General features: G+C 69.1%; 95 protein-coding genes, 1 other RNA gene and 1 pseudogene (1 of these 97 running past the window's edge). 52 read left to right on the top strand and 45 right to left on the bottom strand.

Features of this window, described 5'->3' with window-relative positions; translation table 11 throughout:
• Positions 1–145: 145 nt before the first annotated feature.
• The 3 genes from ACIBGM_RS39660 to ACIBGM_RS39650 all read right to left on the bottom strand — a co-directional run bounded on the left by ACIBGM_RS39660 (position 146) and on the right by ACIBGM_RS39650 (position 2,811).
• Positions 146–1,756, bottom strand: coding sequence for a TROVE domain-containing protein (locus ACIBGM_RS39660; RefSeq protein WP_396388486.1), 1,611 nt, complete (start codon positions 1,754–1,756; stop codon positions 146–148).
• 279 nt (positions 1,757–2,035) lie between these two features.
• Positions 2,036–2,433, bottom strand: an RNA gene (gene rnpB, locus ACIBGM_RS39655) — RNase P RNA component class A.
• A gap of 9 nt (positions 2,434–2,442) precedes the next feature.
• Complete coding sequence (locus ACIBGM_RS39650; RefSeq protein ID WP_396388485.1) at positions 2,443–2,811, bottom strand: DUF952 domain-containing protein; 369 nt, start codon at positions 2,809–2,811, stop codon at positions 2,443–2,445.
• 91 nt (positions 2,812–2,902) lie between these two features.
• On the opposite strand from ACIBGM_RS39650, the gene ACIBGM_RS39645 reads away from it, so the two are divergent.
• Genes ACIBGM_RS39645 through ACIBGM_RS39630 form a run of 4 tightly spaced genes read left to right on the top strand, consistent with a single transcriptional unit; the run spans position 2,903 to position 7,055 of the window.
• Entirely contained in the window at positions 2,903–4,480 is a 1,578-nt protein-coding gene (locus tag ACIBGM_RS39645; protein WP_396388484.1) for an alkaline phosphatase D family protein, read from the top strand.
• A gap of 35 nt (positions 4,481–4,515) precedes the next feature.
• A complete protein-coding gene (locus ACIBGM_RS39640) occupies positions 4,516–6,006 on the top strand; it encodes a S10 family peptidase (protein ID WP_396388483.1) in 1,491 nt (496 codons plus the stop codon).
• The gene (locus ACIBGM_RS39635) at positions 6,003–6,773 is read left to right on the top strand and encodes a nucleotidyltransferase domain-containing protein (protein WP_396388482.1); all 771 of its coding nucleotides are present in this window, start codon (positions 6,003–6,005) and stop codon (positions 6,771–6,773) included. The genes ACIBGM_RS39640 and ACIBGM_RS39635 overlap by 4 nt, the downstream gene beginning before the upstream one ends.
• Before the next feature lie 30 nt (positions 6,774–6,803).
• Positions 6,804–7,055, top strand: a complete 252-nt coding sequence (locus ACIBGM_RS39630; RefSeq protein WP_360521114.1) for a GNAT family N-acetyltransferase — start codon at positions 6,804–6,806, stop codon at positions 7,053–7,055.
• Here the strand turns inward: ACIBGM_RS39630 and ACIBGM_RS39625 are convergent.
• Entirely contained in the window at positions 7,043–7,426 is a 384-nt protein-coding gene (locus ACIBGM_RS39625) for a GNAT family N-acetyltransferase (protein WP_360520939.1), read from the bottom strand. The two genes, ACIBGM_RS39630 and ACIBGM_RS39625, sit on opposite strands and share 13 nt — an antisense overlap.
• Positions 7,423–8,271, bottom strand: coding sequence for a type I methionyl aminopeptidase (map, locus tag ACIBGM_RS39620; protein WP_360520942.1), 849 nt, complete (start codon positions 8,269–8,271; stop codon positions 7,423–7,425). The genes ACIBGM_RS39625 and map overlap by 4 nt, the downstream gene beginning before the upstream one ends.
• 53 nt (positions 8,272–8,324) lie before the next feature.
• Between map and ACIBGM_RS39615 the strand changes: the two genes are divergently transcribed.
• Positions 8,325–8,513 carry a hypothetical protein gene (locus tag ACIBGM_RS39615; protein ID WP_360520945.1) on the top strand — a complete coding sequence of 63 codons (189 nt, stop codon included), beginning with the start codon at positions 8,325–8,327 and terminating at the stop codon, positions 8,511–8,513.
• Between the two features lie 107 nt (positions 8,514–8,620).
• Here ACIBGM_RS39615 and ACIBGM_RS39610 read toward each other — a convergent pair whose 3' ends face one another.
• Positions 8,621–9,205 (bottom strand): histone H1, encoded by a 585-nt coding sequence (locus tag ACIBGM_RS39610; protein ID WP_396388481.1) that lies wholly within the window; start codon positions 9,203–9,205, stop codon positions 8,621–8,623.
• 399 nt (positions 9,206–9,604) lie between these two features.
• On the opposite strand from ACIBGM_RS39610, the gene ACIBGM_RS39605 reads away from it, so the two are divergent.
• Together ACIBGM_RS39605 and ACIBGM_RS39600 are read left to right on the top strand one after the other, a co-directional pair.
• A complete protein-coding gene (locus ACIBGM_RS39605) occupies positions 9,605–10,354 on the top strand; it encodes a helical backbone metal receptor (RefSeq protein ID WP_396388480.1) in 750 nt (249 codons plus the stop codon).
• An 80-nt stretch (positions 10,355–10,434) separates the two neighbouring features.
• Positions 10,435–10,611: a hypothetical protein gene (locus ACIBGM_RS39600; RefSeq protein ID WP_360521125.1), complete on the top strand. Its 177-nt coding sequence runs from the start codon at positions 10,435–10,437 to the stop codon at positions 10,609–10,611.
• 98 nt (positions 10,612–10,709) lie between these two features.
• Here the strand turns inward: ACIBGM_RS39600 and ACIBGM_RS39595 are convergent, their stop codons facing one another.
• Positions 10,710–11,207 (bottom strand): NUDIX domain-containing protein, encoded by a 498-nt coding sequence (locus ACIBGM_RS39595; RefSeq protein WP_360520954.1) that lies wholly within the window; start codon positions 11,205–11,207, stop codon positions 10,710–10,712.
• 90 nt (positions 11,208–11,297) lie between these two features.
• On the opposite strand from ACIBGM_RS39595, the gene ACIBGM_RS39590 reads away from it, so the two are divergent.
• Positions 11,298–12,200 (top strand): aldo/keto reductase, encoded by a 903-nt coding sequence (locus tag ACIBGM_RS39590; RefSeq protein ID WP_396388479.1) that lies wholly within the window; start codon positions 11,298–11,300, stop codon positions 12,198–12,200.
• A gap of 907 nt (positions 12,201–13,107) precedes the next feature.
• Here ACIBGM_RS39590 and panB read toward each other — a convergent pair.
• The 3 genes from panB to ACIBGM_RS39575 all read right to left on the bottom strand — a co-directional run bounded on the left by panB (position 13,108) and on the right by ACIBGM_RS39575 (position 18,762).
• The gene (gene panB, locus ACIBGM_RS39585; RefSeq protein WP_396388478.1) at positions 13,108–15,501 is read right to left on the bottom strand and encodes a 3-methyl-2-oxobutanoate hydroxymethyltransferase; all 2,394 of its coding nucleotides are present in this window, start codon (positions 15,499–15,501) and stop codon (positions 13,108–13,110) included.
• 148 nt (positions 15,502–15,649) lie between these two features.
• Positions 15,650–17,494 (bottom strand): NAD+ synthase, encoded by a 1,845-nt coding sequence (locus ACIBGM_RS39580; protein WP_396388477.1) that lies wholly within the window; start codon positions 17,492–17,494, stop codon positions 15,650–15,652.
• A gap of 101 nt (positions 17,495–17,595) precedes the next feature.
• Positions 17,596–18,762 carry a VOC family protein gene (locus ACIBGM_RS39575; RefSeq protein WP_396388476.1) on the bottom strand — a complete coding sequence of 389 codons (1,167 nt, stop codon included), beginning with the start codon at positions 18,760–18,762 and terminating at the stop codon, positions 17,596–17,598.
• 85 nt (positions 18,763–18,847) lie between these two features.
• Between ACIBGM_RS39575 and ACIBGM_RS39570 the strand changes: the two genes are divergently transcribed.
• Both ACIBGM_RS39570 and ACIBGM_RS39565 read left to right on the top strand, forming a co-directional pair.
• Positions 18,848–19,525 (top strand): DUF418 domain-containing protein, encoded by a 678-nt coding sequence (locus ACIBGM_RS39570; protein ID WP_396388475.1) that lies wholly within the window; start codon positions 18,848–18,850, stop codon positions 19,523–19,525.
• A 25-nt stretch (positions 19,526–19,550) separates the two neighbouring features.
• Positions 19,551–19,931 (top strand): DUF418 domain-containing protein, encoded by a 381-nt coding sequence (locus tag ACIBGM_RS39565; protein ID WP_360520972.1) that lies wholly within the window; start codon positions 19,551–19,553, stop codon positions 19,929–19,931.
• Here ACIBGM_RS39565 and ACIBGM_RS39560 read toward each other — a convergent pair.
• Entirely contained in the window at positions 19,877–20,473 is a 597-nt protein-coding gene (locus tag ACIBGM_RS39560; RefSeq protein ID WP_396388474.1) for a peptidoglycan recognition family protein, read from the bottom strand. The genes ACIBGM_RS39565 and ACIBGM_RS39560 overlap by 55 nt on opposite strands.
• Before the next feature lie 138 nt (positions 20,474–20,611).
• Here ACIBGM_RS39560 and ACIBGM_RS39555 point away from each other — a divergent pair, with 138 nt between their 5' ends.
• Both ACIBGM_RS39555 and ACIBGM_RS39550 read left to right on the top strand, forming a co-directional pair.
• A complete protein-coding gene (locus ACIBGM_RS39555; protein ID WP_360521119.1) occupies positions 20,612–21,094 on the top strand; it encodes a hypothetical protein in 483 nt (160 codons plus the stop codon).
• Positions 21,091–22,044, top strand: coding sequence for a hypothetical protein (locus ACIBGM_RS39550; protein WP_396388473.1), 954 nt, complete (start codon positions 21,091–21,093; stop codon positions 22,042–22,044). Before ACIBGM_RS39555 ends, ACIBGM_RS39550 begins: the two co-directional genes overlap by 4 nt.
• On the opposite strand, the gene ACIBGM_RS39545 is transcribed toward ACIBGM_RS39550, so the two are convergent.
• The gene (locus ACIBGM_RS39545) at positions 21,970–22,377 is read right to left on the bottom strand and encodes a hypothetical protein (protein WP_396388472.1); all 408 of its coding nucleotides are present in this window, start codon (positions 22,375–22,377) and stop codon (positions 21,970–21,972) included. The genes ACIBGM_RS39550 and ACIBGM_RS39545 overlap by 75 nt on opposite strands.
• A gap of 116 nt (positions 22,378–22,493) precedes the next feature.
• Here ACIBGM_RS39545 and glnA (ACIBGM_RS39540) point away from each other — a divergent pair, with 116 nt between their 5' ends.
• Entirely contained in the window at positions 22,494–23,834 is a 1,341-nt protein-coding gene (gene glnA / locus ACIBGM_RS39540; RefSeq protein ID WP_360520984.1) for a type I glutamate--ammonia ligase, read from the top strand.
• 1,224 nt (positions 23,835–25,058) lie between these two features.
• On the opposite strand, the gene ACIBGM_RS39535 is transcribed toward glnA (ACIBGM_RS39540), so the two are convergent.
• Positions 25,059–25,550, bottom strand: coding sequence for a hypothetical protein (locus ACIBGM_RS39535; RefSeq protein WP_396388471.1), 492 nt, complete (start codon positions 25,548–25,550; stop codon positions 25,059–25,061).
• A gap of 279 nt (positions 25,551–25,829) precedes the next feature.
• Here ACIBGM_RS39535 and ACIBGM_RS39530 point away from each other — a divergent pair, with 279 nt between their 5' ends.
• Both ACIBGM_RS39530 and trmB read left to right on the top strand, forming a co-directional pair.
• Complete coding sequence (locus tag ACIBGM_RS39530; protein WP_396388488.1) at positions 25,830–28,736, top strand: bifunctional [glutamine synthetase] adenylyltransferase/[glutamine synthetase]-adenylyl-L-tyrosine phosphorylase; 2,907 nt, start codon at positions 25,830–25,832, stop codon at positions 28,734–28,736.
• 13 nt (positions 28,737–28,749) lie between these two features.
• Positions 28,750–29,460 carry a tRNA (guanosine(46)-N7)-methyltransferase TrmB gene (trmB, locus tag ACIBGM_RS39525; protein WP_396388470.1) on the top strand — a complete coding sequence of 237 codons (711 nt, stop codon included), beginning with the start codon at positions 28,750–28,752 and terminating at the stop codon, positions 29,458–29,460.
• On the opposite strand, the gene ACIBGM_RS39520 is transcribed toward trmB, so the two are convergent.
• Positions 29,441–32,047, bottom strand: coding sequence for a family 78 glycoside hydrolase catalytic domain (locus tag ACIBGM_RS39520; RefSeq protein WP_396388468.1), 2,607 nt, complete (start codon positions 32,045–32,047; stop codon positions 29,441–29,443). The two genes, trmB and ACIBGM_RS39520, sit on opposite strands and share 20 nt — an antisense overlap.
• A 164-nt stretch (positions 32,048–32,211) precedes the next feature.
• On the opposite strand from ACIBGM_RS39520, the gene ACIBGM_RS39515 reads away from it, so the two are divergent.
• The 3 genes from ACIBGM_RS39515 (at position 32,212) to ACIBGM_RS39505 (ending at position 33,832) form a co-directional block, all read left to right on the top strand.
• Positions 32,212–32,298: a putative leader peptide gene (locus ACIBGM_RS39515; protein WP_360521122.1), complete on the top strand. Its 87-nt coding sequence runs from the start codon at positions 32,212–32,214 to the stop codon at positions 32,296–32,298.
• Between the two features lie 57 nt (positions 32,299–32,355).
• Positions 32,356–33,252, top strand: coding sequence for a sulfite exporter TauE/SafE family protein (locus tag ACIBGM_RS39510; RefSeq protein ID WP_396388467.1), 897 nt, complete (start codon positions 32,356–32,358; stop codon positions 33,250–33,252).
• 127 nt (positions 33,253–33,379) lie between these two features.
• Entirely contained in the window at positions 33,380–33,832 is a 453-nt protein-coding gene (locus ACIBGM_RS39505) for a PLD nuclease N-terminal domain-containing protein (protein WP_396388466.1), read from the top strand.
• Between the two features lie 58 nt (positions 33,833–33,890).
• Here ACIBGM_RS39505 and ACIBGM_RS39500 read toward each other — a convergent pair whose 3' ends face one another.
• The 5 genes from ACIBGM_RS39500 to ACIBGM_RS39480 all read right to left on the bottom strand — a co-directional run bounded on the left by ACIBGM_RS39500 (position 33,891) and on the right by ACIBGM_RS39480 (position 36,582).
• Entirely contained in the window at positions 33,891–34,184 is a 294-nt protein-coding gene (locus tag ACIBGM_RS39500; RefSeq protein WP_360521017.1) for a WhiB family transcriptional regulator, read from the bottom strand.
• 192 nt (positions 34,185–34,376) lie between these two features.
• Entirely contained in the window at positions 34,377–34,766 is a 390-nt protein-coding gene (gene crcB, locus ACIBGM_RS39495; protein ID WP_396388465.1) for a fluoride efflux transporter CrcB, read from the bottom strand.
• Entirely contained in the window at positions 34,745–35,125 is a 381-nt protein-coding gene (gene crcB, locus ACIBGM_RS39490; RefSeq protein WP_396388464.1) for a fluoride efflux transporter CrcB, read from the bottom strand. Before crcB (ACIBGM_RS39490) ends, crcB (ACIBGM_RS39495) begins: the two co-directional genes overlap by 22 nt.
• Positions 35,118–35,672, bottom strand: a complete 555-nt coding sequence (locus tag ACIBGM_RS39485) for a histidine phosphatase family protein (protein WP_396388463.1) — start codon at positions 35,670–35,672, stop codon at positions 35,118–35,120. The genes crcB (ACIBGM_RS39490) and ACIBGM_RS39485 overlap by 8 nt, the downstream gene beginning before the upstream one ends.
• A gap of 400 nt (positions 35,673–36,072) precedes the next feature.
• Complete coding sequence (locus ACIBGM_RS39480) at positions 36,073–36,582, bottom strand: GNAT family N-acetyltransferase (protein ID WP_360521032.1); 510 nt, start codon at positions 36,580–36,582, stop codon at positions 36,073–36,075.
• Positions 36,583–36,842: 260 nt separating this feature from the next.
• On the opposite strand from ACIBGM_RS39480, the gene ACIBGM_RS39475 reads away from it, so the two are divergent.
• The 4 genes from ACIBGM_RS39475 to ACIBGM_RS39460 are packed head-to-tail and all read left to right on the top strand — an operon-like array spanning position 36,843 to position 43,117.
• Positions 36,843–37,928 (top strand): 3-deoxy-7-phosphoheptulonate synthase, encoded by a 1,086-nt coding sequence (locus ACIBGM_RS39475; protein ID WP_396388462.1) that lies wholly within the window; start codon positions 36,843–36,845, stop codon positions 37,926–37,928.
• Between the two features lie 9 nt (positions 37,929–37,937).
• Positions 37,938–38,969: a LacI family DNA-binding transcriptional regulator gene (locus ACIBGM_RS39470; RefSeq protein WP_396388461.1), complete on the top strand. Its 1,032-nt coding sequence runs from the start codon at positions 37,938–37,940 to the stop codon at positions 38,967–38,969.
• 55 nt (positions 38,970–39,024) lie between these two features.
• Positions 39,025–41,031: a hypothetical protein gene (locus ACIBGM_RS39465; RefSeq protein WP_396388460.1), complete on the top strand. Its 2,007-nt coding sequence runs from the start codon at positions 39,025–39,027 to the stop codon at positions 41,029–41,031.
• A gap of 10 nt (positions 41,032–41,041) precedes the next feature.
• Complete coding sequence (locus ACIBGM_RS39460) at positions 41,042–43,117, top strand: phosphocholine-specific phospholipase C (protein WP_396388459.1); 2,076 nt, start codon at positions 41,042–41,044, stop codon at positions 43,115–43,117.
• Between the two features lie 7 nt (positions 43,118–43,124).
• Here ACIBGM_RS39460 and ybaK read toward each other — a convergent pair whose 3' ends face one another.
• Together ybaK and ACIBGM_RS39450 are read right to left on the bottom strand one after the other, a co-directional pair.
• Positions 43,125–43,613, bottom strand: coding sequence for a Cys-tRNA(Pro) deacylase (gene ybaK / locus ACIBGM_RS39455; protein ID WP_396388458.1), 489 nt, complete (start codon positions 43,611–43,613; stop codon positions 43,125–43,127).
• On the bottom strand, positions 43,606–44,286 hold the full coding sequence (locus tag ACIBGM_RS39450; protein WP_396388457.1) for a helix-turn-helix transcriptional regulator: 681 nt from the start codon (positions 44,284–44,286) through the stop codon (positions 43,606–43,608). The genes ybaK and ACIBGM_RS39450 overlap by 8 nt, the downstream gene beginning before the upstream one ends.
• Positions 44,287–44,361: 75 nt before the next feature.
• Here ACIBGM_RS39450 and folE point away from each other — a divergent pair, with 75 nt between their 5' ends.
• The gene (gene folE / locus ACIBGM_RS39445) at positions 44,362–44,973 is read left to right on the top strand and encodes a GTP cyclohydrolase I FolE (RefSeq protein ID WP_396388456.1); all 612 of its coding nucleotides are present in this window, start codon (positions 44,362–44,364) and stop codon (positions 44,971–44,973) included.
• Positions 44,974–44,977: 4 nt separating this feature from the next.
• Here the strand turns inward: folE and ACIBGM_RS39440 are convergent, their stop codons facing one another.
• Positions 44,978–45,301 carry a hypothetical protein gene (locus ACIBGM_RS39440; RefSeq protein WP_396388455.1) on the bottom strand — a complete coding sequence of 108 codons (324 nt, stop codon included), beginning with the start codon at positions 45,299–45,301 and terminating at the stop codon, positions 44,978–44,980.
• A gap of 294 nt (positions 45,302–45,595) precedes the next feature.
• Here ACIBGM_RS39440 and ACIBGM_RS39435 point away from each other — a divergent pair, with 294 nt between their 5' ends.
• Together ACIBGM_RS39435 and ACIBGM_RS39430 are read left to right on the top strand one after the other, a co-directional pair.
• Positions 45,596–47,005: a 3' terminal RNA ribose 2'-O-methyltransferase Hen1 gene (locus ACIBGM_RS39435; protein ID WP_396388454.1), complete on the top strand. Its 1,410-nt coding sequence runs from the start codon at positions 45,596–45,598 to the stop codon at positions 47,003–47,005.
• Complete coding sequence (locus ACIBGM_RS39430) at positions 47,005–49,530, top strand: polynucleotide kinase-phosphatase (protein ID WP_396388453.1); 2,526 nt, start codon at positions 47,005–47,007, stop codon at positions 49,528–49,530. The genes ACIBGM_RS39435 and ACIBGM_RS39430 overlap by 1 nt, the downstream gene beginning before the upstream one ends.
• Here ACIBGM_RS39430 and ACIBGM_RS39425 read toward each other — a convergent pair.
• Positions 49,527–50,099: a hypothetical protein gene (locus tag ACIBGM_RS39425; protein WP_396388452.1), complete on the bottom strand. Its 573-nt coding sequence runs from the start codon at positions 50,097–50,099 to the stop codon at positions 49,527–49,529. The two genes, ACIBGM_RS39430 and ACIBGM_RS39425, sit on opposite strands and share 4 nt — an antisense overlap.
• A 97-nt stretch (positions 50,100–50,196) precedes the next feature.
• Here ACIBGM_RS39425 and ACIBGM_RS39420 point away from each other — a divergent pair, with 97 nt between their 5' ends.
• The gene (locus tag ACIBGM_RS39420; protein ID WP_396388451.1) at positions 50,197–51,477 is read left to right on the top strand and encodes an alpha/beta fold hydrolase; all 1,281 of its coding nucleotides are present in this window, start codon (positions 50,197–50,199) and stop codon (positions 51,475–51,477) included.
• Between the two features lie 52 nt (positions 51,478–51,529).
• On the opposite strand, the gene ACIBGM_RS39415 is transcribed toward ACIBGM_RS39420, so the two are convergent.
• On the bottom strand, positions 51,530–52,510 hold the full coding sequence (locus ACIBGM_RS39415; protein ID WP_396388450.1) for a carbohydrate kinase family protein: 981 nt from the start codon (positions 52,508–52,510) through the stop codon (positions 51,530–51,532).
• A gap of 93 nt (positions 52,511–52,603) precedes the next feature.
• On the opposite strand from ACIBGM_RS39415, the gene ACIBGM_RS39410 reads away from it, so the two are divergent.
• From ACIBGM_RS39410 to ACIBGM_RS39390, 5 genes are all read left to right on the top strand, one after another.
• Complete coding sequence (locus ACIBGM_RS39410; protein WP_396388449.1) at positions 52,604–53,239, top strand: O-methyltransferase; 636 nt, start codon at positions 52,604–52,606, stop codon at positions 53,237–53,239.
• Positions 53,236–53,877, top strand: coding sequence for an ATP-binding cassette domain-containing protein (locus ACIBGM_RS39405; protein WP_396388448.1), 642 nt, complete (start codon positions 53,236–53,238; stop codon positions 53,875–53,877). The genes ACIBGM_RS39410 and ACIBGM_RS39405 overlap by 4 nt, the downstream gene beginning before the upstream one ends.
• A complete protein-coding gene (locus tag ACIBGM_RS39400; RefSeq protein WP_396388447.1) occupies positions 53,874–55,427 on the top strand; it encodes a DUF6297 family protein in 1,554 nt (517 codons plus the stop codon). Before ACIBGM_RS39405 ends, ACIBGM_RS39400 begins: the two co-directional genes overlap by 4 nt.
• A gap of 86 nt (positions 55,428–55,513) precedes the next feature.
• A complete protein-coding gene (locus ACIBGM_RS39395; RefSeq protein ID WP_396388446.1) occupies positions 55,514–56,578 on the top strand; it encodes an LLM class flavin-dependent oxidoreductase in 1,065 nt (354 codons plus the stop codon).
• A 136-nt stretch (positions 56,579–56,714) separates the two neighbouring features.
• Complete coding sequence (locus ACIBGM_RS39390) at positions 56,715–57,632, top strand: hypothetical protein (protein ID WP_360521084.1); 918 nt, start codon at positions 56,715–56,717, stop codon at positions 57,630–57,632.
• A 10-nt stretch (positions 57,633–57,642) separates the two neighbouring features.
• On the opposite strand, the gene ACIBGM_RS39385 is transcribed toward ACIBGM_RS39390, so the two are convergent.
• Positions 57,643–58,548, bottom strand: coding sequence for a hypothetical protein (locus tag ACIBGM_RS39385; RefSeq protein ID WP_360521087.1), 906 nt, complete (start codon positions 58,546–58,548; stop codon positions 57,643–57,645).
• Between the two features lie 40 nt (positions 58,549–58,588).
• Here ACIBGM_RS39385 and ACIBGM_RS39380 point away from each other — a divergent pair, with 40 nt between their 5' ends.
• From ACIBGM_RS39380 to ACIBGM_RS39365, 4 genes and pseudogenes are all read left to right on the top strand, one after another.
• Positions 58,589–58,894: a pyrophosphatase gene (locus tag ACIBGM_RS39380; protein WP_396388445.1), complete on the top strand. Its 306-nt coding sequence runs from the start codon at positions 58,589–58,591 to the stop codon at positions 58,892–58,894.
• Positions 58,895–59,051: 157 nt separating this feature from the next.
• Positions 59,052–59,216, top strand: a pseudogene (locus ACIBGM_RS39375) (DUF2252 family protein); the annotation flags it as partial.
• Between the two features lie 20 nt (positions 59,217–59,236).
• Entirely contained in the window at positions 59,237–59,860 is a 624-nt protein-coding gene (locus ACIBGM_RS39370) for a DUF2252 family protein (protein WP_396388443.1), read from the top strand.
• Between the two features lie 101 nt (positions 59,861–59,961).
• Positions 59,962–61,836 (top strand): glycoside hydrolase family 76 protein, encoded by a 1,875-nt coding sequence (locus ACIBGM_RS39365; RefSeq protein WP_396388441.1) that lies wholly within the window; start codon positions 59,962–59,964, stop codon positions 61,834–61,836.
• Between the two features lie 540 nt (positions 61,837–62,376).
• On the opposite strand, the gene ACIBGM_RS39360 is transcribed toward ACIBGM_RS39365, so the two are convergent.
• Both ACIBGM_RS39360 and ACIBGM_RS39355 read right to left on the bottom strand, forming a co-directional pair.
• The gene (locus ACIBGM_RS39360; RefSeq protein ID WP_396388440.1) at positions 62,377–62,886 is read right to left on the bottom strand and encodes an FUSC family protein; all 510 of its coding nucleotides are present in this window, start codon (positions 62,884–62,886) and stop codon (positions 62,377–62,379) included.
• 536 nt (positions 62,887–63,422) lie between these two features.
• Complete coding sequence (locus tag ACIBGM_RS39355) at positions 63,423–63,797, bottom strand: nuclear transport factor 2 family protein (RefSeq protein WP_360538930.1); 375 nt, start codon at positions 63,795–63,797, stop codon at positions 63,423–63,425.
• Positions 63,798–64,565: 768 nt separating this feature from the next.
• Here ACIBGM_RS39355 and ACIBGM_RS39350 point away from each other — a divergent pair.
• Positions 64,566–64,907 carry a hypothetical protein gene (locus ACIBGM_RS39350; protein ID WP_360538927.1) on the top strand — a complete coding sequence of 114 codons (342 nt, stop codon included), beginning with the start codon at positions 64,566–64,568 and terminating at the stop codon, positions 64,905–64,907.
• A gap of 39 nt (positions 64,908–64,946) precedes the next feature.
• On the opposite strand, the gene ACIBGM_RS39345 is transcribed toward ACIBGM_RS39350, so the two are convergent.
• Positions 64,947–65,792, bottom strand: coding sequence for an SAM-dependent methyltransferase (locus ACIBGM_RS39345; RefSeq protein WP_360538924.1), 846 nt, complete (start codon positions 65,790–65,792; stop codon positions 64,947–64,949).
• 506 nt (positions 65,793–66,298) lie between these two features.
• Here ACIBGM_RS39345 and ACIBGM_RS39340 point away from each other — a divergent pair.
• Positions 66,299–66,754: a hypothetical protein gene (locus ACIBGM_RS39340; protein ID WP_396388439.1), complete on the top strand. Its 456-nt coding sequence runs from the start codon at positions 66,299–66,301 to the stop codon at positions 66,752–66,754.
• Positions 66,755–66,885: 131 nt separating this feature from the next.
• Here ACIBGM_RS39340 and ACIBGM_RS39335 read toward each other — a convergent pair whose 3' ends face one another.
• From ACIBGM_RS39335 to ACIBGM_RS39320, 4 genes are all read right to left on the bottom strand, one after another.
• Positions 66,886–67,155, bottom strand: a complete 270-nt coding sequence (locus tag ACIBGM_RS39335; protein ID WP_360534476.1) for a hypothetical protein — start codon at positions 67,153–67,155, stop codon at positions 66,886–66,888.
• Positions 67,156–67,387: 232 nt separating this feature from the next.
• The gene (locus ACIBGM_RS39330) at positions 67,388–67,711 is read right to left on the bottom strand and encodes an OsmC family protein (protein WP_396388438.1); all 324 of its coding nucleotides are present in this window, start codon (positions 67,709–67,711) and stop codon (positions 67,388–67,390) included.
• Between the two features lie 70 nt (positions 67,712–67,781).
• Positions 67,782–68,228, bottom strand: coding sequence for an acyl-CoA thioesterase (locus ACIBGM_RS39325; RefSeq protein ID WP_396388437.1), 447 nt, complete (start codon positions 68,226–68,228; stop codon positions 67,782–67,784).
• A gap of 122 nt (positions 68,229–68,350) precedes the next feature.
• Positions 68,351–68,656 carry a hypothetical protein gene (locus tag ACIBGM_RS39320; protein ID WP_396388436.1) on the bottom strand — a complete coding sequence of 102 codons (306 nt, stop codon included), beginning with the start codon at positions 68,654–68,656 and terminating at the stop codon, positions 68,351–68,353.
• A 96-nt stretch (positions 68,657–68,752) separates the two neighbouring features.
• Between ACIBGM_RS39320 and ACIBGM_RS39315 the strand changes: the two genes are divergently transcribed.
• Complete coding sequence (locus tag ACIBGM_RS39315; protein ID WP_360534484.1) at positions 68,753–71,479, top strand: BTAD domain-containing putative transcriptional regulator; 2,727 nt, start codon at positions 68,753–68,755, stop codon at positions 71,477–71,479.
• 48 nt (positions 71,480–71,527) lie between these two features.
• Here ACIBGM_RS39315 and ACIBGM_RS39310 read toward each other — a convergent pair whose 3' ends face one another.
• The gene (locus ACIBGM_RS39310; RefSeq protein ID WP_396388435.1) at positions 71,528–71,965 is read right to left on the bottom strand and encodes a DUF6228 family protein; all 438 of its coding nucleotides are present in this window, start codon (positions 71,963–71,965) and stop codon (positions 71,528–71,530) included.
• A gap of 121 nt (positions 71,966–72,086) precedes the next feature.
• Here ACIBGM_RS39310 and ACIBGM_RS39305 point away from each other — a divergent pair, with 121 nt between their 5' ends.
• Positions 72,087–72,452 carry a hypothetical protein gene (locus ACIBGM_RS39305; RefSeq protein ID WP_360534488.1) on the top strand — a complete coding sequence of 122 codons (366 nt, stop codon included), beginning with the start codon at positions 72,087–72,089 and terminating at the stop codon, positions 72,450–72,452.
• A 692-nt stretch (positions 72,453–73,144) separates the two neighbouring features.
• Here the strand turns inward: ACIBGM_RS39305 and glnA (ACIBGM_RS39300) are convergent.
• Positions 73,145–74,569: a type I glutamate--ammonia ligase gene (gene glnA / locus ACIBGM_RS39300; protein ID WP_360534490.1), complete on the bottom strand. Its 1,425-nt coding sequence runs from the start codon at positions 74,567–74,569 to the stop codon at positions 73,145–73,147.
• Positions 74,570–74,760: 191 nt separating this feature from the next.
• Between glnA (ACIBGM_RS39300) and ACIBGM_RS39295 the strand changes: the two genes are divergently transcribed.
• A complete protein-coding gene (locus tag ACIBGM_RS39295; protein ID WP_360534492.1) occupies positions 74,761–75,222 on the top strand; it encodes an RDD family protein in 462 nt (153 codons plus the stop codon).
• Between the two features lie 3 nt (positions 75,223–75,225).
• Here ACIBGM_RS39295 and ACIBGM_RS39290 read toward each other — a convergent pair whose 3' ends face one another.
• The 3 genes from ACIBGM_RS39290 to lipA all read right to left on the bottom strand — a co-directional run bounded on the left by ACIBGM_RS39290 (position 75,226) and on the right by lipA (position 78,509).
• Positions 75,226–76,521 carry a cyclopropane-fatty-acyl-phospholipid synthase family protein gene (locus ACIBGM_RS39290; protein WP_360534494.1) on the bottom strand — a complete coding sequence of 432 codons (1,296 nt, stop codon included), beginning with the start codon at positions 76,519–76,521 and terminating at the stop codon, positions 75,226–75,228.
• 315 nt (positions 76,522–76,836) lie between these two features.
• Positions 76,837–77,535 carry a DUF4191 domain-containing protein gene (locus ACIBGM_RS39285; protein WP_360534495.1) on the bottom strand — a complete coding sequence of 233 codons (699 nt, stop codon included), beginning with the start codon at positions 77,533–77,535 and terminating at the stop codon, positions 76,837–76,839.
• Positions 77,536–77,552: 17 nt separating this feature from the next.
• Positions 77,553–78,509 carry a lipoyl synthase gene (lipA, locus tag ACIBGM_RS39280; protein ID WP_360534497.1) on the bottom strand — a complete coding sequence of 319 codons (957 nt, stop codon included), beginning with the start codon at positions 78,507–78,509 and terminating at the stop codon, positions 77,553–77,555.
• 57 nt (positions 78,510–78,566) lie between these two features.
• On the opposite strand from lipA, the gene ACIBGM_RS39275 reads away from it, so the two are divergent.
• Together ACIBGM_RS39275 and ACIBGM_RS39270 are read left to right on the top strand one after the other, a co-directional pair.
• Complete coding sequence (locus tag ACIBGM_RS39275; protein ID WP_396388434.1) at positions 78,567–79,955, top strand: sensor histidine kinase; 1,389 nt, start codon at positions 78,567–78,569, stop codon at positions 79,953–79,955.
• A complete protein-coding gene (locus ACIBGM_RS39270) occupies positions 79,952–80,629 on the top strand; it encodes a response regulator transcription factor (protein ID WP_360534501.1) in 678 nt (225 codons plus the stop codon). Before ACIBGM_RS39275 ends, ACIBGM_RS39270 begins: the two co-directional genes overlap by 4 nt.
• On the opposite strand, the gene ACIBGM_RS39265 is transcribed toward ACIBGM_RS39270, so the two are convergent.
• Complete coding sequence (locus ACIBGM_RS39265; RefSeq protein ID WP_396388433.1) at positions 80,587–81,771, bottom strand: low temperature requirement protein A; 1,185 nt, start codon at positions 81,769–81,771, stop codon at positions 80,587–80,589. The genes ACIBGM_RS39270 and ACIBGM_RS39265 overlap by 43 nt on opposite strands.
• A gap of 132 nt (positions 81,772–81,903) precedes the next feature.
• Here ACIBGM_RS39265 and ACIBGM_RS39260 point away from each other — a divergent pair, with 132 nt between their 5' ends.
• From ACIBGM_RS39260 to ACIBGM_RS39240, 5 genes are all read left to right on the top strand, one after another.
• The gene (locus tag ACIBGM_RS39260; protein WP_360534505.1) at positions 81,904–82,644 is read left to right on the top strand and encodes an SDR family oxidoreductase; all 741 of its coding nucleotides are present in this window, start codon (positions 81,904–81,906) and stop codon (positions 82,642–82,644) included.
• Positions 82,641–82,841 (top strand): hypothetical protein, encoded by a 201-nt coding sequence (locus tag ACIBGM_RS39255; RefSeq protein ID WP_396388432.1) that lies wholly within the window; start codon positions 82,641–82,643, stop codon positions 82,839–82,841. The genes ACIBGM_RS39260 and ACIBGM_RS39255 overlap by 4 nt, the downstream gene beginning before the upstream one ends.
• Positions 82,842–83,016: 175 nt before the next feature.
• Positions 83,017–83,898, top strand: coding sequence for an ATP-binding cassette domain-containing protein (locus tag ACIBGM_RS39250; protein ID WP_360534509.1), 882 nt, complete (start codon positions 83,017–83,019; stop codon positions 83,896–83,898).
• A complete protein-coding gene (locus ACIBGM_RS39245; protein ID WP_396388431.1) occupies positions 83,895–85,067 on the top strand; it encodes an ABC transporter permease in 1,173 nt (390 codons plus the stop codon). Before ACIBGM_RS39250 ends, ACIBGM_RS39245 begins: the two co-directional genes overlap by 4 nt.
• Before the next feature lie 109 nt (positions 85,068–85,176).
• Positions 85,177–86,142, top strand: coding sequence for a LysR substrate-binding domain-containing protein (locus ACIBGM_RS39240; RefSeq protein ID WP_396388430.1), 966 nt, complete (start codon positions 85,177–85,179; stop codon positions 86,140–86,142).
• A gap of 18 nt (positions 86,143–86,160) precedes the next feature.
• Here ACIBGM_RS39240 and ACIBGM_RS39235 read toward each other — a convergent pair whose 3' ends face one another.
• The gene (locus tag ACIBGM_RS39235) at positions 86,161–87,714 is read right to left on the bottom strand and encodes a hypothetical protein (RefSeq protein WP_396388428.1); all 1,554 of its coding nucleotides are present in this window, start codon (positions 87,712–87,714) and stop codon (positions 86,161–86,163) included.
• A 109-nt stretch (positions 87,715–87,823) separates the two neighbouring features.
• Here ACIBGM_RS39235 and ACIBGM_RS39230 point away from each other — a divergent pair, with 109 nt between their 5' ends.
• The gene (locus tag ACIBGM_RS39230; protein ID WP_396388427.1) at positions 87,824–89,128 is read left to right on the top strand and encodes a sulfatase-like hydrolase/transferase; all 1,305 of its coding nucleotides are present in this window, start codon (positions 87,824–87,826) and stop codon (positions 89,126–89,128) included.
• A 47-nt stretch (positions 89,129–89,175) separates the two neighbouring features.
• A complete protein-coding gene (locus ACIBGM_RS39225) occupies positions 89,176–90,558 on the top strand; it encodes a sulfatase (protein ID WP_396388426.1) in 1,383 nt (460 codons plus the stop codon).
• Positions 90,559–91,045: 487 nt separating this feature from the next.
• On the opposite strand, the gene lipB is transcribed toward ACIBGM_RS39225, so the two are convergent.
• Complete coding sequence (lipB, locus tag ACIBGM_RS39220; protein WP_360534521.1) at positions 91,046–91,759, bottom strand: lipoyl(octanoyl) transferase LipB; 714 nt, start codon at positions 91,757–91,759, stop codon at positions 91,046–91,048.
• 132 nt (positions 91,760–91,891) lie between these two features.
• Here lipB and ACIBGM_RS39215 point away from each other — a divergent pair, with 132 nt between their 5' ends.
• Positions 91,892–94,123, top strand: a complete 2,232-nt coding sequence (locus tag ACIBGM_RS39215; RefSeq protein WP_396388425.1) for a protein kinase — start codon at positions 91,892–91,894, stop codon at positions 94,121–94,123.
• Positions 94,124–94,286: 163 nt separating this feature from the next.
• On the opposite strand, the gene ACIBGM_RS39210 is transcribed toward ACIBGM_RS39215, so the two are convergent.
• The 3 genes from ACIBGM_RS39210 to lpdA form a co-directional block, all read right to left on the bottom strand.
• Entirely contained in the window at positions 94,287–95,177 is an 891-nt protein-coding gene (locus ACIBGM_RS39210; RefSeq protein WP_360534524.1) for a TIGR01777 family oxidoreductase, read from the bottom strand.
• Between the two features lie 515 nt (positions 95,178–95,692).
• The gene (sucB, locus tag ACIBGM_RS39205) at positions 95,693–97,699 is read right to left on the bottom strand and encodes a 2-oxoglutarate dehydrogenase, E2 component, dihydrolipoamide succinyltransferase (protein ID WP_396388424.1); all 2,007 of its coding nucleotides are present in this window, start codon (positions 97,697–97,699) and stop codon (positions 95,693–95,695) included.
• A 139-nt stretch (positions 97,700–97,838) separates the two neighbouring features.
• Positions 97,839–99,218 carry a dihydrolipoyl dehydrogenase gene (lpdA, locus tag ACIBGM_RS39200; RefSeq protein WP_360534528.1) on the bottom strand — a complete coding sequence of 460 codons (1,380 nt, stop codon included), beginning with the start codon at positions 99,216–99,218 and terminating at the stop codon, positions 97,839–97,841.
• 156 nt (positions 99,219–99,374) lie between these two features.
• Between lpdA and ACIBGM_RS39195 the strand changes: the two genes are divergently transcribed.
• Positions 99,375–99,692, top strand: a complete 318-nt coding sequence (locus ACIBGM_RS39195; RefSeq protein ID WP_360534530.1) for a hypothetical protein — start codon at positions 99,375–99,377, stop codon at positions 99,690–99,692.
• Here ACIBGM_RS39195 and ACIBGM_RS39190 read toward each other — a convergent pair.
• Positions 99,689–100,459, bottom strand: coding sequence for a carbon-nitrogen hydrolase family protein (locus tag ACIBGM_RS39190; protein ID WP_396388423.1), 771 nt, complete (start codon positions 100,457–100,459; stop codon positions 99,689–99,691). The genes ACIBGM_RS39195 and ACIBGM_RS39190 overlap by 4 nt on opposite strands.
• Before the next feature lie 29 nt (positions 100,460–100,488).
• Between ACIBGM_RS39190 and ACIBGM_RS39185 the strand changes: the two genes are divergently transcribed.
• Positions 100,489–101,127, top strand: coding sequence for a GntR family transcriptional regulator (locus tag ACIBGM_RS39185; RefSeq protein ID WP_360534534.1), 639 nt, complete (start codon positions 100,489–100,491; stop codon positions 101,125–101,127).
• Here ACIBGM_RS39185 and ACIBGM_RS39180 read toward each other — a convergent pair.
• A protein-coding gene (locus ACIBGM_RS39180) for an MFS transporter (RefSeq protein ID WP_360534536.1) crosses the window boundary here: on the bottom strand, positions 101,114–101,887 show its 3' portion. The gene runs 519 nt beyond the window's last position; 774 of the gene's 1,293 nt are visible here — the last part of the coding sequence; the start codon falls outside the window, past its right edge; its stop codon occupies positions 101,114–101,116. The two genes, ACIBGM_RS39185 and ACIBGM_RS39180, sit on opposite strands and share 14 nt — an antisense overlap.

The following is a 101,887-nucleotide window of genomic DNA, read 5'->3' as shown; positions in this document are numbered from 1 at the left end:
CTGGCGAACCACGAACCGCGCTTTCCTCACCCTCCGGGCCTCCTGATGCCGACCTGGGCCCCCCCCCCCCCCCCCCCCCCCCCCCCCCCCCGCCGGGGGGGGGGGGGGGGGGGGGGGGGGGGGGGGGGGGCGCCCCGCCCCCCGGCTACGGGCCTTGGGTGAAGTTGGTGATCAGGCCTGGTACTGCGGTGTCGAAGCCGGAGATGTCCAGCATGCCGGGGTCGGTGGGGTCGGCGATCGTGCTGCCGGTGGCGGTCATCGCTACGACGATCAGGCGGGCGTCGATCCCCATCTTCCGGCGGTACTCCTGGAGCGCCTGGTGCGGGTGGATGTCGCCGTACCAAGTCTCGTTGTCGGTGAAGATGAGGAACGCGTCGACCGGGATCTTCCGCCGGAGCGCGTACTGCATCGGCAGGGAGCAGTCCGTGCCGCCGAAGGGCAGGTTGGAGACCGAGCTGATCGCGTCGTTCAGGCGCTGGCGCGGGCTGATCGAGAGCGGGATCAGCTCGGACTTCCGGTAGTCGCCCTTGCTGGTGAAGCCGACGATCTCGTACGACGACTCGGTCGCCGCCGTGACCAGCGCCAGCGCTGCACTCGCCTCCCGGCAGGTGATCGGCAGACCCGACACCGACGCCACCATCGACCCCGACACGTCGAGCGCCAGCATCAGCCGCTTCCCGGTCGGCTCCACCGCGTCGTACGCCGCGTAGAACGCCGCGTCGAGCGCGTCCACGATCGGCTGCGACGGCGTCCACGACTGACTGCCCCGCGCGCCGCGGCCCGACGCGTAGGTGCGCTGAGCAACGAGCACGTTGATCGGGTGCACGCGAGCCTTCTTCAGCCGTGCGGCGTCGGACAGCTGCTCGGCCACGATCGGAGCCCACGAACCGAGCGGCTCGAGCAGTCCCAGCCGGGTGAGGCGTGGGAGTTGCCGCAGCAGCGCGGTCTGCGGGAGCCCGTTCGCGAGCAGGACGTCCCAGACCTTCGGCTCATTGAGGAACCGGTCCGGGACCATCTCCCACGACACAGCGCGGTTGAGCGCGATGACGTCGGCCACCTCGGTGACGTCCGTCGCCGCCTGGATGCGCTCGAAGGCAACGAGCAGAGACAGCCCGGACAGGTCCGCCGGACGACCGTGGATCCAGTCGAACAGCTCCCGCCGTACCGGCTCGGTCGTCTTCGGGTGCGACAGCCGCAGCAGGTCCGCATGCGACCAGCCGTCCCGCTGGCGGTACTTCAGCACCTGGTACGCGACCGCGTTGACGTCGCGCTCCGGGTCGACGTACCAGTTGCCGATCGCCCGGCGCGTGCCGCGGCCCCAGCCGCCGAACTGCTGCAGGTAGCCCGCGAACAGGAACAGGTGCGTCCCGGTGCGTGCGACCAGCGGTACGGCGGCCAGCGCTGCCCGGCGCCCCTCGTCGTCACCGAGCTTCGCCGCCGCGGCAAGGGCGAACAGCGCAGGGTTCTGCTTCGGCGCACGGCCAGCCAGAGAGATGTCCAGTACGGCGGTCACGACGTCGGTCGCACGCTTCGTCGCCAGCTCGACGACCACTCCGGCCGTCTCCCGGGTCAGCTCGCGCTCGGAGGCGTAGTACGTGCCTCCGGTGGTGCCGAGCGTGAGGAACCGGTGCAGCCGGGCGAGCTCGTCCAGCACGAACGCGTAGCCGCCGGCGCCGTTCTTCCGCTGCCGTGGGTCGGCCTGCTCGTGCTGACGCGTCTGCCGGGTGCTGATCAGAGCCAGCGGGTCGTTGGACATTCCCTTCTCCTGTCGTCTGGGCAAACAAAAGACAGGCCTGGGCGGACGTGGTGTGCCGACCGGCGTTTAGCTGCTCTAGCCGCCTGAGCTACGCCGGACCGAAGCCCGACGGCGGGACTCGAACCCGCGACCCGCCCATTAGGAGTGGTAACCGATTGACTCCGGCCCACCCAGGTCTGTCTTGCTCTAGACCATAGCCAGTTTCAGCCCGATCCAGCGAAGCATTTTGAGGGCTGTGGACAACGGAGACCGCCGGTCGGGGCGTGGGACTGTGGTGGGGGAACGGGTCGGTCTGTAAGCCGGATTCTGTGGTGGCGATCATCCATCTACGGTGACCGTTGCCGGGCACCTCCAGCGGCCTACCCGCGAGCTCGGGCGGGCAGCCCTCGGACGCTCGCGCGGGCGGTGGTTGCCCACCGCCCTTCTTGGCCTTGCTCCACGTGGGGTTTACCGAGCCTCCGCAGTCACCTGCGGAGCTGGTGGTCTCTTACACCACCCTTTCACCCTCACCCGCACTTCGGCGAACCACGGGGTTCACCGAAGCCGCTGGCGGTCTGCTTTCTGTGGCACTGTCCCGCGGGTTGCCCCGGGTGGGTGTTACCCACCACGCTGCCCTGTGGAGTCCGGACTTTCCTCGGCGCCCCTCAAGGGGACGACGCGATCGCCCGACCGACCCGTTCCAGCTCTCAGGATACGGCGTCCGCGGTCACCTCGGGCCATCGCCCGTCTGCGCCGCGCTCGTACCGCCGTACGTCGACCACCGCGTCGAGGTTCAGCGGTCCGTAGATGTGCGGGAAGCTGATGCCGATCGCGTCGAGGTCCTCATCGCACAGCGCGGACACCAGGCGCTCGGTGTCGATCACCAGCAGGCTCAGCGGCTCCTGGACGTCGTCGTACACGAAGTTCGCGACCATGGCCACCTGCTCCGGCCGGGAGGCGTGGATGAACGTCGCCCCGTCGTCGAGGCTCTTGCCTCGCGTCGACCAGCGGTAGCAGCCCGCCTCCTTGGCGGCCTCCCACTGCTCCGGGAAAGCGAGGTGCAGAATCGTCGCCATGGCCCGAGGCTATCCAGTTCGCCGGTCCGGGCCGCTGTTGCGACACTCGCAGGTCGTCTCGATGTCACCATTCGCCGCTACCGTGCCGCGCATGACACCGCCCAGAGCAGAGCTCGATCGTCGCAAGTTCCTCGGTGCCGTCGGAGGTGTCGCCGGGCTGGCGACGCTCGCGCAGTTACCGGTGGGGCCGGCGAACGCCACCCCGCGGCCGGCCGGCGGGGACTACCCGTTCACGCTGGGGGTGGCCAGCGGCGACCCGACCCCGACCGGAGTCGTGCTGTGGACCCGCCTCGTGCCCAACAAGTTCGTCCCCGGCGGCGGGATGCCGGCCACCAAGGTGCCGGTGGAGTGGCAGATCGCCCTCGACCAGAACTTCCGCCGCATCGTGCGGACCGGTACGACGTGGGCGCTGCCCGAGCTCGCGCACTCGGTGCACGTCGAGGTGGAGGGACTGGCGCCCGACCGCGAGTGGTTCTACCGGTTCCGGTACCGCTCCGACGTGTCGCCGACCGGTCGGACCCGGACCGCGCCGGTGCGCACCGGGCGGAACTCTCAGGTCAAGTTCGCGTTCGCGTCCTGCCAGGAGTGGTCGAGTGGCTACTACTCGGCCCTGCGGCACATGGCCGACGATGACCTCGACCTGGTCCTGCACCTCGGCGACTACGTCTACGAGGGCGGCATCCCGGCCGACGGCGGCTACCGGAAGACCCCTGTGCCGGCAGTGCTGGGGACCGCTCCGCGCGACGTGGAGCGCTGGCGCGTGCAGTACGCCCTGTACAAGAGCGACCCGGATCTTCAGTCCGCGCACGCCCGGTTCCCGTGGATGGTGACGTGGGACGACCACGAGGTCCAGAACGACTACGCCAACACGCAGTCGCAGTACGAGGGAGACATCTCCGCGCTGCGGGCGGCGGCGTACCAGGCCTGGTACGAGCACCAGCCGGTACGACGCCCTGCCCGGCCGACCGGTGAGGGTCCGCGGATCTACCGACGGCTGCAGTGGGGCGACCTGGCCCAGTTCGACGTGATCGACGGCAGGCAGTACCGCAGCGTCCCACCGTGCGGCTGGGGCGAGGCTGACGCTTGCACGGGCGGCTACGACCCGTCGATCACCATGCTCGGCCAGACGCAGGAGAACTGGCTGTACGACGGCCTGAAGCGCTCGCGGGCGCAGTGGGACGTGCTGGCGAGCAACGTGATGCTCAGCCGGCTCGACCACGACGGCGCCGCGGGCGATCTGCTCTGGCACGACGCGTGGGACGGCTTCCCGGGTGCCCGGCAACGGCTGATCGCGGCGTGGGACCGGGCGAACACCCGCAACCCGGTCGTCGTCACGGGTGACTGGCATTCCAGCTTCGTCAACGACATCCACGCGGACTTCGACCGCGAGGGGACGCCGGTGGTGGCGACCGAGTTCGTCGGCACGTCGCTGACCAGCAACGGCGACGGTGAGGTCTACGGGCCGTACTACGGGCCGATGATCAAGTACAACCCGCACATCAAGTTCTTCGACGGCGACCGGCGCGGCTACGTCCGCTGCACGATCGACCGCGAGGAGTTCCGGACGGACCTGCAGATGGTCACCACGGTGAGCCGCGCCGACGCCCCGAAGTACACCTACGCGTCGTTCGTCGTCGAGGACGGTCGCCCCGGTGCCGTGAAGGCCTGATCACAGGCTTGCCGAGTTCCATTAGGGTGCTCGGCATGGCGAAGGATGAGAACACCGAGTCCACGTCCGAGGCGGCGGCCGAGGAGACCAAGGCGGCGCCGCCCACGGACGACCTGGTGTCGACGCAGCATGTGCTGCCGGTCGGCCGGAAGCGGCTGAAGTACACCGCGACGACCGGCCGGATCGTGCTGCGGCAGGAGGTGCTGACCGAGGGCAAGTTCGACGGGCACAAGCCCAAGGCCGAGGTGTTCCTGACCGCCTACACGCTGGACGACGCCGACGCGAAGGACCGGCCGGTGACCTTCGCGTTCAACGGCGGTCCGGGCTCGTCGAGCATCTGGCTGCACCTCGGCCTGTTGGGCCCGCGTCGGGTGGTGTCCGGTGACGCCGGTGAGCTGGCGCCCCCGCCGTACGGCCTGGTGGACAACGCCGAGTCGTTGCTGCAGCACAGTGACCTGGTCTTCATCGACCCGGTCTCGACGGGTTACTCGCGCGCGGTCGAGGGCGAGAAGCCGGGCGACTACCACGGGTTCACGCGCGACCTGGAGTCCGTCGGTGAGGTGATCCGGCTCTGGACGTCGCGCAACGGGCGGTGGATGTCGCCGAAGTTCCTGGCCGGTGAGTCGTACGGTACGACGCGCGCCGCCGGGCTGGCCGCGCATCTGCAGGAGCGCTACGGCATGTACCTCAACGGGGTGATGCTGATCTCGGCCGCGCTCGAGTTCGGCACGCTCGACTTCACCCCGGGCAACGACCTGCCGTACACGCTGTTCCTGCCGTCGTACGCCGCCATCGCGCACTACCACGGTCTCGTGCCGGACCGGACCCTCGACGAGGTGCTCGCCGACGCCGAGCGGTTCGCGGCCGGCCGCTACCCGAATGCGCTTGCCCAGGGCAACCGGATCCCGGCCGACTACCGGGCCGAGGTGGTCACCCGGCTGGCGTCGCTGACCGGGCTCAGCGAAGACTACCTGGACCGGGTGAACCTGCGGATCGAGCACATGCGGTTCTTCGCCGAGCTGCTGCGGTCGCGCCGCCAGGTGATCGGCCGGCTGGACGGCCGCTTCACCGGCTGGGACGCGGACTATGCCGGCGAGACGCCGGGCAAGGACCCGTCGTTCAGCGCGATCATCGGGCCGTACACTGCCGCGCTGAACCACTACGTGCGGGTCGAGCTCGAGTACAAGAACGACCTGCCGTACGAGATCCTCAACGTGGACGCGGCCAAGAACTGGTCGTTCAAGGAGTTCGAGGGCCAGCAGATCACCGTGGCCGAGAAGCTCGCCGACGCGATGCGGGTCAACCCGCACCTCAAGGTGCATGTCGCGTCCGGGCACTACGACGGCGCGACGCCGTACTTCGCCACCGAGCACACGCTGGCGCGGTTGCAGATCCCGAGCGAGCTGGTCGGCAACATCGAGACGAAGTACTACCCGGCCGGCCACATGATGTACATCCACGAGGAGTCCCGGATCCAGCAGTCCGAGGACCTGGCCGCCTTCATCAGCACCGCCTCCAACCGATGACCGTCCCGGCCGAGGTCGCGGCGATCACCTCGCAGTACCTGGAGCTCATTGACAAGACGAGGCCGGGGCTGGTGCGCGGGTTCTACCTGACCGGGTCCATCCCGCTCGGCGACTACTCCCCGGGGCGCAGCGACATCGACGGTGTCGTCGTGGTCTCCGAGCCGGTGACGGATCCGGAGGTCGTCCGTGCGGTGCACGCGAAGCTGCCGGAGCGGCCGTACTTCGATGTCACCTATCTGACCGCGTCCGCGCTGGCTGCTGAGCCTGATCGCAGTACGCCGGTGGTGTACACGATCGACGGCCAGTTCCAGGACCCGGCCGCGGCCGGGTCGGTGACGCCGGTGTTGTGGTCGGAGCTGGCGCGCCAGTCAATCGCAGTATGCGCGGTGGACGGCTTGGTGGTCCACGACGACCACGAGGCGCTCGTCGACCACACTCGCGACAACCTCACGTCGTACTGGGTGCCGATGCTCGACCGTCTTGACCGGGCCATGACTGACCGGCCGGTCGATCAGCCTCTCGACGGCCGGATCGTCTCCTGGGTCGTCCTCGGCATCTCCCGCCTCCACGCACTCCTTGCCACCGGCAACATCATCTCGAAGACCGCCGCCGGCGAACACGCCCGCGCCCGCTTCCCCGCCTACTCGGCCCTCTGCACCCAAGCCATAACCCACCGTGCCGGCCACGGCATCCCTCTCACCTCCACCGACGGCACCCAGACCGTGGCCTTCGGCCGAGCCGTGATCACCTCCGCACAACACCTCTGATGCTGACCCTCATCCGGCGAGCAGGCACCGCTGAGCCAGTCGCGTCGCCGGAGGGCGTCGTACTGCGCGCGCTGTCGCCGGACGACACCTTGGAGCTCGGTCGGTTGTACTTCGCGTCCTACGAGCCGGGCGCGGCGTCCGAGTCACCGTCGGCTCGGCGTGGCCAGTGCGTTGCTCACGCGCGCGGTGTCTGTCACCTCGAGTCCACTGGCCCTCAGAGTCGCGCCGACGAACACAGCTGCTCACACCTTGTACGAACGCCTCGGTTCTCAGGAAGGGTAGATGCGGAAGCCGGTGAACTTGCGGTGGGGGAGCGAGGCGTAGAAGTTGTTGGCGGTGTCGGTGACCAGGTCGATGCGTTGGGCGCCGGTGAGCGGGGCGGCGTACTCGAGCAGTGCGCGGCCGATGCCTTGGCGACGATGAGAGGCGCGCACTGCCATCTGGGACAAGTGCGCCTGGATGTGGCCGTCGCTCTGGAGGTACGCGAATCCGACGACCTCATCGCCGTCGAGAGCCACCACGGTAGTCACACCGGGGGCGGTGAAGACGGCGTGGGCGCGCTCCGGATCAGCCGGCAGACTGGGCCAGCCTTCGGCCTCGCACAGTGCGAGCACGCCGGGTAGGTGGGCGGGCTCGTACTGCGTGAGGATCACGGGAGGGTGAGGACTTCGGCGCCGGTGTCGGTGACGACCAGGGTGTGCTCGAACTGGGCGGTGATGGACTTGTCCTTGGTGGTGGCGGTCCAGCCGTCGTCCCACAGGTCGTACTCGTAGGTGCCGAGGGTCAGCATCGGCTCGATGGTGAACGTCATCCCGGGCTCGATCACGTCGTCGAACCGCTCGTCGTCGTAGTGCGGGATGATCAGGCCGCTGTGGAACGCCGTCGCGATGCCGTGACCGGTGAAGTCGCGGACGACGCCGTACCCGAACCGCTTCGCGTAGGACTCGATCACCCGGCCGATGATGCTGACCCGGCGCCCCGGCCGGACCGCCTTGATGCCGCGGTTCAGGGCCTCCTGCGTGCGCTCGACGAGCAGCCGGACCTCCTCGTCGACGTCGCCGACCAGGAACGTCGCGTTGGTGTCACCGTGCACACCGTCCAGGTACGCCGTGATGTCGACGTTGACGATGTCGCCGTCCTCGAGCGGGCGGTCGTCGGGGATGCCGTGGCAGATCACCTCGTTGACCGACGTGCACAGCGACTTCGGGTAGCCGCGGTAGCCGAGCGTCGACGGGTACGCACCGCGCTCGACCAGGTACTCGTGGCCGACCGCGTCGAGCTCGTCGGTGGTGACACCGGGCTTCGCGGCCGCACCGACCGCCTGCAGGGCCTGCGCGGCCAGCTTGCTCGCGACCCGCATCCGGTCGACGATCTCCGGCGCCGTGACGTAGGAACCGTCGTACGGCGTCGGGCCCGGCTTCCCGACGTACTCGGGACGCGGGATGGACGCGGGGACTTCGCGGCGCGGCGAGATGATGCCGGGAGTGAGAGACGACATGGTGGGAACATTGTAGTGAGCTGCGACAAGACTCCCGGGAGGCGGTCATCCAGATGAGCGACGATCACAGCAACGAGTGGTACTACAACACCAAGACCGGCAAGGTCGAGCCTTACCAGGGCGGAAAAGCCGGCGACCGTCTCGGACCGTACAACTCCCCGGAAGAGGCCGCCCGCGCCCTGGAGAAGGTCCAGGAACGCAACGAGGAATGGGACAACGACCCCAAGTGGGACGACGACTGATCTTCACCCCGGATCGATCCCGCACAGCCTGACTCTGAACGCACCGAGGGGCACCACCGTCGACGGTGGTGCCCCTCGGGTTTGTTCAGCCGATGCAGACGGCCGGTTCAGCGAGCGACCCGGCGGGCGGCGGTCTTGCGGGCCGGCGCCTTGCGAGCCGCGGCCTTCGTGGCCGCGACCTTGCGGACCGGGGCCTTCTTCGCCGCGGTGCGCTTCGCCGCCGTGGTCTTCGTGGCGGCGGTCTTCCTCGCAGCAGTCGTCTTCTTGGCTGCGGTCTTCTTGGCGGGCGCCTTCTTCGCGACCGTCTTCTTCGCCGCGGTCGTCTTCTTCGCCACGGTCTTCTTGGCGGCCGTGGTCCGCTTCGCCGGGGCCTTCTTCGCGACGGTCTTCTTCGCTGCCGTCGTCGTCTTCTTGGCCGGGGCCTTCTTCGCGACCGTCTTCTTCGCCGCCGTGGTCTTCGTGGCGGCGGTCTTCCTCGCAGCAGTCGTCTTCTTGGCTGCGGTCTTCTTGGCGGGCGCCTTCGAGACCGCCTTCTTTGCCGCACTCACCTTCTTCGTCACTGTCTTCTTCGCTGCGCTGACCTTGCGCGCGGACGTCGTCTTCGCGGCGCTGGTCTTCCTGGCGACAGTCTTCTTGGCGGGAGAAGCCTTTTTGGCTGTCGCCTTCCCTGCGGCTGCCTTCTTGGCTGGCACTCTGCCTCCTTGGTGCGGCTGAGGAAAACCACGGTGGATTCCTCGTCGTCATGATGATGACAACACTTGGTGCCTACGTAAAGCACCCGAAACGTCTGCAGGTTAAGGCGTCCTGGCCGCCGGCCGGCGCGAAAATGCCGAAAATCCTTGTGCAGAAGGGATTCCGCCGCGCTAAGAGGATGCCTGACGGCCCGAAGAATTTCTTGGCGACACGCGCACAAAGTTCGTGTCGAACGCCCGATTCGGCGAGTGTTGTCCTCGGCAACGGCCTGCGACCGGCACGTCGTCAGGACCGCTGAAGAGTGCTCGAGACGACCTCGAGGACACCTGAAGAGAGTGTTGCCGACGACGTCCAGGACGCATGATGAGAGTGCTTGCAGACGACCTCGGGAAGGTGTGATGACAGAGCTCGTGGACGACGTCGGGAACGTCGTCGTACTGCGTTCCGAAGTGACGCGCGTGGTCAGCATCGTGCCGTCGTTGACCGAGTCGATTGCGGCGACGCACGAACACCTGCTGGTCGGCGCGACGGACTGGTGCACGCATCCACAACACCTCGACGTGGCCCGTGTGCGCGGCACGAAGAATCCCGATCTCGATCTCGTCCGCGCACTCCGGCCCGATGTCGTGGTCGCGAACGCGGAAGAGAATCGTGCTGTCGATCTCGACACGTTGCGCGCGAGTGGAATCGCGGTCTGGACCACCTCGCCGACCACAGTCGACGAATCACTCGACTCACTCGAACGCATGCTGTCCGCGATCACCGGCGATGTCCCGGAGTGGTTGCGGCAAGCACGTGAGGTGTGGAGCACGCCGTACGACGGAATGCGCCGGCGCGCTGTCGTACCGATCTGGCGGCGGCCGTGGATGGCATTGGGACGTGACACCTTCGCGGGTGATCTGTTGTCCCGGATCGGCGTCGACAACGTGCTGCGTGATTCCGGTGAACGCTATCCGCGGTTCGATCCGGATGCGTTACCCGATCACGATCTCGTCGTACTGCCGGATGAGCCTTATGCCTTTTCACCCGACGACGGTCCGGAGGCATTCACGCGACCGGCGAAGTGTGTGTCCGGGCGGCACCTCACCTGGTACGGACCGTCCCTTGTCGAGGCCCGCGAACTACTCAGCGCACAACTGCGAGCCTGACCGGACGGGCGCAGTGACGTGCGACACGATGGCTGCCCGGTCAGCTAGACGGTTAGGTATGCCTCACCTACACTCGCTGCGTGCCGCCGATGACCGCGAAGAAGAAGTGCTGCAAGGACAAGCCGAGGTGCAAGAAGTGCCCGGTGGTCCTCAAGCGGCTGGCTGACGCCGGCTGCGCGGAGCGGCTCGACCGGGTGCACTACGTCGTCGACAAGAAGATCAAGAAGAAGGTCCTCAAGGAGGCCCGCAGCCGCTGAGTGCGGACCGCCACGCCATCACAATTCACTGGCCGCAGCTGGTGTCAGGCGTGGGAGCGCAGGCGGGCGGTCGTTGTGATGGCCTGGCGGTCCGTGCTTCAGGAGGCTCGGCGGAGGGTGATGGCGTCGGCGGCCTGACGGAGGATGCCGGGGATGGTGACGTGTGCGGCCTGACCGGTCGCCTCGAGATCGTCGCCGTACCACCAGCCGTGCGCGCTGATCGTCTCCAGCTCCAACTGCTCCTGGTTGGCGAACGTGACGTCGACGCCGTCCACCGCCACCGCGAAGAACGTCTGGTGCTGGATGATCGGGCACCCGCCCCACTCGAACTCGATCGTGTTCGTCGCCACCGGTGTGCCGAGCGCATCGATCGGCAGCTGAATGCCGACCTCCTCGCGCAGTTCCCGGCGCGCCGCCTGCACAACCGTCTCACCGGCTTCGACGCCGCCGCCGATGGTGAACCAGTACGGCGCTTGCGGCTTCAGCGGATCCCAGCCGTGCAGCAGCAACACCTTGCCGTCCGGTCGGACCGGCAGGACGCGGGCCGTCGTACGCCGTACGACGGTGCCAGGTGGTGGCAGACGAGATTCGCTCACACAACAAAACGCTAGACGAGGAAGGGCATCCCGCGTCGGCCGATGCGGCGCGTCTCACAGTTGTTGCCGGGGACACCTAGGATCGAATGCATGACGGCGAGCATCGGTCTGGGCCTGGCGGCACTCGGTCGACCCGGGTACATCAACCTCGGACACGACGAGGATCTGCCGCCCGGGCGGGCGGTCGACGATCTGAGAGAGCGCACACATCAACTGCTCGAGCAGGCTTGGCAGGCTGGTGTTCGCTACTTCGACGCTGCGCGTTCGTACGGTCTTGCCGAAATCTTCCTCGGCGAGTGGCTGACGCCTGAGCGACGTGAGCAACTCACTGTCGGGTCCAAGTGGGGCTATACGTACGTCGCCGATTGGCGGCATGACGCGGATACGCATGAGGTGAAAGATCACTCGCTCGGGACTTTCGAGCGGCAGTGGCCGGAGACCGTTCAAGCGCTTGGTGGGCCGCCGGATTTCTATCTGATCCACAGTCTGACGCCGGACAGCCCCGCGCTGGGTGACGCGAAGCTGCTGGATCGGTTGCGGGCTCTGGCGGATGACGGTGTGCGGGTCGGGTTGTCGACGAGCGGGCCGCATCAGGCTGAGGCGTTGCGCGCGGCGTTGGCGCTGGGCGGGCCATTCACTGCTGTGCAGGCGACTTGGAACGTGTTGGAGACTTCGGTCGGGCCAGCGCTGCAGGAGGCTCATGACGTGGGGTGGTTCGTGGTGGTGAAGGAAGCGGTTGCCAACGGGCGGTTGACGGCCAAGGCGGGCGAGACGCCATTCAACGCGTTTGCTCGGCAGCATGGGGTTGCACCGGATTCACTCGCGCTGGGGGCTGCGGTGGGGCAGGCGTGGGCTGACGTTGTGCTGAGTGGCGCGAGTACGGCGGAACAGTTGGAGAGCAACCTGGATTATCGGACGGCCGGCCCACTCGACGAGTTCGTCCAACAGCCCGACGAGTACTGGACGGAACGGTCAGCACTGCCCTGGATCTAGCGCACGTGGTACACCCCACGCGCCCTGCGCAGCCCCTCCTGCGTCGCGTCTGCTCCGCGCGCTCCCGCCCGCCCGGCTTGTGTGCGGGCTGCCGCCCACGGTTTACGCGCTTATCGCGCGAAGGTGATTGCCGGGTTGGCGTTGTCCGCTGAGGTGGTCGGGGTCGTAGTGCTGGTGGGTATTTTGCCCACGCGTGCTGCGCAGCCGCTCGTGCGTCGCGTCTGCTTCGGCGCGCTCCCGCCCGCCCGGGTCGTGCGGGCTGCCGCCCGCCGTTTACGCGCTTATCGCGCGTAGGTGAGTGCCCGGGGTGGCGTTGTCCGCCGAGGCAGTCGGTGTCGTGCAGCCGGTGGGCATTACCTACGCGTGTAGTGCAGTCGCTCGCCCCGGTATGGCGTGCGGGCTGCCGCCCGCGGTTTACGCGCTCGTCGCGCGTGGTTGATTGCCGTGCTGGAGTTGTCCGTCGGACAGCTGCCGTCGCAGCTTCCGGGTGCTACGCAACCCGGATCGCACTCTGCTGACTTGCCGAAACAGGAACCTCGTACACCCTCTGGTTGGCGTGGACACGAGATGCCCTGTGCTGACTCCCGAGTACCTGTACGCGCCCCGGGTTTCGGCCCAGAGCATTCACATCTAAAACGCGACTCGCGACGACGCCGCCTGACTTGGCCGAAACCAGCGACCCGGCGATCCACCATGCGCGGGTTACACACGAGCCGCCTGGCACCGCCCCCTCGGCGGACAACGCCCACCTCCGGCACTCAATCACGCGTGATAAGCGCGTAGACCGCGGGTGGCAGCCCGCGGGGAGGTTCTGGGCGGGTGGGAGCGCGCGTAGCTGACGCGACGTAGGAGCGGCTGCATAGCACGCGTGGGATCGTCCACGGGCTGCGTAGTGCGGGGGTAGAAGTTAGAAGGTGTGTTCGTCGGTGGGGAAGGTGCCGGAGGCTACTTCGGCGGCGTAGGTGGTGGCTGCGGTGGTGAGGATGCCGCGGAGGTCGGCGTACTGCTTGACGAAGCGGGGCATGGTGCCGGAGCGCATGCCGGCCATGTCTTGCCAGACGAGGACCTGGGCGTCGGTGTCGCGGCCGGCGCCGATGCCGATGGTGGGGATGGTGACTCGTTTGGTGATTTCGGCGGCGACGTCGCCGGGGACCATCTCGAGGACGACGGAGAACGCGCCGGCTTCGGCGAGGGCGATGGCGTCGTCGATGAGGCCGGCGGCCTGGTCGCCGCGGCCCTGGACCCGGTACCCGCCGATGCTGTGCTCACTTTGCGGCGTGAAGCCGATGTGCGCCATCACCGGGATTCCGGACTGGGTCAGTTTCTCGACCATCGGTACGACGGTGCGGCCGCCTTCGAGCTTGACCGCGTGCACGCCGGCTTCCTTCATGAAGCGTACGGCGGTGTGGAATGCCTGCTCGGGGGACGCCTGGTACGAGCCGAACGGCAGGTCGGCGACGACGAGGGCCCGGTCGACCGCACCGGCGACGGCGCGGGCGAGCGGGATGAGTTCGTCGACGGTGACGCGCAGGGTCGTCTCGTAGCCGAAGACGTTGTTCGCGGCGGAGTCGCCGACCAGGAGGACGGGGATGCCGGCGTGGTCGAAGATCTCGGCGGTGTACTGGTCGTACGCCGTCAGCATCGCCCACTTCTCGCCACGGTTCTTCATGTCGCGGAGGTGGTGGACGCGGTACCGGCGCGGCCGCTTGCTCTGACCCGAGCCCTCAGCGGACCCAGGGGCCGGACCCGACCCCGGCGCCGCACCCGTCAACGGCCCGGCACCTGACAGCGGAGCCGAGCCGGACGACGAAACGGAGCCGGACGACGGAACGGAGCCGGATGACGAAACAGAGCCGGACGAAGGGGCTGAGCCTGATGGACCAGCTGGGGTCTGAGGCGCGCCGGCAGCCTCTGCCGGGTTCTGCGCGGCAGCCGGAGCGTTGCCGGCCGCGGCTTGGGCCCGACGGGCGCGGTGGGAACCGGTGTGCTCGTTCGCCACCTGGCTGGGGGCGTCCTGCTGGACGTCCGCACGCCGTCGCGCGCCGACTCGCTTGGGTTCTTCACTCATCGGTGTGTTGCTCTCGTACTCCGCGCTCGGGTCGGACGGGTAGCCGTTGTCGGACTGCCTTGCGGCCTCCACCATCTCCGGCAGGTACGCCGTGATGGTCGGGGCGTCCAGCGAGTTGTTGCCCTGCTGCGGGTTCGCCGGAGCCGGAGTCGGTGCGGGTCCCTGCGCCGGCGCCTGCTGTTGCTGGCTCTGGGGCTGCGCGGGAGCAGGCGGCGGTGTCGGCGCCTGGCTCGGCGGTTGCTGCTGAGTGACGCCGTTGTTGTGCGGTCCACCGTTCTGGGCGGGCGTCGGGGCGGGACCGCTCCAGATGCCGTTGGCCGTCCCGTTCGAGCTGTGCGGCGCGGGCGGGTGCGGGGTCACGCCGTTGCTGCCGGCCTGCGGGGGAGCGGGCGGGCGCTGCGGCAGTTGCTGCGGTGCACCGGGTGCCTGCCGGTTCGGCGGTACGCCGTTGCTCCCCGGACCGAATGGGCTCGGACGCCCCTGCTGCGGCGGCGGTCCGACAGGGTTCTGCTGCGGTTGCTGCCGCCGGAACGGGCTCTGCTCCTGGTAAGACGCCGGCCCGAAAGGCGACTCCTCACCACGACCAGGCTCACCACGACCCACGTCACCACGCGACGGCTCACCACGACCGGGCTCCCCACGCAGGGCCTCACCACGACCGGCCTCACCACGGAGGGCTTCACCACGACCTGGCTCACCACGCAGGGCTTCACCACGACCTGGCTCACCAGGCAGGGCCTCACCACGCAGGGCCTCACCACGACCGGCCTCACCACGCGAAGGCTCACCACGACCAATGTCGCCACGACCAACGTCGCCACGACTTGCGTCACCGCGAGACGGTTCGCCCCGGCCCGTGTCGTAGTACTGCTGCTCCCCATACGGCCGGCCCTGCGGCTGCTCGCCGTACGGAGGCTGCTGTGGTCGCGGCTGCTCGCCGTACCCGCGCTGCTGCTGGGGTTGCCCGGCCGGTGGCGGCGGGGGACCCGGCAGGTACGGCGGCTTCGGCACGTAGGGCTGCTGGGGCACCGGCCCGCGTTCGTAGGCCCTGGGGGCGTTCGGCAACGACGGCGACGGGTCGAGACCGAGGCCGTTGCCCCGGTCCCGCCAAGCTTCGTCCCCGTAGTCCGAGCGGCGGTGCTCCTCGGTTGTCCGGTTCTTCGGTCCGGTCCCGTACGGCGACGGCAGCTCGTCGTCGTCCTGGGTACCGGCCGACAGGAAGTTGTCAACCATGCCTTCATCGTCCCACCGTTGCGGAGGGTGAGCGCTACCGGCTGCGGCTGAGCGATCGCTCACATCGTCCGCGGGCAGGTCGGAGCGGTCCGTGGGCTCCACAGGAGTCCCCCACGGGGTTTCGGAGGTCGGGCGGTACCGCCAGGAATCACTCAGTGCTCTCCGCCACCTTCCGTGCCTCCTCACCGGTCGCCGGCGCCTCAGGTCCGGCGTCGTCGGACTTCACGTGCGCAGCCTTGCGCGCGTCCTCGCGCCAGGTGCTCGTGATCGGCAGCCGGCGGTCCCGGCCGAATGCCTTGTGGGTGATCTTCGGGCCCGGCGGGTACTGCCGGCGCTTGTACTCCGCCTTGTCGACGAGTTGGATCACCTTGGACACCAGGTCGGTCTCGAAGCCGGCCGCGACCAGCTCGGCGCTGCCGCGGTCCTGCTCGACGTAGTCGTCCAGCATGTCGTCGAGGAGGTCGTACGGCGGCAGCGAGTCGGTGTCCACCTGGCCGGGCCGGAGCTCGGCCGACGGCGGCTTGACGATCGAGTTCTGCGGGATCGGCGGCTGCTGGCCGCGCGCCTTCGCGTCCTCGTTGCGCCACTTCGCCAGCCGCCAGACGACCGTCTTCGGAACGTCCTTGAGCGGTGCGTACCCGCCGACCGCGTCGCCGTAGATGGTGGAGTAGCCGACGGACAGCTCGGACTTGTTGCCACAGGCAAGGACCAGGTGGCCGTCGGCGTTCGACAGGCCCATCCAGACCACCGCCCGGACCCGCGCCTGCAGGTTCTCCTCGGCCAGGCCGGTCAGCCCGAGGGTGTCGATGAACGGCTGCACCATCGGCTGGATCGGGATCACCCGGTAGTTCAGGCCGGTCCGCGCGGCGAGCTCGGCGGCGTCGTCACGGGAGTGCTCGCTGGAGTACACACTCGGGTTGGAGATGCCGAACACGTGCTCGGGCCCGACCGCGTCACACGCGATCGCGGCGACCAGCGACGAGTCGATGCCGCCGGACAGGCCGAGCAGGACCGACTTGAAGCCGTTCTTCTGCACGTAGTCGCGCAGTCCGGTGACGATGGCGCCGTACATCTCGGCCTCGTCGGCCAGCCGCGGCGCGACGGCGGAGGGGATCGGCTTGTACGCCTCGAGCGGCTCGTCGTGGAGCACGGTGTGGACGATGTCGATGCCCTTGTGCGTGCCGGACGGCGTCCCGGCCGGAGCGGGCAGGTCGAGGTCGACGACCATGCTGCCTTGCTCGAACTGCGGAGCGCGGGCGAACACCTTGCCCTCGGAGTCGGCGATCAGCGAGTCGCCGTCGAACACGAGCTCGTCCTGGCCGCCGACCAGGTTGACGTAGGCGAGCGAGCAGCCGGCCTCGCGGGCCCGGCGGCTGACCAGCGCACCGCGGACATCGTCCTTGTTGGCCTCGTACGGCGAGCTGTTCACGACGAGCAGGAGTCCGGCGCCGGCGGCTTTGGTCACCGCGACCGGGCCACCGTCCTGCCAGAGGTCCTCGCAGATGACGATGGCGACGTCGACCCCGTGGACCCGGACCACCTGGAGGGTGTTGCCGGGGACGAAGTGCCGGAACTCGTCGAAGACGCCGTAGTTCGGCAGGTGGTGCTTGACGGCGCTGGTGACGACGCGGCCCTGGTGGAGCACGGCGGCGGAGTTGGTGGGGGAGCCCTTCGGCCGGCCGAGCCGGTCGATGCCCATCGCCGTACCGGTGGCGCGGTCGAGGTAACCGCAGACCACGACGATGTCGCCGAGGCCCTCGTCGGCGAGCCGGGTGGCGAGGTCGTGGATGCGGGCCTGGGAGGCGTCCACGAACGACGCCCGCAGTGCCAGGTCCTCGACCGGGTAGCCGGTCAGCGCCAGCTCCGGGAAGGCCACGACATGGGCGCCGCGCTCGACGGCGTTACGGGTCCACGCGACGATCTTCTCGGCGTTTCCGTCGATGTCACCGACGGTCACATTGAGTTGAGCGAGGGCTACCCGAAGCTGAGGCACGGGAGCACATTACTGGTTCGTTGGCTCGAACCCACGCCCGATGTGCTCCTTGATCAAACCCGGGCTCGAACCCGAGCTCAAACCCGAGCTCGAACTCGGGCTCAAACCCTGGCCGCGACGAGGTCGAGTTCGTTGTTCTCCGGATCGGCCACCGTCGACCGGCCGGCGGCCTGCTGCACGACTCGCCCGCCGATGGCGGCAACCGCCTCGAGGCGCTCGTCGAGCCCGTCCGAAGGGACGACGAGCTCGAAGCAGATGCGGTTGCGTTGCCGGCGCCGAGCCTCGTCGGCCGCGTCCATCTGCTGGAAGAACAGCGGTGGATTGAGCCAACGCGGGTCGTAGATGTCGGAGACGTGCGCGCGAGTGTCGGCGTCGTACCCGAGCACGTGCTGCCAGAACGCCCGGACCGCCGGAACGTCGACCGCGTCGATGCCGAACTGCACGAACCGCAACCGGCTCGGGTCCGCGCTGAGGCCGAGGTCGTGCGCGGCAGCCTGAGTACGGCGGGCCAGGTCGGCGAACCGGTCGTCCTCCCACAGGTCCTTGCCGGTGTCGAGTGCGACGCCGTCCGGTCGTACGTCGACCATGAGCGGCATCCCCGACTCGTCCGCCAGACCGGCGACGGCGGTGACCAGGTCGATGGTCTGCGCGGGCGACGTGGTCGGGTAGAAGGTCATCCCGCCGAACAGCAGCCGCCAGTCGGCAGCGTCGTCGAAGGCCTCGCCGCCGACGATGTCGACCTCGTTGCCTTCCGCATCAGCAACAGTGCTGTAGTAGTCGCCGGCGAACGCTTCCCGCCCGCCGGCCGCGGCGACCGTCTCCCTGGCCGCCGCGAGCGTCCACGGACGTACGACGTCGACGTGCACCCGGTTGCGCAACGGCCGCGCCTCATCCAGCCGCCCGAAAACGAAGCCCGGATCCCGCCGCAGCGGATCCACGAGAGCGTCGCGTGCCTCATACCCGAGTACGGCGCTCCAGAACTGCACCACCGATCGGTCGGCGGCATCGATCCGCACCTGAAGCGCCTGCAGAGCAGCGGGGTCGGGGAGGAGGTCGAGGTCCAGGGCTGCCGTCGAGACCGCCTGCGTCGTCGCCGCATCCACCGGACCCCGGAACCGCACCTGCACCCCGCGGTCCCGCAGGTTCACGTCCGGCAGTTCGCCGGTCAGCTCCTGGATCCGGCCGACCAGGGCCGCGCCGGCGCTTTGTGACGGGGCGACGAACCACGTACTCGTTCCGAACGGCAGGTCCCACCACTCGCGGCTCATGCCGACGACAGTAGCGACGAAGGTTCCACCCGTCGCTGACTTTGGGTGGATGTGAGGGGTCTCGGCGGCCGATTTACTGAGAGACATGACATCTCAGGGTGGGCCGACGGGGTTGAGCGAGCGGGCGCTGGGTCCGGATCTCGCTCGCGGCTTCATGCTGCTGTTCATCGCGCTGGCGAACTCGCACTACTTCGTCCACGGTGGCTCGATCTTCGGCGGCTTCCCGACCGACGGCTCGGCCGTGGACCGAGTGGTGGCGTTCCTGATCTCGACTGTGGTCGACGGCCGGGCGTTCCCGATGTTCGGCCTGCTGTTCGGGTACGGCGTCGCGCAGATCGTCCGCCGGCAGCGGGAGGCAGGCAAGGAGTGGAAGCCGATCCGCAAGCTGCTCCGGCGGCGCAGCCTGGTGCTCGTCGTACTCGGCTTCCTGCACGCGATGCTGCTGTACGTCGGCGACATCCTCGCGGCGTACGGCGTACTCCTCTTCCTCGGTGTCTGGGCGCTGCGCTGGAAAGACCGCTGGCTGTTCATCGTGGCCGCGTTCGTACTGGTGATCTCGTCGCTGCCGAGTGACGACTCTCTCTCGACCGCGACCGACGCTGCCGACGGGTCGATGCTGCCGGTGAACCTGCTCGACCAGTTCGCCGAGCGGATCGTCGTACAGCCGTTCATTGCGCTGCTCGGCCCGATCGGGTTCATCGCGCCGTTCCTGATCGGCCTGTGGGCCGGCCGTCGGCGCATCCTCGAACGCCCGGCCGAGTGACGACACCCTCTCGATCGTCGGGCCGTTGCACGACACGTCCGGCGTACTGGGTGGGTTCGGGTACGCCGCCTTGATCGTCCTGATCGCGCTGCGGTTGGGCGATCGCCAGGGCCGATTCACCCTGGCGATCGCGGCGGTCGGGCAACGTTCACTGACGTGCTACCTGGCCCAGTCCGTGGTCTGGGCTGTCGTGTTCACGCCGTACTTGCTCGATCTGTCCCGGACGCTCAGCACGGCCACGACGGCGCTGCTCGCGATCGCGACCTGGCTGGCGACCGTTCTGCTGGCCGTGCGGATGCGGCAGTCCGGCTATCGCGGACCGTTCGAGATCCTCATCCGGCGGTTCACCTATCAGCCGTCCAGGACCGCGGCCACGCGGTCGCGCAGCTCCGGCAGCCGGGCGTAGAAGACGTTGCCGGGGCATTGGGTTGCGTTGTAGTCGCGGTGGCCGACGATCGCCGCGTGCGGGTCGAGGCTGTACTTCGTGCACAGCCAGGCACACGTCAGCACGGACATGTCGAACAGCGCGACCGGTACGTCGACGCTCGTGTAGAGACCCTCGTGCTCGATGCCGATGGTGTGGCTGTTGTGGTTGGCGGTCTGGGCGCCGAGGACGTTCTGGCCGTTGTTGATCGACGACAACGACTTGCTGCGGCCCTCCATCAGGTAGCCGCCGCGGCTGATCGTGAGCTGGTTGCCGATGTCGATCCAGCCGTTGTCGTCCATGTGCAGGTCCTGGATCCAGTGCTGCACCCGGTACGCCGCCGCGAGCGAGTAGTCGGTGACGTTCGCGCTGGCGGTGTGGTGGATGACGATGTGGTCGGGCTTGCCGATCACCTGGGTGGCGGACCGGGGTGGCCGGGCGGACCACTCGGTGCGGGTGTAGCAGCGCGGTGCGGGCGCCGCGTGGGCTGCGGTCGTCGGAAGGGCGACGCCACCGAGCAGCACGCCTCCTGCGGCGGCGCCGCGGAGGAGGGTGCGCCGGGACGTCCGGGCAGTTGGAAACTTTCTGGGGCGGTCATGTTGTAGCAAATTCCCTACATGGGAGTCGGTGAAACCGCGGCGGACGGTCGGGAGTGGTGTGTAATGGCGGGCGTGACGAGTGGGCAGGAGCCGGCGGGGGACGTCCGGCTGGGACGGGTCGGCAAGGGGCTGCGAGTGCTCGTGGCCGTGGTCGGGATCGGATTGCTGATCAACGGATCGGTCCGGGCGACGGATGACGCGTGGCCGTTCGGGCCGATGTCGCAGTACGCGATGTCCGTGCCCGACGACGCGTCGATCACCTACACCCGGATCAGCGCCCGGACCGACGCCGGCACGACGGTCGACGTACCGCTCAACATCGAGGGCGCCGGCGTGGCCCGGGCCGAGATCGAGGCGCGGACCGGGGAGATCGTGAAGGACCCGTCGCTGCTCCAGCAGGTCGCGGACGGGTGGGCGCGGAAGCACCCGGACGAGCCGAAGTACGTGAAGCTCGAGCTGATCCGGGACACCACTCAACTGGTCAAGGGCCGGGTCGAGGGCCCGCCGAAATCCGAGGTGCTGGCGACCTGGGAGGTACGGCGATGAGGGCGCTCAACTGGTTCACGCCTGCGATCGCGCTGGGGCGGATCGCCTGGTTGCGGACCGTCCTGTACCTGTTCGTCATCCTCGACATGCACGCGTTCGTCCGTGACACCCGGCTCAAGGGCGAGCACCCGGGCCTGTACCAGCCGTTGCTGCTGGCCCGGATCTTCGAACTGCCCAGGCCGTCGGTCACCAACACCACGATCCTGTACGTCGTCCTGATCGTGTTCTGCCTGATCGGCGCGACGAACCGCTTGCCCCGGATCTCCGGCTGGATCGTCGCGCCGGCGTTCACCTGGTGGGTGCTGATCGGGATGAGCGACGGGAAGGTCGACCACGACCACCTCGCCCTGGTGATCGCGCTCTGGGTGCTGCCGACGGTGGGGAAGGCGTCGTACGGCGACCAGACCCGGTCGGAGGCGGCCGGGTGGGCGGTCCGGTGCGTCCAGATCAGCGTGATCGCGACGTACTTCCTGTCCGCCGTCGCGAAGCTGCGGAGTGCCGGGTGGGCGCTGACGTGGCCGGGCAGCGCCGTACTGACGTGGGCGATCGTACGGCGGCCGCACCCGGTCGGAGAGTGGTTGCTGCATCACCCGTGGATGCTGCACCTCATGCAGTGGGTCGGGATCATCGCGGAGTTCCTGTCGCCGGTGATCCTCTGGCTGAAGGGGCGGTGGCAGCTGCTCGGGGTGCTGTTCTTCCTCGGGTTCCACGCGGCGAACACGGCGATCCTGCTGATCCACTTCCTGCCGACCGTGGTCTGCTGGCTGGCGTTCGCGCCGATGGAGCGGATCGTGCCCTGGTTCCGGCGCCGGCGGGACCGCAAGACGTCAGACGGCGACGCCGGAGAAGCGCTGGACGTCGAGACCGGGCAGGCGTCAGACGGCAACGCCGGAGAGGCCGAAGACCAGGCCGAAGAGGGCCGGCAGGCCAAGGAGCAGGCCGGCGCGTAGCCGGAACCGGCGGCCGCCGGGGCCGGGTGTCCGGACCACGCGGGACAGCACGGCGCCGGCGTACCCGAAGACCAGTGCGGCGAGCAGGATCTGCTTCGTCGGCAGGTCGTCGGCCTCGTGGTGGGTCAGCCCGAGCGTGACCAGCCCGGTGCAGCAGAACGCGCACATGCCGAACCCGAGCTCCGGCACCGGGATCCAGCGCCGGCCCAGCACGTCCCGCTCGGCGGGTCGCCGGCCGCGTAGCGACTGGGCGAACCGCGCCGTACCGAGGATCAGGTCGCTGGCACAGAGGATCGCGGCCACGATCAGCGCGGCGCGAAAGACTGTCTGCACCCGGGAAACGGTAGGCCCTGATCGGCGCAGTGTCCGCACCAGCACGTAACGTCTGCTTAACAGACGCGGGGCAGACTGTGTGAGGGGCCCTGAAGTATCCGGCGAGAGGTGGACTGATGGACAAGCAGCAGGAGTTCGTACTGCGCGCGCTCGAGGAGCGCGACGTACGCTTCGTGCGGCTCTGGTTCACCGACGTGCTCGGGTTCCTGAAGTCCGTGGCCGTGGCGCCGGCCGAGCTCGAGGGCGCGTTCGCCGAGGGCATCGGGTTCGACGGCTCCGCGATCGAGGGCTTCGCCCGGGTCACCGAGGCGGACATGCTGGCCAAGCCGGACCCGTCGACGTTCCAGATCCTGCCCTGGCGCGGCGAGACGATGGGCACCGCGCGGATGTTCTGCGACATCAACATGCCCGACGGCTCCGCGTCCTTCGCCGACCCGCGGTACGTGCTGAAGCGGACGCTGTCGAAGGCGGCCGACCTCGGCTTCACCTTCTACACCCACCCCGAGATCGAGTTCTACCTGTTCAAGTCGCTGACCGGCGAGCCCGGCACGAAGCTGGAGCCGGTGGACCAGTCCGGGTACTTCGACCACACCCCGCAAGGCATCGGCAACGACTTCCGCCGCGAGGCGATCACGATGCTGGAGTCGATGGGCATCTCGGTCGAGTTCAGCCACCACGAGGGCGGCCCCGGCCAGCAGGAGATCGACCTGCGGTACGCCGATGCCCTCACCACCGCCGACAACATCATGACCTTCCGGGTGGTCGTGAAGGAGGTGGCGCTGAGCCAGGGCATCTACGCGTCCTTCATGCCCAAGCCGCTGAGCGACCAGCCCGGGTCCGGCATGCACACCCACATGTCCCTGTTCGAGGGGGACCGGAACGCGTTCTTCGAAGGCGGGGCGCAGTACCAGCTGTCCAAGACCGGCCGGGCCTTCATCGCCGGCCTGCTGCACCACGCGGCCGAGATCACCGCGGTCACCAACCAGTGGGTCAACTCGTACAAGCGCCTCGCCGTCGGTGACGAGGCGCCGTCGTTCATCTCCTGGGGTCACAACAACCGGTCCGCGCTGGTCCGGGTCCCGATGTACAAGCCGCACAAGGGGCAGTCGTCGCGGGTCGAGTTCCGGTCGTTGGACTCGGCGACGAACCCTTATCTTGCTTTCGCGCTGATGCTGGCGGCGGGGCTGAAGGGGATCGAGGAAGGGTACGAGCTGCCGCGTGAGGTCGAGGACGACGTGTGGTCGCTGACGTCCCGCGAACGCAAGGCCCTCGGAATCAAGCCGCTACCCAGCAGCCTGGCCGAGGCGATCAGCGCCATGGAGGACAGCGAGCTGGTCGCGGAAACCCTCGGCGAACACGTCTTCGACTTCTTCCTCCGCAACAAGCGCGCCGAGTGGCAGGACTACCGCCGCCAGGTAACGCCGTTCGAACTCAACAAACTCCTGCCCGTCCTGTAGATCCAGCCCACGCGCGCTACTCAGCCGTTCCTCGTCGCCCCGCTCCTCGTCGCGGCCGCTACGCGCGCTCCCGCCGACCCCCCGGCTCACCGGTGCATCCTTTGCCTGGCTACCGCCGGCGAGTTCGCGGTGCTGCCGCCCCGGGTGTGCGGTGCTGCCGCTCCGCTGTGTGTGACGGCTGTCGCCGTCCACTTGCGGGCTTCCGCCTGCGGTCTGTGGGCCACGGCCGCTCGGCTATCGCCCACAGGCTGCCGCGACGGTTGCGGGCCTGTCGCCCGCGCTCCGCGTGCTGTCGGACAGCGTTCAGGCAATCGGCGTTTATCCGGCTGGGGGTCGGGGCCGAGGACAGCTTTTGGTTGGCGCGGACAGGAAATACCAGGTGCCAGCCCACCAGTACCTGTCCAAGCCCCCGATCCAGCTCGCCCACCTGAACAGTCACCCTGGGAGGACACCCACCGGCTGCCTACAAGGCCCACCTGTCCGTCTGCATCACCAAACCCAGCCGGCGGCACCCGGCAGCTCTTGCGCATCGCATCGCTTGAGTGGTTATCCGCCTGACTTGGGGGTTCTCCTCTCGTGTACCAGGGGAGAACCCTCGTGTCGGATGGATATCCCTTCCAGCGGCGGGACCGTCGCGTCGCTTCCGTCGAGGAGCGACCGCGTCGCAGCCATCGGCGCGACCGTCGCGTCGCTTCGGTCGGCAGGAGCGTCGCGTCGCTTCGGTCGGCGGGACCGTCGCGTTGCTTCGATCGGCGGGACCGCCGCGTCGCTTCCGTCTGTGGAGCTGTCGCGGTGGACGGCCTTCGGCTGGGAGCGGGGTGGGCGGAGGTGCGGGTGAGGAACCGGGGCTTGGCTGTGCCCGAGCTGCTGCTTGCCTAGCCCACAAGGACGTTGAGGATCTGCACAGGTTGTGGGGAAGTTAGGACGGGCAGGCCGGTGGTTACGGTGCTGATGATGGTGTCGGGGCCGGGAGGTTGGTCGCTTCGAGGACGAAGAAGAAGGCGCTGCCATTCCCGGCGTCGTTGCTTAGGGCAAGTACGCCGCGGGTGTACGACTCCTTGCCGGTGAGTTCCGGTGCGAACTTGTAGCCGGGCCGGCGCGCGTCGCACTCGAGGGTCGCCCGGGGGGCGCGATGGCGGCGACCAGCAGGACTGCGACAACCCGCTTCCAGCGACGCATGTCTCCGAAGGTAACACTGAGTAGGCAGAATGCGACAGAGTGTGTTCAGAGATCGACGAGTTGGTCGTCGGAGGCGTGCTTCGAGGTCCAGCGTGCGGCCGCGGTCGAGTGTCGGTACGGCGGGTCGATCGGGGGCGGCGGCGTGGGGACGGTGAAGTCCGCGAGGACCGAGACCGGAGCCGGGAGGATCGGCGAGCCGTCGGGCGCGAGAGCGTGCACCTCCTCGACCGTGAGCAGGCCGACCGGGCGGGTGCCTTCGGTGATCACCACCAGGCATCCGGGGATCACTTGTTGGGCGCGATTCCCCTTGGCCGGCACGAGAATCCCCTCGGCCGCGGTGCGCCAGGCGCCGGGGACGAACTCGCGTAACGCGATCCCGGCCTGGCCGTCGTCCGCCGTCCGTGGTGGGAGGTAGGCGGTGGCTGTGTAGTCGTAGTCGTAGTCCGGCTCAGGCGGACCCGACACTCGCCCGCCCTGCTGGGGCGTCAACCAGACCACCGTGCCCCGAACAGCGAGCGACCCCGTCATCATGACCATGGACAGCCATCATGCCGACTACTGAGCGAATTCGCTACACGACGCCGAGTATTCATCGCAATCTCCTCGCGATCTGTCCGAGATCTTGAGTGTCGCACCTAGGCCCTGTCTGCTGATCCCCCGCCTACTGCGCGGCGCGGGATCAGCAGACAGGACCGAGCCCGCAGACCGGGACATCGGGGGCTTGGATAGCCTGCGGGGGTGGCTGAGGCGCGCAGGGGCTCGTGGGAAGGCCGGCTCGTTCGGCTGGGGTTTGCGGATCCGCAGCGGGCCGGGTTGATGCTGGAGCAGTTGGACCAGTTGGAGTCGCACAGCCCGATGGCGACCGAGCCGCTGATCACCTCGCTGTCCGAGTCCGCCGACCCCGATCTCGCGCTGCACGGGTTGCTCGGACTGGCCGAGGCACTGCACCGCAACAAGTACGACGTCGCCGCGTTCGCCCGCACGTTGGAGATGGACGACGACTTCCGTCGCCGGCTCGTCTTCGTGCTCGGTGCGAGTGAGGCGCTCGGCCGGCACCTCGGCGTGCACCCACGGCACTGGTACGACCTGGCCGACCCGGCGCTGGCCGGCGTACGTCCGTCGGCCGAGGACGTCCGGGCCAAGCTCGCCAGCGCGGTCGACGCACCGAACCCGGTCGACGCGCTGCGGGTCGAGTACCGCCGGCTGCTGCTGCGGCTCGCCGCTCGTGATCTCGCCGAAGGGCTGCTCGTCGACGAGGTGGCCGCCGTACTGGCCGATCTCGCCGGAGGAGCGCTGGAGACCGCGCTGCACATCGCGCGCAACGAGTACTTCGCCGCGCACCCGGCCGCCGCCGAGTGCCGGCTGGCGGTCATTGCCATGGGCAAGTGCGGCGGCCGCGAGCTGAACTACGTCAGCGACGTCGACGTCCTGTTCGTCGCCGAGCCGCACGACGGTGAGCCCGAAGCGCCAGCGCTCAAGACCGCGACCCAGCTCGCTGCCGCCACGATGCGGATCTGCTCGGCGCACACCGCCGAGGGCACGCTCTGGCCGGTCGACGCCGCGCTGCGTCCGGAGGGCAAGTCCGGCCCGCTCGTCCGTACCCTCGAGAGCCACCTCGCGTACTACCAGCGCTGGGCCAAGACGTGGGAGTTCCAGGCCCTCCTCAAGGCCCGCCCAGTCGCGGGTGACGCGGAGCTCGGTCAGCGGTACGCCGAGAAGACAGCCGAGCTGGTGTGGTCGGCGGCGGATCGGCAGGGGTTCGTCGACGACGTGCAGGCGATGCGGCGGCGCGTGATCGACCACATTCCGGCCGCCGACGTCGATCGCCAACTCAAGCTCGGGCCTGGCGGTCTGCGGGACGTGGAGTTCGCCGTACAGCTGCTGCAACTCGTGCACGGCCGCAGCGACGAGTCGGTCCACAGCGGTACGACGCTCGTCGCGCTCGAGCAGCTCACCACGCACGGGTACGTCGGTCGCACCGACGGTGCCGTACTCGCGGATGCCTACCGCTTCCTGCGGTCGATGGAGCACCGCATCCAGCTGTACCGGCTTCGCCGTACGCATCAGGTCCCGGACAACGAAGCCGACCTGCGCAGGCTCGGGCGGTCGCTCGGCTTCACGAAGAACCCGGTCAAGGACCTGACCGCGGCCTGGAAGAAACATGCGCTCGAGGTGCGGCGCCTGCACGAGAAGCTGTTCTACCGGCCACTGCTCGCGGCCGTCGCGCGGATCCCCGGCGGCGAGGTGCGGCTGACGCCGGAGGCGGCCAAGCAGCGGCTGACTGCGCTCGGGTACGCCGATCCGTCGTCGGCGCTGCGGCACATCGAGGCGCTGTCCGAAGGAGTGTCCCGCCGGTCGTCGATCCAGAAGGCGTTGCTGCCGGCGATGCTCGGCTGGTTCGCCGAGTCGCCGGATCCGGACGCCGGGCTGCTCGCGTTCCGAACCATCTCGGACACGCTCGGGTCGACGCCGTGGTACCTGCGCCAGTTGCGTGACGAGGGCGCGTCCGCCGAGCGGCTCGCCCACCTGCTCGCGAGCGGCCGGTTCGCCGTCGACCTGTTGCAGCGGGCACCCGAAGCGACCGCGATGCTCGCCGACGAGCGGGAACTCGTCCCGCGGTCACAGGACAGTCTGCTGTCCGAGATGTCCGCGGCCGCGGGCCGCCAGGACCAGCCCGAGGCGGCGGTGGCTGCGATTCGTGCGGTCCGGCGGCGGGAGCTCTTCCGGGTCGCCGCGGCCGATCTGTCCGGGCTGCTCGACGTCGAGACAGTCGGTGCGGCGCTGACCACGATCTCGGTCGGAACGCTGACCACCGCGCTCGACGTGGCCCGGCGGGCGATCGCGAAGGGGGAGCCTGAGCCGACCCGGATGTCGATCGTCGCGATGGGGCGCTTCGGCGGGCATGAGCTCAGCTACGGCAGCGATGCGGACGTGATGTTCGTCCACGATCCGGTGCCGGGTGCCGACGAGAAGGCCGCGACCGATTTCGCCACCCAGACCGCCACCGAGTTGCGGCGGTTGCTGGCTCTGCCCGGTGCCGATCCGGCCGTTCAGGTCGACGCGGATCTGCGGCCGGAGGGTCGGCAGGGACCGTTGGTCCGGACGTTGGCCTCGTACGCGTCGTACTACGCGCGCTGGTCGGCGGTGTGGGAGGCGCAGGCGTTGCTGCGAGCCGATCCGCTGTGTGGAGATGCCGACCTGTGTGAGTCGTTCCGTGCGCTGATCGACCCGCTGCGCTACCCGGAGGACGGTGTCAGCGAGCGCGACGTCCTCGAGATCCGCCGGATCAAGGCGCGCGTGGACGCTGAACGCCTGCCGCGGGGCGCCGACCGGAGCACGCACACCAAGCTCGGTCGCGGCGGTCTGGCCGACATCGAGTGGACCGTCCAGCTGCTGCAGCTGCGCGAGGCCCACAACGTCCCCGCTCTGCGTACGACGCGCACCCTCGGCGCACTGCGGACCGCAGTCGAGGCCGGCCTGTTCCAGGCGACCGACGCCGAGACCCTGCGGATCGCGTGGGAGATGGCGACCCGGATCCGGAACGCGATCATGCTCGTCCGCGCCCGCCCCGGCGACTCGCTGCCCCGCGATCCCCGCGACCTCGCCGCGGTCGCCCAGATCTGCGGCTACCCGCCCGGCGAGACCAGCCGCTTCTCCGACGACTACCTGCGCATCACCCGCCGGGCCCACAACACCGTTGCCCACTTGTTCTGGGACGACTAATAGACTTCTGCTGGTGGAAGCGGTGGATCAGGTCAGGCAGGCGGGGGTTTTCAGCCACGTCCGGCGTAGCGTCCGGATGACGGTTGGGCAGCAGCGTGTCTGGGAGACGCACTGGCCGTCGCTGGGCCGCAAGCTCGAGGACCTGCCGCCGGGGCCGCTCGATCTGGACGAGTGGTTCGGGCGGGAAGCGCCTACCGTGCTCGAGATCGGCTCCGGGATGGGTGACGCGACCGCGCAGCTCGCGGTGGCGGCGCCGGAGGTGAACCATCTGGCCGCCGAGGTGTACCCGGCCGGCCTGGGCCAGCTGATGCTGTGGGTGGAGAAGTACGACCTCGACAACGTCCGGCTGCTGCAGGGTGACGCGCTGGACCTCCTCCGCGACCACGTCGAGCCTGGCGTGCTGGCCGGCGTACGGATCTACTTCCCGGACCCGTGGCCGAAGAAGCGGCACCACAAGCGCCGCCTGGTCACCCCGCCGTTCGTCGGGCTGGTCGCGTCCCGCCTGCAGCCCGGCGGAACGTTGCATCTGGCAACGGACTGGGCGGACTACGCGGACCGCATGCGCGAGGTGTGCGACGCGGAGCCGCTGCTGCGCAACCAGTACGACGGTTGGGCCCCGCGACCCGAGTGGCGCCCGATCACGAAGTTCGAGGCGCGCGCCCAGACCGAGGGCCGCGTGTGCCGCGACCTGCTCTACACCAAGGTCACGCCGACCGGCTCGTGAACGTCCACAGCCCGGCCGGCACCGTGTAGACGGTGTAGCCGTCCTCGTACGACGGCTCACCCACGAACGGAGCCGGTACGGCGCTCACGTCCGAAGCCGACGCGGACGGCACATGGACCTCGGCCGTCGTACCCACCGGGACCTGCACATCCAGCGACAGCACCCGGCTGACCTGCTTCCACGCCACCGAGACCCGGCCGCGGATCGTCTCGGTGCGGATCGCCGCCGAGCCGACCTGGTCGCGCGCGTCCGGCCGGACCAGGATCCGCTCCCAGCCCGCGTCGAGGTTGCGCAGGCCGGCGACGTTCTCGTACACCCACTGCACGACCGTGCCCTGGAAGTAGTGGTTCCGCGACCGCGAGTCCTCCTCCCACTTCTCCCACATCGTGTCCGCGCCCAGATCGAACCAGTAACCCCAGCTCGGGTACGTCCGCTGCAACGCGACCTTCGTCGCCGCATCGGCGTACCCGTACGCCGTCAGCACCGGCAGCAGGACGCCGACACCGAGGCAGCCGGTGTTGAGGTGGAAGCCACGCGCCTCGACGTCCGCGGCGAGGTTGGCCGCGACTCGCTCGGCCAGGTCCTCAGGCACGATGCCGAACGCCAGCGGCACCGCGTTGGACGTCTGCCGGTAGTCCGGGTCCTCACCCGACTTGTAGACCGCCGCCTCGCGATCCAGGAACGCGCGGTTGAGCCCGTCCTGCAGGTCGGTCGCAGCCTTCCGGTAGTCGTGCGGCCTGCCGATCAGGTCGCCGATCTCCGCGGCCGCGATCACCGCCCGGTAGAGGTACGCCGTACCCGTGAGCCGCCGGTCCTCCGGGGCCGGGCCGCTGCCGAAGCCGGGTGGGAGCCAGTCGCCGAGCACGCTGACGGACAGGCCGTCCTCGACCCGGTCGAGCTCCCAGGACAGGTAGCGGGTGAGCGAGTCCCAGTGCTCGCGCAGCAGGCGCTCGTCGCCGTACGAGCGGTAGAGCTCGCGGAGCAGGAACGGGTACACCGTCGGCCACTCGGTCGCGGGGGAGAGGTCGGTGAAACCCCAGCCGCTGGACGGGACGATCACCGGCAACTGCCCGGACTCGGCCTGGCTGTCGCGGATGTCGCCCAGCCACTTGGTGAAGAACCTCGCCAGGTCGAGCGACGCCAGCATCGTCGGCCCGCCCACCTGCGCGTCACCAGTCCACCCGTTCTTCTCCATGAACGGCGTGTCGGTCGGGATGCCGTGCAGGTTGTTCAGGATCGTCCGCCGCATCGCCCGGTCGAACTGCTCGTACGACGCCTGTGCCGAGGTGAACCGGGTCACCGTCCGCACGTCGGAGTGCACCTCCCGCATCCGCACGTCGGGTCGTTCGGACACGCCCTCGATCTGGACGTAGCGGAAGCCCTTGTAGGAGAACCGCGGCTCCCACTCCTCGACACCGTTCCCGGCCGCGATGTACTCGTCGCGCTGGATCCGGTCGCTCTCGACGTGCACGTTGACCGCCACCACGTTGCCGTCAGCAACCGTTTCGCCGTGGGTCAGGGTGATCACGGTGCCGGCCTCGGCGGTCACGGCGAGCTTGGTCCAGCCGGCCGTGGTTCGCCCGAAGTCGGCGATCCATACTCCGGGCCGGACCTCGGTGACGTCCACCGGGTCGACCGTCTCGATCACCCGGATCGGCTCGTGGGCCTGGGCGACGAGCTTGCCCTTCGGTGCGTCGACCACAGTGGCCGCTGCCCAGGTGGAGGCGTCGAAGGCTGCGGTGTCCCAGCCGGGGAGGGCGCGACGGGCGTCGTACGTCTCGCCGGTGTAGAGGTCGTCGGAGACGGTCGGGCCGGCGGTGACGTGCCAGGACTCGTCCGACACGACCTCGACGCTGCGGCCGTCGTCGTACTCGATCACCAGACGGGCGAGGAGTTGGGGCTCGGCCGTCCAGGGCGTCTGGTGCCAGCGCCAGGCGTTGGGTGTGGTCAGGCCGAAGAATCCACGGCCGAGCTCGGCGCCGACCATGTTGTCGCCGGACTGGACCAGTTCGGTGACGTCGTGGGTGACGTAGAGGACGGTGTGGTCGTAGTTGGTGAAGCCGGGATCGAGTACGGCGTCGCTCACCGGCCGGCCGTTGAGTCGCAGGTCCGCATACCCGAGGCCGCTCGCGTACAGCCGGGCTCGCGTCACTCTGCCGTCGGCGGTGAACGACTTGCGGAGCAGGTTGGCGCCGCCGATCCAGCGAGCGGCGCCGAAGCCCTCGTCGAGGAGCGCGGTCTCGAACCACTCGGGCTCGGCCCAGGCGCCCTCGCGGTCCTGGGAGTCCCAGAGGCGCACGGTCCAGTGATACCGAGTGCGAGGTGTCAGCGGCGAGCCGTCGTACTCGATGCCGAAGCTCCGGGACGACGGCTGCTTGCCGGAGTCCCAGACGTCGCCGAGCCCGGGCTCGGATCCGACCATGACCTGGTACGCCGACTGGGTCGCGCCGTACCCGGGAGCGGTGGCGATCCACCCGAACCGTGGCCGCCGGACATCGGTCCCCAGCGGACGAACGGCGTACTCGGTCTTGAGCGTTCCAGCACTCAACGGACCACCAGGTGTCCATCCGTCCGGCAGCTCGTGCATCAGGCGGCTCCTCAGGCTCGTCGATACCCCGAGGACCGTAGGCAGGTGCCCGCCGCGCTTTCAACATCCTGACCAGAACCGGACGACTGTCTCACAGAGAGAATTCTTGTCTCGGATCGTGAAACCTGAGCATCTTGCTCGACTTTGTCCGCTTTCATGGAGGCATGCAGGTCACCACGAACGCACCCGGCGACGCCCTGACGCGGCGCCGGCATGTCGACCTGCTCCGCGTGAACTCCGCTTGCTGTTGACCTTCGGCGCACCAACTCGGTCCCGTCCACCCAGTCCTCGCCCGAAGGAACAGTCCCGTGCGTCGTCTCATCCTGATCGCCCTGCTCGGTTCCGTTGCCCAGCTCGTCGACGGCACGCTCGGCATGGCCTACGGCGTCACCGCCACCACGGCCTTGCTGATCACCGGCATCACGCCTGCCGTCGCTTCCGCCTCTGTCCACCTCGCCGAAGTCGGCACCACGCTGGCCTCCGGTGTCTCGCACTGGCGGTTCGGCAACGTCGACTGGCGCGTGGTCGCGCTGATCGGTGTGCCCGGCGGTGTCGGTGCGTTCGCCGGCGCGACCTTCCTGTCCAGCCTCTCGACCGAGTCGGCCTCGCTGTGGGTCGCCGCACTGCTGCTCCTGCTCGGCGTCTACCTCCTGGTCCGGTTCGCCACCGGCAAGGTGCGGGCCGTGCTCGAGGGCCGGCCGGCCGGTAAGTTCCTCGGCCCGCTGGGCCTGGTGGCCGGGTTCATCGACGCCACCGGTGGCGGCGGCTGGGGGCCGGTCGCGACCTCGACGCTGCTGAGCAGCGGCAAGCTGGAGCCGCGCCGCACGGTCGGCTCCGTGAGCGCGGCCGAGTTCATCGTCTCGGTCGCCGCCAGCGTCGGCTTCCTGATCGGGCTCGGCAAGGAGAACCTGCCGCTCGGCATTGTCGCCGCGCTGCTGATCGGTGGTGTCCTCGCCGCACCGCTGGCCGCTTGGCTGGTCTCCCGGCTGGCGACTCGCTGGCTCGGCGTCGGCGTCGCCCTGGTGCTGGTCCTGACCAACGCCCGCACGCTGCTCAAGGGCATCGGCGTCGCCGAGAACACCCGCTACCTCGCGTACGGCGTCCTGATCGCCGGCTGGGCCGCAGTCGTCGCCTACAGCGTGCTCACCACCGGCCGCCGCGCCGACGTCCGCGCCGAGCGCGAACGCGAGCTCGAAACCGTCTGACCTGCGGGCGCGCGGGTTGACCGTCACCGCCCGCTGACCGGCCGGTGCCCGACCGATATCGGTTACGGCTTGGCCACTGGCTGCCCCGTAGGTGGGTGCGTTCGGCGGCGCGCCGTACTGTTGGAGCGTGGTTCGATTCCTGCCGTTCCTGATCAGCCTGGCGCTCAGCGTGTATGCGCTGTTCTCCTGCATCCAGACGCCCGACGAGGACGTGCCGCACCTGCCCAAGCTGGTGTGGATCGTCCTGATCGTGTTCGTCCCGTTCGTCGGGCCGATCGTGTGGCTGCTGATGCTGCGCAACCAGCTCGGCCGTCGCGATCGGGCCGCGCGGCAGCCGAAGCCGCCCACCCGCCCGGTCGCGCCGGACGACGATCCGGACTTCCTCAAGTCGCTGGACCGCTTCCGCGACCCGCGCACGACCGTGAAGCCACCCGAACCACCCAAGGACCCGGAGCCGGAGTCCTCGTCCGAGCCGGACGAGAAACCCGAGCCCAAGAAGCCTCCGAAGCCTCCGAAGCCGCAGCCCAAGAAGCCGCAGGACGAGAACACCACGTCGGAGCCCGACGACGGTAAGGCCTGAACTCTCGCGCAGGCCCTACCGGTTCCGTCTGGGTTTCAGTGGTGAAGTAGCGACTCCGTCACGCCGACTTGCGGTGCTCGGGCAGGAGGCTGTTGTCGCGCTCGGACTCCGTGGTGCCGCCCCAGACGCCGTACGGTTCACCGACCGACAAGGCGTGCTGACGGCACTCGGGCCGGACCGGGCAGGTCCCGCAGAGCGACTTCGCCACCATCTCGCGGGCCCTCTTGCGAACGCCACGCTCCGATTCGGGCGAGAAGAACAACTCCGGGTTGACGTCGCGGCACGCGGCCTGTGACTGCCAATCCCACAGATCCATGAGCGGGCGGGGCAGGCGAGGCATCCCTCTCGACATGGCAACCTCCTTGACTCACCGTGAGCGCGGACGGGCGCTCCGTGAAAACTATGCTCAACTCACACCGAGTTCAACCCTTGTTGTCTCGAACTTCGGTCCATTTGTTATCGGCAGGTGGCCTCGCAGCCGGGAATCGGGCCCTGTTCACGCGGTGAGCGTGTTCACGTCATCACCTGGTGTGACATGAGTCACTCAGTTGCTGCAGGCCAGCAGAGCGCCGAGTACGGCGGCCACCAGGCCCACGCCGAGGTTGAGCACCACGTTCAGCAACGTTTTCCCGCGATGTCCGGAACCGGCCAGCGCGGTCGTCTCGGCGGCGAACGTGCTGTACGTCGTGAACGCCCCGCAGAACCCGACTCCGACGAGCAACGTCGTGGTCCGGGCGCTCACTCCGGTCAGCAGCCCGAGCACGAAGCTGCCAAGAATGTTGACGACGAAGGTTCCCCAGGGCAACGGTGGTTCGGTCTGCCGGCCGAGGAGCAACCGTCCGACCATGTGCTTGTCCACCAGGAAGCGCAGGGGCGCCCCGACGGCCGCGCCGAGCGCGACCAGCAGGACGTTCATCGCGGCCGCCCGACCCACTCGCCGAGGGTTGCCGCCAGCAACGCCGCTGCGAGTGTCCCGAAGAAGTAGATCAGGGCAACGACCGCATGCCCGTGCAGCAGCTTCTCGGTGTCCACCGCGAACGTCGAGAAGGTCGTGAACCCGCCGAGGATCCCGGTGCCGAGGAACGGCCGGAGCAGCGGGTGCGATCGCGGCGTCAACCGCGCGAGCAGGATCCCGATCGCGAAACAGCCCAGCACGTTCGTCGCGAACGTTGCCCAGGGAAACTCACCCGAGCCATGGGGAAACGCCTCAGCGAGCCCGTAGCGGGCCAGCGAGCCGATGATCCCGCCGATCGCTACGACGCCCAGGACGCGAGGCAACCCACTGTCAGACATCGTCCGCTGGATCGTAGCGGTAGTACTCGTGGCCGCCGTGGGCCGTCCCCGTCTCGCCGGTCAGCGCCCGGATCACCATCGCGTGCGTGACGGCGAGCACCGGTCCGTCGGTGATCGCGACCAGCCGGCCGAGCGCGGCCCGGGCCCGTTCGCGGACCTTGGACAGCGGCTCCCAGCGACGCAGGATCCCGTCCGGCCACTCACCGCCGTACGTGTCCAACTCCGCCTGTGCGGCCCGTACGTCGGCCACGCCGCGCCACAACCCGGTGTGGTCCGGCAGCCAGTCCCGCAGGTCGTAGTCGACCCGGACACCGAGGGCCAGCCGGTGCCCGATGATCGCGGCGCTGTGCAGGGCGCGGGTGTACGGCGAGCTGGCGAGGCAGGTCGCTCCGATGCCGCTGAGCAGGTCCGCAAGCTCCTGCGCCTGCTTGGCGCCGAGTGCGGTGAGCGGGGCGGAGTCGGCCGCCGGCCCGGGCAGTCCGCGGGCGTCGACCGGTCCGTAGTCCGGCTCTCCGTGCCGGACCAGGTAGATCTGCGTCACGGGCATGTTCTACCTGAGATGACGAGCGCCTGCCCATCCCCGGGCGTGGCTGCCGGGGAGCGGATCGGCGATCGAAGAAGGCGGGCGCACTTGGTGAAGGTCTTCGAACAGGCTGGACCTGGGCTGCTGCTCGATCCAGCGCACCTCGGTCGCCCCCTGGTGGCCGTGGACCGCGAGCACGGAGTCTATGTCCGGCCAGACCGCCGTCGCGGGGTTGCTGCCGCACCACCGCAGCGCCACCGACCCGTCGCTGAACACACACCCCTCAGCCACCACGCCGGTCCCGGACACACCACTCGGATCCCGATAACGAACCAACTCGAAGGTCCGCGGCCTCACCACCGTGATGCACTCCTCGCTGTCTCGACCCGTCTTGCAGCCCTCAACGAGCCCACACCACCCGCGGTTACTCGCGAGCAACGACCCGGCGCATGAAGACGCGCTCCGCCGGATCCAGCCCCAACGCCGCCTCCGCGGCCTGAAGCTCGATCAGACCCGGCGTCAGCTCCCCGAGCTCCACGAATCCGCGGCGGGCGTAGTACGGCGCGTTCCACGGCACACTCCGAAACGTGCTGAGTGTGACCGCCGGCAACCCCTGCCCGGCGGCCCACGACATCACCTGCTCGATCAGCGCGCTCCCGAGCCCCTGTCCCTGATGGTCCGGATGGACGCTGATCTGCTCGATGTGCGCAGCCCCGTCGACGAGCACCACGAAGACGAAGCCGGTCGGGCGGTCGTCGGCGTCGGCTGTCACCCAGAGCCGGCCGGCCTGCCGGGAGTGCTCGAAAACCTCCAGCGACGGTGGTGGATGCCCCGCGACGTCGGTCATGCCGATGTCGCGGAACAGGACGCCGGCGGCGACTTCGATGGTCTGGAGGGTTGGCAGCTCGTGCGGCTGGGCAGTGCGGATGGTCACGGGATGAGACAACCAGGTCCGGGTGGTGGTTGCCACTGCAATTCGGCCGGGTGCTATCGTCGTACTCGTGAAGCGCAGCTATTGGCGATTTTTTGAGTGGCCGGCCTCGGTGCCGGGCGACTCAGCCGCCTGCTGACGCCCAGACGAAGACACCAGAGCCGGCCCGAAGGCAAGGACATGAGTCCTTGCCTTTTCTCGTTCCCGCCGGCGCTGCTCAGGATCCTCCTGGCGAGGCCGGCCAGACCTAAGGATCCCAGCAGATGAACACCCTCCCGCAGCGAACCAGCCAAGCGGCCGTCGTCGACAGACGGATCGAGAAGACCGTCCCGTTGATCACGCCGCTCGCGCTGCACGACGAGCTGCCCCTGAGCGACGCCCTGGCCCAGCGGGTGATCGACGGTCGCCAGGCCGTGAGCGACGTGCTGAACGGCGTGGACGACCGCCTACTGGTCGTCGTAGGCCCGTGCTCGGTGCACGACGCCAAGGCGGCCCTGGAGTACGCCGAACGCCTTCAGCCGGTCGCCGAGCGGCTGTCCGACGGCCTGCTCGTGGTGATGCGGGTGTACTTCGAGAAGCCGCGCTCGACCCTGGGCTGGAAGGGCCTGATCAACGACCCGGGCCTGGACGGCTCCGGTGACGTGAACCACGGCCTGCGCACCGCCCGCCACTTGCTGCTGCAGGTCCTCGAGCTCGGCCTGCCGGTCGGCTGCGAGTTCCTCGACCCGATCACCCCGCAGTACATCGCCGACACCGTCGGGTGGGGCGCGATCGGCGCGCGCACGGTCGAGAGCCAGGTGCACCGGCAGCTGTCGTCCGGCCTGTCGATGCCGATCGGCATGAAGAACCGCCCGGACGGCAGCATCGGTACGGCGGTCGACGCGATCAAGGCCGCCTCCGTGCCACACGTCTTCACCGGTATCGACCACGACGGCGCGCCCGCGATCCTGCACACCCGCGGCAACCCGGACTGCCACCTGGTACTGCGCGGATCCGACAGCGGACCGAACTACGACGCGGACTCCGTGGCCGGTGCAACGGAGCTGCTGCGCAAGGCCGGGCTGCAGGAGCGTGCGGTCATCGACGCGAGCCACGGCAACAGCCGCAAGGATCACCGTCGCCAGCCGGTGGTCGCGGACGAGATCGGCCGACAGGTGGCGGCCGGAAACCACGCGATCACCGGCGTCATGCTGGAGTCGTTCCTGGTCGAAGGCCGCCAGGACCTGGACCCGACGCAGGAGCTGACCTACGGCCAGTCGATCACCGACGCCTGCATGGGCTGGGACACCACGGAGTTGGTGCTCGATGGACTCCGGGCGGCCGCGCTGGAACGCCGTACCGCGCACTAGGCTCTCGGCATGGCTTCCGGACGGGATCGGTCGCTGCCGACCAGCAAGGACGTCGCCGCGCTCGCGGGTGTCTCGCAGAGCACGGTCTCGTACGTCCTCAGCGGCAAGCGGCCGATCTCGCCGGAGACCCGGCAGCGGGTCGAGGCGGCGATCGCGGAGCTGACCTACCAGCCCAACGCGGGCGCGCGGGCGCTGCGCGGACGCCGTACGAACGTCATCGCCTTGGTGGTCCGGCTGTCCGGGCACACCGACGTGCCGGACACCCTCCCGTACGTCGACACCGTCGTCGAGGAGGCCCGCAAGCGGGACTTCGACGTCATCCTGGTCACCTCCGGCGACGGCCCCGAGGAACTGACCCGGCTGGCCCGCCGGTCGATCTGCGACGCCATCGTGCTGATGGACATCCGGCGCAAGGACGACCGGGTCGCGACGGTGGCGAACCTCGGGGTGCCGGTCGTGCTGATCGGGACCACGGACGACAACCATGGGCTCGACTCGGTCGACTACGACGCACGGCGCGCCGGCGAGTCGATGGTGGCGGAGCTGGTCGCCACCGGGCATCGCCGGGCGGTGCTGATCGGGGAGAAGCCGCAGAAGCAGCGGCAGTTCTTCTTCGCCGGCGAGTTCCAGCGCGGAGTGAGCCGGGCGGCAAAGGCAGCCGGCCTCGACCTGCTTGAGCTGCATCGATCGGGTCCGGGATGGGGTGGCGTCAGCGAGCTGGCCGACGAACTGTTCAGCGGTGACCGGCTGGGCATCATCGCCCGCACCCCGAACGTGATCGGCTGGGTCCTGCAACTCGCCGCACTTCGCCGGCTCGTGCCCGGCCGGGACTTCTCGCTCGTCGGGCAGTGCACCGACGACACCGCGGTCGCCTACAGCACACCGGTCAGCAACGTGTCGACCGAGCCGCGAGCCGTGTCCAGGCTGGCGATGTCGATCCTGTTCGACCGGTTGGACGGAGTACTCGCGGCCGGCGGCAAGCACCACGTGGTCGAGCCGCAGGCCCTCACCCGCCGGGCGAGCACCGCCGACTTCTCCTGATCGCCTCCTGGAGCTGTGTTACGGTCGACATCGATACGTATCGACAGGAGACGGCGTGAGGCGAGCGTTCGAGTTCGGCGGCGGCCGGGTGGTGCTCGGTCCGGACGGTGGGCCGGTGGCGTTCGAGCACCCGGCGGACCCCGGCCGGATCTACCTGCTCGACGAGACGCGCGAGACGTGGCACGGCCCCGATCACTTCTGGGGCACCGGCTTCGTGATCACACCGCAGGGATCCGGCCGCTGGCAGACAGTGGCCGGCATCGACTGGTCCCACGACAGCGTGACCGTCCGGCACGCACCACGGCCAGACCTCGACCTGACCGTCGTACGGCGAGTGGCCGGCGACCGCTTCACCGAGTCCTACACCTGGAGCAACCTCGGCGCCGAGGCGATCGACCTCACCGGGCTGGCGATCAACCTGCCGATCCGGGACGTGTACGACGGAGCCGCGTCGGCGCTCGCGCAGAGCTGTCACGCGCACGTCTTCACCGGGGGAGCGTGGTCGTGGGTCCTGGCCGAGCCGATGTCGGCAACGCCACCGCTGCTCGGCGTGATCGTCCGAGAGGGCGGTCTGTGGGCGTACTCGATCGAGTCCCGGAACCGGAACACGTCGTCGGACGTGCGCGGCCACATCGTCGTCCACCCGACCGACCACGCGCGGAACCCGGAAGCGTTCGGCGGCCAGCCGATCCTCTCGCTGGCGCCGGGCGCAAGCTACACGCTGGCCTGGGAGATCGGCTGGTTCGACAGTCGCGAGGACTTCATCAGCGCGACGGACGCGCCGGCCGTGCTGCCGGAGTTGACTGCGCCGGTCGGCAGCGCCGTACCGGTGGCGCTTGCAGAGGGGACGAAGCTGCTGGCCGAGCCGACCGCCGACGTGCACGGCGTGCAGTACGTCGAGCTCGAGCGGGATGGGCGGCGGAGCCGGACGGCGGTGGCGTTGCTGGCGCCGGTTCGGGAGTTGGTCGAGGCTCGGGTCGAGCGGATCCTCGCTGATCATCGGCCGATCGAGCGTCCAGAGCCCGAGCGCTTCGCGTTCCTTCCGGTGGACACTCGGACCCGGTTGCGGCAGACCGAGAACGCCTGGCCGGACTGGACCGACGGCGCCGAACGGGTCGGCATGGCCGTGCTGCTGCAGCAGGCGCGGATGCGTGGCTGGGGTGACGCGGCCGCGATCGACGAGGCGTTGCACGGGTACGCGCGGCTCGCTCGGGAGCGCTTCATTCAGCCCGACGGGTCGATCCACCGGAGCAGCAAGCCTGGAAACGAGCCGCTGCGGCTCTACAACACTCCGTGGGTGGCGCACTTCTTCGCGGACCAGTTCGCGCTGTTCGGCGACACCGCGGATCTCGACCTGGCCGCGTCGTTGCTGGAGTCGAGCTATGCGTTGGGTACTGCGGATCACCTCTCGATCGGGCATCCGGAGGCGGTCGTCGCGGTCGCGGCAGCGCTGGAGGACAAGGGAGATGCGAACCGGGCGAACGCGCTACGTGCGGCTCTGCTCGACCACGCGCACCGGTTCGTTGCCCTGGGCACTGACCTGCCGGCGCACGAGGTCAAGTACGAGCAGTCGATGGTCGCGCCGCTGGTCAGTCTGCTGGCGATCTCCTACGACCTGCAGCCCGACGACCGTGCGCTCGCCGCGCTGCGGACCGCGGTCGGCTGGCTCCGGGCCTTCGGTGGGCCGCAGCCGCACGTCCGGCTCCGCGACGTCGGCATCCGGCACTGGGACGGGTACTGGTTCGGCGGCGACCGGCAGTGGGGCGACACCTTCCCGCACTACTGGAGTGTGCTGACCGCGATCGCGCTGCGGCAGCTTCCCGCAGTACTCAGGACCGCGGAGAACCAGCGGGCCGCGGCCGGGATCTTCGCCGCCAACCTGGTCGACTTCACCACTGACGGTGACGCGACCTGCGCGTTCCTGATGCCCAGTTGCGTCGACGGCCGCCCGGCGCACCGCCCCGACCCGCTCGCCAACGACCAGGACTGGGCACTGGCGCTGCTGCTGAGGTCGGACGGTTGTTCACCTGCTGGCAGTTCGGCGGCTACAGGGCGGTCCTAATGTCCCGGGCATGACTGAGATATCTCGGCGTCTGGTGCTCGGGTCGGCGGCCGGGGGCGTGGCGGCATCGCTGCTTCCCCCGTCGCTGCACACGGCGATGGCGCAACCGGTGAGGCGCGGTGGTCTGCGGGCGGTCGAGCACGTGATCGTGCTGATGCAGGAGAACCGTTCGTTCGACCACTACTACGGGACGCTGCGCGGCGTGCGCGGGTACGGCGACCGGCAGCCGCTGCGGCTGCGCAACGGCAGGACGGTGTTCCACCAGCCGAAGACCGGCGGTGGCGAGGTGCTGCCGTTCTCGATCCGGAAGGCCGCCGCGGACGCGGGCCGCGCGCCGGACGACATCCAGTACCTCGGCGACCTGCCGCACGGGTTCAACGACGCCACCCAGGCCTGGGGCAACGGCTGGAACGACGACTGGGTCCAGGCGAAGACGGCCGCCACGATGACCCACTACGAGCGCCGCGACATCCCGCTGCAGTACGAGCTCGCCGAGACGTTCACGATCTGCGACGCCTATCACTGCTCCGTCAACGGCTCCACCAACCCGAACCGCAACTACCTCGTGTCCGGCACCACCGGCTACGAGCCCGGTACGACGCAGCGCGCCGTGACCAACGCGGCCTACTCCTACGACCACAAGGGCTACGACTGGACGGCGTACCCGGAGCGGCTCGAGCAGGCCGGGGTCTCGTGGCAGATCTACCAGGAGTGGGACAACTTCACCGACAACGCGGTCGAGTACTTCAAGACGTTCAAGGAGCTCGGGCACCGCATTCTCGCGTCGGTCCCGGGTGGTTACCGGACCACCGAGGAGTTCTACGACAAGCTGTTCGCGAAGACGCCGGCCGAGCGGGCCGAGGCGCTGAAGCAGCTCGAGGCCGCGGTCGCCAAGCAGCCGGCCGCCGACCAGAAGCTGTTCTACAAGGCCATGTACCGCTCGGAGCCGGAGTCGCTGGTCCCGCGGCTGCGCGCCGACATCAAGGCCGGCAAGCTCCCGCAGGTCAGCTGGCTGGTGCCGTCCGCGGTCGACTCCGAGCACCCCGGCGCGTCCACGCCGGTCGGCAGCGCGAACCTGGTCTACGACCTGCTCGACGCGATCGCCTCGGACCCGGAGACCTGGTCCAGGACCGTGCTGCTGATCAACTTCGACGAGAACGACGGGTACTTCGACCACGTCCCGCCGCCGGTCGCGCCGCGGCCCACCTCGGGCAGCGGCGACGACTGGTACAACGGCCGCCCGATCGGCCTCGGCCCGCGGGTCCCGATGACCGTCATCTCGCCGTGGTCGGTCGGCGGGCACGTCAACTCGCAGGTGTTCGACCACACCTCGGTGATCCGGTTCCTCGAGCGCTGGACCGGGGTGCAGGAGCCGAACATCAGCAGCTGGCGACGGACCGCCTGCGGCGACCTCACCTCGGCGTTCGACTTCGGGCGCGACTACCGGCAGCCGTCGGTGGACACGCCCGGCCCGGTACCGGCGCCGATCGCCCGCTGGCGGCCGACTCCGCCTGCCGACCAGGCCGTGCCGCTGCAGGAGCCCGGTCACCGGCCGGCCCGCGCGCTGCCTTACCGGCCGTCGGTTTCCGGGTTCGTTGCTGATGGCAAGTTGACGTTGGCCCTCGGCAACAAGGGTGCCGAGTCCGCGCACTTCGCGATCTACTCGTACGGCGGTGAGCTGCCGGCGCCCGCGCATGTCGACGTACGGCGGGATCGTGTCGAGTCGATCGCGGTCGACGGCCCGTACGAGTTCGCCGTACAGGGTCCGAACCGGTTCTGGGCCGAGCTGGCCGGAACGGCGGACGGCGTCGCGGCGGGTCTCGACGTCCGCGCGCAGCAGGACGGCAAGTCGCTCGAGCTCTTGCTGGTGAACACGACGCGGAAGCCGCTGACGTTGAAAGTGCGGGCGCGCGGCTACACCAACAAGACCGTGACGGTGGAGCTGCGCGGCAAGCAGACCCGCGAGCTGGACTGGCCGACCGACCACGGCTGGTACGACGTCGAGGTCACGACGGCCGAGGACACGTCGTACCGACGACGGCTGACCGGGCACCTGGAGACCGGAAAGCCCAGCATCACCGGCTGAGGCAGACCTAGCGAGCGATGGCCGCCGTGCGGGCCTTGGTGACGGTGATCAGGTCCGCGGGGGACAGGCCGATGTCGAGGCCGCGGCGGCCACCGGACACGTAGACCTTGGCGTGCTCGGTGGCCGTCGCGTCGATGACGGTGGGCAGGGGGCGCTTCTGGCCGATCGGGCTGATGCCGCCGACGACGTACCCGGTGGTGCGTTCGGCGGCGGCCGGGTCGGCCATCACTGCCTTCTTCCCGCCGGCGGCGGCCGCGATCGCCTTCAGGTCGAGCTGCTTGTCGACCGGTACGACGCCGACCGCCAGCTTCCCGTCCACCTCGACGAGCAGCGTCTTGAACACCTGCTCCGGCGCGAGCCCGAGCGCCTCGGCCGCCTCCAGGCCGAACGACTTCGCCGCCGGGTCGTGGTCGTAGGTGTGCGCGGTGAACTCGACCTTCGCCTTCGTCAGCGCCACCGTCGCCGGCGTGCCCTGACTCTGCTTGCTCTTAGCCACCCGCCGAGCTTAGGCCCTCCGGAACCAGCCTGACGCAGCAGTTTCCGGGGGACGGCTCGAGACGGGCCTCGTAGGGGATGCCGAGGGTGCTGACGAGGCCGGCGAGGAGGTGCAGGTTCATCCCGCAGACCAGGTGCGGCTGGTCCTTGGCGATCCGCTGGAACGGGCAGTTGGCGAGCGCGATGCCGTCCTTGTCCGGCCGCGGCTCGAAGCCGTGCGCCTTGAGGATCTGGTCCACCGAGCCGGCGCCCGCGGTCCGGCCGAGGGATTCGCCGTACTCCCGGGCGCGGCGGTTCACGGCCTCGCGAGGTGAGCCGCCCGATGCCTCGGCGTCCTCGACGGCGGCGGCGAGCAGGCGGCCGGCAACGGCGTACTGACGCTCGGGCAGGGTGAGGTCGATCTCGCGTTCGGAGCGGTGGTACAGCTTCGCGGGCCTCCCTGCGCCCGGTCCGGAGCGTCCGCTGCGGCGCTCGAAGCAGGTGGCGAGCAGGCCTTCCTCGGTGAGTTTGTCCAGGTGGAACGCCACGGTCGTCCGGGGAATGCCGAGCGCGGTCGCCGCCTCGTCGCGTCCGACGGGCTCCGGCTGGGCGACGACGTACTCGTAGAGCCGGCGCCGGGTCGGTTCCTCGAGTACGGCGACGGCCTGCACTTGCGCGTCCCAGGACGAGTCCACGACCCGATTCTATCGACAACATCGGTTGGCAGAACAGTATGATGGCCGTTCGTTGAGTTTTCAGGGAGTGTGTTGATGGCGATTTCGGCCGACCTCGAGTCCGTCCCTCTGCACATCGTCGCCGGTCGCGCGGAGATCGATCTGCCCGCCGCCCAGCGGGCGGTCGCCGATCTGCTGGCTGCGCTCGGGCGGGATCCGCACAGCGCGCACCTGGCGGACACCCCACGCCGGGTGGCGCACGCGTACGCCGAGATGCTCACCCCGCGCGAGTTCGAGCTCACCACGTTCCCGAACGACGAGGGCTACGACGAGCTCGTGCTGGCCAAGGACATCCCGGTGCAGTCGCTGTGCGAGCACCACCTGCTGCCGTTCACCGGGGTCGCGCACGTCGGCTACCTGCCGGGGGACCGGATCCTCGGGCTGTCCAAGCTGGCCCGCGTGGTGGAGTTGTTCGCGCGCGACTTCCAGGTGCAGGAGCGGCTGACCAAGCAGGTCGCCGACTGGCTGCAGGACCACCTGGCGCCGAAGGGCGTCGGTGTGGTGATCGAGGCCGAGCACCAGTGCATGTCGCTGCGCGGTGTCCGTGCGGCCGGCTCCCGCACGGTGACGTCGTCACTGCACGGCGTCCTGCGCGAGAACCTGAGCTCCCGCCAGGAGTTCTTCGCCCTGACCGGCCTGACGCCGTAACCCGTCAGGCCGAGGCCACCGCCGCCGGCGGGTGCTGAGGGTGCCTTCCGGTGGCGAGGATGTGGGCGAGCTCGCCGGGGAGCAGGTCGGTGCCGGGGATCGGCTCCATCTCGGACACGTCCAGCCAGCGGACGACAGTCGCGCCGCAGTGGCCGTGGACGGCGAGGATGGAGTCGAGATCCGGCCAGACCGCCGTGGACGGGTTCGCGCCGTGCCAGCGCAGCGCGACCGAGCCGTCGGTGAAGACGCACCCTTCCGCCACGACGCCGGTCCCGGAGACTCCGCTGATGTCTGTGTAGCGCACGAGTTCGAAAGTCTGCGGTTTCACCGGCTGACCTCGCCGGGACGACCTGATGGGTGGAAACTTCGTGGGCCTGAGGGTGCTGCCATGGTCCTTTCCCCGTGGTCGGCGTGGGTGGGCGCTCGCCACAAACCGGGGACAATACCGACTGTCAGCGGGGAAGGACGGTCTGTAGCGACTCTTCTTCTGCACATCAAGCTAGAGCCATTCCGGGCAACACGCTAGACCCACGCCGCGTGTCTCACCGTTCGATCGCCGAAACCCCTGCAACTCCTGACAAATCGGTGGGTTCCTGAACGCTGGGCGTGATCGAATACGGACGTGTTTCTCACCCTTGCCACCGACCTGGCCGGCGCCGGCGCGCCTGCCAGCGACTTCGGGTTCCTGCTGCACAAGAATCCGGCCCGGCCGCAGGGCATCGAGATCACCGGTGGCACCGCGCAGGTGTTCTATCCGGAAGCATCGAACGACCGTTGTACGGCGGCGGTGCTGCTCGAGATCGACCCGATCGCGCTGGTGCGTTCCCGGCGCGGCAAGGCGGCGGAAGGATTCACGCTCGGGCAGTACGTGAACGACCGGCCGTACGCCGCGTCCAGCCTGCTCGCGGTCGCGCTCGGCAAGCTCTTCCGGACGGCGATGAACGGCCGGTGCGATGCTCGGCCTGGGCTTGCCGCGCGTTCGATTCCGCTGGAGATTCACATTCCCGCGCTTCCTTGCAGCGGGGGCGCGGAGTTGGCCGAGCAGTTGTTCGCCCCGCTCGGTTGGACCGTCGACGCTCGGCCGGTGCCGCTCGACCCGGAGATCCCGTCGTGGGGCCCGTCCCGGTACGTCGATCTGCGGCTGACCGGCGTACTCCGGCTGGCCGACGCGCTCAACCACCTGTACGTGATGCTGCCGGTGCTGGACGACGCGAAGCACTACTGGGTCGGTCCGGACGAGGTCGACAAGCTCGTTCGCGCGGGCGAGGGGTGGCTTGCTGCGCATCCTTCGAAGGAGCTGATCTCGCGTAGGTATTTGGCCCACCGTCGGTATCTCGCCGACACCGCGCTCGAGCGTCTTGCCGAGGCCGACGGGGTGGCTGAGCCGGAGGTGGCGTCGGACGAGGGCGGCCCGGTATCGCTCGCGGTTGAGCGCCGTACGACGGTTGCCGCCGTACTGAAGGAGCTTGGGGCGCGGCGGATCGCGGACCTCGGGTGTGGTGAGGGCGCGCTCGTCGGCGAACTGCTGAAGGACCCGATGATCGGGGAGCTGATCGCGACTGATGTGTCGGCGCGTTCCTTGATCAGCGCGAAACGCCGCCTGCACTACGACGATCTCCCGGATCGCCAGCGCGAGCGTCTCCGCTTCCTGCAGTCCTCGGTCACGTACGCCGACCACCGCCTGACGGGCCTGGACGCCGCTGTCCTCATGGAAGTTGTCGAACACATCGACCCACCCCGCCTCCCGGCCATGGCCAAGTCGATCTTCCAGTCAGCCTGCCCCGGAGCCGTCATCGTCACCACCCCCAACCGCGAGCACAACTCCCTCTTCCCCTCCCTCCCCGCCGGGCAGTTCCGCCACCCCGACCACCGCTTCGAGTGGACCCGACGCGAGTTCCACACCTGGGCAACAGCCGTCGCCGAGTTGTACGGCTACACCGTGGAGTTCCGCCCGGTCGGCCCGGAGAACCCCGACCTCGGACCGCCCACCCAGCTAGCACTCTTCAAGCTCCGGAAGAAGGTGGCCGGCTGATGGGTGCGATTCAGATTCCGGCGCTGAGCCTGGTGGTGCTGGTCGGGGCTAGTGGGTCGGGGAAGTCGACGTTTGCGCGGACGCACTTTCTAGCTACCGAGGTGCTGTCAAGTGACTTCTGCCGGGGGCTGGTTTCGGATGACGAGAATGATCAGGCGGCTTCCAAGGATGCGTTCGAGGTGTTGCACTTCATCGCGGGGAAGCGGCTGGCGGCCGGTCGCCTGACGGTGATCGACGCGACCAACGTGCAACCCGAGGCGCGCAAGGAGCTGGTCGCGCTGGCGCGGGAGTACGACGTGCTGCCGGTGGCGATCGTGCTGGATCCGCCGGAGCGCGTCTGCGTCGAGCGCAACGAGCAGCGGCCGGACCGGCAGTTCGGCGCCAAGGTGATCACCCGGCAACGGTCCCAGCTGAAGCGCGGCCTGCGCAGCCTGAAGCGTGAGGGCTTCCGCACCGTGCACATCCTGGACAGCGTCGAGCAGATCGATGCCGTCAGCATCGAACGCACGCGGCTGTTCAACGACCTGACCGACCAGACCGGCCCGTTCGACATCGTCGGCGACATCCACGGCTGCCGCGCCGAGCTCGAGCAGCTGCTCACGAACCTCGGCTACCACCTCGTCCGGGACGACACCGGCCGCCCGATCGACGCCGTCCACCCGGATCGACGCGCGATCTTCGTCGGCGACCTGGTCGACCGCGGTCCGGACAGCCCCGGCGTACTGCGGCTCGTCATGGGAATGGTTGCCAACGGCCACGCCTACTGCGTGCCCGGCAACCACGAGGAAAAGTTGCTCAAGGCACTCAGAGGCCGCAACGTCAAGATCAGCCACGGTCTCGAGACCACGCTCGAGCAGCTCGCCACGGAGCCGCCGGAGTTCCGCGACACAGTCGAGACGTTCATCGACGGCCTGATCTCGCACTACGTCCTCGACGGCGGCCGGCTGGTCGTCTCGCACGCCGGCCTGGTCGAGCGGATGCACGGCCGCGCCTCCGGCCGGGTCCGCTCGTTCTGCCTGTACGGCGAGACCACCGGCGAGACAGACGAGTTCGGCCTGCCGGTCCGCTATCCGTGGGCGAACGAGTACCGCGGTCGCGCGATGGTCGTCTACGGGCACACCCCAACTCCCGAGCCGGAGTGGATCAACAACACGATCTGCCTCGACACCGGCTGTGTGTTCGGCGGATCGCTGACTGCCCTGCGCTACCCGGAACGCGAGCTGGTCGCGGTCCAGGCCGCCGAGGAGTACTACGCGCCCGCCAAACCGTTGCATGTGGCAACCGCGCCGGCGCGCGAGCTCGACGTACTCGAGCTGACCGATGTCACCGGGCGACGGGTGATCGAGACGGCGACGCACGGGCGGCTCAGCGTCCGGGCCGAGCAGGCAGGTGCCGCGCTGGAGGTGATGAGCCGGTTCGCGATCGATCCGCGCTTCCTTCTGTACCTGCCGCCGACGATGAGCCCGGTCGCGACCTCACCGGAGCCCGGCGTACTCGAGCATCCACTGCAGGCCTTCGAGACGTACCGCGGGCAGGGCGTCACCGAGCTCGTGTGCGAGGAGAAGCACATGGGGTCCCGCGCGGTCGTCCTGCTGACGCGTGACGACGACGTCGCGGAGAAACGCTTCGGCCTGGCCGGACGTGGAGCGATCCACACTCGCACCGGGCGCTCGTTCTTCGACGGATCACTGACGGACGAGTTGCTCGCCCGGCTGCGGGCGGTCGCCTTGTCCGCAGGGATCTTCGACGAGCTCGACACGTCCTGGCTGCTGCTCGACGCTGAGCTGCTGCCGTGGAGCGCCAAGGCCGAGGACCTGCTGCGGAACCAGTACGCCGCCGTCGGCGCAGCCGCTCGTACGTCGTTGCCCGCAGCAACTGCCGCGCTGGAAAAGGCTGTGGCAGCAGGGCTTGAGGTGGGGGAGCAGCTGACCCGGATCCAGCGTCGTACGGAGAACGCTGCGCGCTTCACCGAGGCGTATCGCCGGTACTGCTGGCCGACCGACGGGCTCGACGGCGTCCGGCTGGCGCCGTTCCAGGTGCTGGCCTCGGAGGGTACGACGTACCACGAAAGGCCACACGCCTGGCACCTCGGGATCGCGGACCGGCTGGTCGAAGCGGACCCGTCGATGATCACGACGACGCGGCGGCTGTTCGTCGACGCCGGCAACTGGGCCGCCGGGGTGGCGTGGTGGGAGGAGCTCACCGGCGCGGGTGGTGAGGGGATGGTGGTGAAACCGGCCGCCAACCTGACCCGGACCGCGAAGGGCCTCGCGCAGCCGGGCCTGAAGGTGCGGGGACGCGAGTACCTGCGGCTGATCTACGGTCCCGACTACACCGAGCCGGCCAACTTCGACCGCCTCCGCGACCGCAACCTCGGCCACAAACGCTCACTCGCTCTCCGCGAGTACGCCCTGGGTCTGGAAGCGCTCGATCGCGCCGCCCGCGGCGAACCCCTCTGGCGCATCCACGAGTGCGTCTTCGCCGTACTAGCCCTGGAGTCGGAACCAGTAGACCCGCGCCTCTAACGCAGTCGTCGAACCACGACGAACGCGGCCGACGCGACAAGTATCAGAGCGGGTAGGGCTGCCCAGAGGGTCTCGAGGGTGAGGATGGCGCCCACTGCGCAGGAGGGGAGCAGGGCGAGAAGTACGGGGATGACGGAGCGGGGGTCGGCGCGGTGGACGCCATGGAGAATCACAGGCGCGGCGATCCACAGCAAGTAGAGCGGGACGAGCCAGAGGGCGCCGCTGCCGGAGATGGCCGGGACCCAGGCGCCGAGGGCGAGTGCTACGACCCCGACTGCGACCGGCACGTAGCGGAGGGCTGCAGTCGGGCGGGCCAGGACGAGGTAGATCGCGATCGCTGCGAGCTCGACGCAGCCGGTGGCGACGACGGCTCGGAAGACCGCGCCGTACTCGGGAATCGAGTGGATGCAGGGCACAATGCCCCGGCAGCGCGGTGGGCCGAACGGTCGCCAGGCGGTGAAGAGCCAGACGAGGGGCAGCGTCAGCGCCGTCACGACGACGGTGGTGCGGAACAGGCCGACCGCCGGCCGACGGGTCGGGCGGCGGAGGTCGAACGGCGGGGCGGTCATGAAGAACACTGTGGCGTACGCGCGGGGGCAGCTGTGTCCGGGCGTGTAGTGTCGCGGCGCTGGGGTCGGTGAATGAGCGGCGGGCGACGGAGGCTTCATGATCAGCTACACGATCCCGGGGATGCATGTCCGGGAGCACACGGTCGAGGTGCCGCTGGACTGGTCTGATCCCGGCGAATCAATCACGGTTTTCGCGCGCGAGCTCGTCGACCCGATGCGCCGGAACGACGACCTGCCGTGCCTGCTGTACCTCCAGGGCGGTCCGGGCGGCAAGGGACCGCGTCCGGTCGACCCGTCCGGGTGGATCGGGCAGGCGCTGAAGACCTACCGGGTCATCCTGATGGACCAGCGGGGCACCGGTCGCAGTACGCCGATCTCCGGCCGGCGGATGGCGTCGTTCGGCACCGCCGAGGAGGGCGCGGACTACCTGGCCTGCTTCCGAGCGGACTCGATCGTGCGCGACGCCGAACACCTGCGGACGACGGTCTTCGGCGGCGGCAAGTGGTCGACGCTCGGCCAGAGCTACGGCGGGTTCCTCACCTTGACCTACCTCTCGCAGGCGCCGTCCGGGCTGACCGCTTGTTACGTGACCGGCGGGCTGGCGTCGATCGATCCGTCCGCCGCCGAGGTGTACCGCCGTACCTATCCCCGGGTGGCCGCGAAGAACCGCGAGTTCTACAAGCGCTACCCGCACCACGTCGAGACGGTCGGCGCGATCGCGGACCGGCTGACGGCGTCCGACGTACTGCTTCCGGACGGTGATCGGCTGACGGTACGGCGGTTGCAGTCGCTCGGGATCGACTTCGGGATGAAGCCCGGGTACGAGCGGATGCACTGGCTGCTCGACGAGGCGTTCGACGGTGACGAGCTGTCGGACACGTTCCTGAGCCAGGTGATGGACCGGTCGTCGTACGCGCAGGGACCGCTGTTCGCGGCGTTGCAGGAGAGCATCTACGGATCGGGTGACGGCGCCACCGCCTGGGCGGCCGAGGCGGAGCGGACGCTGCACCCGGAGTTCGCCGAGGACGCCCGGCCGCTGCTGTTCACCGGCGAGATGATGTACCCCTGGATGTTCGAGGAGATCCGGATACTGCGGCCGTTCCAGGCGGCGGTCGAGGCGCTCGCGTCACGTTCGCAGTGGTCGCCGCTGTACGACCTGGACCGGCTGGCGGCGAACGACGTACCGGTGGCGGCCGCGGTGTACTTCGACGACATGTACGTCGACTCCGGGCTACAACTGGACACCGCCTCCCGGGTCGGCAACCTGCAGGCCTGGGTGACGAACGAGTACGAGCACGACGGTCTCTCGGCCGACCGCGTCTTCAACCGCCTGACCGAACTGGTGCGCTCGGTCGGCGGCGGCGTCCGCACGACCTGATGGCAGGTCGGCCTGGCGAACAGCAAACAGGCGACCTTCACGGTCGATGTGCTCAGGACAGCTTGAGCGCCGCTGCGGCGGCGGCTGCGGCCGGGGCGCCGTACGCGGCGGAAAGCCGGTCGAGGAAGCTCGGCCGGTTCAGGGTGTACTCCTGGGTGCCGACCGTCTCGAGGACCGTGGTGGCCAGCGTGCAGCCGACCTGCGCGGCGGCCTCGTGGTCCAGGCCCGCGGCCCGGCCGGTGAGGTAGCCGGCCCGGAAGGCGTCGCCGCCTCCCGTGGGGTCGACCAGGCCCGGGGCCGGGACCGCCGGGACCTTGGCCAGGATGCCGCCGGTGTTCTCGATCACCACGCCGTCACCGCCGTGAGTGGTGACGCGTACGCCGACCCGCTCGAGGATCTCGTCGTGGCTCCAGCCGGTCTTCTGCGCCATCAGGCCGGACTCGTACTCGTTGCTGAACAGGTACTCCGCGCCGTCGACGAGCCGCTTGATGTCGTCGCACTCCATCCGGGCCAGCTGCTGCGACGGGTCCGCGGCGATCGCGATCCCGTTCTCCTTGGCCAGCCTGGTGTGCTTGAGCATCCCCTCCGGGTCGTCCGCGCCGATCAGCACCAGGTCGATCCCGCCCACGGCCGCGTGGATCGCGCTGAGGTCGAGCTCGCGCGCCTCGGCCATCGCGCCGGTGTAGAAGGAGGCGATCTGGTTCGCGTCCAGGTCCGTCGTACAGGTGAACCGGGCGGTGTGTACGTTCTCGCAGACGCGGACATGGGAGACGTCCACGCCGGCCTCGGTGAGGGCCGCGCCGTACTCGGCGAAGTCGGCGCCGACCGAGCCGACCAGCAGCGACGGCTGGCCGAGCTGGGCCATCCCGTAGCAGATGTTCGCGCCCACGCCGCCGCGGTGGACGACCAGTTCGTCGACCAGGAACGAGAGGGAGACCTTGTGCATCTGCTCCTCGAGGAACTGGTCCTTGAACCGGCCCGGGAACGTCATCAGGATGTCGGTCGCGATCGAACCGGCGACGGCGATGCGCATACGGGGTGCTCCTCGGTGGGGTGGGTGCGCGGCGTTCGAACAACCCATAGAGACTACAGGCGACCGATCTAATACACCGAAGGCAGGATTTCGATGGGTAATCAAGTCCTAGTGACCGACGAACTGCACGACTACATGGTCGCCCACGGGATGCCGCTGGACGAGATCGCGACCGACCTGGTGAACGAGACTCGGCAGCTCGGCGACGTGTCGGTGATGCTGACCACGGCGGACCAGGCGGCGCTGTTGACCACGCTGACCCGGCTGATCTCGGCGCGCCGCGCGGTCGAGATCGGCACCTTCACCGGGTTCTCCGCGCTCGCCATCTCCCGCGGGCTGCCGGACGACGGGCAGCTGATCTGCCTGGACGCGAGCGAGGAGTGGACCTCGATCGGGCGCCGGTACTGGGAGCGGGCCGGCGTCGCCGCGAAGATCGAGCTGCGGATCGGCGATGGGCACGAGCTGGCCGCCGCGCTGGACGGCTCGTTCGACCTGGCCTTCGTGGACGCCGACAAGGCCGGCTACATCGACTACTTCGAGCGCCTGGTGTCACTGCTGCGGCCGAACGGGCTGATGTTGTTCGACAACACGCTGGCCGGCGGCCGGGTAATCGACGCGGACGGTCCGGTCGACCGCAAGGAGTTCAACGCGCACATCGCCAAGGACGACCGGGTCGACGTGGTCATCCTCGGCATCGGCGACGGACTGACGCTGGTCCGCAAGAAGTGAGCAAGGCCGCGGCGCGGTTGAGCGTCAAGGAGTTGCAGCACAAGTACGGCGACCGCCCGGTGATCGAGGGCCTGACCTTCACGCTCTCGGCCGGTCAGGCGATCGCGCTGGTCGGGCCGAACGGCGCCGGCAAGACCACGGTGCTCAAGTGCATCGTCGGCTCGGCCGAACCGGCGGCGGGCACGATCCTGCTCGACGGTCTCCCGATCGACGAGCGCGCGGACGCCGTCCGGCGGGACGTCGCCACGCTGCTGGACGACCTCGACTTCTTCCCGGACCTGACCGCGGCCGAACACCTCGACCTGCTCGCCCGGGCACACGGCAACCCGTCGCCGGAGGACCTGGTCGACACCACGCTCGACGACATCGGGCTGCTCCCGGCGGCCGACCAGCTGCCCGGATCGCTGTCCTCGGGTCAGCGCCGTCGCCTCGCGCTGGCGACGGCGCTGGTCCGGCCGCGGAAGCTGATGGTTCTCGACGAGCCCGAGGCACGGCTGGACACCGACGGCGTGCAGTGGTTGTCGAACCGGCTCATCGAGGAGAAGAAGTCCGGTACGTCGATCCTCTTCGCCAGCCACGACCCGGCGCTGGTCCAGGCCGTCGCGGACTCCGTCGTCACGCTGACCCCGCTCCCATGAGTGCTGCGGACGGGCCGGTCGTCTTCGACCCGGCCGACTTCGGCGCGATCCCGTCGCCGCGTTCGCTGCGGTCCTGGATGCGCAAGACCCGCCGGCGCCGGGCGGACCGGTCGTTCTGGCAGATCTTCGAGGACGTCTACCTGGTCCTCTTCACGCTGGCGATGGCAGCCGCCTCCGGCGGCAACGTCGTACGCCAGCTGAACGAGAACGCCGCGCAATGTACGGCGTGGTCCTGCGCGGAGCTGACGTTCTGGATGCCGTGGATCCTGCTGCCGTTGCTGGTGGCAACCACGCTGCGAGTGTCGTTGAGTGTCGGGCCGGTGTCGGCGTCCCGCGCGGGCGGCTTCTGGTTGCTCGCGTCGCCGGTGAACCGGTCGGGCTTGCTGCGTCCGGCGTACTGGGTGGTCATCGCGGTGGTTGCGGTGGCTGGGTTCCTGGCGTCGGCGCTGGTGTGGGCGTTGCTGGGGTCGATGTGGTTCGAGGTGGTGGGGGCATCGCTCCTGAGCGCGGCGCTACTCGTCTGCACAGCGTGTGTGGCGGTGTGGGCACAGCAGAAGTCGCAGCGGTCGCAATGGGCCTTGCGGGTGGCAGATCTGCTGCTGGTCGCCGCGGTCGTCCCGGCTCTGTTGCTGGCATTCCAACAGCCGCAGCAGACCACGCTGACCGCCGGGTTCGTCGGCTTTTCGACCATCGGACCCTATGCAGAGCCTCCACTGCTGACCACTGCGGAAACCCACCTGCTGCTCGTCTTCGTGGTCGCGGTGATCCTCACCACGGTGCTGGTCGTCGTGACGGCGCAGACGTTGGACAAGCTGAGCCGGACGAGCGTGATCGCAGGTGGTGAGCTGCTCGCCGGGCTGGCCGGAGCGGCGAGCAGCCTTGACGTCAGCATGCTGGCCGACGTGGTCGCCGGGCGGCACTGGCGGTTGAAGGGACGCGTGCGGTCGCGCCGGGGTCGCGGGTCGCGGGGCGGGGCGCTCGTCTACCGGGAGTTCCTGCGGATCCTGCGCTGGCCGCGGCGGCTGGTGATCGCGTTCGCCCTGCTCGTCGTCCCGTACGCCGTGGCGGGCACCGGGTTCGACGAGGTCGTGCCGATCGCCGCCGGGTTCGCCGGGTTCGTCGCCGTACGCCCGACGATGGACGGGTTGCGGTCGGTGTGCCGCTCGACCGGGCTGGCGCGGGCGCTCGCCATGGATCTCCGCGAGCTCCGCGTCATCATGGCCGTCGTCCCCGGCCTGTTCGCTGCGCTCTGGGCGTTGCTGGCGCTACCGGCGCTGGGCAGTGGTCCGGTGGCGTTCGCGGTGGCCGCCGGCGTCCTCTCTGGCGCCGTCCGCCAGGCCTCCGCGCGACCCCCCTCGTACGCGGGCCCGCTGGTCGCCTCACCGATGGGCGCCATCCCGCCCGGCATGTTCTCCCAGCCGATCCGCGGCTTCGACCTGCTGCTCCTCTGCCTGGCCCCCGCGCTCTTCAACCTCAGCTCCACCTGGGTCCTGGCCATCCCCACCTTCGTCCTCGTGGTGATGTTCGCCGTCCGCCCGAAGACGGACTAGGCCCTTCCGGTCGGTGAGACGACCAATCTGTAGTAGATCAGGTGGAATACAGTCCTTTGGGTCGGTCGTCTGCCTGGAGGGTTCTGATGAGTGTCGAGGCGCTGTGGTACATCCCGAATCAGGTCGATCCGGGGCATCGCGGGGACGATGCCGTGGAGGGGCACAACGGTCTGGAGCGGTTGACGGAGCTGGCGCGGCTGACCGAGGAGCACGGGTGGGGCGGCGCGCTGCTCGGGACCGGGTGGGGCCGGCCGGACACGTTCACGGTGGCCTCGGCGCTGGCCGCGCGTACGACGTCCTTCCAGCCGCTGATCGCGATCCGGCCGGGGTACTGGCAGCCGGCGCACTTCGCGTCGGCCGCGTCGACGCTCGACCAGTTGTCCGGCGGGCGGGTGCTCGTCAACATCGTGTCGGGGCAGGACAACCTGGCGGCGTACGGCGACTCCGAGGGCGACCAGGCGCAGCGGTACGCGCGGACCAAGGAGTTCCTCCAGTTGGTACGGCGGTTGTGGACCGAGGAGGACGTGACGTTCGCCGGTGAGCACTTCTCGGTCACCGGGTCCACGGTCGCGACGCGTCCCGTCGTACGTGAGGGAAGGGCGCACCCGCGGCTGTACTTCGGTGGTGCGTCCGACGCCGCGCAGCGGGTCGCGGCGACCGAGGCCGACGTACAGCTGTTCTGGGGTGAGCCGTTGGACGGGGTCGCCGAGCGGATTGCGAAGCTGCGGTCGCTGGAGAGTGAGCTCGGGCGTGAGCACGCGCCGCTCGAGTTCGGGTTGCGGATCACCACGCTCGTCCGGGACACCACCGAGGAGGCTTGGGCCGACGCGGAGGCGAAGGTCGCGAAGATGGCGGAGGCCCAAGGCACCGCTCCGCGCGACCGTCGCTGGTTCAAGGCGGTCGGCCAGCAGCGACTGCTCGACCTGGCCGAGCGCGGCGAGGTCCTCGACGACAACCTCTACACCGCACCCGGCAAGTACGGCGGTGGCGGTGCGGGTACGACGTGGCTCGTCGGCTCGGCGCAGGACGTCGCCAAGTCGCTCCGCAAGTACCAGGACCTCGGCATCACCCACTTCGTCCTGTCCGACACGCCGTACCGCGACGAGATCGTCCGAGTCGGCGACCAGCTCCTTCCACTGCTCAAGGGCTGACGGCTGCCCCCTTGGGCTGATGGGATGGCCCAGGCCGGTGTGAATCACTTGACGATCGCACGCCGATCGTGATCGGTTGATTACCGAGCGCCAGTGGCGGGTAGGGGTGCTCAGTGAGGCAAGTGAGGGAGCACTGATGGTCGAATACTTACCGCGGTCCGCGTGGAACGCGCGGCCGCCGAACGGCGGCCCCGGGAACCTGACGGTCTCGCGGGTCCAGGGCGCGGTGATCCACTGGCCCGGAACCGGGACCACCACCGGCATCCACAGCTATGCGGCGGTCGCGTCCGCGCTCCGCGGCTGGCAGAACTACCACATGGACGACCGCGGCTGGTCCGACATCGCGTACCAGGTCGCGGTCGACCAGGCCGGCCGGGCCTGGACGCTGCGCGGGCTGCGCGTCCAGTCCGGTGCCAATGGCAACAGCGATCTGAACGAGCGGTACGGCGCGGTGCTGCTGATCCTGGTCACCGGCGAGCAGCCGACCGCCGCGATGAAGAGCACCACCCGCGGGGTGATCGCCGACTTCCGCCGCATCTTTCCCGCCGGCACCGCGATCCGGCCGCACTCCGCGGTCCGGCCGGACGGCACCGACTGCCCCGGCCCGGCCGCCCGCGCCGCGATCGCCCGCGGCGACTTCACCCCGACTTCCTCGGAGGACGACATGACCCCCGCCCAGATGCAGGAACTGAAGAACTTCATCGAGGCCCGCAGCCAGGCCTACGCGCTCTGGGTGCACCGCCAGCTGCGCAGGGACCTGTCGGCGGTGGTGCAGGCGTACGCACTCGACATCAAGAACTACGAGCGCCAGACCGACGCCGCCGACGCCCAGCGCGCCGCGGCCGCCGTCTGGGCCACCGCGCCGGACAACCTGGTCAGCAACCCGCAGCCCGCCCCGGACCCGCAACCGGAACCCGAGCCCGGCGCCGAGCCCTACCTCCTCCTGCCGGAGCCCGAGCCGACGCCCGCCGTCGACACCACCCCCGAGCCTGCGCCAGACGGCCAACCGGAGTCCGGCACCGACCCAGAACCGAACCCCACACCACAGCAGTAAGCGAGAACCTTCACCGCCCTGCAGCCTTGAGGACTCGCAGGGCGTTGAGGGTGATCATCTCGTTGGGCCCGCTCCGGCCCCAGTCGACGACCTCCGGCGTACGGTTGCTGCCTGGCGGGTTCCACCACTGCCGCCCGGCGTACCACCGACCGTCGGCGTGCCGCCGCCTCTGCAGCTCGTCGAGCGCGTCACCTGCCCGCTCGTCACCGACCATCCCGAGCCGCGACAACACCAGCAACGCCTGCAAGATGTCGTAGTGCCAGTACGCCGGATAGCTCGGCCGCAACCACCTCGCGTCGATGACCTCGCCGGTCGACAGGCTGCGAAACACCCGGTGCTCCAGGAACAACTCCCCGGACCGCACGGCGCCATCACGCGCAGCGGTGTCACCGGTTGCGCGGTAGTACTCGTGCAGCCCCCACGCGGCCGCCAGCGTCTCGTGGAACGACGAGCGCCGACCGGAGGCCTCGCGATCGCAGTTCCACCCGCCGTCCGGCCACTGCCACTCCAGCAACCCCTCGGCCAACTGCTGCACCCGCGGATCGCCGGCCATCCCCAGTCGACTGCACGCCCCGAGCGTGTTCCCTTCGATCGAGCCACACCGCCGTACGAGTCCGTCTACGACACTCACGCCGTACCGCAGCGACCGCGTCCTCTCATCCAGGTCGTACTCCGCCGCAGCCATAGCCCGAGGCTCACCCGCCGGCACCTCCAACTCCACCAGCGACACGATCCGCCAGTGCGCGCCGGTCCACTTGTTGTAGGCCCGCCCGGTCCCGCATGCGTCGGTCAGCAGGGCCTTCACTTTGGCCCCGCGCAACACATCCTCGCCGTGCGGCTCGCCCACGAGCTCGCGTCGAGCGATGCCCCGCACCGCCGGCTCCGCAGACTCCAGCAACCACTCGACCGCGTCCACCCGGTCATTCTGTGTCGGTGGCTGCTGGTTGGGTAGGCGGGTGGATATTGCGGAGTTGTCGGAGCGGTTGGAGAAGTTGTCGGTGCGATACGGCGAGGAGCTCGGCTTCGAGCGGGATCCGGACTGGTTCTTGCTGAAGTTGCAGGAGGAGATGGGGGAGCTGACACAGGCGTACCTTCAGCACACCGGTCGCGCCCGCGCCAAGGGCCAGAGCGCCGACCAGATCCGCGCCACGTTCCACCAGGAGTTCGCCGACGTCTTCTGCCAACTCTTGCTGCTCGCCCGGCAGCACGACGTAGACCTACCCCGCGAGATCGAGCACAAATGGCTCGCCCGAGAGGTCTAGCCGCCGCGGACTGGTGAGGCCGGCGGTGGTTGGTGGACGCTGGCTTCATGGGTGTGGAGCAGCGGAGTGCGGCGGAGCGGGCGGCGTGGGGGAAGGCGGTGCGGAAGGAGGTGCCGCTCGAGGCGCACGCCGACTTCCGGGCCGGTGACGAGCGGGATTGGCGGCCAGCTTCGTGGTGGCCGGGCGCGACAACGGCTTCAGTGCGAAGCGGTGCCGCGAGGTCGTGCTGACCGCGGTGCGAAGCTACCGCGAGGCGATGCGCGGGTTCGCTGACAGCCCGATCCTCGCCATTTGGTACTCGCGGATGGACGTCGAGGATCTGCTGACGCAGTACAAGCCACGATGTCGTCCGGCGAGCGGAAGGTCGCGGACTATCGCGACACGCTGCAAGCGGATCGGCGGCGGCTGCTCGATCACTTCCGCCTCGTGGACGTCGCGCACAAAGTGGTCGGTGTCGGCAGCGTCGGAACCCGGGCGTGGATCCTCCTGATGGAGTCGACCGTCGGTGACGAATTCCTTGTGCTGCAAGCGAAACAGGCCGGTCCTTCGGTCCTGAGCGAGTACGCCGGTCCGTCGGAGCACAGCAATCAGGGCAAGCGCGTGGTGGCCGGCCAGCGACTGATGCGGGCCGCCAGCGACATCTTCCTGGGGTGGCTGCGCGCCGAGGCAGCCGACGGCGAGCAGGACTACTACGTCCGCCAGCTCCGCGACTGGAAGCTCTCCGTCGACGTCGAGGACATGAACCCCGAAGGCATGCAGTTGTACGCCCGCCTGTGCGGCTGGACGCTGGCCCGGGCCCATGCCCGTTCCGGGGACCGATTCGCGATCGCGGCGTACCTGGGGAAGTCCGACCGCTTCGACCATGCGGTGGCCGGCTTCGCCACGACGTACGCCGACCAGAACGAGCGCGACCACGCGGCGCTCGCCGCCGCCGTCGACTCAGGCCGGGTTGCCGCGCGCCATTGACATCGTTGTCTGGGGCGGCGACGATACTGGCGCGAGATTCGGTGAAACGTTTCCAACCTCGGTCAGCCGAGCCGCCCTGAAGCATTCGAGGAGATCCGATCATGAGTCGTTCGCGCGTTCTGTGCGCATTGCTTGCCGGCGCGGTGGCGCTGGGCGCCGGGCTGGTGTCGCCAGCGGCCGCCGAAGTAGGGGGAAGTGCCGACGGTCCGACGGCGACGGCGCGGGCCCGAGTCGCTGCCGACGTCCTGATGAGCTCGTACGAGCCGGTGAAGGCGTGGTTCCCGTCCAGCTGGTGGAACTCCGCGGTCGCCCTGCAGACGATCGGCGACTACATGCAGCGCACCGGCGATCGCCGGTACCTGCCGCAGCTGGACAACACGTTCGAGAAGGACAAGGGCGTGTTCCCGGCCGGCTACCTGTCGGGTGACCCGTTGCTCGGCAACTTCACCAGCCGCGCCATCGACGACTCCGAGTGGTGGGGGCTGACCTGGATCCAGACCTACGACCTCACCAGGAATCCGAAGTACCTCGACATGGCGGTCACGATCGCTGAGTACGTCGAGGACTACTGGGACGACACCTGTGGCGGCGGCGTCTGGTGGGACGCCGAGCGGACCTACAAGAACGCCGTCACCAACGGACTGTGGATCCGGCTCACCGCCGAGCTGCACAACCGGATCCCCGGCGACCGGCACTGGCTCGGCCGCGCTCAGGAAGGGTGGAACTGGTTCACCGGCAGCGGCATGATCAACTCCGCCGGCCTGGTCAACGACGGCCTGAACACCGGCACCTGCCAGAGCAACGGCGACACCGTGTGGACCTACAACCAGGGCCTGGCGATCGGAGCTGGTCTCGAGCTCTACCGAGCGACCCGGAACCCGCAACTGCTGACGACCGTACAGCGGCTGGCCGACTCGGCGATCGGCGCCGGGGGACTGGTCTCCAACGGCGTCCTGACCGAGTCCTGCGAGGCGCCGGGCCGGTCCTGCGACGACAACCAGAAGCAGTTCAAGGGCATCTTCCTGCGCTACTGGATGGACCTCACCGACACCACCCGCAACCCCACGTACGCCGCCTTCCTCGCCCAGCAGGCCGCCTCCGTCTGGGACCAGGACCGCGACGCGGCCGGACGGCTCGGCCTGCGATGGGCCGGCGGCAGCGCGAACGTCTTCGACTGGCGGACTCAGGCCAGTGCGCTCAGCGCTCTGATCGCCGCCGTACCGACGCCGCCGCCGACGCGGTCGTTGTCGGCGACCATGACCCCGGCCCAGCCCGTGGTGATGCCCGCGACGGGCAGTGCGACGCAGGTCGAGTTCGAGACCGGGCTGCAGGCCACCGCTCCCGCGGGGGAGACGATCAAGGCCGACGTGCGCGCCTCGGGTCCCGCCGGCTGGACCGTGACGCCGAACCGGACGAGCGTGACGCTCCGGCCGCGAGGGAACGCCGTACCCGCTCGGGCGACTGTTGACCTCGACGTGGCGATCCCTGCCGGTACGCCGGACGGCCGCTACCTGGTGACGGTGACCGCGACGTCCGGCCCGCTGCTGTCGTTCACCACGCAGGCCGAGATCCTGGTGGCGCACACAGTGGACTTCGACACCGGTACGGCGGCCGAGAACCCGTGGCTGTGGGACGCCGACGGCTCCCAGAGCAACGGAGTCCAGAACCGCTTCGCCGACGGCAACTCGTACTTCGTCTACCGCTTCCCGTTCCCGTCCGACACCACGTCGGCCTCGGTGACGCTGACGATCGACAACGAGTTTGTCGTCCAGGCCAGCGGTGACGGCCAGCAGTGGACCACGGTCGGGATCGAGACCCAGCAGATCCACGACGGCGAGAACAAGGCGGCCCGGACGTACGACCTCACGCCGTACCTCGGCCCGTCCAAGACCGGCTACGTCCGCATCGCCGACTCCTTCCCCAACGACGGCTGGGGCGGCCGCGTCTACCACGTAACCGCCACCTACACCGGCTGACGTACCAAAAGACGGCCGGCCCGAGACTCGCGCTCCGGGCCGGCCGTTGTGGCGCAGGGAAACTCAGACGCCGTAGAAGTGAGTGAACTGGGCCGATTTCAGGCGTGGGAACCTTCTGCGGCCTCGCCCTGGTACACATCGGTTACACCGAGCGCAGCCGGGGTCGGCATGCCCGAGGTACTCGCTAACCGCCTTGATGGACTCGCAGGTGTCAAGCGTCGGCTTCCAGATGAACGTGTTGAAGTAGTTGCGATTCAGCGCCTTGCGCTCACGGGAGTAGAGGATCAGGGATACCGTGTGCGGCTCGCCGCCGGGTGTTCCCGGGCAGCGTGACGTAAATCAGGTGGGACCTTGGTCTCAGGCTGGTGGATGCTGTTCGAGCACTACAACCAGACCACACGAAGCACGTCGGCCTCGTGCTTGACGACGGCTCCTTCGTTTCAGGAACCCATCTTTCGGGAGCAATGCAACGGATCTGAGTGCTCGGCGCGCTCGATACGGGCAAATGCAGGACGGGGTAAGTCGAACCCGCTTGGTTCTTCAAGCGCTGGGTTGGCGGTTGGCGGCGCGCCTTTGGATCAGGCGCGCGAGGATCGTGACCGTGACCGCGATCGCGATGCCGAGGAGCGTGAAGAGGATCCGCTTGCCCTCGGTGGCCAGGTCGATCGGGTTGGCGAGGTCGAGGGCGATCAGGGCGGTTCCGGCGATGGCTGTGGTGTAGAGGGCGTAGTTGACGAACCTCAACGAACCTCCGATCACGGCGAGCACGAGGATGACGACCTCGAGCACGTGCTTGTCATCCACGCTCAGCAGGAATACTGCGGCGATGGCGGCACCCAGAATCGTGCCTACGACCAGCTGCGTGCCGGCCAGGGTGGACTGGTGCAGGTCCGCCTTCATGGCCACCATGGCCGCCAGCGGCATCCAGTCGGCATACGGCAGGTCCAGGCCGAACGCGACCGCGACAGCGCCGGCCAGCGCCACAGCCCGGATCACCGCGTAGAGCACGACCGGCGCCGTGAGTGCGCGCCGCGTCGTGTCGGTAGGCATCTCGGCAACCGCCGGCGGCTGCTCGGGACGGCCCCGGGCAAGCCACACCAGCGTGGCCAACACGAACCAAAGCGCCGCCCCCACCAGCCACGCGAGCGCCTGGGACCACGGGTTCAGCGTGATGTGGTCGGCGGCAAGCCCGGGGTCAGCGAGATCGCGATGAGAACCAGGAGCTGAGCAGCGCACCGGTGATGAACCGATGCACGCCAAAGTACAGCGCCAGCCCAGACCCCAACGTCACGACAAGCGCCGAGACCGTGACCAGCCACCAAGCCTCATCGCCGACGCCGACACCCCACGCGGTCAGCACCGCGCCGACAGCGCGAAGATCGCCAACCGCGACCAGCGGGAAGCGAACGGGCCGACCAGTACGGAATGCCGTGATCCGCCAACAGATGCGCAACACATGTCCGCCAACAGATGCGCAACAGGCTAGAAGCCTGGCGACCACCTGGGGACGCCGGCCAACGCACGGAGCAGCCGAGTTCCGTGCGAATCGACTCCGGCCCGCCTGCGGCGCTTTGCGACTACCGCGGCTAGGACCAGAACTCCTCATTCGCCCGCCGGTCACCCGGGAATAGCCAGAACTCGGCGATCTTGCCGTCCCCGAACCGATACACGTGGACCTGACGGTCCTCGAAGCGTCGATCCTGTCTTTCGGCCCGAACGGTGACCAGCACCATCCCGTACTCGTCGTTCGCGAAGAGGGCATGGACTTCGCGTGAGATAGACCCAGCTGCCATCTCGTCCGATCCAGCGAGCATGGCGAGCACCTGATCCACACCATGCACGTCACCGCTGAGCGTGTGCCACACGACATCGTCGCGGAATAGGTCCCGTGTACCGGACACCTCGCCCTGGTTGCGCATGCCATACGCAGCCCGAAGGAGATCCTCGTTTGGATGGCTCATCGACGCCGACTATAGGCCTTTTGCGGGCAGTGAGCGCTCCTCCCCCACGGGGTATTCGATCGGCAGGGCGATGTCGACGGTCCCCGCCAGGCCCGTTGCGTAGTTCATTGCCGCGCAATGCGCCCGCACATACCGCGATCCGCTCATGCCGATGTCAGTGCGTGGGCGACTACATGGCCTGTAGCCATACGCGGACAGTCTCGGCGAACCCGGCAGGTGCGCAATCAAAATATGCACGGCCCAGCGGCCAGGACCTATCTCCAGGGCGTCTTCCTGCTCGGCGTCTCCCACGGTGAGATCCCGACGGGACGTCGATCGCCCCGCTGAAAAAGCGCCTCGGCGGGCGGGGGCTCACCGATCCGGACGTCGATCTGAACCTGTGCCGGCGGAATGACGTCACCAGCCTCATGTCCGTCTAGATCAACGTCCTGCGCATGAAGGACCTTCACCGCCAACCCTTCCGCGGACTGAGAGACCACAGAATGGGTCAGGCTCGGCACGTCTGAGGGTATCCCGGTCCATGAGGAGCACAAGCCCCCACCAGAAGGGCCGCCTGACCTGCCACGTGTCCACGCCGTGAGTCTCCACCAGCCGCGGGTCCAGAACATCCGGCAGCCGCAGTCCGTGAAGCACGGAGCAGCCGATGAGCCTGCATTCCGCGCACCCGGTAGATGTCGAGGTCCCTGGGCAGGTGGAACTGCAGGGTATTCGTGGCCGGGACGGCGCGACGGCGGGTCGCGATGGCGGCGGGGGGCATAGCGTCGGGTCGTGCAGGAACGGATCTTCGTGGTCGTCGCCTACGGTCACGCGGAATTGCTCGACATCGCCTGTGTGACTACCACCAAGCCGGTGACGGATGCACCGGGGCGCCGGACGCGCAGGGCAAGGCCTGCCGTGAACGCCCTGAGGCGCTGGCCGCCACGGCGAAGGCCGGTCATGCCCTGGCCGCCCCACTTGGCCATGATGGCGGCTCACAAGGCCGACGACATGGGCGCCGCGCACGCCCAAGCCATGTGGGTGGCCCGATGCCGGGCTGCGCCCAAGAACGTCGACACCTTCGCTCGGGCCGGCGCCACGCTCACGCGAACGCCAGCCTGTCCGCCGCGCTGAGCCGGCCCCGCAGACTCTGCCCAGGCTTGCACAGACCGCCTACGGCTTGCGGGCGACGCCGGCCCAGTAGTAGGCGGCAGCCGGGTCGACCGGTTCGATTCCAGGCCGCCAAGCCATTACCGGAACGAGGCCGGGCTCGACGAACTCCCAGTCGGCGAAGAACCGTGCGACGTCGTCGCGGACCCGGGGTACGACGGTCAGGTTGCCGCCTCGAGCCGCGGCCGCGATATCCGCCATCGCTTTCGGGTCGAAGTCTTGACCGGGATGGGTGATCGCGACGTAGCTGCCCGAGGGCAGCGCGTCCATCAAAGTCTGAGCCCGGGCCCAGGGGTCCTCCTCGTCGCTCAGGAGCATGAGCACAGCGACGAGCATCAGTCCCACCGGCCGGGTCAAATCGAGGGTGGTGACCACGGCCGGATCGGCCAGAATCTGGTCGGGCTTGCTGAGGTCGGCGTCGATATAGGCCGTCCGGCCCTGCGGGTCGCTGACCATCAACGCGCGCGCGTGCGCCAGCACGATTGGGTCGTTGTCGACGTACACCACTCGCGCCGCACGGTTCAGGTGCTGAGCGGTCTCGTGCAGATTCGGCTGGGTCGGAATCCCGGTGCCGATATCGAGGAACTGGTCGATGCCGGCCTCGGCGACCAGATACTGCGTCGCCCGGTGCATGAACGCGCGATTCTCCTGCGCCATCAGCCGTATCGTTGGGATCGCCTGAATGAACATCTCACCCAGCTGACGGTCCGACGCGAAGTTGTCCTTGCCGCCCAGCCACCAGTCATACATCCGCGCCGAATGCGGCACACTGACATCGATCCCGGGCGGAGCCCACTCCCGCTCGGAGCCCGATCCCGTCGGGCCACTGCCCTGCTCCTCCGCTGACACGAGACGACATCCCTCCATCAGTGCTGCCCTGATCGCCGGGCTGGTCGAGCCCCTGCGGCGGTACGCCGACGCATCGTACCCCCCAGCCAGGGGCTGAACCGACCAGCCCGGATATTTCTCGACTTAGTAGTCTGCGCCGCAGGTTCGCCGGATTCGGGCTTGTCAGGTTGTGGGGTGGTCCAAGTACAGACCCGCAGGCACAGCCGAGCGCTTGTTCGGTGGTGCTGGGGTAGCCGCTGGGCAGGATGGAGTCTTGGTAGCCGCCCTTGATGGCCAGGTAGATCGCGAACCCCCATTTGGTTGGCCTAGTAGCCGCGGTAGCGGAGCCGGCATAATCGGAGCACGGTCCCATCGCCAACTGATTCGCGACCGGCCGGAAGCATGGCGCCCCTGGGCGACACCAATGCAAGCAGCCGAATTGCGGACGGCTTAACGGCGACCTACGAGCGGGCTCGGTCCGCGGATCTCAGTTGATCCGCGCGGGCAGCGGAACGACACTGGACGCCATGCGAGGTCGCAAGCAGCCTGTCTACCGGTTCTCGGGCGCACCCTCGTGGGATCCGTCTGCCCTTCGCGACGCGCTGTCCAATGCGCGATCTGTGCAACTGTCGCGCGGCGGATTCCTGATCTTCGCCACGGATCGGCACGCTGACGTCCTCGACGACACGACAGCGAAGTACGTATCCGTTGTGCGCAGCGAAGACGGCCCGCTCATTGACGAACCCGGAGCTGTCGGGGATCTGGTCGAGGCGCTTTCTGTCACTGAGGTCACCGACATTCTGTGCATGTGCACTGGCGACGTTGCCGCCGAGTTCTTTGACGACGATGGCAAGTTGCTCGCGGTTGTCCGACTCGACTTCCCAAACCGCATCGAGTGGGCGCACTGGCCGGGCCAGGCCTACGTCACTGACCCGAACCGGCTTCGCCGATGGTTCGCGGCTCACTACGACATTGCGATGTAGCTGCTTCGCACACGCACTCATCTAGCCGCGATCCGCTCAAGCAGCCGATGTGCGGTCGATGGCTGACCACTCTTTGATTCACGAGCGTGGCCGATCGGTACCTGGCACTACCGAACGACCTGCCTTGGCCGCTACTCCGACTTGCGCCCGAACACTCGCTTGGCGACGGAGCCGGTGCCGATAGCGGCGAACAGGGCGACAAAGACCCCCGAGGGAATGCTGCTGAAACTCGAATCGACGCCGTGGAAGGTCGCCGCGCCTCCATAAACGCCGACGAAGAGCACGGCCACCCACATCGCGACGATCGCCAGCGTGGCCCACATCTCGCGAACAAGGATCCGTGCAGCCCAGCCTCCACGTGGAGACCGAACTGAAGACTGATCTTGCATGGTTGTTGTCATGACTGCCTCCTAAAGGTCCACTCCTAGTCGATCCGGTGGCTAAACCCGCCGGTAGAGCCGGAGGTCAGCCACCGTGTAGGCAGGAGGGCCCAAGCGGCTACGCCCAGAGACAACGAGGCTTCGCGGCTGTCGTGCTGTCGCGCCAAGATCCGCTATGCCGCCGACAGCGAAAGCTCGGAACTGCCGATGAGCGGATAACCTGCTGGAGCCTGGGCGCCGCAGTGGGCGACAGCTATGCGCGAGCTTGCCGGGGTGTCACGTTAGACCTCCGTACGGTGGCTCCAGCCCGGATGGCGCGCGGGATCTCGGCAACGTTGTCGACGTGGTCCAACAGCCGGGCAAGCCCCTGGGCAGAAGCGGGCGAACTCAGCTCGGCGGAGTAGGTGATGCCGGTCGATGTCCACGCTTCGGTGTCGAAGCCTCCGCCGGCCGATACCCGGACTCCGTCAATCTGCAGGCCGAGCGTGGCGGCCTCGCGGTAAATGTCATTGAGAACGCACGCAGCTGCAGCGAGGTGCAATAGATGGACTCCGCTGAATGACGCCTCGACGGTCACTCCCCCGACGTCCAGCGATGCGGGAACTGGATTGCGTGGGCGTCATCCGACCTGAACGGCCCCGTGCCCACTACGACGTCGAACTGGTCCATCGGCTGCCCCTTGTGCGTCCTGCGTCATTCGACCCGGATGTCTGCTGCCGGCCTTGCGCAGGACCGGCCCGGCGGAGGAGAGCTTTGGCGACGGCGCGGGCTTCAGGTGTGCACCGCGATGGGCGCAACGCCGTGCGGTCGAGCTTGATCACCCGGCGTCCCTCGGCGTAGATGGTCGGCTCGTTGGGGGATAGAAGGCGGAAGTCATCGACGGCAGAGGAGCTGCCGACGTGCTTGAGCCAGGAGTGGACGAGGACGTCGTCTGTCCCGCGAATCGGCGCACAGTAGCTGATGCTGAACTCCTTGACGACGTTGAAGGCGTCTGGAGTGATGGGCCGACCCTCTCGAAACGTGTGGCCACGTTGTTTCCAGACGGTGGCCAACGCGCGCTCGACGAGTAACGCGTACCGGGCGTTGTGGACCATCCCATCGGGTCGAGGTCGTCGAAGTGCACCGGCAACAGCTCCGCATGCCCGTAGTCGATCGACAGTTCGGTGGCGAAGGCGGCGGTCATCACACGAGCCCCGGCGTCGGATCGAACCACGGATCAGGTCGACTGGACAGATGCGTTCTCGGCTCGCAGCGCGAGCACGACGTCGGCGACGTCACGCATGGATTCCTCGACGCGGTAGACGTCACAGATCGAACGGGCGAGATCGCCGGTCATGAACCGCTCCATCGACGCGGCGGAGTCCCAGACGTACACGCCGCCGTACTCACCGCTCCGAAAGCGCAGATAGTACTTCTGCAGTAGCCCGGGAATGGCGAGGTACTCGCGTGCGCGGAGGTGGAAGAGCTCTGTGATGCGCTCGTCGGACAGCGCGGACCGGAAGCGGACGATGTGGATGACCATGGTTTCCTCCTTGGTCGTGGCACCATCAGCCTGACTGCGCCTCCTGGACTCGGGCTGGAGTCCCGCTGGAGCCGGCGCTGTCCGTACGCTTCGAATATGGACTACCAGGTGCTGGGCCATCTGCGGGTGCTCGACGAAAACGGCGCCGAGGTGCAACTGTCCGCACCCAAGCTGCGGACCCTGCTGGCTCTATTGCTGGTCCACCGGGGCCACCCCGTCAGCGTTGATCGGATCGCGCAGGCCCTGTGGGGCGACCTATTGCCCAGCTCCGCTGCCAACCTGGTCCAGGGCTACATACGTGACCTGCGCCTGCGGCTCGGCGCCGAGGAGGTCGCGACGGTCCCTGGAGGGTATCGGCTCGACGTGAGATGGGGGACGGTCGACGCGGAACGCTTCGAGGATCTGGTGCGCGCCCGCAGGTATGAAGAGGCCCTCGCGCTGTGGCATGGCACTGCCCTAGAGGAGTGGGTCGAACAGCCCTGGGCGCGGGCCCACGCAGCGCGGCTGGAGGAGATGCGCCTTTCCGCCGCAGAGGAACGCTTGGCGCAGGAGGTCGACGCGGGCCAAGCATCCGCGGTGGTTGCCGAGCTCGCGGCGCTCGTCCAAGAGCACCCGTTACGTGAGCGGTTTCGCGTCCTCATGGTGAAAGCGCTCTACGCCTCTGGCCGGCAAGCCGACGCGCTCGCGGCCTACGCTCAGGCTCGCCGCGATCTCGCTGACGAGGTGGGGCTGGAACCGGGGCCAGAGTTGCGTGCCGTGGAAGCCGCCGTACTGGCGCAGGACTCCTCACTGGTGCCCGCACCCATCCGCTCCGCCGCGGCTCCGCCGGCACCGGTGACCGCGCTGGTTGGTCGGGATAGCGAACTTGCCTCTATACGGTCGGCGCTGGCGGTGTCCCGACTCGTGACGCTGAGCGGACCGGGCGGGATCGGCAAGACCAGGCTCGCGGTCGAGGTCGCCGCGGCGCCCCCGGAGTCTGGACCGGTGTGGTTTGTGGAGCTCGCACCCGTCCTGGTCAGCGACGCCGTCGCCAGGAGTGTGGCACGAGCGCTCCAGTTGGCGGAGTCACCAGGGCAGGAGATCGATCTCATTGGCGACTACGTGTCCCGGCGGCCGGGCTTGCTTGTTCTCGATACCTGCGAACACGTCGTCGAGGCGGTGGCGAGGCTGGCGACCCGCGTGCTGTCACGGTGCCCGGACCTGAAGATCCTTGCGACCACCCGCCAGCCGCTACGGGCTCCCGGCGAGCAGGTCGTCCAGCTGAGCGGGCTCGACGAGGTTGCTGGCGCCGACGTGTTCACAGCACGCGCCCGTGCCGCGAATCCCGCGGTGGAGCTAGACCCCGACCGGGTGCGGGCGATCGTCGGCAGACTGGAGGGGGTTCCGCTGGCGCTCGAGTTGGCCGCGGCCAGGATCGCCTCATTGTCGCTGGAGCAGCTCGCCGATAGTTTGAGTCAGCCGCTGGACGCGCTCGCGGGTGACGCCCTCGCGGGTGATCCGAGGCATCGCACAATGCGGGCCGTCATCGGCTGGAGCCACAACCTACTAGACGAACGAGATCGGGAGGCTTTCGCCGCTCTGTCTGTGTTCCTAGGATCCTTCGACCGCGAGGCTGCCGGCGCAGTTGTGGACGACGGTCCGGACGCAGTCGACCACCTGCTGGGGCGCTCGCTGCTCACCCGGGATGTCGACCTGCTCGGACAGGCTCGTTACCGCTTCCTCGGCCCGGTGCGACAGTTCGCCGAAGAGACGGCGACACCGACAATGCGCGACAACGCCCTGCACCAACACCTCGACTACCACGTAGCTCTCGCGGCACGAGTCAACGACCGGATCCAGACCCAGGAGGCGACGGCGTGGGCCGCGGTCGCGCGCGCCAGCGCGGAAGACCTGCGAAAGGCGGCCACCTACGCCATCTCCGAGCGTCTGGCATCCGCGGGTCGCCTCGTAGCCGACCTGTACTGGCCTTGGTTTCTGGACGGCCAACTCTCGGAGCTCCGCTCATGGGCGAGCGCGGTCCTCACCGGCGATACCGACGCTCATGTCCGAGCCCGCCTGCTGCGGATCCTGGCTTCGACTGCCCTCGCCCAAGGCGATACGGCCGTAGCTGTTGGCTATGCGGCCCGTCAGCTCGACGCTGCGATGGCCCTGCGGGATCTGGAGCTGGTGGCCCTGGCACGGAACCTGCTCGGGATGGCCGCCTGGGCCCGGGGTGACTATGCCGCCGCTGGTGGGCACCACCTGGCTGCCATGGACGAGGCGCGGAATTGCGGCCGTCCGTGGACGCTTGCCCTCGTCACAGCGCTGGCCGGTCGGTCCGTGCACGCGACCGGCGACCGAGAGGCCGGCGAGGAGTTGCTTCGAGACGCTGAAGCCCAAGCCGAGAAGGTCGGTGAACCAATGGTGTTGGGGAGCGCGCTGGACTACCGAGCGCATGCGGAGTTCGCACTGGGACGCGACAGGGAGGCCACCCGTTTGGCATCGCGCAGCCTTGCGGCGTACCGAAGCATCGGCTATCAAGAGGGCATTGCCTCGGCCGGCACGTTGGCGGCTCAACTCGCTGTCTTGGCTGGCGATTACGAACAGGCAGAGACCTTGCTGATCCAGGCCCTTGATGTGTCCCGGCGCCTCCGCCATCTCGGCGGCACGGCATCCGTCCTGGAGGCGATGGCCGTGCTGGACTACGACCGAGGTGAGCACCAGCGGGCAGGCCGATACCTTGACGACGCCCGCGCCCTCAGGGATCAAACCGGTACCGTGCCCTCGCCGGCGCTGCACGATCAACTCAGCCGAGTCCAACAATCGCTCGCACTTGAACGATAAACGGACATCCGGTTCTGCCGCCGATCGCGCTTCCGACTTGGGGCCGCGCTACGAGACCAAGTCGCCGAGTTGAGCGACGAGACCTCGCATGTCCTCGCCGGCGTCAAGGGTCACCACGACGGACGCCTCCCACGCGCCTGGTTCGTAGCCCCGTGGGCCACGGATGATGAACCGGAGACTGACGTGACCTCGTCCGTCATGCATAGCGTCGATACGGAGGTCGTGCTCAAGTGACTCCCAGGCGCGTACGCCGTCCCATCCTTGGTACGACTCCGCCAGCCCAGCTGCCCACCACACGATCCCGTCACCATTGAGCGTCCGGACCCAGGCTGCCGCGTTGACGCCATCATCGGCAAGCTCGCACCGAAGGTCGAGCACCTCGTCGTTCCATGGCCTGTCGGCGCTACTAAGACGGGCGGATCCACGCCCTCGTTCGGCGGTGATTTCGACACCGTCGTCCAACTGTCTCAACACGAGGTAGAGCATGCCACTGGTGCCGGCTCGACGCGGGACGGCAGCGCGCTCCCAAATGCGGGTGCGGTCGTCGCCGAGTTCGGCCAGGATCCGTGCGCCGGTGTTGTCGGCCAGTCCGGGGAAGCTGGTGATGATGGCGTGGTCGGAGTGCTGCTGGAACGCCTCGGCGGGTGGCTTTCCCGAGTTCGTCGACGTTGCGGCACTCGGTGTCGAGGGCCGCGAGGAGGGCGAGTGCCTGGCGGCCCATGGCGTGTTTGACCAGGTCGGGTTGCCGCGGCTGGGGCTCGCGGAGCGCGGCGTGGAGTTGTGCTGCGGTGGTGTCATGCGGTGCTGGCGGCCGGCTCGGCGCAGCGCGGCGGCGATCCGTGCCTTCGATAGCTTGGCTGCCGCGGCGGGGGGTGGTGCGATTGCCAGCAGTGCGCGGGCGTCGTTGTTGGCGAGGTTGCTGGCGTTCTTGCCGGCGACGGTCTCGCTGATGCGCTTCTTCGCGAGCAGTTGACCGGACTCGTCGATCAGGGCGATGTCGTGATGGCCTTCGGCTCAGTCGATCCCGCAGAACACCTTCACCTGTCTGTACCCTCCTCCTAGCCGGTGTTCAGTCCGGTTCGGACCCTGGCGAGAACGCGCGGCGCCCTGATGACGAGACTCTGCGGTCTTCCCTCCGATGAGCCGTTCGCGATCCCAGCGATCCCCACGGCCCCGGTCTGCGGATCAGAGCTCGAAGGCTCCCGATGAACGAGGTATCTACCGTGCGGGCGGGCTCGAACCACGACCAACGCTCCCGGCGTGCAGGCCGGTGTGGCGACGTTCGATCCGGATGTGGAGGTGTCAGGCGAGCGCGGCAGATCCAAGCTCTCGCAACGCTCAGTCCAGCGGTGCAGACCAGTCGGTGGCCCGCACGGCGCCGAGACGTGCAACGGGCCCTGGTCCTCGCCTCGCCAGACGGCCACGATCCTCGCGATCTTGTACTCACGGGCAGTCACCATTGCCGCGATGGCAGCGTGCTCGGCACAGAATCCCGTACCGGAGGCGGTGTCGATACAGACACCGACGTACACCCTGCCGGTGTCAGTACACGTCGGTTACGCATGCCAACGTGAAACGGCGGCGGACCATGGGAGACGTCGGAAGGACGTTCCCAGGTCGGCCGCCGTTTCGGCCACCTACCCGCGGGTCAGCGGGCTACGTGGATCACACGTCGTAGTAGAGCTCGAACTCGTGGGGGTGGGGGCGGAGCTGGATCGGGGCGATTTCCTGCTCGCGCTTGAGGTCGATCCAGGTCTCGATCAGGTCCTCGGTGAAGACGCCACCCTCGAGCAGGAAGTCGTGGTCGGCCTCGAGGGAGTCGATCACGGCCGGCAGCGAGGTCGGCACCTGCGGGATGCTCGCGTGCTCCTCCGGCGGCAGCTCGTAGAGGTCCTTGTCGACCGGGTCGACCGGCTCGATCTTGTTGCGGACGCCGTCCAGGCCGGCCAGCAGCTGGGCCGAGAAGGCCAGGTACGGGTTCGCCGACGGGTCGGGGCAGCGGAACTCGATCCGCTTCGCCTTCGGGTTCGACCCGGTGATCGGGATCCGGATGCAGGCCGAGCGGTTGCGCTGCGAGTACACCAGGTTGACCGGCGCCTCGAAGCCCGGCACCAGGCGGTGGTAGGAGTTCACCGTCGGGTTGGTGAAGGCCAGCAGCGACGGGGCGTGCTTGAGCAGGCCGCCGATGTACCAGCGGGCGACGTCGGACAGGCCGCCGTACCCGGACTCGTCGTAGAACAGCGGGTCGCCGCCGTTCCACAGCGACTGGTGGCAGTGCATGCCGGAGCCGTTGTCACCGAAGATCGGCTTCGGCATGAAGGTCGCGGTCTTGCCGGCCGCCCAGGCGGTGTTCTTGACGATGTACTTGAACTTCATCACGTTGTCGGCGGACTTCAGCAGCTCGTCGAAGCGGAAGTTGATCTCCGCCTGGCCCGCGGTGCCGACCTCGTGGTGGGCGCGCTCGACGATCAGGCCGGACCGCTCCAGGGCCAGCGTGATGTCGTCGCGCAGGTCGCCGAAGTGGTCGGTCGGCGCGACCGGGAAGTAACCACCCTTGTAGCGGACCTTGTAGCCGCGGTTGCCGCCGTCCTCGACCCGGCCGGTGTTCCAGGCGCCGGCGATCGAGTCGATCGAGTAGTACCCGGTGTTCTGCTTCGTCTCGAACCGGACGTCGTCGAACATGTAGAACTCGGCCTCGGGCGCGAAGAACGCGGTGTCCGCGATCCCGGTCGACTTCAGGTACTCCTGCGCCTTGCGGGCGATGTTGCGCGGGTCGCGGCTGTACGCCTCGCCGGTCAGCGGGTCGTGCACGAAGAAGTTGATCGCCAGCGTCTTGGTGCCGCGGTACTCGTCGATGAACGCGCTGGTCGGGTCGGGCAGCAGCATCATGTCCGACTCGTGGATCTGCTGGAAACCGCGCACGGACGAACCGTCGAACGCCAGGCCCTCTTCGAAGACCTCGGGACCGAACGACGACACCGGGACGGTGAAGTGCTGCATGATGCCCGGCAGGTCGCAGAACCGGACGTCGACGATCTCGACGCCCTCGTCCTTGACGTAGGCGAGCAGCTCCTCAGCGCTGGAAAACATTCGTACTCCTCGGGGTGGCTCAGAGATTGCATCTGAACGTAAGGCCCCCCGGTTTCCCGGCGGTGACCCTGATGTTTCGCGGATGTTACGCCCAGCGTGTCCGCGCTGACCCACTGGTGTACGGCGCTTACGCCCTGAGATATCCCGGTCCGCTGTGACCGGTGCCCGGACGTGTCCGTAGGCTAGCCATCATGGCACCATCCGCGCAGCCTGGCACAGGACCCACCGAAGAATTCCGGTTTCCGGGCAACCGCCTGGGACTGCCCGAGGACGGCCCGGGCGCGGTCGCGGGCTGGGGCCGCCGGGTGCTCGCGCTGCTGGTGGACTGGCTGATCGCCGGGCTGGTCGCGTCCGCGATCACGTCCAAGCCGATGTGGGCGGGCGGCAACGACTACAGCACCTCGCACCTGGTCACGTTCTTCGCGATGACCGCGATCCTGACCGGGCTGCTCGGCTACACGATCGGTCACCGGATCTGCGGGGTCCGGGTGGCGCCGGTCCGCGGCAACACGACCCATCCCGGGCCGCCAGGGCTCGTGGCCGGGCTGATCCGTGCCTTCCTGCTCTGCCTGCTGATCCCCGCCGTCGTCTACGACCGCGACCGCCGGGGTCTCCACGACCGCGCGGCCAGCACAGTCGTCGTACGGCGGTAGGCCTCAGCGCCTGGTCAGGCGGATTTGCACGTCGTCGAGGTACCCGGTGCGGAAGCCGGCCTCGGAGTACGCCAGGTAGAACTCCCACATCCGCCGGAACGTGTCGTCGAAGCCGAGCCGGGCGATCTCCGGCCAGCGCTCGATGAACCGGTTCCGCCAGATCCGCAGCGTCCGGGCGTAGTCGGCGCCCAGGTGCCGCAGCACCTCGGGGCGGAGCCCGGTGTGCTGGGCGGTGACGTCCTCGATCACCTTGATCGACGGGATCAGGCCGCCGGGGAAGATGTACTTCTGCACCCAGGTGAAGGTGTTGCGGGTGGCCAGCATCCGCGCGTGTGGCATGACGATCGCCTGCACCACGGCCACCCCGCCGGGCGCCAGCCGCCGCTCGATCGCGTCGAAGTAGACCGGCCAGTACTTCTCGCCGACCGCCTCGATCATCTCCACGCTCAGGACCGCGTCGAACTCGCCGATCTGGTCGCGGTAGTCACGCAGCGCGACCTGCACCCGGTCGCCGACCCCGGCTTCGGCGATCTTGCGCTGCGCCAGCAACGCCTGCTGCGAAGCGATCGTGATCGCCGTCACCCAGGCGCCACGCTGAGCGGCGCGGATGGCGAGACTCGCCCAACCACAGCCGATATCGAGCACCCGGGACCCGGACACCACTCCGGCGGCGTCGAGGATCGCGTCGAGCTTGTTCAGCTGCGCCTGAGTGAGCTCGTCGTACGACGCTGTCGCCAGCTCGGCCGCGGACGTGCCCAGCCCTGGGTTGCCGAAGTACGCCGCCGAGTAGGTCAGGGTCGGGTCGAGGAACTCGGAGAACATCGCGTTGCTCAGGTCGTAGTGCCGGCTGACGTTCTGCCGGGCGCCGGCCCGGTCGTTCTCCTGGTCGCCGGGCTGGGACCGGGTGACCAGCCAGCGCAGCGACTGGGCCCACTTCGGCAGCAGGTGCCGGGTCTCCTCGTTGCTGAACCGCTCCGCGAACGGGACCAGCAGGTCGGCCAGGTCGGTCCCGGGCTCCGGATCCCAGTCGCCGGCCAGGTAGGCCTCGCCGAACCCGGACCCGGCGTCGTGCCCGAGCCGGTCCAGGAACGCCGACGTCCGGTGCACGCGCATCGCCGGGCCGCCCAGTCCGTACGAGCGGTTGCTGTCCAGGTGGATCGTGGCCGGCAGGTCCTTCGCGACCATCCGGATCGCGGCCGCGGCGCCCGCCCGGCGGACCGGGTTCGACCGCGGGCGGGCCAGTGTGGGCCACGTCTCGGTCGCCGGCTGGTGCACAGCCACCGGCAGGAGATCCGTCATGGTCGTCAACCTCGTGTCCTCGTTCCGTCCTGGTCGCACCTTAAGGCCAACCAGCCACCCCACTGCGCGACACGAAGGCACACTCGTGCCACGTCACGACAGATCAACTGCTGAGCGGCTGCCGAGTTACCGGCATCTCACCCACAGAGAGCGCTCAGGCACCCTCGGACGCCCGCTGGCCGAGGATCAGCCGGTTCCCGTCCGGGTCCTCGGCCCGCGCGACCCGCTCACCCCACGGCCGAACCGCAGCCCGACGTACGCCGACTTCCCCTCCGGCGGTCCTTCGACTGACGAACGAGGAGGCGCTGAATCTACTCAGCGGCCCTTCATGGCCTGGCGGGCGCCCTTGAGGCTGGTCGGGATCGGGCCCTTCGGCATCGGCACCTGCGGGCGGACGGCGTCCAGCGCCTTGAGCCGCTGCAGCAGGTCGGTGATCTCGGACGGCTGCAGCGCGGCCGGCAGCTTCATCACGTGCTTGGTCAGCTTGCGGATGTCGATCTCGTCCTCGCCCTGACCGGCCACGATCTGGATCACCGGCGCGCCGCCGGCCACCCGGGTGTGCTTCTTGCCCTCGGCCTGCAGCAGGTTCTTCACCCGGCTCGCCTGGCCCTCGCCGACCAGCACGATGCCCGGCCGGCCCACCACGCGGTGCACGATGTCGGCGTTCTTGGTGACCGCGACCGCGGGCGTCACGTTCCAGCCGCGGCGCAGCGTCTGCAGCGCGGACGCGGCCGCGCCGGCCTGGCCCTCGATCTGGCTGTACGCGGCCTTCTCGACCCGGCGGCCGAAGATGATCGTGGTGGCCAGGAACGCGAGCGCGACACCCAGCGGCAGCCAGACCAGCAGCGGCCCGACGAAGATGGCGAGCGCGACGAACACCGCGACGATGCCGAGGAAGATCCCGGCGAGCACCAGTCCGATCTTCGGGTCGGACTTCTTGGTCAGCTGGTACGCCGACCGGATCTGCTTGAGCCGGCTGGTCTTCTTCTCGGCGGGCGCGTCGTTCTTGGCCATCTCTCCCAGATCCCTGTTTATGCGTTCTGTGCGGCGTTCGGGGCCGCGGAGCTCATCCGCGACTCCACAGCCTGACGGTACAGCCGACCGGCCCGGTACGACGAACGCACGAGCGGACCGGACATGACTCCGACGAAGCCGATCTGCTCGGCCTCGGCCTGCAGTTCGACGAACTCCTCGGGCTTGACCCAGCGCTCGACCGGATGGTGGCGCACCGAGGGGCGCAGGTACTGGGTGATGGTGATGATCTCGCAGCCGGCGGCGTGCAGGTCGCGCAGCGCCTGGCTTACCTCGTCGCGGGTCTCGCCCATGCCGAGGATCAGGTTCGACTTGGTCACCAGGCCGTAGTCGCGGGCCTGGGTGATGACGTTCAGCGAGCGCTCGTAGCGGAACCCGGGCCGGATCCGGCGGAAGATCCGCGGCACCGTCTCCACGTTGTGCGCGAACACCTCCGGCCGCGAGGAGAACACCTCGGCCAGCTGCTCCGGGACGGCGTTGAAGTCGGGCGCGAGCATCTCGACCCCGGTGCCGGGGTTCAGCTCGTGGATCTGGCGGATCGTCTCGGCGTACAGCCAGGCGCCGCCGTCCTCGAGGTCGTCGCGGGCCACGCCGGTCACGGTCGCGTAGCGCAGGCCCATGGTCCGGACCGACTCGGCGACCCGGCGCGGCTCGTCGCGGTCCAGCGCCTCGGGTTTGCCGGTGTCGATCTGGCAGAAGTCACAGCGCCGGGTGCACTGGTCGCCGCCGATCAGGAAGGTGGCCTCGCGGTCCTCCCAGCACTCGAAGATGTTCGGGCAGCCGGCTTCCTGGCACACCGTGTGCAGCTGCTCGGACTTCACCAGCTTCTGCAGCGCCTGATATTCCGGGCCCATCTTCGCCCGGGTCTTGATCCACTCGGGTTTGCGCTCGATCGGGGTCTCCGCGTTGCGCACCTCGAGCCTGAGCAGTTTCCGTCCTTCTGGGGCGATCGTCACGCCCTCCAGGGTACGCGTCCCCAGGACAGCACCGATCGGCCCGTAGGCTGATGGACTATGTCGACCACGGCCGAGTCCCCGGCCGAACGCCGTACCGGGGAAGTGAAGGTGTCCGAGCCGGGGACGCCGCCTGCGACCGGAACTACCGTCCGTGGCTGGGTGCGGCCGGCGCCGACGGCCAAGGAGCAGAAGTACGACGTCCTGCTCGGGATCGGCATGGCGGTGGCAGGCGTGATCGGGGCCGAGCTGGCCCGCGGGGTCGCGCCGAACCCGGTCAGCCTGGGCATCGGCGGGGTCGAGGCGTACGTGCTGAGTGCCGCCGTCGCGCTGCCGCTGTGCTTCCGGCGCCGCTGGCCGATCCCGGTGCTGCTGATCGTGTCAGTGCTCTTCGTGGTCGCGGGCGAGCGGGCCACGTTCGCCTTCGCCAGCAACCTGGTCACCCAGGCGGCCCAGTTCATGGCGATCTATGCGGCGGTCGCGTGGTCGCGGGACCGGCGGCTGATGAAGGCCGCGGTCGGCCTGGTCTTCGTCGGGATGTTCGGCTGGCTCGTGATCAGCTTCGTCCAGGCGCTGCGGAACGACGATTTCAAGGGCGCCAACGACGGCCTGCTCTCGCCGTACGTCTCCGGGGTGATCCTCACCCTCGCGCTGAACGTCCTCTACTTCTTCGGCGCCTACTTCTGGGGGCGGACCGCGTGGGGTACGGCGCGGCAGCGGTACGAGCTGGAGCAGCAGGCGGCCGAGCTCGCCTCGCAGCAGGAGGCCAACGCCCGCCGCGCGGTGATCGACGAGCGGCTCCGGATCTCGCGGGAGCTGCACGACGTCGTCGCCCACCACATCAGCAGCATCGGCGTGCAGGCCGGGGGAGCGCGCCGGGTGATGGATGCCGATCCGGACGCGGCGAAGAGCGCGCTCAGTGTGATCGAGAACTCCAGCCGTACGGCGGTCAACGAGATGCGTCAGCTGCTCGGCATGCTCCGCGCGGCCGACCCCGACCTGGACGTCGACTCGCCCGCCGCCAAGGAACCGCAGGCGGGTGCCGACCGGCTGCCCGCGCTGATCGCAGACGTGAACGGCGAGGGCCTGTCGGTCGGGTTCCACCAGATCGGCGCGCCGGTCCAGCTGCCGGAGACGGTGTCGGTCTCGGTCTACCGGATCGCCCAAGAAGCGCTGACCAACGTACGGCGGCACTCGACTGCCCGCACCGCGCACATCACGCTGCGTTATCTCGGTGGCTCGGTGGAGTTGGAAGTGATCGACGACGGCCGGCCGAAGCACGCGCCGGTCGGCAGCCGGCTCGGCCACGTCGGGATCCGTGAGAGGGTCGGACTTCTCGGTGGCGAGACCGAGATCGGCCCGCGCCCGGTCGGCGGCTTCCGGGTCCGGGTCCGGATCCCGCTCGACCCGCAGCACCGACCGTTGGCCAAGGAGGAGAATTCGGCATGACTCAGACCGCCGCCCCGATGCGTGTGCTGCTCGTGGACGACCAGGATCTGGTCCGCGCCGGGTTCCGGATGATCCTGTCGGTCGAGCCGGACATCGAGGTGGTCGGCGAGGCCTCGGACGGCGAGAAGGCGATCGAGCTCGCGCTGGCGCTGCGGCCGGACGTCGTACTGATGGATGTGCAGATGCCCGGGATGGACGGCATCACCGCGACCCAGCAGATTGTCACCGCGGACGCCGGCAAGGTCGTGATCCTGACCACGTTCGACCGGGACGACTACCTGTTCGAGTCGCTCGGGGCCGGGGCCAGCGGATTCCTGCTGAAGAACACCGCGCCGGAGGATCTTGTCGACGCGATCCAGGTGGTGCACTCCGGGCACGCCCTCCTCGCCCCCGAGGTGACCAGGCGCGTCATCAAGCGGTTCACCGGCGGCGGCGAGCGCGTCTACCGGCCGGACCTGCTCGAGGAGCTGACCGACCGCGAACGCGAGGTGCTCGGCCTGATCGCCCGCGGCCTCACCAACACCGAGATCGCGTCCCAGCTGTACGTCGGCGAGGCGACCGTCAAGACACACGTCTCCCGGGTCCTGCTCAAGCTCGGCCTCCGCGACCGCGTTCAGGCCGTCGTCTTCGCCTACGAGTGCGGACTGGTGACCCCGGGCGACGACGCGAGCTGATTCGCGCGGGCCATCACCAGGGCGACGAGCAGTACGGCGACGCCCGAGACGGCAACCACCACGGCGACCGGCGGCAGCACGAGCGGCAGCAGCAGGACGAGTGCGACGCTGCTCAGGATCAAGGCAGGCGAGGTGACCGGCGGGTCGATGATCGGCGCGTGCACCAGCCAGAGGGTGAGCAGGTAGACCGCGACCGGGATCGCGACGGCGAAACCGACGGTCGTCGACGTGGAGTGGTGCGCGGCCTCCTCGACGGCGACCTCGAGCCCGGCCCCGACAGCGGCGAGCGCGGCGAACAGGAAGAAGTGACCGTAGCCCCACCGGTACGACGCGGCTCGTCGCTTGCTCAGGCCGTGGCCGGCGGGGTGCAGGAAGTACAGCCACCAGAGCGCGAAGAGCAGGACCAGCCCGGCGCCGGCGACCAGGATGAACGAGCTGCTGATGTCACCGGCCGCGAGTGCCCTCTGGACGCCGCGACTGGCCGCGAGCACGCTCTCGCCGAGCAGGATGATCACGAACAGCCCGTAGCGCTCCGCGATGTGGTGCGGGTGCCAGGTGGTGGCCCGCGGCCGCTCCGCCCACAGCGGTCCGGCGAGCTCGAACACGACCAGTACGACGAACAGCCACAACGCCATGTCGGTCAGCAGCAGCGTCAGGATCCAGCACGCGTTGAGGATCAGGATCCCGCTGCCGTAGCGGAACGCCGTACGCCGCCGCTCCGGATCCTCGTAGCCGGCCCGGAACCACAGGGCGGCCAGGCCGATCCGCATGATCAGGTAGCCGAACGGCACGGCGCGGTAGTCCGACTCGGCGATCGCGGCCGGGACTCCGGCGGCCAGCACGAGCACCCCGGCCATCTGCAGCATCGTCAGCAGCCGGTAGAGGACGTCGTCGGTGTCGTAGGAGGAGGCGAACCAGGTGAAGTTCATCCAGGCCCACCAGATGCAGAAGAACACCATCAGGAACTCGACCACCGCCGGGTGACCGTCGGCGATGCCGTGCGCGAACTCGGCGGTCACGGCGGCGACCGCGACCACGAAGGTGAGGTCGAACAGCAGCTCGAGCGGGCTCGCGGTGCGGTGCGGTTCGTCGATCGGCCGCGCGGTCATCCGGATCCGGAAGCGGCTGGGTGCAGTGGGCAACGGTCTGGGTCCTCTCGGTCTCGAGCGAAGACAGCACAGACCCGCCGGTTGTGACCGTCACAAGCTCGCGGGCTGTCTTGTCATAGCTGGCGACCGGTCGCCAGCGGGGTGTCCGGGGACAGGAGAGTGGCTGTGAAGATCGTGGTGATCGGTGGCACGGGGCTGATCGGTTCGAAGGTGATACGGCGGTTCGAGGCACACGGGCACGAGGCCGTCGCGGCGGCGCCGAACACCGGGGTGAACACGCTCACCGGCGAAGGCCTGGCCGAGGTGCTGGTGGGCGCCGCAGTGGTTGTCGACCTCTCCAACTCACCGTCGTTCGAGGCCAAGGCCGTGATGGACTTCTTCACCACGTCCACCACGAACCTGCTCGCTGCGGAGGCCGAGGCCGGCGTGGGCCACCACGTCGCGCTGTCGATCGTGGGCACCGAGCGGATGCCGGAGAACGCCTATTTCGCCGCCAAGCTGGCGCAGGAGAAGCTGATCAAGGAGTCCGGGATCCCGTACTCGCTGGTGCACGCGACGCAGTTCTTCGAGTTCGTCAAGGCGATCGCGGACACCTCGACGCAGGACGACGGCGTACACATCCCGCCGGTGGGCTGGCAGCCGATGGCCGGTGACGACGTCGCCGACCAGGTCGCCAAGACCGCCGTCGGCGAGCCGCTGAACGGGCGCCGGGACATCGCCGGGCCGGACCGGTACCGGATGGACGAGTTCTTCCGCAAGGCGCTGGCGGAGCTGGGCGACAAGCGTGAGGTGGTCACGGACCCGGACGGGACCTACTTCGGTTCCAAGGTGACGGAGGACTCGCTGGTGCCGATCGGCGAGGCCACCCTCGGCCGGATCCACTACGGGGAGTGGAACCCGTCATGAGCGGTGACTTCCTGCACGAGCTCCAGCACGAGGTCGAGGCGGACCTGAGCATGGCCGAGGCCAGCCACCCGGAGGAGCAGGCCGCGCTGCCGCCGAGCGAGTGGAGGACCGACCCGGCGGAGCTCGCGTACGAGCAGGCCGCCGAGCGCAGCCTGCTCGGCGCCGTCGAGGCGCTGGAGGGCGACGCCACCGCCTGACCTCCCCAGGTCGGCCCCCAGTGGTCACCAGGTCCGCCGTACGGATGACCTGCGTGATCACCCTGGGGGCCGACGTGTGGGTGGGCACCGTGTCACTAACTTGGAACCACTTCCGGGCGGAAGCGACCAGGCGTGGGCCTGGCCGAGGGGGCCGAGGTGACAGGAACGGTGACGGATGCTGAGGGTGGCTGGGCTGACCCGGCGATTCGGTGAGCAGCTGGCGCTGAACGACGTGAGTTTCGACGTCGTGCCAGGACGGATGACCGGGTTCGTCGGAGCGAACGGCGCCGGTAAGACGACGACGATGCGGATCATCCTCGGCGTGCTGGGCGCGACCGCGGGGACGGTGCACTGGCGCGACGAGCCGTTGACCAACGCGGTACGGCGTGACTTCGGCTACATGCCGGAGGAGCGCGGGCTGTACCCGAAGATGAAGATCCGCGACCAGCTGGTGTTCTTCGGCCGGTTGCACGGGCTCGACCCGGACCGCGCGGCCGAGCGGACCGACAAGCTGCTCGAGCGACTCGGGCTGGGGGAGCGGGCGACCGACGTACTCGAGACGCTGTCGCTCGGCAACCAGCAGCGCGTGCAGATCGCGGCCGCGCTGGTGCACGAGCCGATCGCGCTGGTCCTGGACGAGCCGTTCAGCGGCCTCGACCCGCTCGCGGTCGACGCGATGGTGGACCTGCTCCGTGAGGAGGTCACCGCGGACGTGCCGGTGCTGTTCTCCAGCCACCAGCTCGAACTGGTCGAGCGGCTCTGCGACGACCTCGTCGTACTCTCCCGTGGCAAGGTCGTTGCCGCAGGCCCCGTTGCCGAGCTGGCCGCCGGTCCGTCGCTGACCTACCGGCTCGTGGTCGACGGCGACGCCGGCTGGCTGCGCGACGTCCGCGGCGTCCAGGTGCGCGACGTGGCCGGCGGTACGGCGCTCTTCGACGTCGACGACGACGCGGTGGCGCAGCACGTTCTTCAGCAGGCGATCAGCCGCGGACCGGTCCTGGAGTTCGGGCCGGAGCGGGTGGCTCTGAGCGACGTCTTCCGGGAGGCGACCCGATGAACGACCGGACCCTGGACCGGGCCTGGGTGCTGATCGTCGAGCGCGAGATCACCACCAAGCTGCGGGACAAGACCTTCCTCGGATCGACCGCCGTGATGCTGGTGCTGGTCCTGGCCGCGGTGATCATCCCGGCGCTCATCGCCGGCAACGGCGGCCCCGACAAGATCGCCGTGATCGACGACGGCGGCGCCCGAGTGGTCCAGCAGGCGTCGACCACGAAGGGCGGCGACGGCTACGAGGTCACCCGGGTGGCCGACCGCCCGGCCGCCGAGCAGCTCGTCACCGACGGCGAGGTGAAGGCGGCGCTGCTGCCTGGCGCCGACGGGTACGTCGTACTCGGCAAGGACCGGGTCGACTCCAGCCTCGAGAACGGCTTGCGGGAAGCCGCGGTGAGCGTCGGGATGGAGGCCAACGCCTCGCGCGCCGGTCTGACCCCCGACGAGCTGCGCGCCGGCACGAAGGTCGAGCTGGAGCTGCTGAAACCGGGGCCGCTGCCCGACATCGTCGCCGACTTCGTCAACATCGGCCTCGCGCTGGTGTTCTACATGACCGCGCTCGGCTTCGGCATGATGATCGCGCAGAGCGTGGTCCAGGAGAAGGAGAGCCGGGTCGTCGAGATCCTGGCCGCCGCGGTGCCGATCCGCTCGCTGCTGTGGGGCAAGGTGCTCGGCAACACCGCGCTGGCGCTGTCCCAGATCGTGGTGATCGCCGGGGCCTCGGTGATCGGGCTGGTGGCGACCGACCAGCTCGACATCCTGAAGGTGGTTGCGCCGGTGGCCGGCTGGTTCGTGGTGTTCTTCGTGCTCGGGTTCGTCGCGCTGGCCGGGCTGTGGGCGGTGGCCGGCTCGCTGGCCACCCGGCAGGAGGACCTCGGGTCGACCACGCTGCCGGGCCAGATGATCCTGATGATCCCGTTCTTCTTCTCGGTGTTCGCCGGGTCGTCGGCCAAGACGGTCGCCTCGTTCGTGCCGATCGCGTCGTCGATGGCGATGCCCGGCCGGATGCTGACCGAGAACGTGCCGGTCTGGCAGCCGCTGGTCGCGATCGCGATCCTGCTGGTCACCACGGTCCTGATCGTCCGCCTCGGCGCCCGCCTCTACGAGCGCACGCTGCTCCAGACCGGCCGCCGCCTCGGCTACCGAGAGGCACTGGCGCTCAAGTCGTCCTGACTTATCGTCACAGCCGGGGCCGGCGTTACACGGTTGGTCCCGGCTGAGACGAAACCGCAACACAAGGAAACTGTGTGCTGTGCGTGCACCTGGACTACGGTCTCAGCCCATGAACGTCGAGCTGCGCCACCTGCGGGTGGTGGTCCTGGTGGCTGAAGCGGGGTCCGTCGGACGGGCCGCCCGCTGGCTGAAGGTCAGCCAGCCGAGCCTGACCGCGCAGCTCAAGCGGATCGAGGCCGCGTTCGGCGGCGAGCTGTTCGAGCGGTCCCGCACCGGTGTCACCCCGACCGCACTCGGCCGGTACGCCGTCGACCGCGCCCGGGCGATCCTGGTCGACGTCGACCACCTGTCCGCGACCGTGTCGGCGATGACCGCGGTCGAGTCCAGCGCCGTACGGCTCGGCGGATTTCCCACCGCACCGATGTCCGGCATCGCCTCGCGGCTGCGCGACCACGGTGACATCGAGCAGGTCAGCATCGAGGTCGAGTGGTCCACCAGCGTGCTGCTGCAGCAGCTGGAGAGTGGGCGGCTCGACTTCGCGCTGCTGCGGGAGTTCCCGGCGTTCGAGCTCCGGATGCCGAACGGTGTCGAAGCGTGCACGGTCGTCGAGTCCGAGTCGGCGTACGTCGTGATGGCCGCCGACCACCCATTGGCGGTCGCGTCCCGGCACCGCGGTGAGATCGAGCTCTCGGCGCTGTCCGGTGAGGAGTGGATCGGGGAGCCGCCGGACGACAGCGGGTTCCATGTGCTCTTCCGGGCCGCGTGCGAGCAGGCCGGGTTCCAGCCGAGGGTGGAGCACCATTCGGTGGACACCTCGGTGCTGATGGGGTTCGTGACGAGCGGTCAGGGCGTGGCGCTGATCTCGCCGACGTCGTACCGGATGCTGTCGAGTGACGTCACCACGCGGACGCTGGTCGGTGACCCGGTCCACCGCCGGCTGATGCTGGCGTGGAGCACGGACTCACCCCGGGCGCAGATGGCGCCGGACGTGCTGAAGATGGCGACCGCGGCGTACGACGAAGCCTTCGCAGAACATGCCCGCCGCGACCAGGTCCAACGCATGCACGTTGCCTGATCGCGGCGGCGGACTCGCTCAGGCCCCCGCAGGCCGAATACTCACCTGCGAAGGATTCTCGAACGCACTGATGAACAGTTCCCCCGTGTCCTCCGGATCCTCCATCCGCTCCCGATACTGCTGCCCCACCTGCTCCCGCACACCCGGCACCGGGCCAGCCTGAGCCGAGTTCTTGGACTCCTGCTCGGGCTTCTGCGGCGCGTCCGGCTCCGGCTGTTCTGCAGGCTCCTGAGCCCCAGCCACCGGCTTCTGCTCACCAGCCACGCCGGTCTCGTCGTCAGCCCCAGCATCCGCCTGAGCCACCGGCCCCTGCCCCCCAGCCCCAGCCCCAGCTCCGGCATCAGCACCAGTCCCGGCCCCAGCGCCAGCCACGGTCGACTCATCGGCCGTCTTCACGGGCGCCGCGACAGTCGGTTGCTCGTCCTCTGCATCCGACGGCTGCTGCGACGCAGCTGATTGCGTCGGCTCTTCCGCCACGGCGGCCTGCTGCTCGTCCGCCGCCGTTCCCGCCACAACGGTCTCGTCGTCGCCCGCCGTCACTGGCGCCGCGACGGTCGGCTGCTCATCCTCCGCCTGCACGTCCGCAGCTGCGGCCTCCGCGCCCGGCTTAGCCGGCACCGCCCCGGCCGCCTGCTCCGCCACCGTCGGCTGCTCCGCCACCGTCGGCTGTTCCGCCACTGTCGGCTGCTCCGCCACCCCCGGCTGCTCCGTCACCGCGGGTGCCGGCGCCGCGAGTGTCTGCTCGGCGTCCGGCGGCGTACCTCCTGCGACCGTTTGGTTGTCCACCGGCGCCGCGGCGACAGGCTGCTGTGGGGGAGCGGGCTCCTCGACCGGAACCTGCGTCGTCTCGTCGCGGTCGGTTGGCACGAGGACCGTCTCGTCGGCGGACTCGTTGCTCCGGGCATCCTCCTCGAACCCCGGGAACTGCGCCGTCTGCTCCGCCCCGGACGTCGGGAACGTCGTGGTCTGCTCCTCCGCCTGACTCCGCGGCCGCACCGGCTCCGGGTCCTCATCGAACAGATCGTCGTACCGGTTGCTGTCCCCGTACGCCCCGCCGTACCCGGCAGCCGCCGGATAGGTGCTCCCGGCAACCGGGTACACAGCCGCCGCCTCAGCCTCCTGCTGCGCCTGCGCGGCCTCCTGCTCCCGCTGCAGCCGCTCGGCCTCCACCCGCTCCCGCCGCCGGCGCCGCACGCTCTGCACGATCAGCTGGATGCCGAAGACCAGCGAGATCACCGTCAGGATCGGTACGACGCCGTTCAGCGTGTACTGCCTCGACCCCGCGATCATCCCGGTGGTCACGCCGGGGACGTCGTTGAGGAAGTTCGTCGTCCGGTTCGGGATCCAGAGCCAGCAGTAGACCAGCGTGCCGAACGCCGCGAACGCGCCGAGCGCGGCGGCGCCGGAGAAGTACGACACCACCGCCCAGAAGATCAGCGCGCCGATGCCGTAGGCAAGCGCCATCTCCTTCGTATTCAGCTCGATTCCACCGGGCGCCGCCAGCACTCCGAACACTGCCGGCCCAGCGAAAGCGACCGCCACCCCGAGCAAGAACCCAAGAAATTTGGACACACCACCACGGTAGCGGCGTTGTGCCGTCACACCCCGCAGACACTTCGCAACCGCAGCCGCGACACCTCGGGCCCGAACGAACCGGCAATCGCTTGCCTAAGGTGGTCCCGTGAACCGTCCGAACATCCTCGTCGTCCTGTCCGACGAACACACCGCCGCCGCCTCGGGCTGGGCCGGGCACCCGCAGGTACGAACGCCGCACCTCGACCGCCTCGCCGCGCAGAGCGTCTCCTTCGACCGCGCCTACACGAACAGCCCGATGTGCGTCCCGTCGCGGCTGTCGCTGATGACGGGGCAGTACGTCCACCAGATCGGGGCCTGGGACAACGGTGTCATCCCCGGCCCGGACTTCCAGTCGTGGGGACATCACCTGAGCGACTACCAGACCGTGATCGCGGGCCGCACGCACTTCAACGGCCCGGACCGGCTGCTCGGCTTCGACCGCCGGCTGACCGACGACCTCGACTTCTGGGTCGACCACAGCGGCCGACCTCCTCGTCGTACGGCGGAATGGCAACGGCCGACCAACTCGCACGTGACTGAGCACGGCGCCGGCGACCACGTCCACACCCGGCACGACGTTGCGGCGACCGACGCGGCCCTCGACTTCCTCCGTGACCCTGGACCGCAGCCATTCCTGCTCTACGTCGGCTATATGCACCCGCACTTCCCGCTGGTGGCGCCGCCAGAGTTCCGCGAGCTCTACGATCCGGCGGACATCGAGTTGCCGCCGACCTGGGACGAGCCGGCCGTTGCGCAGCATCCGGTGATTTCGCTGCTGCGGCACGGGTTCCGCAACGACGAGCCGATCACCGAGGAGCAGGTTCGTGAGGCGACGGTCTGCTACTGGGCGCTGATCAGTCATCTCGACCACCAGATCGGCCGGCTGCTGGCCGCCGTACCGGAGGACACGGTCGTGATCTACACCAGCGACCACGGGGAGATGGCCGGCCACCACGGCATCTGGCAGAAGCAGTGCTTCTACGAGCCGTCTGTTCGCATCCCGTTGCTCCTCCGGCATCCGTCGCTCACGCCGGCCCGGACCACCTCACACGTCAGCCTGGTCGACGTACTCCCAACGCTCCGCGACATCGCTGGCCTACCGACGGATCCAGCTCTGCCCGGCCATACGCTCCTGGACGCCGTCGACCGCCCCGTCGTCTCCGAGTACCACGCCCAAGGCATGCTCGATGGCGGCTACATGCTCAAGTCCGGGCGCTGGAAGTACTGCTACTACGGGTCGGCGCATCCGCCGCAGGTCTTCGACGTCGAGGCGGATCCGCTCGAGGTCCACGACTTGTCTGCCGATCAGTCGCTGGTGGACAAGCTCGACGCCGAGTTGAGGACGGTCCTGGACCCGGATCGGACCGATGTGCTGGCGAAGAACGACCAGGCCGCGCGTGCGGCCCGGTGATCCATCGGCCGTTGAGCCGTTGACTCGTTGAGGAGAGGAACCGCCCGGTGGCTGCCCCGAACATCCTGCTGATCGTGTCCGACGACCATGGGTACGCCGACCGGAGTGCGCTCGGAGTGCATCCGGACGTGCGGACGCCAGCCCTCGATCGCCTTGCGGCCGAGGGAGTGAGCTGCACCGACGCCTACGTCACGGCGCCGATCTGCAGTCCGTCGCGTGCGGCGATCATCTCGGGGCGGTACCAGCAGCGGTGGGGTGGTCAGTGGTTCGACTCGGCCGCCTTCCCGGCGGACGACGTACCGACGCTGGCGGAGATCCTGCGTGACCAGGGATATCGGACCGGGTACTTCGGCAAGGTGCACTACGGAGGCGAGTCGGTGGGGGAGCGGGGTTGTCCTCCGCATCATGGGTTCGAGGAGACGCTGTACGGTTTGGCGGGGCAGTCGTACGGGCGGCTGAACTACCTCCACCATTCGGATGCTGCGGTCTCGTCGTACGGACCGGCTTCGACCTACATGGCGGTGCAGCCGTTGCTGTCGGGAGACGAGCCGGTCGAGCACGAGGGCTTCCTGACTGCTGAGCTCGGGCGGCGCGCAGCGTCGTTCATCGAGTCGACCGACGATCGGCCGTACTTCTGCATGCTCGCCTTCAACGCCGTCCACAACTTCTGCTGGCAACTGCCCGAGTCCGAACTCGCGGCACGGGACCTGCCGGCGTTCCGCGACTGGTCTCCGGAGGTGAACGAGTCCTACACCGAGTGGTACGACGACGTGATCGTGCCGAACCTGCCGCACGGCCGCGAGTACTACCTCGCGCAGCTCGAACTGATGGACGCGGAGATCGGCAAGCTACTGTCCCTGGTCGATGACAACACGATCGTCGTCTACACCACCGACAACGGCGGCTCGACCTGCAACTTCGGCGACAACACTCCGCTCCGCGGCACGAAGTACACCCTGTGGGAAGGCGGAATCCGAGTCCCGATGCTCTGGCGCTGGCCCGCCCACTTCCCAGCCGGCCACCAAACTGACGCCCTGATCAGCACCCTCGACCTGGTCCCCACCCTCGCCGCAGCCGCAGGCACCTCAACCCCCGCTGTGGACGGCCTGAACCTCCTACCCGTCCTCTCCGGCGCCGCCGACACCGCCCACGAAACCCTCCACTGGGACTGCGGCTTCCAATGGTCAGTCAGATCCGGCCCCTGGAAACTCACCTGGGTAGCCGACACCCCCGAAGTAACCCACCTCAAGTCCTACGAACACGCCCCCATGGGCACCGGCTGGCACCTGTCCAACCTCTCCGAAGACCTCCCCGAACACCAAAACCACTTCCACACGGAACCAGCCCTAGCAGCCACCCTCCACACCCACCACAACACCTGGCGAACCACCGTAGGCCTCCCCCCACTAACCACACCCCCACCCTCCTAACCCCACCCCACGCACCGCCGCCCCAACCGCCACCACCCCCACCCACGCCAGCACGCCGAGAGCCACCCCAGTCATCAGCTCGCCGAGCCACCGCCCCGCTCCAGCCGCCAGCACGCACAGCACCGCCCCCGCTCCGCCGCCAACTCGCCGAGCGAGCACCGCGGCACGCCCCGCCCGCCAGCTCGCCGGGCGTGCACCGCCCCGCCGCCGGCCCGCGCGGCACCGCCCCGCCGCCGGCCCGCGCGGCACCGCCCCGCGCCACAGCCGGCACCCCGGGCACCGGCCCGGCCAGCACCCGCGGCACCGCCCCTGCCCGCCAGCACGCACGACGCCACCCCGGCCCGCCGCCAGCACCCCGGGCACCGCCCTCACTCCAACTGCTCACATTCGGTGCTTTGCCTAGCCGCCGGCCAGTCACCCGAAAGCCAACCCGCAAAGCACCGGATGTGAGCTACCCGCACCCAGGCACAACCCCCCGGCAGAAACCTCAGACAGTCAGCCCATAAGTGATCGCAGTAGGCGCCTCTTCGTGCCCAATGTCCGGCGTCCGCTCGTATTCGTCCCAGGCCAGCATCCGTCCAAGATGCCGCCGTACCGACTCCAGCACCTCGGTCACCGGCACATCCCGCCCAAGCTCCTTCGACAGCGTGGTCACATCGGCGTCCGAGATCCCACACGGCACGATCCGGTCGAACCACCCCAGATCGTTGTCGCAGTTCAGCGCAAACCCGTGCATCGTCACACCCTGCGCAACCCGGATCCCGATCGCCGCGATCTTCCGCTCCCGCCCGCGATCGTCCGCCGCCACCCAGACCCCGCTGCGACCCTTGACCCGCCCGGTCTTCACCCCGAGCTCGGCGCAGACCGCGATCAGCGCCTCCTCCAGGCGCCGTACGTAATCCACCACGTACACATGCGACGCCAGCTTCACGATCGGGTACCCCACCAGCTGCCCCGGACCGTGCCAAGTGATCTTCCCGCCGCGGTCGACGTCCACCACCGGCGTCCCGTCGAGCGGCCGCTCGTGCGGCTCGGTCCGCTTGCCCGCCGTGTACACCGGCGGGTGCTCGAGCAGGATGACCGTGTCCGAACCGGTGCCCGCGGCAACTTCCGCGTGCAGCCGCCGCTGCTCGGCCCACGCAGCCTCGTACTCGACCGCGCCGGCGCCGAACCCGGCCTCCACAAAGCTGATCTCCCTCACGCCATCGAGTGTATGCGGCCCGTTCAGACGCCGTACGCCGCCGTCCACAGCCCACCGCCGTACGGCGTTCGCCCCAGGCCGCCTGTGGATAACTTCCAGGCCGCCGCCGGTGATTCGTGCACTCTCTAGGGCATGGCACTCGAAGACATCGCCGGCTACAGCCTGCGCCGCAAGCTCGGGTCCGGATCAGCCGGCAGTGTCTGGCTGGTTCGCGACCGCGCTTCCGGCCGCAACGCCGTGCTCAAACGCGTCCCGATCACCGCAATCTCACACCCGGAGGAGCTCCGTGAACACCTCAAGATCCTGCAGCGCATCGACCACCCACACCTCGCCCGCCTCCACCACTTCCGCGAGACCGCCGACGAGTGGCTCCTCATCAGCCAGTACGTCGCAGCCGGCACACTCAGCGCCCTCCTCAGCCGCCGCGGCCCGCTCACCCCTGGCGAGCTCGTCACCCTCCTGACCCCACTCGCCGAAGCTCTCGCCTACCTCCACCGCACCGGCCTCACCCACGGCCGCATAACCCCCACCAACATCCTCTTCGACACCGAAGGCCGCCCCGTCCTAACCGACCCCGCCCTACACCCCCACCTAACCGCGCCCACCCCCACCAACACCGCGCGTTCTGGCGTTGCCCCCACCGAAAGCGCCCGCACCGACACCGCCCGCACGGCACATGCTGCGACCACATCTCCCACGTCACCTGATCCCACCGACACCGCGCACCCTCGCATCACCGACCCCGCCCACACCGGCGCTACCTCCAAAGCGCGCCCTAAAGCGACCGCATCCTTCAGGTCACCTGGTCCCACCGACTCCGCGCGCCCTGGCACTGCCTTGACTGACGACCTCAAGTCCTTGGCCGACGTAGCTCACCAGTCCGGCGCCGACCCCGCCCTCTTTACCCCCGACCACCTCACCAACCCCCGAACCCTCCTGACCATCGCCACCCCCACCCCCATCAACCTCGCCTTCACCGAAGACCCCACCCCGGCCGCCACACCCAAGAAGCCCTCAACCCCCGACGACCCGATCGACCACTCCCGCACCCCACTATCCCCACGCCCCCGCCCGCCGGAGCCAACCGCCTCACCCACCATCAGCCCCAAACCACCCCAGCCACCCACGCCCAAACCCTCCCCACGCCCCACCAAGCCCACCCGCCGCAACTCCTCCCGCCCCAACCGCGCCCGCCCATCCCCACCAAACCCCCTAGACCGCCTAACCACCCCCACCGCACCCGTCAACCACACACCCGACAAGCGCCCAACCGTCCCCGCCGACGACAAGCGCCCAACCCTCTCCGCCGACGACAGGCGCCTAACCCTTCCCACAGCCGCCGAGCGCGCAGCCTTTCCCGCAGACGACGAGCGCCCAGCCCTCCCCACAAGCGACGAGCGCGCAGCCCTCCCCGCAGACGACGAGCGCGTAACCCCATCCCCCGTCTGGAATGACAGCGCCCACAGATCACCGATCACTCTGACCCACCAGACCCGCCGCCGCTCCCGTCCCCGCCCCTGGCGCCGAAGCCACACGCCGCGCCGAAAGCACACCCGCCCGCACAACCGCACGCCCCCCGCAACCCCCTCCGCCCGGCTTCAAACAAGCAACTCCACCGACCCGACTCGACCACCGGCCCCGAGGCAGGCCCGCCCCGCCCTCCGACATCCCGTCCTCCGACACCCCGTCCTCCACCGCCTGTTCCCACGCCGCCTGGTCCAGCGCCGCCTCGCCCTCCGCTACCCGGTCCCGGTCCTGCGCCGCCCGGTCCTCCGTCATCCGGCGTACGGCGTCCTGGCCGCAGCAGCCCTGGGAGCCGTAGTCGTGCTCATCCTCGGCCTGCTAACAGTCAGCGCCTTGGGCAACGACCCGGCCGGCACAGCCGCCGCCACCCACCAATCCCCAGCCCCAACCGACCCAGCCCCGAGCAACCCCGCCGTAACCAATCCCGCCTCACCGACGTCCCCACCATCCGCGGACCCAACGAAGTGGACCCAAACCCTCCAAGCCCTGGACACCCAACGAGCAAAGGCCTTCTGGACCCTGGACCCCACCCTGCTCGACACCATCTACGTCCCCGGCTCAGCCCCCTGGAAAGCCGACCAAGCCCTCCTCACCACCTACCGCAAACACCAGATCCGAATCCGCAACCTCACAATCCACATCTCGAAGACGACTATCGAATCCCAAACCCCCACCGAGGTCGTCCTTCACATCACCGACCACCTCACCACCGCCCAAGCCCTAACCCCCACAGGCACCACCACAAACCTCCCACCAGCCACCCCCACCCCCCGCCGAATAACCCTCACTACCACCCCAACCACCCCCACCTGGCGAATAACAGCCATAACCCCCGCCTGACCGCGAGCAGCGCGGAGTTTCCCACCTAGTGCCTAGCCCGCGACCCCAACAGCCCGGATCGTGATCGGGCCGGCTGTTGGGGGTGTTGTTCGGTGGTCATGGTTGCTCGGGGCTCGGGAACCCAGTAGTTGTTGCCCTGCTCAACCGGTCGCTCTCCGCACCTCTAGGTGGTGAGGGCGGCGGAGATGGCTGTGGGGGCGGTGGGGTGGTGGAAGGTGAAGTCGGTGGATTGGAGGCGGGTGGGGAGGGCTCGGTTGCTGCCGAGGAGTTCCCAGGCGAACTCGCCGAGGACGGTTTTCATGAGGAAGGCGGGGATGGGGAAGAAGGCGGGGCGGTGCAGGGCGGTGGCCAGGGCTTCGGTGAACTCCTGGTTGGTGGCGGGGTTGGGGAGGGTGACGTTGACGGGGCCGCTGATGGTGTCGTGTTCGGCGACGTGGCGGACGGCGCGGAGCCAGTCGGTGAGGGAGACGACGGGGAAGTACTGCGTGCCCGGACCGAGCCGGCCGCCGAGGCCGAGGCGGAACGGGAGGGAGAGGAGTTGGAACGCGGGTGCCTTGCGGTCCAGGACGACGCCGGTGCGGAGGGAGGCGACGCGGCTGCCGGCGACGCGGGCTGGCTCGAGTGCGCCTTCCCACACCCGGACGACCTCGGCGAGGAAGCCGTCGCCGAGTTCGGAGTCCTCGGTGAGGATCCGGTCACCGCAGTCGAGGCCGTAGCCGCCGACGCCGCTCTGCGTGATCACGACCGGCCGGCGGTCGAGCTGCGCGGCGGCCGCGGCCAGGGTGGACGTCGTACTGACGCGACTCTCGCGGAGCACCTTCCGGTACGTCGGGGTCCACGGGCGACCGATGTTCGCTCCAGCCAGGTTGACCAGGACGTCGGGGTCGCCGAGGGCGGTCGGGTCGAGGTCTCCGCGCGCTGGGTCCCAGCGGACTTCGTCAGGTTTTGCGGCGGTACGGCGTACCAGGCGGATGACCTGGTGTCCGTCGGCGGTGAGGTCGTGGGCGAGCGCCGTACCGAGGAAGCCGGAGGCGCCGGCCAGCACGTACTTCATCCTGCTGCTCCTTGAGGATCGTCCTGCCACCGCAGTACCCGACGGGAAACAACTCCGGGGTCAGACAGTAACCGGGCGGCTGTGTGCTCCGTGCACTGGCTCTCCGGAGGAACGGCAGACAGGTCGGGTACTGGCGCGATCGGTGGACGCACTGGGTGCGGGACTGAGGAGGCCGGACAGGCGGGGCGGTAGGCCGAGCTGAAAGCGAGGGTTTGCGGGGCTGCGGTGGGGCGGGTGGGAGGCGCGGGGCGGTGGGCAGGGGAGGCAGGGGTTGCGGTGGGCTGGGGACGCGAGGGCTTGCGGGGTCGGGTTGCGGTGGGCCGGGTGGGAGGCGAGGGGTTGCGCTGGCAGAGGTGGCGAGGGGTTGCGGGCGGCGGTGGGGACGTGAGGGGGTGCGGTGGGCGGGGGACGCGAGGGCTTGTGGGTTTGCGGTGGGTCGGGTGGGGGCGGTGGGGGAATGAGACAGCGCCGGCTCGTCTTGGGGACGGGCCGGCGCTGGTGGTGCTGGGTGGGGATCAGACGTCGAACTGGGCCTCTTCGAGGCGCTGCTTGACGGCGGTCAGGTAGCGGGCGGCGTCGGCGCCGTCTACCAGGCGGTGGTCGTAGGTGAGGGCCAGGTAGACCATCTGGCGGATGGCGATGGTCTCGCCGAGCTCCGGGTGGGTGATGACGACCGGGCGCTTCACGACCGCGCCGGTGCCGAGCATGCCGACCTGGGGCTGGTTCAGGATCGGGGTGTCGAACAGGGCGCCGCGGCTGCCGGTGTTGGTGATGGTGAAGGTGCCGCCGGCCATCTCGTCCGGCAGCACCTTGTTGTTGCGGGTGCGGTCGGCGAGATCGGCGATCTTCTTCGCCAGGCCCGCGATGTTCAGGTCGCCGGCGTTGTGCACGACCGGGACCATCAGGCCCTTCTCCACGTCGACGGCGATACCGAGGTGCTCGGCGGCGTGGTACGTGATCTCGCCCTTCTCCTCGTCGATCGAGGCGTTGAGCTTCGGGTACTGCTTCAGCGCGTCGACCGCGGCCTGGGCGAAGAACGGCAGGAAGGACAGCTTGACGCCCTCGCGGGCCTCGAACTCGGCCTTCTTCGCGTTCCGCAGCTTGGCGATCTCGGTGACGTCGACCTCGACCACGGTGGTCAGCTGGGCCGAGACCTTCAGCGAGTTCACCATGTGGCTGGCGATCGCCTTGCGGATCCGGCTCATCTTCTCGGTGGTGCCGCGGAGCGGGCTGATCGTCGCTGCGGCGGCCGGAGCCGAGGCGGCCGCGGGTGCGGCTGCGGGGGCTGCGGCGGCTGCCTTCTTGGCTTCGGCGGCGGCGATGACGTCCTGCTTGCGGATTCGGCCGCCTACGCCGGTGCCCTGTACGGCGTTGAGGTCTACCTGGTGCTCGGCCGCGAGCTTGCGGACCAGCGGGGTGACGTAGTTGGGGCCTTCTCCGTTGGGGGAGGTCGTCGTTTGGGTTGCGGCGGGTGCCGATGCGGCCGGGGAGGTCGCGGGGGCTGAGGTCGCTGCGGCCGGAGAAGAGGCGGAGGGGGCGGGCTGGGCGGGGGCCGCCTGGGCAGCCGGGGCCGCTTGCGGAGCCGGGGCGGCCTGGGGGGCCGGGGCGGCCTGCGGAGCCGGGGCTGCGGCGGGGGCCTGGGCCGGTTCCTGAGCTGGGGCCGGCGCTGCTGCCGGGGCCGGCGCCTGGGCCGCGGGGGCCTGGGCGGGGGCTTCTGCGGGAGCGGCGGGGGTCTCGGCGGGGGCCGAGGCTGCGTCGGCGGAGCCCACGATGGCTAGTTCGGCGCCGACCTCTACGGTTTCGTCTTCGGCGACCTTGATTTCCAGGAGTTTGCCGGCGACGGGGCTGGGGATCTCGGTGTCTACCTTGTCGGTGGAGACCTCGAGGAGGGGCTCGTCTACTGCTACGTCGTCGCCTACCTGCTTCAGCCAGCGGGTGACGGTTCCCTCGGTCACGCTCTCGCCTAGGGCGGGGAGGGTGACGGGGGTGCCTGAGGCGGGTGCCGATGCGGCCGGGGAGGTCGCGGGGGCAGAGGTCGCTGCGGCCGAAGAAGAAGAGTTCGAGGCCTGCTGCTCGGCGGGGGCGGCCTGGGCGGCGGGGGCCTGCTGCGCCGGTGCGGCTTCGGCGGGCGCCTGCTGGGCCGGGGCCGCCTCTGCGGCGGGGGCCTGCTGCGCTGGTGCGGCCTCGGCGGCGGGGGCCTGCTGGGCCGGGGCGGCTTCGGCGGCGGGCTGCTCGGCGGGGGCCTCCTGGGCGGGAGCTTCCTGGGCCGAGCCGGTGGATTCGCCGGCGTCGCCGATGACGGCTAGTTCGGCGCCGACCTCTACGGTCTCGTCCTCGGCGGCCTTGATCTCGAGCAAGGTTCCGGCCACGGGCGAGGGGATCTCGGTGTCGACCTTGTCGGTCGAGACCTCCAGCAGGGGCTCGTCGACGGCAACCGTGTCGCCGACCTGCTTGAGCCAGCGGGTGACGGTTCCTTCGGTGACGCTCTCCCCGAGGGCCGGCAGGGAAACAGAGGTCGGCATGACGGTCGTTGCTCCTTCGTCAGATCGGTCGAGGTCAGCCTACGGTGCCGCCGGAGCGAGCCGGATCCGGGTCAGCGGACCCAGCGCGCTCCCACGGGCTCAAACCTACTCGGACGGGCCAGTGGTCCGTCCGCGGATCTCAATCATGGAAATGCAGGGGCTTGCCGGCGAGTGCCAGGTGGGCTTCGCCGAGGGCCTCGTTCTGGGTGGGGTGGGCGTGCACGAGCGGCGCGACGTCGGCCGGGTACGCCTCCCAGTTGTAGATCAGCTGGGCCTCGCCGATCAGCTCCCCGACACGGGAGCCGACCATGTGCAGCCCGACCACGGCGCCGTCCTTGGCCCGGACCAGCTTCACGAAGCCCTGGGTCTTCAGGATCTGGCTCTTGCCGTTGCCGCCGAGGTTGTAGTTCAGGACCTCGACGTCGCCGTACTTGTCCCGGGCCTGCTCCTCGGTCAGGCCGACCGAGGCGACCTCGGGCTCGGAGTACGTGACGCGCGGGATGCCGGCCTCGTCGATCGGGGTCGGCGAAAGCCCGGCGAGGTGCTCGGCGACGAAGATGCCCTGCTGGAAGCCGCGGTGCGCGAGCTGCAGGCCGGGGACGATGTCACCGACCGCGTACACGCCCGGCACGGACGTCTGCAGGGTGGAGTCGACGGTCACGAAGCCACGGTCGAGCGCGACGCCGACCTCCTCGTAGCCGAGGCCGCTGGTGTTGGGGCCGCGGCCGACCGCGACCAGCAGCACCTCGGCCTCGATCACCTCGCCACCGGCGACGGTCACCCGCACGCCGTTGTCCACCACCTCGACGGACTCGAACGGCGTCCCCGTCTTGAACGCGATCTTCCGCTTCCGGAACGCCCGCTCGAGGGTCTTGGAGCAGTCGGCGTCCTCGGACGGCACCAGCCGGGGCAGCGCCTCGACGATGGTGACCTTGGTGCCGAAGGAGGTCCACGCGGAGGCGAACTCGACCCCGATCACCCCGCCGCCCAGTACGACGGCGGACTCCGGGACGCGGTCCAGCGTCAGCGCGTGCTCGCTGGCGATGACCCGGTTCCCGTCCAGCTCGAGGCCGGGCAGCGACCGCGAGTACGAGCCGGACGCCAGGATCACGTTGCGCCCGGTGTACGTCGTCCCCGCAACCTCGACCGTGGTCGGAGAAGTGAGGCGGCCTTCGCCCTCGATGACGGTGATGCCGCGGGCCTTCAGCTGGCCCTGCAGACCCTTGAAGAGCCGGTCGACGACGCCGTCCTTGTACTTGTTCACCCCGCCCATGTCGACACCCTCGAGCGTGGTGCGGACGCCGAACTGCTCACCCTCGCGGGCCGAGTCGGCCACCTCCGCGGCGTGCAGCAGCGCCTTGGTGGGGATGCAGCCGCGGTGCAGACACGTCCCGCCGACCTTGTCCTTCTCGATCAGCGCCACCGACAACCCGAGCGTCGCGGCACGCAGTCCGGCGGCATAGCCACCGCTGCCGCCACCGAGTATCACCAGGTCGTACGTCGTACCACTCTCAGTCACAGGTTCCTCCGTGGGTCTGGTCGGCGGGCGGCCCGGATCGCGGGCAGGGCCCACGTCATCCTTTCACCGCTGCCGTCGTGCGCCACCCCCGGGCCACCCGGAACCGTTACAGGAGATTTCGTGCCCCGAGTTGCCCGGATAGGGGACACTTGCCCCATGAAGTGGTTCGGTCGCCGGCAGAAGCCGGGCACGATGCGCCGGTCGGACAACCCCGACCAGGCGCACCTGCGGGAGTTCGCCCAAACCCGCCAGGGCGTCGAGGGCTTCGTCGAGCCGCGGACGGCGGTGACGGAGTACACCCTGCTGCTGGTGGCCATCGACGGCGAGTGGACCCGGCGCCGGGTCCCCTCGGTCGAATGGGCGCACAACTTCGCCAACAAGCTGGGGATCCCGTCGTACGACGCCGCCGTCGTCGGCTACCCGCCCCGGATGCGCGAGTACAACGCCCGCATGAAGAAGAACGGCCTCGCCTAGAGGATGGGGACCCGCTGTCGCACCCCCGAGACCACGGAGGTGTCGACAACCCCGTGCAGGATGTCAGCCGCAGCGCCAAGCCGCGAAGCCGTCTGGCCCAGCGGAGTGGTCAGGCTGCTCCGCCCGATGCCGAGCGGATCCGTACCCACCGGCGGCACATAGGCCTGGCCGCACGCCAGCACCCAGGCCTGCGCGTCCGCAGCCCGCGCCCGCGTCAGCAGGTCCCACTGCTCCTCCTTACCCGGCCCCGCACCCCACGACGCCGGTACGACGACCAACTCCGCACCCAGCCGCCCCAGCGCCGTGAACTGGTCCGCGAACCGCAGGTCGTAGCAGGTCGCCAGTCCGACGGTCACGTCGCCGTACCCGAACGTCACCAGCTCCTTGCCCGGGGCAACGGTGTCCGACTCACGCGACCCGAAGGCGTCGTACAGATGGATCTTCCGGTACGACGTCTCCACGCCAGGCCCCGTGACCAGCAAGGTGTTGTGCACCCGGCCGTCGTCAGCCGGCTCGAACAGCCCGGCCACGACCACCACGCCGAGATCCGCGGCCACCTTGCGCAGCCCGGTCGCGAACGGCCCGTCCAGCGGCTCGGCGACAGTCCGCAGATCGGTGCCGAAACAGGCCAGCACAGCCTCCGGCAGCACGACCAGCGAGGCCCCGTCCGCGGCGGCCCGCCGTACTGCGTCGGTGGCGGTGGCGAGGTTGGCGACCGGGTCCGGACCGGCCGAGACCTGGGCGGCGGCAACGCGGAGAAGTGTCATCTGGTCCTCCAAGGCTGTATACATTGAGTATGCGATTGAGTGGGGACTCCGGCCGGGATCGCGCCTACCAGTACCTGCGGGGGACGGTCCTGAGCGACCCTGCGGTCTCCGGGACGTTCATCAACGAGCAGGCCGTGGCGACCGAGGTCGGGATCTCCCGGACCCCCGTCCGCGAGGCACTGCTCATGCTCGCAGCCGAGGACCTGGTCCAGCTGGTGCCGCACCGGGGCGCCTTCGTGGCGCCGGTGCCGGGCCGGGAGATCGCGGAGATGATGCAGGCCCGCGGGGTGATCGAGACCTGGGCCGCGACCACCTCGCTCGCGGCCGGTATCGCGCCGGTCGACGCGATGTCCGCCGTACTCGAGCAGCAGCGGTCGATTGTCGACAACGGCGACGCCAAGGAGTTCATCGAGCTGGACAGCCAGTTCCACGCGCTGCTGGTCGACGCGGCCGGCAACTCGGTGCTGGCCCGGCTGTACGACAACCTCCGGGCCAAGCACGTGCTGCTCGGGGTCGTCGCTCTGCAGCGCAGCGCCACCCGTCGGCAGGAGGTGCTCGAGGAGCACCAGGCCATCGTCGACGGGTTGGCGGCGGGCAAGCCGGAGGCGGCCGAGAAGGCGATCCTCAGCCACCTCGACTCCACCGGCTCGCTGCTCATGCAGGGCTGACAACCAGAGCCTCGTCGTTCACCGCGCGGCCCAGCCGCAGACCCACCAGCGTGACCGAGCAGGCCACCACGATGTACGCCGCGATCACGTAGCCCGTCCCCGCCTTCGCGAGGAAGTACGTGAACGCCAGCGGCGCCAGCGCGCCACCGATCACGCCCGCGAACGTGTAGGCCAGCGACGACCCCGTGTACCGCAGCCGTGCGGTGAACTGCTCCGACACGAAGGCAGCCTGCGGCCCGTACATCAGCGAGTGGAACAGCAACCCGATCACCACCCCCGCCAGCACGGTCGCAAACGACGACGCCATGGCGAAGAACACCACCGACCAGACCGCCCCACCGATGGCTCCGACGGCATAGATGGTACGACGTCCATACCGGTCGGAAAGCCAACCAGACAAGGGAATCAGCCCGACCTGGAACGCCGATCCGATCAGTACGGCGGTCACCGCCGCGCCACGACTCATCCCCAGCTCCTTGGTCGCGTACGTGAGCACGAACACCGCGAACATCGCGTAGAGAACATCCGGTCCGACCCGCGCCAGGATGGCCGCGATCAGCGGCCGGGTCTGCGTCTGCAGCACCTCCGACACCGGCGCCGTCGGCCGATCGCCCCGCGCCTCGAGCTCCCGGAACACCGGAGTCTCCTCCAGCTTCGTCCGGATCAGCAGCCCGAAGGCAACGAGTACGGCGGACAGCAGGAAGGCGACCCGCCATCCCCAGCTCAGAAACGCTTCCTCGGACAACGCACCGGCAAGAAC

The sequence above is a fragment of the Kribbella sp. NPDC050470 genome, assembly GCF_044458365.1.
In the GTDB taxonomy this organism is placed as follows: domain Bacteria; phylum Actinomycetota; class Actinomycetes; order Propionibacteriales; family Kribbellaceae; genus Kribbella.
This window is presented reverse-complemented; position numbering and strand designations above follow the sequence as displayed.

Excerpts from the sequence above, each read along its gene's own strand:
- ACIBGM_RS39390 (WP_360521084.1), top strand. The coding sequence starts at position 56,715 with ATGGTCGAATACTTACCGCGGTCCGCGTGGAACGCGCGGCCGCCGAAC.
- ACIBGM_RS39645 (WP_396388484.1), top strand. The coding sequence starts at position 2,903 with ATGACACCGCCCAGAGCAGAGCTCGATCGTCGCAAGTTCCTCGGTGCC.
- ACIBGM_RS39315 (WP_360534484.1), top strand. The coding sequence starts at position 68,753 with ATGGACTACCAGGTGCTGGGCCATCTGCGGGTGCTCGACGAAAACGGC.
- ACIBGM_RS39475 (WP_396388462.1), top strand. The coding sequence starts at position 36,843 with ATGAACACCCTCCCGCAGCGAACCAGCCAAGCGGCCGTCGTCGACAGA.
- sucB (WP_396388424.1), bottom strand. The coding sequence starts at position 97,699 with ATGCCGACCTCTGTTTCCCTGCCGGCCCTCGGGGAGAGCGTCACCGAA.
- glnA (WP_360520984.1), top strand. The coding sequence starts at position 22,494 with ATGGACAAGCAGCAGGAGTTCGTACTGCGCGCGCTCGAGGAGCGCGAC.
- ACIBGM_RS39615 (WP_360520945.1), top strand. The coding sequence starts at position 8,325 with ATGAGCGACGATCACAGCAACGAGTGGTACTACAACACCAAGACCGGC.
- crcB (WP_396388464.1), bottom strand. The coding sequence starts at position 35,125 with ATGTCTGACAGTGGGTTGCCTCGCGTCCTGGGCGTCGTAGCGATCGGC.
- ACIBGM_RS39210 (WP_360534524.1), bottom strand. The coding sequence starts at position 95,177 with ATGAAGTACGTGCTGGCCGGCGCCTCCGGCTTCCTCGGTACGGCGCTC.
- ACIBGM_RS39320 (WP_396388436.1), bottom strand. The coding sequence starts at position 68,656 with ATGGTCATCCACATCGTCCGCTTCCGGTCCGCGCTGTCCGACGAGCGC.
- ACIBGM_RS39365 (WP_396388441.1), top strand. The coding sequence starts at position 59,962 with ATGAGTCGTTCGCGCGTTCTGTGCGCATTGCTTGCCGGCGCGGTGGCG.
- ACIBGM_RS39325 (WP_396388437.1), bottom strand. The coding sequence starts at position 68,228 with ATGGTCCACAACGCCCGGTACGCGTTACTCGTCGAGCGCGCGTTGGCC.
- map (WP_360520942.1), bottom strand. The coding sequence starts at position 8,271 with ATGTCGTCTCTCACTCCCGGCATCATCTCGCCGCGCCGCGAAGTCCCC.
- ACIBGM_RS39275 (WP_396388434.1), top strand. The coding sequence starts at position 78,567 with ATGTCGACCACGGCCGAGTCCCCGGCCGAACGCCGTACCGGGGAAGTG.
- ACIBGM_RS39410 (WP_396388449.1), top strand. The coding sequence starts at position 52,604 with ATGGGTAATCAAGTCCTAGTGACCGACGAACTGCACGACTACATGGTC.
- folE (WP_396388456.1), top strand. The coding sequence starts at position 44,362 with ATGGCGATTTCGGCCGACCTCGAGTCCGTCCCTCTGCACATCGTCGCC.
- ACIBGM_RS39530 (WP_396388488.1), top strand. The coding sequence starts at position 25,830 with ATGCTGGAGCAGTTGGACCAGTTGGAGTCGCACAGCCCGATGGCGACC.
- ACIBGM_RS39660 (WP_396388486.1), bottom strand. The coding sequence starts at position 1,756 with ATGTCCAACGACCCGCTGGCTCTGATCAGCACCCGGCAGACGCGTCAG.
- glnA (WP_360534490.1), bottom strand. The coding sequence starts at position 74,569 with ATGTTTTCCAGCGCTGAGGAGCTGCTCGCCTACGTCAAGGACGAGGGC.
- ACIBGM_RS39500 (WP_360521017.1), bottom strand. The coding sequence starts at position 34,184 with ATGTCGAGAGGGATGCCTCGCCTGCCCCGCCCGCTCATGGATCTGTGG.
- ACIBGM_RS39395 (WP_396388446.1), top strand. The coding sequence starts at position 55,514 with ATGAGTGTCGAGGCGCTGTGGTACATCCCGAATCAGGTCGATCCGGGG.
- ACIBGM_RS39515 (WP_360521122.1), top strand. The coding sequence starts at position 32,212 with ATGCAGGTCACCACGAACGCACCCGGCGACGCCCTGACGCGGCGCCGG.
- ACIBGM_RS39355 (WP_360538930.1), bottom strand. The coding sequence starts at position 63,797 with ATGAGCCATCCAAACGAGGATCTCCTTCGGGCTGCGTATGGCATGCGC.
- ACIBGM_RS39430 (WP_396388453.1), top strand. The coding sequence starts at position 47,005 with ATGGGTGCGATTCAGATTCCGGCGCTGAGCCTGGTGGTGCTGGTCGGG.
- ACIBGM_RS39285 (WP_360534495.1), bottom strand. The coding sequence starts at position 77,535 with ATGGCCAAGAACGACGCGCCCGCCGAGAAGAAGACCAGCCGGCTCAAG.
- ACIBGM_RS39240 (WP_396388430.1), top strand. The coding sequence starts at position 85,177 with ATGAACGTCGAGCTGCGCCACCTGCGGGTGGTGGTCCTGGTGGCTGAA.
- ACIBGM_RS39635 (WP_396388482.1), top strand. The coding sequence starts at position 6,003 with ATGACCGTCCCGGCCGAGGTCGCGGCGATCACCTCGCAGTACCTGGAG.
- ACIBGM_RS39575 (WP_396388476.1), bottom strand. The coding sequence starts at position 18,762 with ATGAGCCGCGAGTGGTGGGACCTGCCGTTCGGAACGAGTACGTGGTTC.
- ACIBGM_RS39520 (WP_396388468.1), bottom strand. The coding sequence starts at position 32,047 with ATGCACGAGCTGCCGGACGGATGGACACCTGGTGGTCCGTTGAGTGCT.
- ACIBGM_RS39215 (WP_396388425.1), top strand. The coding sequence starts at position 91,892 with ATGGCACTCGAAGACATCGCCGGCTACAGCCTGCGCCGCAAGCTCGGG.
- ACIBGM_RS39245 (WP_396388431.1), top strand. The coding sequence starts at position 83,895 with ATGAACGACCGGACCCTGGACCGGGCCTGGGTGCTGATCGTCGAGCGC.
- ACIBGM_RS39550 (WP_396388473.1), top strand. The coding sequence starts at position 21,091 with ATGAGGGCGCTCAACTGGTTCACGCCTGCGATCGCGCTGGGGCGGATC.
- ACIBGM_RS39555 (WP_360521119.1), top strand. The coding sequence starts at position 20,612 with ATGGCGGGCGTGACGAGTGGGCAGGAGCCGGCGGGGGACGTCCGGCTG.
- ACIBGM_RS39590 (WP_396388479.1), top strand. The coding sequence starts at position 11,298 with ATGACGGCGAGCATCGGTCTGGGCCTGGCGGCACTCGGTCGACCCGGG.
- ACIBGM_RS39650 (WP_396388485.1), bottom strand. The coding sequence starts at position 2,811 with ATGGCGACGATTCTGCACCTCGCTTTCCCGGAGCAGTGGGAGGCCGCC.
- ACIBGM_RS39470 (WP_396388461.1), top strand. The coding sequence starts at position 37,938 with ATGGCTTCCGGACGGGATCGGTCGCTGCCGACCAGCAAGGACGTCGCC.
- ACIBGM_RS39400 (WP_396388447.1), top strand. The coding sequence starts at position 53,874 with ATGAGTGCTGCGGACGGGCCGGTCGTCTTCGACCCGGCCGACTTCGGC.
- ACIBGM_RS39460 (WP_396388459.1), top strand. The coding sequence starts at position 41,042 with ATGACTGAGATATCTCGGCGTCTGGTGCTCGGGTCGGCGGCCGGGGGC.
- ACIBGM_RS39295 (WP_360534492.1), top strand. The coding sequence starts at position 74,761 with ATGGCACCATCCGCGCAGCCTGGCACAGGACCCACCGAAGAATTCCGG.
- ACIBGM_RS39335 (WP_360534476.1), bottom strand. The coding sequence starts at position 67,155 with ATGACAACAACCATGCAAGATCAGTCTTCAGTTCGGTCTCCACGTGGA.
- ACIBGM_RS39190 (WP_396388423.1), bottom strand. The coding sequence starts at position 100,459 with ATGACACTTCTCCGCGTTGCCGCCGCCCAGGTCTCGGCCGGTCCGGAC.
- panB (WP_396388478.1), bottom strand. The coding sequence starts at position 15,501 with ATGGTTGACAACTTCCTGTCGGCCGGTACCCAGGACGACGACGAGCTG.
- ACIBGM_RS39360 (WP_396388440.1), bottom strand. The coding sequence starts at position 62,886 with ATGCCTACCGACACGACGCGGCGCGCACTCACGGCGCCGGTCGTGCTC.
- ACIBGM_RS39270 (WP_360534501.1), top strand. The coding sequence starts at position 79,952 with ATGACTCAGACCGCCGCCCCGATGCGTGTGCTGCTCGTGGACGACCAG.
- ACIBGM_RS39370 (WP_396388443.1), top strand. The coding sequence starts at position 59,237 with ATGTCGTCCGGCGAGCGGAAGGTCGCGGACTATCGCGACACGCTGCAA.
- ACIBGM_RS39640 (WP_396388483.1), top strand. The coding sequence starts at position 4,516 with ATGGCGAAGGATGAGAACACCGAGTCCACGTCCGAGGCGGCGGCCGAG.
- ACIBGM_RS39195 (WP_360534530.1), top strand. The coding sequence starts at position 99,375 with ATGAAGTGGTTCGGTCGCCGGCAGAAGCCGGGCACGATGCGCCGGTCG.
- ACIBGM_RS39250 (WP_360534509.1), top strand. The coding sequence starts at position 83,017 with ATGCTGAGGGTGGCTGGGCTGACCCGGCGATTCGGTGAGCAGCTGGCG.
- ACIBGM_RS39305 (WP_360534488.1), top strand. The coding sequence starts at position 72,087 with ATGGCGTGGTCGGAGTGCTGCTGGAACGCCTCGGCGGGTGGCTTTCCC.
- ACIBGM_RS39340 (WP_396388439.1), top strand. The coding sequence starts at position 66,299 with ATGCGAGGTCGCAAGCAGCCTGTCTACCGGTTCTCGGGCGCACCCTCG.
- ACIBGM_RS39420 (WP_396388451.1), top strand. The coding sequence starts at position 50,197 with ATGATCAGCTACACGATCCCGGGGATGCATGTCCGGGAGCACACGGTC.
- ACIBGM_RS39485 (WP_396388463.1), bottom strand. The coding sequence starts at position 35,672 with ATGCCCGTGACGCAGATCTACCTGGTCCGGCACGGAGAGCCGGACTAC.
- ACIBGM_RS39415 (WP_396388450.1), bottom strand. The coding sequence starts at position 52,510 with ATGCGCATCGCCGTCGCCGGTTCGATCGCGACCGACATCCTGATGACG.
- ACIBGM_RS39570 (WP_396388475.1), top strand. The coding sequence starts at position 18,848 with ATGACATCTCAGGGTGGGCCGACGGGGTTGAGCGAGCGGGCGCTGGGT.
- ACIBGM_RS39605 (WP_396388480.1), top strand. The coding sequence starts at position 9,605 with ATGACAGAGCTCGTGGACGACGTCGGGAACGTCGTCGTACTGCGTTCC.
- ACIBGM_RS39425 (WP_396388452.1), bottom strand. The coding sequence starts at position 50,099 with ATGACCGCCCCGCCGTTCGACCTCCGCCGCCCGACCCGTCGGCCGGCG.
- ACIBGM_RS39535 (WP_396388471.1), bottom strand. The coding sequence starts at position 25,550 with ATGGTCATGATGACGGGGTCGCTCGCTGTTCGGGGCACGGTGGTCTGG.
- ACIBGM_RS39255 (WP_396388432.1), top strand. The coding sequence starts at position 82,641 with ATGAGCGGTGACTTCCTGCACGAGCTCCAGCACGAGGTCGAGGCGGAC.
- ACIBGM_RS39290 (WP_360534494.1), bottom strand. The coding sequence starts at position 76,521 with ATGACGGATCTCCTGCCGGTGGCTGTGCACCAGCCGGCGACCGAGACG.
- ACIBGM_RS39310 (WP_396388435.1), bottom strand. The coding sequence starts at position 71,965 with ATGCTCTACCTCGTGTTGAGACAGTTGGACGACGGTGTCGAAATCACC.
- ACIBGM_RS39185 (WP_360534534.1), top strand. The coding sequence starts at position 100,489 with ATGCGATTGAGTGGGGACTCCGGCCGGGATCGCGCCTACCAGTACCTG.